Genomic DNA, 111,295 nt, shown 5'->3' on the forward strand with positions numbered 1-111,295 from the left:
ACGCGAAGCGAGCCCCGCGCGGGTGGCGGCGGTCAGGCATTTGTGTAGGCGCCGTCAAAGCGAGGAACGAGCAGGCGCCGGCAAATGGCTCGGCCGACGGCACCAACCCGGCCCCGCACCCCTCGGCCCACGAAGCGACAGCTGCGCCGCCATCGTTCCGCCGGTAGTGAAGTGGTTGTGACGGGCAGCACAAACCGTGTTGAATCGGGGGCATGTCTAACTTGGAACCGGCGATCCCGGATGAGCAACCACAGACCCCATTCCACGACCTCGACCACTACCTGTCCATCCCGCGGGTAAGCGGCCTGGCCCTGAGCCCTGACGGTTCTCGGCTGGTCACTACTGTCAGCACCCTGAACGGCAAGGGCACCGAGTTTGCCACCGCGCTGTGGGAGCTTGACCCGGCCGGGCAGAAGCACGCACGGCGCATTACCCGCAGCGCCAAGGGCGAGGCCGGCGCAGCGTTCGCCGCCAACGGCGACGTCTACTTCACATCCGCGCGTCCGGACCCCGACAGCCCCGACGAAGAGCCGGTGAACGCACTGTGGCTGCTTCCGGCCGACGGCGGGGAAGCCCGCGTGGTCCTCAGCCGGCCCGGCGGCGTCAGCAAAGTGTTTACGGCCAGGGACGCCGATGCCGCGTTTGTGACGGCCGAGGTACTTGCAGGGTCAGCAGACGAGGAGGACGACGCCGAGCGGCGCAAGGCGCGCAAGGACAGGAAGGTCTCGACCATCCTGCACAGCGAATACCCGGTCCGCTACTGGGACGCGGACCTGGGCCCGGGCCAGCCGCGGATCTTTGCGGTGGAGGAGGGGGAGGACAAGGGGCCGGACAAGCCGGGAACCGTTGATGCCACCGCTCCTTTGCTCCTGCGCAACCTGACACCTGATGCCGGGCCGCGGCTGCGGGAAGCGGAGGCGGTGGTCAGTCCTGACGGCAAGACGATCTACAGCAGCTACACCAAGCCATTGGCCAAAGCGGACAGCCGCTCCATCCTGGTGGCGGTGGATGTTGCATCCGGCGGCATGAAAGTGCTGGTGGACCAGGAGGGAATGAGTTACTTCCCGGGCCCCGTCAGTCCGGACGGCCGCAGCCTGGTGGTGGTCAGCGAAAGCGACTCCACCCCGCAGCAGGCCCCCGAAATCAAAATGCACCTGCTGGACGTCTCCGGCGCTGCCGCCGGCGAAGCCGCGGGCCTGCAGCCACTGGCCCACGACTGGGACCGCTGGCCCAAGCCCGCAGGGTGGTTCCCGGACGGCTCCGCCATCCTCGTCACAGCGGACGACGACGGCGCGTCGCCGGTCTTCCGGGTCAGCGTTCCGTCGGCTGCCGCTGAGGTGGGCGTCACCCGGGTGACGCAGGACGCTGCGGCCTACGCCGACGTCGTTATTTCACCTGAGGGGCGACACGCGTATGCCCTGCGCAGCTCCTATGAATTTCCTGCCGAAGCTGTACGGATCGACCTGTCCACGGGGGAAACCACGCGCCTGCCTGCTCCGGCTGAACGCCCGGACTGCCCGGGGCGCCTGGAACGCATCGCCGCAACCGCGGCCGACGGGTCCCGGGTGCCCGCCTACCTGGCGCTGCCGGAGGGTGCCTCCGCGGATAACCCGGCCCCGCTGCTCCTGTGGATCCACGGCGGTCCGCTGGGATCCTGGAACGCCTGGACGTGGCGCTGGAACCCGTGGCTTCTGACGGCCAGGGGATACGCGGTGCTGCTGCCGGATCCTGCCTTGTCCACCGGCTACGGCCAGTCGTACATTCAGCGGGGCTGGGGCTCGTGGGGGAAAGCGCCGTTCACCGATTTGATGGCCGTAACTGATGCGGCCGTGGAGCGGGCGGACATCGACGAGTCCCGGACTGCGGCGATGGGCGGTTCCTTTGGCGGCTATATGGCCAACTGGGTGGCAGGCAACACGGACCGGTTCAAGGCGGTGGTCACCCATGCCAGCCTGTGGGCCCTTGACCAGTTCGGGCCCACCACGGACGCCTCCCAGTACTGGCTGAAGGAAATGACCGCGGAGATGGCGCTTGAGAACTCGCCACACCTTCATGCGGAGAACATCAGCACGCCCATGCTGGTAATCCACGGCGACAAGGACTACAGGGTGCCCATTGGCGAGGGCCTGCGGCTCTGGTACGAACTGCTGTCCAAGTCCCGGCTCGCGGCGGACCAGGATGGGCAGACGCCCCACCGGTTCCTGTACTTCCCGGACGAAAACCACTGGGTCCTCCAACCGCAGCACGCCAAGGTCTGGTACCGGGTGGTGGAGTGGTTCCTGGCAAAGAATGTCCTGGGCAAGGACATTGAACTACCCGCTGAACTCGGACTGTAGCTGGCTGGCTTCGCGCCGTCGGCCGAGGCAAATGACGCCGGTACCGGAACGCCCCAACCCCGTCCGTAACCAGCAGCAGCCGTTGTGCCTCGTAGGATGGCTGTGTGACCGACTCCTTCCACATCCGCCCAGCACGCACCAGCGACGTCCCCGCCATCAAGAAACTGGTAGCGCCCCTGGCAGAGGAGCGCATCCTGATGGCAAAGGAGACGGTGGCGTACTACGAAAGCCTGCAGGAGTTCCGTATTGCCGAGTCCAGCGACGGCGAGATGATCGGCTGCGGCGCCCTCCACGTGATGTGGGAGGACCTCGCGGAAATCCGCACCCTTGCATCTTCCGGTGAATGGCGCGGCAAGGGGGTGGGGCACGTCCTGGTGGAAAGCCTGCTGGAGGAGGCCCGTGCCCTTGGGGTTGCCAGGGTCTTCTGCCTCACGTTCGAGGTGGACTTCTTCAAGCGCCACGGCTTCGAGGTGATGGCGGACCAGTCGGCGGTGGACCCGGAAGTGTACTCGGAGCTGCTGCGCTCCCATGACGAAGGCGTGGCCGAATTCCTGGACCTCGCACGCGTCAAGCCCAACACCCTGGGCAACACCCGGATGATCCGCACCCTCTAAGTCCCTGCGCAGCTGCTCTGCGCACTCCCATCTTGTTTTACTCGATTTGATGGATAAACTGTTGACGGCCGATATGTGGGGGGCCTCAGGAAAGGGACAGTCATTGGGGGCTGTCCCTTTGCTGCGTCCGGGGGCGGCGGGCCAGGGGAGCGGCCGGCAAACCGGGGCAGAAGGAATCTACCGCCACCTGCGATGACGGTAGTAGGGTCGAAAAACACATCCTTCAGGAGCACAGCCAGGAGCAACGCCGTGAAGAAACTCATCAATGATCCAAAATCCGTTGTCCAGGAAGCTGTCCAGGGCTTTGGCCTGGCCCACGCCGGACTGGTCGCGGTCAGTGAAGACCCCATCTACATCACGCGCAAGGACGCGCCGGTGGCAGGCAAGGTGGGGCTGGTTTCCGGTGGCGGCAGCGGCCACGAGCCGCTGCATGCCGGCTACGTCGGGCAGGGAATGCTCGACGCCGCGGTGCCGGGGGCGGTGTTCACCTCACCGACGCCGGACCAGATCCTTCCCGCCACCCTGGCAGTCAACTCAGGTGCCGGCGTCGTCCATATCGTCAAGAACTACACCGGCGACGTCCTGAACTTCGAGACAGCAGCGGAACTGGCCGAGGCAGAGGGCGTGAGCGTCCGCACCGTGCTGGTCAATGACGACGTCGCGGTGGAGGACTCCCTCTACACGGCCGGCCGCCGCGGGGTGGGCGGCACTGTGCTGGTGGAGAAGATCGCGGGGGCAGCGGCGGAGCGCGGTGACGACCTGGACTCGGTCGCTGCCATCGGCGAACGGGTCAACGCCAATGTCAGGACCATGGGCGTGGCCCTGTCCGCCTGCACCGTTCCGCACGCTGGCACGCCGAGTTTCGACCTGGCCGAGGATGAAATCGAGATCGGCATTGGGATCCATGGCGAGCCGGGCAGGCACCGCATTCCGATGGAGAGCGCGGACGGCATCACCAACCGCCTGCTGGAACCGGTCCTGGCGGATTTGAAGATCAGCTCCGGGGACAAGGTGCTGCTGTTCGTCAACGGCATGGGCGGCACCCCGTTGAGCGAGCTGTACATCGTGTACCGGCGGGCCGTGCAGGTGCTCGCCGACGCAGGTGCCGCAGTGGAGCGGTCGCTGGTGGGCAACTACATCACGGCGCTGGAGATGCAGGGGTGCTCCATATCGGTCCTCCGGCTCGACGACGAGCTCACCGAGCTGTGGGACGCACCGGTCCACACCGCCGCGCTGCGCTGGGGCGTGTGACTGTGGTCCTGGACGTCAACTGGGCCGTAAAATGGCTGACCCTTTGCGCACAGGCCATGGCTGAACACCGTGTCGAGCTGATCGAACTGGACCGTGCCATCGGGGACTCGGACCACGGCGAAAACATGGACCGCGGCTTCCAGGCCGTCCTGGCGAAGCTCGGTGAAGCCACGCCGGAGACCCCCGGCGCGGCCCTGAAGATGACCGCCATGACGCTGATGTCCAAAGTAGGGGGTGCCGCCGGGCCCCTTTACGGCACGGCGTTCCTTCGCGCCGCCACTGCCCTGGGTGATGCCGCTGAGATCGATCCGGGAGCCTGGGCCGGTGCCCTGGCCGCGGCCAGGGACGGGATCGTGGCGCGAGGGAAGGCGGAGCCGGGCGACAAGACGATGGTGGATGCGTGGACGCCGGCGGTGGATGCTGCGCGAGCCGCTGCGGACGGGGACGGCACGGACGTCCTGAGTGTCCTGGTGGCAGCCGCGGAGGCTGCCGAAGCCGGGGCGGTGGCCACCGATCCGCTCATCGCACGGAAAGGCCGGGCCAGCTATCTTGGCGAACGAAGTGCCGGTCACCGGGATCCCGGAGCTGTCTCCAGTGCCTTGATCCTGCGCGCTGCCGTTGGGGCAGCTGCGTGACCGTAAGCATCGTGGTGGTCTCCCACAGCGAAAAAATTGCCGACGGCGCCGTGGAGCTTGCCGCGCAAATGGCGCCCGACGTGATGATCCTGGCCGCCGGCGGCACCGACGACGGCAGGATCGGCACGAGCCTGGAGAAGGTCCTTGCCGCCCTTGAACGGGCCGGCGGACAGACGGGCGGGGACCAGGCCGGCACAGACCAGGCTGCCGCGAAGCCCGGCGGGAACGGCACCGTGGTCCTGACGGACCTCGGGTCGGCGGTGATGACGGCCGAATCGGCGCTGGAGTTCCTGGCGAATCCCGCCGGCGTACTTCTCGCCGATGCCCCCCTGGTGGAAGGCCTGGTGGCGGCTGCCGTGGCCGCGCAGGGCGGAGCTGATGTCCAGGCGGTCCGGGAGGCGGCCGAGGCGGCGGCTGGCCCGCCCCGCCAGCCGGAACCCGGGCGCACGGAAGGAAGGGACGCGGGACCTGTCAGCAGCGCCTCACCCGATTGCACCGGCGATTTCGAGCTGGTTAACCAGGCCGGGATGCACGCCCGTCCTGCCGCGAAAGTGGCAGGAGGACTGGCGTCCCTTGATGCCGAGGTCACCATCAATGGGGTGGACGGCGCGTCCATGACGGGGCTGATGACCCTCGGCGCGGGCAAGGGCACTGTGCTGCACGTGGAAGCCTGGGGCGCGGATGCGGAACGTGCAGTGGAGTACGTCGGCGGGCTGGTGCAGGCGGGCTTCGGCGAGCCCTAAGCCTCGTGGCGCACTCCTGCGAATAAGCTCGATGCCATGGAACGGCCGCTTGCAGAGAACTCCCAGGAAATCGAAGTGCTGGACGGCCAAATCTCCGTAGACGAACTGCTGGCCGAACTCGGCTTCAACTGGAGCGCTGAACCCGTGGGCGGCGATGAGGAACCCGGAACCACCGGGGGCGAAACCTTCACCCAGCCGGCGCTGTTCTAGCCCACTCCCAATGTCAAGGCCGGGCTTGTTGGTGCAGCCCGGCGTCGTCCAAAATCACCGACGCTGACAGGACCCTCCCGCACTGCTCACCGAAGGGGTACGCCGCCTGCGGCCGGAATTCCAGGCTGCGAACCGGGAGAGCAGTTCCGTCCGGGGCGGTGGAGGAAACGGTCACGGCCAGAGGTGATTCGCTCAGGGCGTCCAGCATCAGCACGCCAACTTTGGTGCCGTCCGGCGAGGCAGTGGCCGAACAGGCGCCTTCCGGGTTGCACCCCGAATCCACCGAAGTACTGCCCAGGCGGAGCTCGACGTCGGCCTCCTTGCAGGTGCCGTCCTGGCAGGCCCGTACGTGCAGCGACTCCACCTTCGGCGCATAACCGGCGTTAACGGTCACGGAGACAGCGGTGGCCTGCGCGATAGCCGGGCAGGCGCTCCCGGGGGAATCGCAGGCGGATACAAAGGCGGACAGGAGCGCCGCCGTCGATAACACCAGGAGCCGCCCGGGCTTGTGCATGCCTTCAGGCTACGTCGGGTGGGCGCGCAGCGGGCCGGCGGGCGCCAATTGGAGGCAGCATTGTTATGCCCCGCCCTAACCCATCGGGAAGATACTGATGAACCAGAACAGTGCCAGGGCAAAGACCGCGAAAAACGCAATCAGGCAGCCGGCGGCGGTGCGCGGCTCTGAGGAAACCTGGAGGGATTCATTGGGGTTCTGCGGGTTGTATGACACCTCGATCAGCGACCCCGGCACCGGCTGTTCCACCCCGGAGATCTCGGATTTCCCCATGAAAAGGGTGCCCTGCGGATCGGTGAACTGGTAGGTGGGGTAGTGGCGGAGGTTCCGGTTGGAGCCGCCAACGCCGCTGGTCCAGCCGGTGGTGCTCCCGGTGACGGTCGCCTGGACCTTGGGCCAGGCCGCCATCATCCGTTCCCGGCGCCTGGTCCTGCGGACTGCACGGACCAGCGAAAGAATCACGGCGGCAACGAACAAGGCCCACACGATGTACAAGATGATTTTCATGGCTTCCCCCGGTTCCGGTCACCAAGAAGTATGCCACTCCCGGCATGTGCCCGTGCCCGTGCCAGAGGCGGGTCAGGCGGGGAGCCGGTAGCCGCCGTCGTGCATCTCCGCCAGGCCGTCCGCCAGCAGCCCCGCCAGTGCCCGCTCAAGCTGCTCAGGGGCGGTGTTGAGCCGGTGCAGCGCCGCAAGGGGCACGCCGATTCCTTCGGGTGCATAACCAAGATCGGCGGGCTCGCGCTGGAACATGTCCGGCGGCACGGGGGTTTCGGCCAGCCGCAGCACGGCCAGCACGGCGCCGCGGACCTGGCGGTCTGTGCCGTGCCACGCCTGGCCCTTGGGAACGTACGACGGCGGGGGCTCACCCGCAGCGAGCCAGGCGCAGGAGCCCTGCACCGGGCAGGCAGCGCACTTGGGGGCCCGTGCCGTGCACACCAGCGCCCCCAGTTCCATGACCGCAGCGTTCCAGCGCACGGAGGTTTCGTCGTCGTCCGGCAACAGGGCGGCGGCCAGCCGCATCTCCGCCGCGGTCAGCGTGGGGGCGGGAAGCGCGACGCCGGAGACCAGGCGGGCGTGCACCCGCCGGATGTTGGTGTCCACCACAGTTTCGCGCCGGCCGTACGCGAAGGCGGCCACCGCCGCGGCCGTGTAGCTGCCCACCCCGGGCAAGGCCAGCAGCTCCGTGTAGGTATCCGGGACCTTGCCGGCGTGGTCCTGGACAATGGCGGTGGCTGCGGCATGCAGCCGGAGGGCCCGACGGGGGTACCCGAGCCGTCCCCACGAACGGACCGCTTCGCCTGCCGGTTCGCCCGCCAGGCCGGCCGGTGTGGGCCAGCGCTTGAGCCATTCGTGCCAGACGGGGAGGACCCGGACCACCGGGGTTTGCTGCAGCATGATTTCGCTGACCAGCACGCCCCAGGGGGAGCAGTGGGGTTCGCGCCAGGGCAGGTCGCGGGCGATTCCGGCGAACCAGGAGTTGATCCGGTGGTGGAGCATCTCAAGGTCTGCAGGGCCCGGGGGAGTGACCGCGGCGGCGGTGGAGGTTTGAGTGTCGATGCCACATACCTTAGTTGATGGGTTCAGGCGCGCTGAAAACCGGGTGTGGCCACTGCGGTGTGACCAGTGCGATCCGGGCGGCGGCGGCGTGGTGGCAGTGCAGAACCGGCGTCGTTCCCTAGCCTAGGAGGATGGGCAGGCAAGGCGATTCACCAGCACGCGGCACGGCATCCGGTTCCAGCAGCGTCCGGAAGCCCAGCCCTGCTGTGTACCGCCGCCGTCGCCTGGTTGTCGGCGCTGCGCTGCTGCTGGTACTTGCGCTTGTGGTCAGCGGTTTCGCCCTTGCCGGTGCCTTCAAGGGGGGTTCGCAGCAGGCGTCCTCCACGCAGCCTTCTCCAGGGGGCACAGCCGCCCCGTCCGCCTCCGCAACTCCGTCTGCTGCCGCCACCCCTTCCGCCTCAGCGTCGGCACCCGCGTCCGCTGCGCCGTCGCCCACTGCCTCTGCAACCCCTTCCTGCAACCAGAACCAGGTGACTGTTTCAGCGTCCACTGACAAGCCCGCTTACGGGCCGGGAGAAAACCCGATGCTGACACTGAAGGTGACCAATGGCGGCAGCGTTCCCTGTGAAGTCAACATCGGAACCTCGCAAATGGAATTCCTGGTGACCAGCGGCTCCGACCGGATCTTCTCTTCAAAGGACTGCCAGGCGTCCAGCGAGGACCTGGTGAAGGTGATTGCGCCCGGCGCCAGCGAAACCGCGAACTTCCCGTGGAACCGGAACCGCAGTGCCGAGGGCTGCAAGGCGGTGGCTGCAGCGCCTGGCGGCGGTGGCGCGTACTACATCTTCACCGCCAAGCTGGGTTCACGTGCCAGCCCCAAGGCTGTCTTCCAGCTGAACTGACCCCCAACCGCCATCCATCGCTGAGTAACTGCCGTTTTCGGGGCTGAAAACGACATCTGCTCAGCAATCGATGAGGGGGAGGGGCGGGGGTTGCTTGATATGGGGGAAGCCTATGGGGTACGCGGGGAGGGTTTGAATCCGGTTTAGAGGAAACGGTCCAGGAGGCTTGCCTCGGCCATCCGGCTAAGCCCCTCACGCACCGTCCGGGCGCGCTGGTCACCGATGCCGTCAACGGTCATGAGGTCGTCGATGGTGGCGGCCATCAGGAACTGCAGGCCGCCGAAGTGGTCCACCAGCCGGTCTGCCACGGCCTTGGGGACTGCCTTCAGGCCGGACAGCAGCCGGTAGCCACGGGGCTGCACCACGGCATCCAGGTTTACTTCGCCGCCCGCAAATCCCACGATTGACGAAATCTTGCCGAGGTCGATCAGTTCCGTTGGTCCCAGGCTGACGAGTTCATTGACGGCCTTTTCGATGTCCTCCGCGGACGCATCGGGGCTGGCGTAGTCGCGGATGATCACGTCACTGCCCGGGCCGCGGCCCACGGTGAGCTCGTCCAGCTGGAGCGAGAGGAGCCGGCCGTCGTCGCCCAGTTCCAAAACGTACTGCGAGATTTCCTCCGAAATGCGGCGGACCATTTCCTGGCGCTGCAGGGTGACCGCCACGTCGCGCACGGTCACCATCGCCTCGATTTCCAGGGCCGAGAGCGAACTGGTGACCTGGTCCAGGCGGGCCACGTAGCGCTCCAGGGTGGCAAGGGCCTGGTTGGCGCGGGCCAGGACGTTCTCGGATCCCTCCAGGACGTGCCGCAACCCGTTCACGTACAGGGCGATGATCTGCATGGACTGGCTCACGGAGATGACGGGGACCCCGGTCTGCTTGGCCACCCGCTCCGCCGTGCGGTGGCGGGTGCCGGACTCCTGCGTCTCGATGCTTGAGTCCGGGACCAGCTGGACGGCGGCGCGCAGGATGTTGCCCGCGTCCTTGTCGCAGATGATGGCGCCGTCCATCTTGGCCAGTTCGCGCAGGCGGGTGGGCGAGAATTCGATGCCGATATCGAATCCGCCGGAGCAGATGGAATCGATGGTGCGGTCGGAACCCAGGACGATCAGAGCGCCGGTGCGTCCGCGGAGGATCCGTTCCAGGCCGTCGCGGAGCGGCGTTCCGGGTGCAACCCTGCCCAGAGTGGCCCTCAGCGATTCTTCGGGGCTCCGCGCCATAGGTGTTTCCCTTCAAAGGTGCGGACCGCCACCCGCAGGAATGCCGGCGTCCGCAGTTGGCCGGCAGGATCAAAAAGTGCACTGATTCCCGCAAGCTCAATGATAGGGGCAAGAATTCCAACTTCCGCACGGTAAAGCCCCAAAGTGCCCCATTAGGGGGTGTCCGGCCCGGCCCGAAAAGCGGCTTTTGAACGGCTGAGCCGGCGCGTACTTTCGACCCGTTTGATGCCTGGCTCTGAGGTGTTGATCAGACGGACGGTCCCAGGGGCGTGACGGTTTTGGTGCTGCTGTCCCACAGCCGCGCTCCTGTGCAACGGCCCTCGAGGCGCAGGTCCAGCAGATCCAGCGCAGTTCCGAGTTGATGACCGGGAATCCGCCGGGAGATGGTGACGTGCGGCGTCCAGGCCCCCGGACAGGTCTGCGCCAGCGCCCCTGACAAGCCCTGGTGCAGGAGGCGGTGCAGGTCCAGCAGGGGTACGGTCAACAGAACCGACCGGGCAAGGACATATTTTCCGGTACCGGCGGGAAAGACAATCGCCCCGGAGAAGGTGACCTCCATGGGCAACGCTTCCCAGGGCCCTTCGTGCGCGGCAACCAGGTCCGCGCCGGCGGCAAGCGTGATGTGGGGGCTGTTGCTGGCGGAAGTATGGGGGGCCAGGCTGGGGAGGCCCGCTGCTGCGAGCCGCGCCCAGTCGGCCCTGACGAGTGAATCTGTGGCCTCGTCAAAGACCAACTCGATGCTGCGCATGAACACATCATGCCGTTACCCGCGGCCCCTACATGCCAACCAGTACCCGCTGGCCATACTCGTGGACCAGTCTGCGCAGGTGAACGCCTGCCGGATGTTGCCCCGACCCGGGGCGTCAGCGCTTCAGGTCCCTGAGCATCCGTTCCAGATCCCTGCTGACTTTCGAAAGCGATGCGGCCCTGAGTGCCCTGTGCTCATCCGCTGTCTGCACCCCACGCTTCCGTGAGGGGCCGGAAGGAAGGGCCGACGCCGGCGCCTGGGTTGGGGCGCCAAGGCCCGCCGCGGCATTGGTGGGCACGTTCGTTGCCAGGTTGGTGGCCAGGGGATCGAAGAAGAGGTTGCCGGTGAAAGTGGCGCCATGCATCATGCGCCAAAGCTAACCGGCCCGCATTTCACTGCTTTGAACGCCCGGTTTCGCCCGCGTTAAGCCGGGCCGGTCCCGTTTGCAGCCCTGCGATAAACTTGTACTTTGGCCGTTTGCCAATCACATTCCCCGCCCTCGAGTCGCAGCGCAGTACCCGAAAGGCCCCTGGGCAGCCACAACCGCAGCGAAGGTAACACCGTGTCCCAAGATGTCCTGACCCCCGCCCGGATCTCCGGTATTCACAAAGAGGCCGGCCGCCGCAGGACCTTTGCTGTCATCTCGCACCCGGACGCCGGCAAGTCCACGCTCACCGAGGCCCTGGCCCTGCATGCAAGGGTCATTGGCACCGCCGGCGCTTCCAGCGGCAAGGCCAACCGCAAGGAAACCGTCTCCGACTGGATGCAGATGGAAAAAGACCGCGGCATCTCCATCAGCTCAGCCGCGCTTCAGTTCTCCTACCGCGACACCGTCATCAACCTCCTGGACACCCCTGGCCACGCTGACTTCTCCGAGGACACCTACCGGGTGCTCGCCGCCGTCGACTGCGCCGTGATGCTGGTGGATGCCGCCAAGGGCCTGGAAACCCAGACCATGAAGCTGTTCGAGGTCTGCAAGCAGCGCAACCTGCCCATCATCACCGTGATCAACAAGTGGGACCGTCCCGGCCTGGACGCATTGGCCCTGATGGACGAAATCACCGAACGCACCGGCCTGCAGCCCATGCCGCTGACCTGGGCTGTTGGGATATCCGGGGACTTCCGCGGCGTCTGGGACCTCCGCAACGACCGCTTCGCAAGGTTCCAGCGCAACAACGCAGGCGCCCAGATCGCCATCACCGAGTACTTCACCCCTGAGGAAGCCGCGGAAAGCCAGGGCAGCAACTGGTCCGACGCCGTGGACGAGGCCGGCCTGGTGATCGAGTCCAACCTGGAGTTCGACGTCGACGCCTTCCACGCCGGCAAGGCCACCCCCATCCTGTTCAGCTCCGCCGCACTGAACTTCGGCGTCAAGGAACTGCTGGACGCGCTGGTGGACTTCGCGCCGCCGGCCGCGCCCCGCCCCGACGTGGAGGGCAACCCGCGGCCCGTGGAATCGCCGTTCTCCGGCTTCGTCTTCAAGGTCCAGGCCGGCATGAACAAGGCCCACCGCGACCATGTGGCCTTCATCCGCGTCTGCTCCGGCGTGTTCGAGCGCGGCATGGTGGTCACCCAGACCCGCACCGGCAAGTCCTTCGCCACCAAGTACGCGCAGCAGGTGTTCGGCCGCGAACGCGAGGTCATCGACGAGGCCTACCCCGGTGACGTCGTCGGGCTGGTGAACGCGTCCTCCCTGCGTGTGGGGGACAGCCTGTTCCTTGAGGACCCCGTGGAATACCCGGCCATCCCGCTGTTCGCCCCCGAACACTTCCAGGTGGCGCGCTCCAAGGACCCCAGCAAGTTCAAGCAGTTCCGCCGCGGCATCGAACAGCTGGAACACGAGGGCGTCATCCAGGTGCTCCGCTCCGACGTCCGCGGTGACCAGGCGCCGGTGCTTGCCGCCGTCGGGCCCATGCAGTTCGAGGTGGTGGAGGACCGCATGGCGCATGACTTCAGCGCACCCATGCGGCTGGAACGCCTGCCCTACTCGCTGGCCAGGATTTCGACGGCGGACGCCATGCCTGCGCTGGCCAACGTCATCGGCGCGGAGGTGCTGTTGCGCTCCGACGGCGAATACCTCGCCCTGTTCAACGACGTTTGGGCGCTGCGCCGGATCGAGAAGAACCACCCGGACCTGACCCTCGTGCCCATCGGCACGCACAACCCCGCAAAGTAGGGCCTCATGGCTGAAATCCAACCCCGCGCACTGGTCACCGGTGTGGGCACCATCAACCCCCTGGGTTCCAACGCCAAGGAAACCTGGGAGGCCCTGCTTGACGGGCGTTCCGGGATTGCGGCGTTGGAGCAGGACTGGTCGGAACAGCTGCCCGTGAGGATCGCCGGGCAGGTCACGGCTGACCTCTCGGAGCACCTCAGCACCCGCGAGATGAAGCGGATGGACCGGTGCGGGCAGTTCGCGCTGATTGCGGCACGGGAGGCGTGGGCACAGGCCGGCGCCCCGGAGGTGGACCCGGAACGGTTCGCCGTGGTGATCGGTTCCGCATATGGCGGCCTGGGTTCCACCCTTGAGCAGGACCGCGTGCTGGGACAGTCCGGCCCCCGCAAGGTCTCGCCGCATACCCTTACCCGGCTCATGGTCAACGGCCCGGCCGCGTGGGTGTCCATGGACCTGGGTGCCCGTGGCGGCGCCCGGACCCCCGTCAGCGCCTGCGCCTCCGGGGCTGAGGCGATTGTCCAGGCAGCCGAGATGATCCGCTCCGGTGCTGCCGACGTCGTGATTGCCGGCGGTGTGGACGCCTCCGTGAATGACCTGGTGATCAGCGGCTTTTCGCAGATCCGCGCCCTGTCCACCCGCGCCGGCGACCCGCAGCTTGCCTCGCGGCCGTTCGACGGCGGCCGGGACGGCTTTGTGCTCGCGGAGGGCGCCGGGGTGGTGGTGCTGGAGAGCGAGGAGCACGCCCGTGCCCGGGGCGCCGCCGTGCTTGGGGCCGTTGCCGGGGGAGCCGTAACCTCCGACGCAAACGACATTGTGGCCGCGGATCCCGCCATGCAGCGGCGGGTCATGCAGAAGGCCCTGGATTCGGCGGGCATGCAGCCGGCCGACATCGGATTCGTCCACGCGCACGCCACCTCCACTCCCGTGGGGGACCGGCTGGAAGGGCAGTCCATCAACGCGGTCTTCGGCAGCGACGTACCGGTCACTTCGACCAAGGGGCATACCGGACACCTGCTGGGCGGCGCCGGCGCCCTGGCCGCCGTCGTGGTGGTTGAAGCCCTGCGGACCGGCATGGTGCCGGGGACGCTGAACGTGGAGGCGCTGGACCCGGAAGTAGACCTTAACGTCCTCACCGAAGGCGCCCACCAGCTTCCCGCGGGTTACGCCCCGGCCGGGCTGGTGAACGCCTTCGGTTTTGGTGGCCACAGCGTGGCTTTGGTGATCACGGGCGCCTGACTCCAGCCAAAACGCCGGAACGTACCGGGACGCCGTAACGTTGCAGCGTCCGGCACCGTTCCGGCGACTCGGAGGTCAGGGGAACGTCAGGCGCGGCTGGGAACCGCAGCCTCCACGGCCTCGTCCGCTGCCTTCCCGGCCGGTTCTGCAGTGCAGCGCTCCCTGAGGAAGTAGACCAGGCCGGCCGCCACAGCCGAAGCAGCAGCCAGTGCGAAGAGGCCCGGGATGACGCTTCCGGTCTGCTCCTTGATGATGCCGAAGCCGAACGGTGCCACGAAACCGCCCAAGTTGCCCAGCGAGTTGATGATGGCGATGGCCGGCGCAAGGACCACCGGATGCAGGCCGGACTGCGGGATGGTCCAGAACAGCGGGGACGCGCTCTTGAACCCCATGGCTGCGATGGCCAGGAAGACCAGCGCCAGTACCGGGGAGGCAACGGCCGCAGCGTAGGTGCCGGCGGCGGCCACCAGGAGCGCAACCACCAGCAGCGGCTTCTTTGACCTCGCCTTGTCCTGCATCTTGGCCGCGAAATACATCGCGAATACTGCACAGATCCAGGGGATGGAGGACAGGAAGCCTGCGGAGAGGTCGGTGGTGCCCGGGATCCGCTTGACGATGCCCGGCAGCCAGAAGGTGTTGGCGTAGATGGACAGCTGGATGGCGAAATAGATGCCGCACAGAAGCAGGATCTGCGGGTTCAGAAGCATCTTCCAGCGGTTGACCTTTCCGTTTTCCGACTTGGTGTGCTCTGCGTCCTCGGCATCGATGGCCCTGGACAGCGCATCCTTTTCCGCGGGGGAGAGCCACCTGGCATCCGCGATCTTCGCGTCGAGCAGGAAGAACACGGTGATGCCCACCAGGACGGAAAGGATGCCCTCGAAACCGAAGAGCCATTGCCAGCCGCGCAGGCCCAGGCTTCCGTTCAGGCTCAGCAGCAAGCCGGCGATGGGGCCGGAGATTGCCGCAGCCACGGAGGACCCTGCGATGAAGGCTGCTGTCGCCTTCCCCCGCTGGCCGGCCGGTACCCAGCGGGCGAAGTAGAAGATGACCGCCGGGAAGAAACCGGCCTCAGCGGCGCCCAGCAGGAACCGCAGGACGTAGAACATGGTTTCGTTCTGCACGAACGCCATGAGGAACGACACGATGCCCCAGCTGACCATGATCCTGGTCAGCCAGACCTTGGCGCCGTACTTTTCCATCATCACGTTGCTGGGGAGCTCGAAAATGGCGTAGGCGATGAAGAACAGGCCGGCGCCGAAACCGTAGGCGGCGGCGCCGATGCCCACGTCAGCCTGGAGATGGTCCTGGGCATAGCCGATGTTGGACCGGTTCAGCTGGTTGCAGACCAGCATGACCAGCATGACCGGGAGCACGCGCTTGAAGAACTTCCTGGTGGCAGATGCCAGGTCCAGGACGGCGTTGTCCACAGACTTCATTGAATGTTTCCTTGGGGTGGGGACAGGCAAGGCGGGGGCCTTGCAGAAATTTACCGGATTGCCGTTACCTGACCAGGCAGGGCCGCTTGGGGTCGAACGACCAGCCGTCGATGTAGTACTGCATGCCGATGCTGTCATCCCGGGCGTCCAGACCATGCTCGAGGTACAGCTGGTGGGCTTTGTCCAGGGCGTCCCGGTCCAGTTCGATGCCCAGGCCGGGAGCGGCGGGGACCTCGATGGCGCCGTCCTTGATCTGCAGCGGTTCCTTGGTGAGGCCCTGGCCGTCCTGCCAGATCCAGTGCGTATCCAGCGCCGTGATTTCGCCGGGTGCGGCTGCGCCGGTGTGGGTGAACATGGCCAGCGAGATGTCGAAGTGGTTGTTGGAGTGCGAGCCCCAGGTGAGGCCGAACTCGTTGCACAGCTGCGCCACCCGGACGGAGCCGTGCATGGTCCAGAAGTGCGGATCAGCCAGCGGGATGTCCACGGCGTTGCTGCGGACGGCGTGGGACATCTCGCGCCAGTCAGTGGCGATCATGTTGGTGGCGGTCTTCAGCCCGGTGGCGCGGCGGAACTCGGCCATCACCTCGCGGCCGGAGAAGCGGCCTTCGGCGCCGCAGGGGTCCTCTGCGTACGCCACGACGCCCTGCATGCGCTTGCCCAGCCGGATCGCTTCCTGCAGGAGCCAGCCGCCGTTGGGGTCGAGGGTGACCCGGGCGTCCGGGAAACGCTTGGCGAGGGCGGTGACCACGTCCACTTCGTCGTCGCCGGACAGCACGCCGCCCTTGAGTTTGAAGTCGGAGAAGCCATAGCGTTCCTGCGCGGCTTCGGCGAGGGCGACGACGGCTTCCGGAGTCATTGCCTCCCGGCGCCGGAGCTTTTCCCAGCGGTCCGACGGCGATTCCTCCACGAGGTACGGCAGGTCCGTTCGCGCGTGGTCGCCGATGAAGAACAGGTACCCGAGCATGGGCACCGAGGTGCGCTGCTGCCCGTCGCCGAGCAGTTCGGCAACGGGAACGCCGAGGAACTGCCCGTGGAGGTCCAGCAGGGCGGATTCGATGGCGGTGACCGCGTGGACGGTGGTGCGCAGGTCAAACGTCTGCAGGCCGCGTCCGCCGGCGTCCCGGTCGGCGAATCCGGCGGCGATTTCCCGCAGCAGCGACCGGTACCGTGCCACGGGCCTGCCCTTGATCAGGGCCCCGGCTTCCTCGATGGTGGTGCGGATCTTTTCGCCGCCGGGAACTTCACCAAGCCCGGTGCGGCCCTCGGAATCGGTGATGATGGCAACGTTCCGGGTGAAGAACGGGCCATGGGCGCCGCTGAGGTTCATCAGCATGCTGTCGTGGCCGGCCACCGGTACGACTTCGATGGCTGCAATGGTGGGCTGGTTGCTCATGCGTTGATCTCTGCTTTCTCGGCGGCGGAAACCACTTCGCCGTCAATCCGCCGGTTCAGGTGCCAGGGGTTGCTGTCCTGGAGGGCTGCCGGAAGCAGTTCCTGGGGAAGGTTCTGGTAGGCGACGGGCCGCAGGAAGCGGTTGATGGCGAGGGTTCCCACGGAGGTGGTGCGGGAGTCGGAGGTGGCGGGGAACGGGCCGCCGTGGACCATGGCGTGGCCAACCTCGACGCCGGTGGGCCAGCCGTTGACGATGATGCGGCCCACCCTCTGCTCAAGGGCCGGGACCAGGGGTGCCGCCGTCGGGTAGTCCTTTTCGGTGAGCTGGAGCGACGCGGTGAGCTGGCCTTCGAGCCGTGCAATGGCTTCGAGGAGCTCGTCTGTGCTGCCGTAGCGGATCACCAGGGACGCGGCGCCGAAGATTTCCTCGTGCAGGACGTGATTGGCGGTGAATTCGCTGACCCCCGTACCGAAGATGGTGGGCGCCGGAGCGTTTTCGGTGGGGCCGGGGGTGCCTTGGCCGATCAGTTCGACACCGGCGGCGGAGCCGAGGTTGGCGGTTCCGGTGTTCCAGGAGTTGGCGATTCCTTCGGTGAGCATGGTCTGCCCGGGGCAGGCGGCGATGGCACGTCCGACGGCGGCCGCAAGTTTGTCTCCCAGTTCGCCTTCGGGGGCGAACAGCAGGCCCGGCGAGGTGCAGAGCTGGCCGGAGCTTCCGGTGACCGAGGTGACGTACTGCCGGGCGAGGGCGTCGATGTCGCCTTCAAGGGCGCCTTCGAACACGAAGACAGGGTTGAGGGAGGACATTTCGGCGTAGACCGGGATGGGTTCGGGGCGGGCGGCTGCAGTCTTCATCAGCGCGATGCCGGCAGCCTGGGAGCCGGTGAAGCCAACGGCCTTGATGGCGGGGTCGGCCACGAGGGCCTGGCCGATGCTGGAACCGGGCCCGTAGATCAGGGAGAACACGCCTGCGTGCAGTCCGTGGTCCTTGACGGCTTTGGTGACCGCCTGCCCCACAAGCTCACTGGTGCCGGGGTGGGCGTTGTGGGCCTTGAAGACGACGGGGCAGCCGGCGGCGAGGGCCGACGCGGTGTCTCCGCCCGCCGTCGAAAAGGCCAGCGGGAAGTTGCTCGCGCCGAACACGGCGACGGGGCCGAGGGGGATCTGGCGCTGCCGGATGTCGGCGCGGGGCAGCGGGGCCCGGCTGGGGAGGGCGGGGTCAATGCGGACACCGCGGAAGTCGCCTTGGCGCACCACCTGGGCGAAGAGGCGCAGCTGCCCGGTGGTGCGGGCGCGTTCGCCTTGGAGCCGGGCGGCGGGGAGCCCGGTTTCCTGGCCGGCGCGGATGACGAGTTCGTCGCCGATGGCCTCGATGTTGTCCGCGATCGCTTCCAGGAAGGAGGCATGCGTGTCTGGATCGAGGGTGCTGAAGGACGGGAAGGCCTCAGCCGCCGCGGAGGTGGCCGCTTTCAGCTGTTCCTCAGTGATCAGGGAGTAGGCCGGCTCCAATGCCTGGTTGGTGGCCGGGTTGAAGCCGTTGGTGGTCTTGCCTTCGCCCGCGGTGGGCCGGCCGGCGATGAGGGAATGTCCGTTAAGGGTCATGGTTGGCTCCTGTGTCTGCAGTGACGGCTAGGAAATCGTGGCGATGAGGGCTTTGAGGTCTGCGAAGTCCTTGTCGTTGAGCTTCTGCAGCGGGGGGCGTACAGGGCCGGCCGGACGGCCGATGGCCTCAAGGCCGGCCTTGACGATGGAGACAGCGTAGCCTTTCACGCGGTCGCGGATGTCCAGGTACGGGATGACGAAGTCATTGAGCTTCTTGTTGACGGCCACGCGGTCGTTGTTCCGCACATCCTGGTAGAAGTCCAGCGCGAACTGGGGGGCGAAGTTGTACATGGCGCTGGAGTAGGTGCTCATGCCCAGCTGCAGCAAGGGAAGAGCGAACGTTTCGGCGGTGGGGAGGCCGCCCAGGTAGAAGAGGCGGTCGCCGAGCTTGGCGTAGACGCGGGCATCGTGCTCCAGGTCGCCCACACCGTCCTTGAAACCGATGAGGTTTTGGTGCCGGTCCGCGAGGGTGGCCACCGTGGTGTCCTTGTAGATGGCATTGGCCCGGTTGTAGATGATGACACCCAGGGAAGTGGCGCCGCAGACTGCGCTGACGTGGTCCACGAGCCCGTCCTGGTCTGCCTCGGTGAGGTACGGGGGAAGGAGCAGGATGCCCTCTGCGCCGGCGGCTTCGGCAGCCTTCGCGTTCTCGATGGCCTGGGCGGTGGAGCCGCCCGCCGAGGCGAGGACCGGGACGCGGCCTCCCACTTCGTCAACGGCGGTCCGCACCACGTGCTCCGATTCAGCGGGAGTGAGGGAGAACCCCTCGCCGGTGCCGCCGGCCGCGAAGAGGCCTGCCACCGGAAAGCTCGCCTGCCACGCCAGGTGCTTGCGGTAGTTCTCTTCGTCGAACTGCAGGTTCGCGTCGAAAGAGGTCACGGGGAAGGACAGCAGGCCTTCCTTGAGTGTGTCCGCGAGTTCCTGGGGTGTGTACTTAGCCACGATGTGGTCCTTCGGTGTGTGCGCCGCGGGCGGCAGGCTGATGATTCCTTCCCAGAGTAGGAGCGGGCCCGATGCGTGTCTAAGTGTATTTTTATATGTATTGATACCTTGACTGCATCACTCATGGAGTCCGGGTTACTCCATAGCAAACTCCAGGTCCCGCAGGAGGCGCGAGAGCGCAGGGTTGGTGATCCGCCGGTTCCAGAGTGCATGCAGCTCCACCTGCTCGTGGTCCCCGTCCTCCAGGGGAAGGAACTCAACGCCGCGGATCCCCAGCAGGGTGGCGGAATGCGGTACGAATGCCAGCCCGCGGTTGGCGGCCACGAGCGACACCATGGTGAGGATCTGGCTGACCGTATGCACCACGTTGGCATGGCGGATGGGGAGCATGCGCACCACCAGGTCATAGAAGTAGCGCGCCTGGGTGGCCGAGTGCATGATCAGGGGCTCATCGCTGAAATCGTCCGCCGTGATGCTCCGCCCCAGCAGCGTAAGCCGGTGGCCCTCGGGTACGGCCAGCATCATGGACTCGCGGTAGAGCAGATGCGAGTCGAATGTCTCCCGGTCGAACGGCGGACGCGCCAGGCCCAGGTCCAGTTCGCCGGTCAGCAACCCGGCCAGCTGGTCCCCGGTCACCAGTTCCTGCAGTTCGATGTCCACGTCCGGGATGATGCCCGAAAGCTCCTCCAGCAGCGGGCCCAGGATGCTGAAGCCACTGGCTGCGGTGAAGCCGATCCGCAGGACGCCGGATTTGCCGGAAGCGATCCGCCGCGCAGTGGCGGGCGCCCGCTCCGCGAGTGCCATGAGCCGGCGGGCCTCATCCAGGAACGTCCTCCCGGCGGACGTGAGCTCCACTTTCCTGTTGTCCCGCTCGAGGAGCTCTGCCCCCACGATCTTCTCCAGTTTCTGGATCTGCCGGCTCAGGGGCGGCTGCGTCATATTCAGGCGTTCGGCGGCCCTGCCGAAGTGGAGCTCCTCTGCAACAGCGATGAAGCCGGCCAACTGGTCGAAAGTAAACATGATGCCTTCCAGGTATCAAATGATGCAGATAAGGGCTTAGACAGGCATCATAACCGCTCTCTACACTCGACAAAGCGAAGCGGGGGTGACCCCCTTCACAGATGTTCCGGGCCCCGGCCCGCCACTTGCGCTTGCACCTAGGAGTTCCAATGAAGCACTTCCCGACCCGCCGCGCCGTCCTTGGAACGGCGTCGGCCTTCACCCTGTTGGCACTGACGGCCTGCGGCGGCAATGTTGCCGGCGGAGCCGCGGCCGGCAACTCGTCGAAATATCCGGCAGGGCCCGTAACCATGACCGTGGGTCAGGCCGCCGGCGGCAGCACCGACCTGATCGCCCGGGCGCTGGCAGACGGAGCGGCCAAGACCCTCGGAGCCCCGATGCCCGTGGTGAACAAGCCGGGCGCCAACGGTGCCCTTGCCACCAAGGAAGTTGCCGGCAAGCCGGCCGACGGCCAGGAGCTGGTCCTCCTCACGGCCTCCCTGGTCACCATCACGCCGCTTGCCGTCAGCAAGGACGAAGCCGTGAACCTTGATGACCTGGAAATCATCACTGGCCTTTCACAGGACGACTACGTGCTGGTGGCCAGCCAGGGCTCCGGGTTCAAGAGCTTCAAGGATGTCACTGCCGCCGGCCGGAACGTCACGTTCGGCACCACCGGTGTGGGCACGGGCAGCCAACTGGCACAGACTGTCCTGTTCAAGCAGGCCAACGTGCAGGGCACCGATGTGCCCTTCGACAGTGGAAAGCCGGCGCTGACCGCCGTCCTGGGCAACCAGGTGGAACTTGCCACTGTCCAGCTGGGCGAGGCCATGGCGCAGATCCAGGCCGGAAAGGTCGCTCCGCTGCTGGTCTTTTCCGAAGGTCGCAACAGCTTCCTGCCCGACGTTCCGTCCGCCAAGGAAGCGGGCTATGACGTGCCCGTGGCACAGTACCGGGCCGTCGCGGCTCCCAAGGGCACTCCGCAGGAGGTCAAGGACAAGCTTGCCGCAGCGTTCAAGGACACCTTCAAGACTGACGCCTACCAGGAGTTCAACAAGAAGAACCTCCTGACGCCCAAGGAGATCTCCGGCGAGGAAGTGGCAACGCAGTGGAAGGACTACGCCGCGAAGTACAAGTCCCTGGTGGAGAAGTACGGCATCAGCCTCAGCGGGAACAAGTAAAGGTCATGGGAACCACTCCATCAGTGACTGCCGGGCGGGGCGGCAGCTCCGCCCTTCCGCCCGGCGGTGATGGCCAGGAAGAGATGCCTGAGGCCCTGACCCCCGAAGAACTGGCCGCGCAGTGGGAGGAGGAAAAGCCTCCCGCTGCGGGTCCGCTCGCCAACGCTGCCTCTTCCCTGGTGGTGCTCGCCGTCGGACTGGGTGCCCTGGCACTGTCTGTGTCCATGGGCCTTGGCACTCCTGAGAAGCCCGAACCGGGGCTGTGGCCCTTCCTGACCAGCTGCGTGATGGTGGCACTGGCCATCTTCCAGCTGGTATGGGGCCGGCACAACCGGGACGCGGAGAAGTTCACCAGGATGTCCTTCGCACCGCTTACCGGGCTGGCCACGCTGGCCGCCATGGTGGCGCTGATGCCCGTGATCGGCTTCGAAATCCCCTCCCTCATCCTGTGCATCATCTGGATGAAGTTCCTGGGCAGCGAGACGTGGCGCTCCACGCTCCTCATCAGCACCATCGTCGTCGCCGCGTTCTACGGGATCTTCGTCCTGGCCCTCGGCACCTCCATTCCCCACCTCTTCTAGGAGACCACCGTGGATTTCTTCAATCCTGTGATCAACGGTTTTTCCGTCGTCCTGGAACCGATGAACCTTCTTTACTGCCTGATCGGCGTGGTGATCGGCATGCTGATCGGCGTGCTGCCCGGGCTGGGCCCGGCCGCCACCATCGCCATCCTGCTTCCGCTGACCTACAGCGTGGAGCCGGTCACCGCCATCATCATGCTTGCCGGTATCTTCTACGGCGCCCAGTACGGCGGCACCATCACCTCCGTCCTGCTCCGGCTCCCGGGTGAGGCGTCATCGGTGGTGACTGTTTTCGATGGCTACCAGATGGCCAGGCAGGGCAGGGCCGGGACCGCCCTTGGCCTGGCGGCCATCGGTTCCTTCATCGGCGGAACCGCCGCCATCATCGGCCTGACCTTCCTGGCCCCGGTGGTGGCGGGTTTCGCCCTCGACTTCGGGCCCGCCGAGTACTCGGCCCTGGCGCTGCTGGGCATCCTGCTGGTGGCGACCATCAGCGGCGGCACCAAGGCCAAGGCCCTCATCGCGGCAGCCGTCGGGCTCCTGCTCGCCACCGTCGGGCGCGACGTGTTTACCGGCGAAAGCCGTTTCACCTTTGGCAGCCTGCAGCTTGCGGACGGGATCGACTTCGTGCCCATCGCCATGGGTCTGTTCGGCCTGGGTGAGATCCTCTACAACCTCGAGGAGCGGCACCGGGCAGCCAAGGCGCCGTCGAAGGTCTCCAATGTCTGGCCCTCCAGGTCTGACCTGAAGCAGGCGTCGGGCGCCATCACCCGAGGCTCGGTCCTGGGCTTCTTCCTGGGCATCCTGCCCGGCGGCGGCGCCACCATCGCTTCCATGGCCTCGTATGCCATGGAGAAGAAGCGGGCCAAGCAGCCGGAACGGTTCGGCAGAGGTGCGCCGGAAGGCGTGGCGGGCCCGGAAACAGCGAACAACGCGGCAGCAACGTCGTCGTTCATTCCGCTGCTGACCCTGGGCATCCCCGCCAATGCCACCATGGCGCTGATGTTCGGCGCGCTGCTGATCCAGGGTGTGACGCCCGGTCCGCAGCTGGTGGAGCAGAACCCGGACCTCTTCTGGGGCGTGGTCAATTCCATGTACATCGGCAACATCCTGCTGCTGATCATGAGCCTGCCGCTGGTGGGCATCTTCGTCCGGATCCTCCGCGTCCGGGCAGCAATCCTGGCGCCGATCACTGCCCTCATCACGCTGCTGGGTGCCTACACCATCAACAACAGCATGTTCGACGTGACCCTGGTGGTGTTCTTCGGCGTGCTGGGCTACCTGATGAAGAAGTTCGGCTTCGAACCGGGGCCGCTGGTCCTGGCTTTCGTCCTGGGCGAGCTGCTGGAAAGCTCGTTGCGGCGTTCGCTGCTGGTTTTCGGCGGCGACCCCACGGGTTTCTTCACCCGCCCCATCTCGGCAACGCTGCTGGTGGTCTTCATCCTGGTGGCCGTGCTGCCGGGCATACGCAGCATGCTGGCCAAGCGCAAAGGCACGACGGCGGCGGCCGCCTCCGCCGGGAACGGCACCAACCAGAACATCAAGGAGAAGGTATGAGCATCATCGTTGGGTTCGTTCCCACCCCGGCCGGCGAGGCAGCCCTCGCCGCGGGCATCGCCGAGGCGCAGCTCCGGCAAAAGGACCTCTATATCGTGAACTCCGCCCGCCAGGGCGCACTGGTGGACAAGTCCGTGGCCCCGGAGGACGTGCTGGCCCAGGCCGCGAAAAAGGCGGCCGACGCCGGTGTCACAGCCACCGTCATCCAGCCGCCGTACGAGCACGACCTCGCTGATGAGTTCCTGGACGTGGCAAGGGAGGTGGATGCTTCGCTGATCGTGATCGGCCTCCGCCACCGCACCCAGGTGGGCAAGTTCATCCTGGGCAGCCACGCCCAGCAGATCCTCATGCAGGCTGACCGGCCGGTGCTGGCGGTTAAGGCCGGCGCTGCACGTTCCTAAGGCGCAGCGGCATTATGCCAGTTGCCCGTCCTTGACCAGCGCGTCAAGGATGGGCAACTGGCCTTTCACGAGTTTGAGCCGCGCCTCCTGTTCGGGGAACCAGCGGGCGTCATCGATTTCGGGGTAGTGCTGGATCCTGCCGGACCCCTTGGGCCATTCCAGCGGAAAGGTGTTGCTGCTGATCACGGCAGGGGCGAAATCCACTTGCGCCGCGAAGACCGTGATGAGCTTTCCCGAGGGTTGCCGGAACTCGCCCAGCAGCCGGTATTCGGCCTCGGGGGCAGGGGTGCCCATCTCCTCGGCGAATTCGCGAAGTGCGGCAGAGCGTGGATCTTCGCCCTCGCTGTATTCGCCCTTTGGGATGGACCAGGCATGCGCGTCCTTGCGGGCCCAGAACGGCCCGCCCATGTGCGCGATCCACACCTGAAGCCCGTCCCCGGCACCGGCGGGGGCGGCCGGGCCCTGGCGGTACAGAAGGACGCCGGCGCTGCGAATGGGCATTGATCCTCCAAGAAGCCAGTTTGAGCAGGAAGCGAAGTTGCCGTCCGCCGTTAACGCGGAGTTCACGGCCCTGCTTTAGGTTATTCCTTCAGGCACTCTGCCAGGCATTCTGTCCGGCACCCTGGTCGAAGGGACGGGACCATTCATGGCCAACATCGCCGAGGTTTTGGGACGGCTTACGCCGGAAGAAGTGGATGAGCTCCGCAGCATTGGTCCCCAGGGCCACCTGCCGCGGCATTTGGTGGACGCCCTGGACCGGGCGGCCGGGGGAGCAGGTTCGGGCCGCGGCTATTACGTGGTGAACGGCAACGTGAGCGCCACCGGCGGCCCCCTCCTGGTGCTGCGCAGCGACGTCTCCACCTGGCTGGCCGGCACAGCTTCCTGACCGTTCCGCCGGGGAAACGGCGCTTCACGTGCAGTCCGGAACCTCATGGATCCCGGTCAGGATTCCGGCAGGATGAAGGTGGCCGTGGTACCGCGGCCGGGCTCACTGTCCAGCCTGATTGTTCCCCCGTGGCCCTCAATGATGGTCTTGCTGACCGGCAGGCCCAGGCCGGCACCCGGAATGGCTGTTTCACGCGAGCGTGCCGAACGGAAGAACTTGGTGAAGGCCTGGTCCTGTTCTTCCCTGGTCATCCCCATGCCGGTGTCGGTGATGGAGCAGGCCGCACCCTCCCGGGTCCTGAAGGTCCTGACGGTGATCAGGCCGCTGTTGGGGGAGTATTTGAGGGCGTTCGAAAGAAGGTTCCGGACCACCTGGGCAATCCGTTCCGGATCCATCATGGCCGGCAATGGCTCCTCCACTTCAAGCACCAGCTGCAGTCCGTGGCCGGCAGTCCTGGGCATGGCTGCGTCCACCTCCAGTGCCACCAACCGGGAAAGGTCAGCCTTCTCCAGCGCGAGGTCCACGCGTTCCGAGGCCACTGCTATGAGGTCATTGACAAGGCTCAACAGGTGTTCCGCATTCCGGCGCACCACCAGGAGCTCTTCGCGGATCTCGTCATGCCCGGGTTCGTCCAGGACCAGTTCCAGGTAGCCAAGGACGGATGTCAGCGGGGTCCGCAGCTCGTGCGAAACAGTGGCAACGAAGTCGTCCTTTGCCGCCATGGCCGCGATCAGGCTGGTGACGTCCACAAACGTGATGACGGAGCCCCCTTCCTGCCCGCCCGCAGGAGGGAAGCTGTGGGAACTCACGGAATAGGCCCGTTGGCGCTCCGCCGGACCGGCCCAGTACAACTCGTCGGTGAACGCTTCCCCCGCTGCGGCGCGGGCAGCGGGAAGGAGCTTTGCGGGCACGGGAGTGGAGCTGTCAGCCGACCTGAGGAGGCGCGGCCCGGCAGCGGGATCGACGACGCCTGCAAGGGCGGGGTCCGCCTGCATGGCCCTGTTGGCCAGCACGGTGTTCCCTTTAGCATCAACCACCCAAACGCCCACTCCAACGGCCTTGAGCACAGCGTCGAGCAGGGCCTGCCGTCGGACACTTTCACGGAGTGTGCGGGACAGGGCCTGCTCGTTTTCAATCAGCCGGGTCCGGTGGCGGCGGATGGTGGTGGCCACCACGTGTGCTGTCACCGCGATGATTGACAGGACCAGGGGCAGGATAAGGGTGCGGATCATCGATCCGCCCACCGTTGACGAGCCCAGGAGAGCGGAGGGGACCACGGTGCTGAGGACTGCCCCCGCAACGGCCAGGACAGGCATGTACGGCTGGACGTAGGCGGAGAGCCAGATGACGGGGAACACCAGCATCATGCTGAGGACGTTGAAAGGTGGTCCTCCCGCCTCCCGGGTGAACCCGATGGCCAGGCAATCCAGAAGCGGGATGACGACGAAGGCCTGTGCAGGGAGCCGGCCCCACGGTACGGCTATGGACGCTGCGGTGATGGCCAGGTGGAACAGCAGCGCCGCCAGGAACAGCTGGTTGGTGAACGTCTGCGGGCTGAAAACTGCCGTGGCCACCACCACCAGTGCAATGGTCAACGTCACGGGCAGTTGGCTTGCGGCCACCCGCTTACGTGCGCTGAGGCTTCCGAACAGTCCGTCAAGACGGTCCGACACTACCGGCTCTGCCGGCGACCCGCGTTCGTGGCCCGCACCTTCGGCGGTGATCTGCTGTTCTTTGATTGCCAAGCTTCCCCCAGCGCAGAAACCAAGAGCCGCCGTTTGCAGGACAGCCCGCCACCAACAGTACCCGCCGGGAGTCCGCCGGCGGCAAGGGTTTTGCGGGCGCGTGCCAGGATAAACCTGTTCTGCTAGCCGATTAAGAGGCTGAGCGCTTCGGTCAGGTGCTCCACTTCCCGGACCGAAAACCCTGCCGGAACCGGGCCAGGACCGGTGTGGCTGGCTGGAACCACGGCGTGGGTAAATCCCAGCCGGTGCGCCTCCTGGATGCGCTGGTTGATGCCCGGCACCGGCCGGACCTCCCCGGCGAGCCCCACCTCGCCAAAGGCAATCAGCCGGATGGGCAGGGGCTTGCGGGCCTTGGCCGAGGCCACGGCGAGGGCCACGGCGAGGTCCGTGGCGGGTTCGCTGAGTTTCACCCCGCCCACGGTGGCAACATACGAATCGTCCTTGTGCAGCAGGGTCCCCGCCCGTTGCTGCAGCACGGCCAAGAGCATGGACACGCGTGAGCTGTCCAGCCCACTGGTGGCCCGCCGGGGCTGTGAATTGGGGCTTTCGGCAAGCAGTGACTGCACCTCCGCCAGCAGGGGGCGGCGGCCCTCCATGGTGACCGTGATGCAGGTTCCCGAAACCGGCTCCTTGGTGCGGCTCACAAACAGCCCGCTGGGATCGGCCAGGCCCTCAATGCCGTTCTCATTGAGGTCAAAGCAACCCACGTCGTCGGTGGGGCCGTACCGGTTCTTGACGGCCCTGAGCAGCCGCAACCTGGAATGCCGCTCGCCCTCGAACTGGCACACCACGTCCACCAGGTGTTCCAGCAGCCGGGGCCCGGCGATGGAACCGTCCTTGGTCACGTGGCCCACCAGCAGGGTGGTCATGTTCCGCCGCTTGGCTGCGGCAATGATGGACGCCGCCACCTCGCGGACCTGGGACACGCCGCCGGCGCTGCCGTCAACGTCCGCGCTGCTGAGGGTCTGCACCGAGTCCACGATCAGCAGCCGGGGCTCGATCTTCTCCACCTGCCCCAGCGCCTGCCCAAGGTCCGTCTCCGCGGACAGGTACAGCGATTCCGCGACGGCGTCGATCCGCTCCGCGCGCAGCTTCACCTGGGCGGCCGACTCTTCGCCGGTGACGTAAAGGACGTCCTGGGCAGTCCGCGCGAACTTCGCTGCAACGTCCAGCAGCAGCGTGGACTTCCCCACTCCGGGCTCGCCTGCCAGCAGGATGACGGCGCCGGGAACCAGGCCGCCGCCCAGCACCCGGTCCAGCTCGTCCATCCCGGTTGGCAGGAAAGCCGCCGTGGTGGCGTCCACGTCCGCGATCCGGCGGGCCGGCTCCACGACTGTGGTGGCCGCCGTGGTCCGCGCCACCGCGGTGCCCGTTTCCTCAACCGTGCCCCATGCCTGGCACTCGCCGCAGCGGCCCACCCACTTGACGGTGGTCCAGCCGCACTCAGCGCATTTGTACGCGGGCGCCTTGGAGGCCCGGGAAGTCTTTGTTGCCATGCGTTCAACCCTAGTGGCGGCCACTGACAGCCAGGGACAACTACAGTGCGGGCAGCACGTCCCTGGCTTCGTCCGCGTCCATGCCCGTGGCTTCCAGCAGGTCCACCATCAGGGGCCGGAACAGCATCACCACGGTTTCACCCTCCAGCCGCTGCACCTCCAGCAGCTTGGGGTGCAGGCGCAGGGCGATCTCGCTCAGGTCGCGGCGGGCAGTGCGCAGGTGGGCGCGGCGGACGCCGTCGTGCGATTCCGCAAGGCCCAGCGAAAGCTCGTCAATCGCGGCAGCGGTCTCCTGCAGTACCTCCGCGATGCTGTCGGTCGCCTCGTCCGAGAGGGCGGCGTGGTTGATGGCGCTGGTGAGCCGCCGGGCAAATACTCGGCTGTTGCGCAGCGCAAGGTCGATGAAGTCCAGCGACTGCTTGAGCCTGTCCAGCTCATCCCGGTGCCGGCGGTAGGCCGGCGCCAGAGTGGCGACCTCCCCGGAGGCGCGCAGCGACTGCCGCATGGCATCCACCAGGGGCTGGCAGTTCCTGCCGCGGATCAGCGCATGCCAGGCCTGGGTTGAGTCGCTGTTGACCAGGCCCCCGGCGCACTCCCGCAGCACTTCCGCAAGTTCATGCAGCAGCTTCTGGACGTCGCGGCGCGGTTCCCGGCGCGGATCCTTGGGCATGAGGATGGTCACCAGCAGCGCGAAGAGGCCACCCACTACGGCGTCGATGCTGCGGGTGAACGGGCCGCCTGCGGGCGCCGGCAGCAGCACCACCAGCAGCGACTGCAGCGCCAGTTGGGTGGTGAAGATACTCCCGCTGTCCAGGAACCGGGCCAGCAGGATGGAGAAGAGAAGCACGACGGCGGCCACCCAGATGTCGCCGCCCAGCCAGTGCAGGAGCAGGTCACCCACGGCGATGCCGATGGTGCACCCCAGGCCCACTTCCATCACGCGCCGCAGCCGGGGTTCCCGGGAAAACCCAAGGGCGATCAGCGACGACGTGGCAGCGAAGAGCGGGCCGGAGTGACCCAGGATGTTGTCGGCGAAGGCGTAGGCGCCCACCGCACACACGGTCATCTGGATGGCAGGGACAACGGAATTGCGGCTGCGGATCAGTCCGGTCCGGACCCGCCCGTGCAGGAAGCGCCTGGTCGATGAGAGTCCTGCTGGGATGGCCATGGGTTCAAGTCTATTCAGTGCCCGTCCGCTGCCCGGTGCAGCTGCACTACGGCCGGACCTGTGACCGGCGCAATGGCGACCCGGCATTTGTCAGCCAATATCCCGCCGTCGTTAATCCTCCGTTCACTTTGCACAGCCCATCCCGTTACCTGCGGCCCATACCTTTCTTGAAGGTACACAAAGTACGCATCGCGCAGCAGGGTTCTCCGTCCCTGTCCCGCACCTGAATAACCCTGGAAGGGGTACATCTAGTGAAGGCACTTCGCTTCGGCCGCCACGCGGCTATCGCTGTCATCGCAGCCGGCGCACTCGCGCTCAGCGCCTGCGGTTCAGACAACGCCACGGGCACCGCGCCTGCCGGCAGCCAGTCCGCCGGCGGCACCAAGGTCACCGGTACCCTGACCGGCATCGGGTCCTCCGCGCAGGGCGCCGCCATGGACGCATGGAAGACCAACTTCGCTTCCGCCAACTCCGGCGCCACCGTGCAGTACTCCCCGGACGGCTCCGGCGCAGGCCGTAAGGCCATCCTGGACGGCTCGGCCCAGTTCGCGGGCTCGGACGCCTACTTGAAGGATGACGAATACGCCTCCTCCAAGTCCGTCTGCGGCCCCGACGGCGCCATCAACGTCCCGGTGTACATCTCCCCGATCGCCGTTGCCTTCAACGTCCCCGGCGTCACCGACCTGAAGCTTGACGCCACCACTGTGGCCAAGATCTTCCGCGGCCAGATCGCCAAGTGGAACGATCCCGCGATCGCAGCCCTGAACCCCGGCGTCTCCCTGCCCGACCTCAAGGTCACCCCGGTGAACCGCTCCGACGATTCCGGCACCACCCAGAACTTCACCGACTACCTGGCCGCCGCGGCCTCCGAGGTCTGGACCGACAAGGCCGCCGGCGTCTGGCCCGCCGGCCTGCAGGGCGAAAACGCCAAGGGAACCTCCGGTGTGGTCAAGACCGTGACGGACACCCCCGGTGCCGTGACCTACGCCGACGACTCCGCTGTCAGCGGCAAGCTCGGCGTGGCCCAGATCAAGGTGGGGGATTCCTTCACCAAGATCTCCGCCGATGCCGCCGCCAAGGCCGTGGACGCCGGCAAGCCGGTTGAAGGCCGCGCCGCCAACGATCTGTCCATCAAGCTGGACCGCAAGACCACGATCGCCGGCGCCTACCCGATCGTGCTGGTGTCCTTCCACGTCCTGTGCAGCACGTACGAAAAGCAGGAGACCGTTGACCTGGTCAAGGCCTTCGAGCACTACGTAGTGTCCGGCGAAGGCCAGAAGGCCGCAGCAGACTCGGCCAAGTCCGCTCCGCTGTCCTCAGACCTCGCAGCCAAGGCTGCCAAGGCCATCGACTCGATCAAGGTCAAGTCCTAGCCAGTGCCGTAAAACCTGGTTCCCCGCCTGCCGGAAGGCAGCGCGGGGAACTTGGCTTTGCACCCCGCATCCCCAATCCAGCAACGAATCGAAAGGCCGTCGAATGACCGCCACCTCCCTGACCAGTACCCAGGGCGCCGGGCGCGCCGGGGACAAAGTCTTTTCCGGCGCCACGCTGGCAGCCGGGTGCCTGATCCTCGCCGTCCTCTTCGGCGTCGCACTTTTCCTGGTGGTCCAGGCAATTCCCGCGCTGACCGCGCCTGCCGACAAAATCCAGGGCGGACAGGGCTTCTTCGCCTACATCTGGCCCATCGTGATCGGCACGCTCATCGCCGCCGCCATCGCACTGGTGATCGCCACACCCATCGCCATCGGCGTGGCCTTGTTCATCTCCCACTTCGCACCCCGCGGCCTGGCCTCCGGACTCGGGTACGTCGTGGACCTGCTCGCCGCCATCCCGTCCGTGGTCTACGGCGCCTGGGGCGCCGCGTTCCTGGCCAAGGAGATCTCCCCGGCCTACGGCTGGCTCACGGCCAACATGGGCTGGCTGCCCATCTTCCAGGGCCCGGCCTCCACCACCGGCAAGACCATCCTCACCGCAGGCATCGTCCTGGCGGTCATGGTTCTGCCCATCATCACCTCGCTGTCCCGCGAGATCTTCCTGCAGACCCCCAAGCTGCACGAAGAAGCCGCACTGGCGCTGGGCGCCACCCGCTGGGAAATGATCAAGATGGCGGTGCTGCCCTTCGCCCGTCCGGGCATCATCAGCGCCGTCATGCTGGGCCTGGGCCGCGCGCTGGGCGAAACCATGGCCGTTGCCCTGGTGCTTTCCTCGGGCGCCCTGACCGCCAGCCTGATCCAGTCCGGCAACCAGACCATCGCTGCCGAGATTGCCCTGAACTTCCCCGAAGCCAGCGGAATCAAGGTCAGCACCCTGATCGCTGCCGGCCTGGTGCTGTTCATCATCACGCTGGCCGTGAACATGATCGCCCGCTGGGTCATTACCCGGCACAAAGAATTCTCGGGAGCCAACTAAATGACCTCCACCCTTACCCCCGTCCGCAGCAAGCGGTCGGCGCTTACCAAGGGCCAGCTGCCCAAGTTCGCGCCCTATGCCGTGCTGGCCGCAGCCCTGATCGCCGGTGCCGCCATCCTTGCCCTGGTGGGTTTCAACCCGTTCGGCTGGGGCGTGGCATCCGCGATCCTGTTCACCGTGGGGCTGGTGTCCTGGAGCGCTGTCGTGGAAGGCTCCCGCAAGGCCAAGGACAAACTGGCAACCTGCCTGGTGGTGGGCTCGTTCCTGGTGGCGCTGCTGCCGCTGGTTTCGGTGATCTGGACCGTGCTGGTCAATGGCATCCCCGGGCTCATGGACCCCGGCTTCCTCACCACCTCCATGAACGGCGTCACTGGCGCGTTCGACAACAAGGCCGTGGAAAGCGGCGGCCCGGTGGTGGGCGGCATCTACCACGCCCTCCTTGGCACCGTGCAGATCACTCTGCTGGCCACCGTGGTCTCCGTTCCCGTGGGGCTGCTTACGGCCATCTACCTGGTGGAGTACGGCAACGACGGCCGCCTGGCCAAGGCCATCACGTTCTTCGTGGATGTCATGACCGGAATCCCCTCCATCGTGGCCGGGCTGTTCGCCGCCGCGTTCTTCTTTGCGGTGGTGGGCCCGGGCACCAAGACCGGTGCGGTGGCCGCCGTCGCGCTTTCCGTGCTGATGATCCCTGTGGTGGTCCGCTCCAGCGAGGAAATGCTCAAGATCGTCCCCAATGAACTCCGTGAGGCCGCCTACGCCCTGGGCGTGCGCAAGTGGCGGACCATCCTCAAGGTGGTCATTCCGACGGCGATTTCAGGCATCGCATCCGGCGTCACCCTGGCGATCGCCCGGGTCATCGGCGAGACGGCGCCCATCCTGGTCACCGCCGGCTTTGCCACCAGCATCAACTCCAACGTGTTCGGCGGCTGGATGGCCTCGCTGCCCACGTTCATCTACACCCAGATCCTCAACCCCACCTCGCCATCCAACCCCGACCCCTCCTCCCAGCGGGCCTGGGGCGCGGCGCTGGTGCTGATCATCCTGGTGATGGTCCTGAACCTGGCGGCCCGCCTGATCGCCAGGATCTTCGCCCCCAAAACCGGCCGGTAACCAGGCCGGCTCCTCCTCCCGTCCTCTGTGGCGGACCTAGACTTCAATCCATATTCAGCAAGTGAAGGAACACCATGTCTAAGCGCATCGACGTCAAGGACCTGAACGTGTACTACGGCGATTTCCTTGCCGTGGAGGACGTCAGCATCAACATCGAGGCCAAGTCCGTTACGGCGTTCATCGGCCCCTCAGGCTGCGGAAAATCCACGTTCCTCCGCACCTTGAACCGCATGCACGAGGTCATCCCCGGCGCCCGCGTTGAGGGTGAGGTCCTGCTGGACGGCGACAACCTCTACGGCCCCGGCGTGGACCCCGTGACCGTGCGCTCGCAGATCGGCATGGTCTTCCAGCGCCCCAACCCGTTCCCCACCATGTCCATCCGGGACAACGTGCTGGCCGGCGTCAAGCTGAACAACAAGAAGATCTCCAAGGGTGAGGCAGACGTCCTGGTGGAGCGCTCGCTCAAGGGCGCCAACCTGTGGAACGAGGTCAAGGACCGGCTGGAGAAGCCAGGTTCGGGCCTCTCCGGCGGTCAGCAGCAGCGGCTCTGCATCGCCCGCGCCATCGCCGTGGAGCCCCAGGTGATCCTCATGGACGAGCCCTGCTCCGCCCTGGACCCCATCTCCACCCTGGCCATCGAGGACCTCATCAATGAGCTTAAGGACCAGTACACGGTGGTGATCGTGACCCACAACATGCAGCAGGCCGCCCGGGTCTCCGACAGGACGGCATTCTTCAACATCGCGGGAACCGGCAAGCCGGGCAAGCTGATCGAATACGGGGACACCCACACCATTTTCAGCAACCCCGTCCAAAAGGCCACTGAGGATTACGTCTCCGGCCGTTTCGGATAGGGATCGCCCCGTTGGCGATCTACCGGCCGGTTTAGTACGCTCAGCTAGATACTTTTGAAACTAGTAGTAGGCCAGCACAAGGAGTTTTGCCATGACGCAGACGGCCAGCAGCCTGGGTTCACAGCTTACGGTTTCCGTACCTGCGCAGGATGCACCCGCCCAGCGGGCGGCAGTGCAGGATGCCGAGGCGCAGGCGCAGGGTTTTGCGGCTGCTGCAGGCCTGGCTGGTCCGCTTGCCGGCGAACCCTTGGCCGCCATCCCGCTCAGCGCCATCCCGCTTGCCGCCGTCCCGCTTGTCCAGGAGCTCGAACCCGGCCTTGGGCTGGCTGCAGCTGCCGCCATTGAAGAAGAGGGCGATCTCCTGTCGGAGGTGTGGCGCACCAGCTCACACCTTGAAAGTATGCAGTGGGAACTGGACAGCGCCCAGGAGTCCCTGCGCCACGCGGTCCGCAACGCCTCTGCCGCAGGAGTGGCGCGCGATGAGCTGTGCACCGCGGCGAACCTGACGGCCGACGAGCTCACAGCCGTCCTGATGCCCGCACCCGACGGCCCTGCGGCCCTCCAGCTCTAAGCGGGGTCCCGCCTACAGGACAGGAGCCCGCGCTATTGACCGGGCTCACTGCGCCGGGACTGTCCCTGCGCACCGAGATGGCCCGTCACTGCGCAGGGATGCGCAGACAGGCCCCTGGCTTGGCTACTCGGGGATTTCCAGCTGGAATCCGCAGTGGCAACGCAGGACCCGGGTGGGCAGCGACACCGCGTTGAGGCCACTGCCCGTGGTGCTGCTGCGGTAGCAGAGCCGCTCAACCTCGTGCTCCGCTTCCTCCATGGGGTAGCCGCAGTGGATGTACTCGTCCCCGAAGAGAATCACCTTGGCCATCCACCGCACCTGGTTCAGGGCGGCTGCTACGTCGGTGGCGAACGCGCTGTGTTCCTGGAACAGGTCGCAGTCATTGCAGGTGTAGGAAACAGTGACGAGGTCCCCACCGGCGGCGCCGATCGCCGTGATGGCGTGAATGGTCAGCTGGTGCCCGGTTCCGCAGGCCTCGCACTGAAGTTGCCGCGGCTGTGGCAGGGGGCGCCGGGAATACGGGGAAGACATGACGCCTGCTCTTTTCCGCGTTGTGCATCCAAGCCGCCGTGTGGCTGCAGCGGCGCTCATCCGCGGCCCTGCACGCGGCCCGGACGCCGGTCCCCGGCAGCGTTGTCCGGGGGCGCTCTTTTCGAATCTACGTCACGTCCGTGCCCCTGTACAGGGGAGTTTCGCCCTCCCCTTCGCCGGACTCGACAGGGGCGGCCAAGGCGGGTGGGGCAACGCGATAGGGGTGAGGACGCCGGGCTGAACGGGTATGGGCTAGGCGGCGATGGGGGAGAGGGCCAGCGCAAGCACGAAGGCCAGGCCGCAGGTCGCCAGGGGAGTCAGGGCCCAGAGCCACAGGATCCGGATGACCAGTTTCCGGTTCGTCACCGAAAAGTGCTGGTTTTCCCCTGCGCCCAGGGCTCCGGCGGTAACGGTGTGGGTGGTGGAGAGCGGCCAGTGGAGCCCGATGGCGCCCACAAAGAGCATCAGTGCGCTGAAGGTCTGGGCCACCGATCCGCGCAGGGGGTCGATCCTGGTGATTTTGTAGCCGATGGTGTGCGAGATCCGCCATCCTCCGAAGAGTGTCCCGGCCGTCATCATCACTGCGGAGAGCCCTGCCACCCAAAGGGGGATCCCGCCGTCGGAATAGCCTGCAGCCAGGAGGGCCAGCAGCAGCACTGCGCTGACGCGCTGCCCGTCCTGCAGGCCGTGGCCGAAGGCAACGGCTCCGGCTGCGACGGCCTGGCCCCGGCGAAAGCGCTGGTTCACCACATTGGGCTGCGTGTAGCGGGCCACCCACGTGGCCGGATAGACCAGGAGGAAGGAGCCGCTGTAGGCCACGAGCGGGGACAGCACCAGGGGCAGCACCACCTGGAACAGCAGCGACTGGTCCACGCCGGCTACCCCCGGCCCGCCAATCGCCAGGCTGGCAAGGCCGGCTCCGGCAAGACCGCCCACCAGGGCGTGGGTGGAGGATGCGGGAATGCCCCGCCGCCACATCAACAGGCCCCAGGCGCAGGCGCTCGCCAGCCCGGCCACCAGGATGGCGAGACCAGCGGGGCCAGCCGGAAGGTGGATCCAGGTCTGGCTGGCGGCGACGGCGAGCAGGGCGCTCAGGAGGGCGCCAATGAAGTTGAAGAACGCGGCGAGGAGTATGCCCACGCTGGGAGTAAGGGCCCGGTTCCGGACGGCCAGGGCAACGGAGTTGGACGCGTCGCGGAACCCGTTGAGGAAGGCAAACGCCGCCGCCAGCAGGACCACCGCTGCGAAGATGGCTGCCGCCACCTCAGGATTCCTTGACGATGATGCTGCCTACCTGGGTGGCCACCCGCCGCATGTCCTTGGTGACCTCCACCAGTTGGTTGGCGATGTCCCGGTTGCGGGAGTACTGCGCCCACTTCATGTCCGCGATCATGTCCGCCACCCACACCCGGTGGGTCCGCTCGGCACGCTGGGCCAGGCGCAGGATCTCGATCCAGTAGTCCTCAAGGTCGTCCAGGTTGTTCAGCCTGCGCATGGCGTCCACCGTCAGTTCGGCCTGCCGGCTGATGATCTCCAGCTGGTCCGCTGCGCGCTTGGGCAGGCGGTCCAGTTTGTACAGGGCCACGAGCTCCGCGGCGGCGTCCATCTTTTCCATGGCCTCGTTGAGGTACCGGGAGAGGGCGTACATGTCCTCGCGGGGGAGCGGGTTCACGAAACTGGTGCGCATGTGGGTCAGCAGCGCGAAGTGCAGTTCGGCTGACTTGGCCTCGAGGTTGTGCATGTCCTCCACGAGTTTGCCGTGCTCGTCCGCGGGTACGCCGAGGATCTCGGCCAGGGTGGCGGTGGCCAGCACGATCTGTTGTGCCATCTGCGAGAGCAAATTCAGCCCTGCGGGCTCCTGGGGAAAAAGGCGCAGCTTCACGTGTTTACCGGTCTCCGGGGACTTAACAAGGAGGGTTTGCTGCCGTGTGACTTGACCCCGGCGCGCAACTGTCGCCTACTCTACCGGCCCGTAACAGCAGGATCTGAATTGTCCACCTGGAAGAGGGCAAAAAAATGGTGCCGAACCGGATACGCCTCTCGGCGGTAGGCCGCTCTAGGCGGCTAATTGTTGAAGCCCGGGGGTTTCGCGGCTCGGCACCGGTTTCAGTCTTCTACTTCACCCGGCCCAAGTCAATCTTGACAGCGGGGGTTGGGTCCGTCCCGGAAAACGCGGTCCGACAAGGCTGCAGGCGCTACGGCAAGGAAGCCCAGCTCAGCAAGCAGGCGGGTCCGGCGAAGCAGGTTGGCAGGCCCGAGCAAGCAGCCCGGGCCAAGAAAAATTCAAGCAAGGAAGCTCAGTCCAGTTCGCCCAGCCGCCACGCGTTGGCGGCGTGCTCCAGGTCCTCGGCCGTCTTGACCAACTGATGGGAATTGCGGGTCAGCTTGCTGGCGTGGGCCTCGTTGGCGTGCTCTGCGCCGTCTGCAATCGTGGCCTGGCCGAGCGCCACCACCCGGCAGAAGGCGGCGGACCGTTCCAGCGCCACGTCGAAATCGCCGTCGAACGCCCCGGAGAGGATGGCATCGGCCATGGTGCGCATTTCTTCTGCACCCGGCGGTTCAGCCGCGCCGGCCACCACGTTGGAGACCTGCGCGGTGTCCTTGCCCGCGCGGAAGTACACGGAGATGCGTTCCGGATCCTGGACCGTGGCAGCGCGCAGCGCGTAGAGCCGCCAGAGAGCGCCCGGAAGGGAACGGGCGGGACTTTCGGCCCACATCTCGGCGATGGCTTCCAGGCCCTGTTCGTCGGCGAGCTTCACCAGGCGTTGGGTGACGACGGGATCATCGCTGTCCCGGCCATGGCGGACCAGGGCCTGCGCGGCAAGGTGGGCGGCCTCCGAGACGCGGGCGGGATCTGCGCCTCCGGCGAAGGGCTCGAAATCCATCGGGGCGAAGGGCTTGGGCTTATGGTGCCGGTTGCTGCCGCCGTAGGGACTGGTTCCTGCTTGCTCGCTCATGCCCCCACGCTACTCCTGTGCGGACGCGGAAATCGAGCATCTGCAGTGCCCGTTGCACGTGCGGGAAAGGGCGCTTGACTTGGGTTGTAAGCGCGCGACGGCGGCCCGTTGGCCTGGTGCGAAGACGCCGGAACCATGGGTTAGAGTATTAACGTCCAGAAATGGATTGGGCCGGACGGGCAGACACAGCGTGTTTGACTGGCCGGCAGGGGCCTTTAGCTCAGTTGGTAGAGCATCGGACTTTTAATCCGTGGGTCGTGGGTTCGAGCCCCACAGGGCCCACCCACAGGAACCGCAAGGGTCCGCCGCGATTGCCGGCGGGCCCCTTCCATTTAAGTCCCTGCTTCCAGGTTCAGGAATGCACAATACTTCCGTTGCGCGGCAGGCCGCCAGGGAAGGTGATGGGAACGGCGGAAGCCCGTGCCGGATCCGCCGAATCCATTGCCTGCACATGCAGATGCGGTTCGGTACTGTTCCCCGAATTGCCGCACCGGCCCACCGGATCGCCGCAGTGAACCAACTGGCCCGGCCGGACGCATACGCTCCCGCGCTGCAAATGGCACAGGGCGATGAAGACACCACCGCTCTCGATGACCACGTGGTTGCCTGCAAGCCCCGGCCACCCCTCCCGGAGCCGTTTCGCCTGCGTCATTGCGTAACCGATTGACGGAAAGCCGCGGAAGGCGGCATGGTCCGGTCCCCCGTCATGGGCGGCCTGCACAACCCCGGAGACGGGAGCCGTCACGGCCCTGCCAAACCCCACGAACTGCTCCGGCAGCCCGGGCCGGAACAGCGTCGAAAAGGTGATCGGTGTAGACCGCCCGCTCCCGTCCACCGGTGTGAAATCGATGGCGTGGCCCGTGGCGAAGAGCTGTGTGCCGTGGCTGGGTACGCGGTTCGACGGCGAATTCTGCACCAGCCAGGCGCCCACGAACGGATATTCCAGGTTCACCGGCATCGCCGGGTCAGCTGGCGGGATCGTATTGGAAAGCCCGCACTTCCACGATCGGGGATATCCATGGCGCCGCTGGGAAACGAGATCAAATACTTGGTCATTCCGCCGGCTCCTTTTATGCAAGTGCGCTGGGCAAACGCGGGATCAGCTTCATCCTGCCCACCGGTGGGCCTGGCGCGCAAGGATCACCACGCAGGCCCACCGTCATGAGCCTGCAGGCAGGGAGCGCAGCAGGTGCAAACAGGCACAATAGGCACATGGCAAAAACCAGCAAGGGCCGGATGCCGCGCCTGGAAGACGTGGCCAAGGTGGCAGGTGTCTCCCACCAGACCGTCTCCCGTGTGGTGAACAACCACCCCAATGTCAGCAAGGTGACGCGGGAAAAGGTGGAGGCGGCCATTGCCGAGCTGGGATACCGGCGCAACACCGCCGCCCGGAGCCTGGTCACCCGGCGCTCGCAGACCATAGGCGTGCTGGCAAGCGAGCTTTCCCAGTACGGCCCGGCGAACACCCTGTTGGGGGTTGAACACGCAGCCCGCAACGCCGGCTACTTCGTCAGCATCGCGGCCCTTCGGGAAGTCAGCCGGGATGCCATCTCCAACGCGGTGGGCCACTTCATGGACCAGGCCGTGGACGGGATCGCCGTGCTGGTGCCGCACTCGGACACCCTTGCCGTGCTGGAGCAGATGAATCTTCCCGTGCCCGTGGTGGCCGTGGGCTCGGCCGGCAGCGCTTCCGTCAGCGGCGCGATGGTGGACCAGCGTGCGGGTGCCAGGCTCGCCGTCGAACACCTCATCAAGGAGGGCCACCACCACATCGGGCATATCGCAGGCCCGCCTGACTGGACGGACGGCGCCGAGCGCGCAGCGGGGTGGCGTGCCGCCCTCCGCGAAGCCGGGCTGGACGATTCCCTGCTGGTGGAAGGGGACTGGAGTGCGGGCAGCGGTTACGCCATTGGCCGCAAGCTGGCGTCAGGACGCACGGCCACGGCCATCTTCGTTGGAAATGACCAGATGGCTCTGGGCCTGCTGCGCGCCTTCACCGAAGCGGGGGTCAGGGTGCCCGACGACGTCTCCGTGGTGGGCTTCGACGACCAGCCGGAGGCGGGGTACTTCACGCCTCCGCTGACCACCGTCCGCCAGGACTTCGAGGAACTGGGTCGCCGCTGCATGGACATCATGCTGAAGGAGATCGAGTCCGGCGCCGCAGTGAGCTCAACTGTGGTTCCGCCTGAACTGATTCTCCGGGCCAGCACGGCCGCCCCCGCGCCCGCCTAACTGGGCAGCTTTAGCGGAACAGCACGCGAGCCCAAAAAAATATCTCCATGATTCTGCATCCAAATCCGGGGTTGCGCCGGTAGTAGGAGTGTCAGCAAAAAACGCCCGGTAACCGGGCCGTTCAAGGAGATGGACATGCGCAACAAAATCTTCACCGCAGGTGCCGGTGCAGCAGCCATTGCAGCCGCAATCGCTCTGGCCGGTCCGGCCCACGCAGCAGACGGGGACGCCCAGCTGTCCGTGCTGCACGGTGTTCCCGGACTGACCGTGGACGTGTGGGTCAACGGTGACCGCACACTGGATGACTTCGCCCCCGGAGCCCTTGCCGGACCGTTGGCACTGCCGGCTGGCACCTACGAGATCGCCATTACGGCAGCCGATGCCGCCAACGCCTCCGCGCCCGCCATTGGCCCGGTCAGCGTCACCCTTGCCGCCAACGGAAACTACACGGCCGCAGCCCACCTGGGCGCTGACGGCAAGCCCACAGCCAGCCTGTTCACCAATGACGTGTCCCAGATCCCCGCCGGGAAGGGCAAACTGACGGTCCGGCACGCGGCCGCAGCCCCCGCCGTCGATGTCCTGGCAGGCGGCACCGCCGTCATTACCAACCTTGCCAATCCCAACGAGAAGACCCTCACCCTCGATCCCGGCACTGTCCCTGCCGCTGTGGCTGCGGCAGGCACCACCACCCCGGTGATCGGACCGGCGGACGTGGCGGTGGCCGAAGGTACGCATACCATCGTTTATGCCTGGGGCAGCCTGGCCGACCAGAACCTGAAACTGGCCGTGCAGACCATCGAGGGCCTCCATTCCGCACCGGCGTCGGTGCCCGGCGCCCTTGACGGCTCCGCGGCTGCCGGTGGAGCCGGCACTGCCGTTGCCACTGCCGGATTCGGCCTTGCAGCGCTGGCCCTTCTCGCCGGGGCCGTGGGCGTAGCCCGAGCGGTCAGCACCCGGCGGGCGCAGCTGTAACCGGGGCAGAAACCGGTTGAAGCACCGAACGCAGGGGCCCGGCCGGCACGGTCGGGCCCCTGCGCCGAACACCACATAACAAGCAGCAGCGGAAGGGAGGCGGCAGGCATGGAGGCAGGCACGACGACGGCAGCGGAGTACCGCCGTCAGCGTTCGGCAGGCGGGGCGGCGGCACTGATGGTGGCTGTGGCGGTTATTCTGTCCGGCTGCGGTTCCACCAGCTCCACCAGCTCCGGCAGTTCCAGCAGCGCAAGCGGGGAGGCGGCCCAATCAATGGCCGCCAGCGGTCCGGCAGCCGCAACCGTCCCCACCGGACCGGCTGATTCCCCAGGTCCTGCTGTCCCTTCCACGAGCGCCATCCCGGTCCGGCCTGCCACTCTGCCGGCCGCCGCGGCGGTGCCGGCGCCAACGTCACTGACCGTGGCGGGCACGGCCATCAACATGCCGGTGGTGGCCGGGGGAGTGTCCGCGGAGGGAGCAATGGAAATACCTGACGCCTTTGACCGGGCGGCCTGGTACAAATTCGGTCCGGCGCCGGGAGCGGCGGAGGGAACCGCCGTCATCGCCGGACACATCGACACGAAGTCGGACCGCGCGCCGTTCTCGGCGCTGAAGTCGCTCGCGGCCGGAACCTTGATTCAGGTGGGACGGGATGGGGCCGCCCCTCTCACCTACCGGGTAGTGGGAGTGGAAATGATGGCAAAGGACAAGTTCGACGGCGGCGCGCTGTTCCGCCGGTCCGGTCCGCACGAACTCAAACTGGTTACCTGCGGCGGCAGATGGCTGGACGAGCGGATGGACTACAGCGACAATGTGATTGTCACCGCAGTTCCTGAATGAGCCGGTTCCTGTATGAGCCCGTTCCTGCCTGATCGGTGGCCAGCCACTAGCTCGTGCGCCGAAGCCGGGAAGGAGTTGCCTGTGACGCTTCCCGGGCACGCTTCCCGCGGGTGGGATGACGCTCTGACGGACTCCTTCCTGGCCGGGGATGAGCACGCGCTGGCAGCGGCCTACCGTGAGTTCGCGCCCCTGGTGCACACCCTGGCCCTGCGTTCCCTGCCGGACAGGGCGGCGGCGGACGACGTGACCCAGGAGGTCTTCATCCGGGCCTGGCGCTCGCGGAGCACGTTCAACCCTCAGGTGGCCAGGCTGCCCGCGTGGATCGTGGGTATCACCCGGAACGCCATCACCGACGCCCATTCAGCGGCGGCCCGGGAAGCACGCAAGGCCTTCGCCGCGGCCGGAGCCGGCATGGGGGAAGACGCCGGCACAGGAACAGAGGCAGCGGAAATGCTGGCGGACCGGCTGCTCCTGGACGGCGAACTGGAGAGGCTGGGCGAGCCCCAGGGGTCCATCATGAAGCTCGCCTTCTATGAGGACCTGACGCACGAACAGATTTCACGCAAGCTGGGCCTTCCCCTTGGTACGGTCAAGAGCCACATCCGCCGGAGCCTGTCGCATTTACGAAGCAGATTGGAGGTAGACCATGCCGCATCTTGATCCGGAACAGTTGAGCCTCCTTGCGCTCTATGACGGCTGGGAGGACCCCGCTGGCCGGGAGCACCTGGCGGGCTGCCCCGAGTGTGCCGCAGACTATGCCGCCCTGCGCCGCACCGTTGATGCCGTGAAGACAACCCCCGACACCAGCCGCTTGACCGCCCCGGGCCCGCAGGTATGGGCCGGAATCCACCGGGAACTGGGCCTGTCTGAGTCTGTGCGGGAGGACCCGCTGTCCCCGGGCGCGGCCAAGGGCGCGACCAAGGAAAACCCCGCAGCCCCTGCCGCGGCGCCGGCACCTGCGCACAGGCCGCCGTCGAACGTTGTTCCGCTCCGCCGGCGGACCTGGTGGCAGCGCCCCGGTACGTGGGTGGCAGCTGCCGCGGCAGCCGTCCTGGTGGTTGTCGGCGCGGTGTTGACGGTGACCCGTCCGCCCCAGCCCCAGCAGTTGGCCGCTGCCCAGCTGACACCCCTGCCCCAGCACTCCGCCTCAGGATCGGCCAAGGTGGTGACGGCAGGTGACGGGTCCCGCAACCTTGAAATCAACCTGGACAAGGATGAGGCCAAGGGCTACCAGGAAGTGTGGCTGATCGCCCCGGACCTGTCCCGGCTGGTCAGCCTGGGCATCATGAACTCCACGTCCGGAACGTTCCAGGTGCCCGCGGGCCTGGACCTCTCCCAGTACCCGGTGGTGGATGTGTCAGACGAGCCCATGGACGGCAACCCGGCACACTCCAGCGTGAGCATCGCCAGGGGAACGCTCACGTCCTGACACGTGCCTGCTTCCGGCGAAGTGCCCGGGTGAGCCTGTTCCACCGGGCAGCAGCGGCGGCGTTAAGCAGTGCCGCGCCGGCATGCAGATACAGCATCAGGTGCAGCGAGTGGGTGGCCGGGGAAATGGGCGACGACGGCGCGTCCGGAGTGGGCGGCCCGCCATGGCCGTGGCCGGGCAACGGGACGGCACTGGCCGTGGCGAAGGCGGCGAAGGCCAGGTGCAGCAGTTGCTGTGCGGAAGCGGCCGCCACCAGGAACGCCCAGCCGGGAAGCTGCGCCGACGCCGGACGGTCCCGCCCCACGACAACCCGCTCCAGGACCACAGCCGCCAGGCTCAGCAGCGCCGCCAGCGCCGCAACAATGACTATTGCGGGCGGCTGGCCCCCGCCCGCAACGTGGGCGGCCAGTCCCGGGAGTGTCGCGAGTGGTCCGGCGAGCCAGGTGGGAGCGCTGATGCGGACAGGGCGGCCGTCCGGCTGATTGCTTTCCATCCGTCCGCCCCTCCCGCGCTGCCGGTCTTGGTTCTTCCCTACCCAACCGGACCGGCGTGAACCGTGAACCGCGTCAGCGGCCGAAGTGTGAGCGCGGCGCACCTTCCGGCAGCCGGTCCAGCAGCTCCTCTGCCACCTTGCGCACCTTGATGTTCCGGTGGCTCGACGCCTTGGCAAGGATGGAGAAGGCTTCCTCGTAGGAGCACCTGTTCTGCGCCATGATCACTCCGCAGGCAACATTGATGGACGTGCGGCTGTCCAGGGCCGAGCGGAGGTCGGTGGCCAGCGAGCGGGCCGCGTGCAGGTTGATTGCCATTTGCAGACTCTTGGTTGCCAGTGCCGCAAAAGTGCGTGCCTCGGCAATCGCCTGCAGCGGGAAGGCTTTGGAGTCGTGGGCGAAGAAGGCAAGCGCGGCGGCGGTCTGGCCGGGCTCCTTGCTGCCGTTGCCCTGGTTATCGGCCGGGAGGTCAGTGTCCAGGCGGAGCCGCACGGCCAGGGCGCTGCCGAACCCGGACAGCTGCAGCTGCGCGGAGTAGTTCTGCCACCGGAAGTCCCCGTTCCGCTGGAGCACTGCAACAGGGTGCCCGCCGGACATCACGTCCGTAACCGGGCCCTCGGCCATGTCCCGCTCCCAGTCCAGCAGGCGCTCCACTTCAACGGTGGTGCCCGTAATGGCAGGCGTCCGTTTGGGCTGGTGGAGCACCAGGCCGCAGCCGACGTCGATCCCGGCCGTGGCGGCCACATGACCGGCTGAAGCAGCCACCAGCAGGTCAAGGGATTCGGAGAGGGTTTGTGCACCGTTGACCAGGTCCAGCACGAGGGCCGGGTTCCGGGGCGCACCCCGTTCCCGGCCTGTGGGCTCCGGATGCGGCACGCGCAGCCTGCGGCCGCCTGCAGGGTGGGGAGGGCCGGCGACGGCTGGGGGAGAGCCCTTGGTCTCGAAGGACTCCTCGTCGCCGGCCCCGCTTGATACCCGTGTCCGATGGACCGGGAAACCTGGGTTTACCTGTCGTGCATGCATTGCCAGTCTCACACCCCCTAGTGAGCCAAGTACCGCCGAAGCAGAACAGGTCTTGTCTCTGTGAAAAACCTAATTGCCGTCCAGCCTCCGGCGAATGCGTATCCAGTACCTGTTTTTTCGATTAGGTAGTACTTGGACCGCCGCCTGCGCCGCCTCTTTGGATTGTTGCCGCAGGTGAGCGCTGCCTGGCATGGCAATCCGGGGGAAGCGGCGGTGTTGTACCGCAGGGGACGAAGACACTTGACTCCGGCGGCCGGCGCCCCCAACAATGTTTCTATAACGTTGTAAAACCGAGCCGAGGATGTCTACGTGACCCAGCCAGAACCCGCCGCAGCAAAAATCACCCTTGACCCGTCGTTCACCGTGGGGCCGGTCCGGCGTCGTACTTTCGGTGCCTTTGTTGAACACCTTGGCCGGTGCGTCTACACCGGGATCTTTGAACCGGACCACCCGGATGCCGACGGGGACGGCTTCCGCACGGATGTCCTCGAGCTCACCCGTGAACTGGGCGTATCCACCGTCCGGTACCCGGGCGGGAACTTCGTGTCCGGCTACCGCTGGGAGGACGGCGTAGGCCCCGTGGACCAGCGGCCCGTGCGCCTTGACCTCGCATGGCATTCCACCGATCCCAACACGGTGGGCGTGGACGAGTTCGCCAAGTGGTCCGCCAAGGCCGGTGTGGAACCCATGATGGCCGTCAACCTGGGCACCCGCGGCGTCCAGGAGGCCCTGGACCTCCTCGAGTACTGCAACATCGACGGCGGCACCGCCCTGTCCGGGCAGCGCCGCGCAAACGGTGCAGCGGACGGCTACGGCATCAGGATGTGGTGCCTGGGCAACGAGATGGACGGCCCCTGGCAGATCGGGCACAAGAACGCCCTGGAATACGGCCGCCTGGCCGCCGACACCGCCAGGGCCATGCGCATGGTGGAACCTGACCTGGAGCTGGTGGCCTGCGGCAGCTCCGGGCCCACCATGCCCACGTTCGGTGAGTGGGAGCGCGTTGTCCTGGCAGAAACCTACGAGCTGGTGGACCTGATCTCCGCCCACCAGTATTTCGAGGACTTCGGCGACCTGCAGGAACACCTCGCCGCCGGACACAAAATGGACGCTTTCATCCGGGACCTTGTCAGCCACATCGACCACGTGAAGTCGGTGAAGAAGTCCACCAAGCAGGTGAACATCTCCTTCGACGAGTGGAACGTCTGGCACATGAGCCGCGACGAATCCAAGGTACCCGCCGGCAAGGACTGGCCGGTGGCCCCCGTCCTGCTGGAGGACACCTACACGGTGGCGGACGCAGTGGTGGTGGGGGACCTGCTGGTCACGCTGCTCCGGAACACCGACCGTGTCCACTCGGCAAGCCTGGCGCAGCTGGTGAACGTCATCGCCCCCATCATGACCGAGCCCGGCGGCCGGGCCTGGAAGCAGACCACCTTCCACCCGTTTGCCCTGACGTCGCGGCACGCTTCCGGCATCGTCCTGCAGCTGGCCGTCGAATCCCCGCTGGTCAGCGGCGGCAAGACAACAGATGTTGCCGCTCTGTCCGCCGTCGCCACCTACGACGGGGACAAGGGCGAGGCCGTAGTGTTCGCCGTCAACCGGTCCGCGGAGCAGGCGCTGACGCTGGATGCGGCCGCGGCGGGGCTGGGTGACGTCCGGCTGGTGGAGGCGGTGACCTATGCCAACAAGGACCCGTACTGGCAGGCCAGCGCCGATGATTCCACCTCGGTCCTGCCAACCGAAAACGGCTCCGTGAAGGTGGACAGCGGCCGGCTTACCGCCGAACTTCCCGCCGTTTCCTGGTCCATGATCCGGCTGGCCGTGAACAGCTGACGCACCGGGGCAGCAGGGCTGGGGCATCCTTATGACGACGGCGGCCCGCAGGTGGGAGGATGGACGGCATGGAACTGCACATCACGGGCGATCCCGCCGCGGACAAGTTGTTGAGTGAGGACGACTTCGCCCTGCTGACCGGCATGCTGCTGGACCAGCAGGTGACGATGGAATCAGCCTTCGCCGGTCCCGAGAAGATCCGCAGCCGGGTGGGGTCGCTGAAGCCGGAGGCCATTGCCGCCCAGGACCCCCAGGCGTTCGTGGAGATGTTCAAGGAACGGCCCGCCGTCCACCGTTTCCCGGGTTCCATGGCCGCCCGTGTCCAGGCGCTGGCCGAGGCCGTCCAAAACGAGTGGGACGGCGACGCTGCCGCCATCTGGACCAAAGGCTCCCCGGACGGCGCCGAGGTGCTGCGCCGGCTCAAGGCCCTGCCCGGATTCGGTGAGCAGAAGGCGAAGATCTTCCTGGCCCTCCTGGGCAAGCAGCGTGGCCTCCAGGCGCCCGGATGGCGTGAAGCCGCCGGCCACTACGGCGACGACGGAAGCTATCTTTCGGTGGCAGACATCGTTGATCCGGAATCCCTGGCAAAGGTGCGTGCCAGCAAGCAGGCTGCCAAAGCGGCGGCGAAAGCAGGAAAAGAACGTTAATGGCAGTCACCATGAACGACGTCGCGCGGGCGGCGGGCGTTTCCCTCAAGACCGTTTCCAATGTCCTGAACGACTACGAATTCATCCGGCCGGCCACCAAGCAGCGTGTGCAGGACGCCATTGCGGAGCTGGGCTACGAGGCAAACCTCACTGCCCGCAGCCTCCGCTCCGGCAAGACCTCCATGCTGGGGCTGGTCCTGTCCGATCTCTCCGCCCCGTACTACGCTGAGCTCGCCTCCAAACTGATGAAGGCCGCCTCCCGCCACGGCTACCGTGTACTGGTGGAGCAGTCCGATGCCGACGCGGCCGTTGAACTTGGCGCCCTGCAGGGGACGTTCCGGCAGCTCACGGACGGGCTGCTGTTCACGCCGCTGGTGGTGGACGCCGAGGCCATTGCCGCGCGGGCCGGCACCAAGCCGCTGGTGATGCTCGGCGAGCACATCATGGATCCCCGCTTTGACCTGGTGACCATGAAGAACGAGGAAGCCGCGGCTGCGCTCACGGCGCACCTGCTGGCCGCCGGCCGCCGTCGTATCGCCGTCATCGGAGCCAATGCCGGGGAATCCGCCGGCAGCGCGGGCCTGCGCCTGAACGGGTACCGGAAGGCGCTGGGGGAGGCGGGCATCCCATTCGACCCTGCGCTCGTGGCGCCTGCCGAGTGGCGCCGCGACACCGGTGCCGCCGCGGTGGCCGGGCTCCTGGATTCAGGCGTGGATTTCGACGCCGTCTTCGGGCTCAATGACGTACTGGCCCTCGGCGCCCTGCACGAACTCCTGATCCGCGGTGTCAAGGTGCCGCAGGATGTGGCTGTGGCCGGCTTTGACGACATCGATGAAGCGCGGTTCGCGTCCCCGTCCCTGACCACCGTCTCGCCGGGAATGAACGAGATCGCCGAACGCTCGACCGGCCTGCTGCTGGACCGGATTGCCGGCCGTGAAACATCCGGTGCGGGCGTGCACGTGGAGGCCGGATTCGAGCTGAAGATCCGGGAATCGGCGCCCTAGATTCTGCGTATGCAGTTTTGGCTGTGCCGCCTGAGGGTACAGAACTGGCACCGGTTCACGAGACGGAAAGGTGCACCCATGATTGCCCTCCTGGTCATCGACATGCAGAACGCGTTCTTCGAAACCCCCGAGCTGGCAGCCCAGCAGGAGCGGGTGGTCAGCGAATGCAACCGCCTGCTGGAAGGGTTCAAGGCTGCCGGACACAAGTCGCTGCTGGTAGGCACCGAACACGAGCGGGACAAATCCACCTGGACCCTCAGCATGCTTGATGACGACCAGGGGTTCATCTTCCGCGGCAGCGGGCAGGCCCAGTCGGTGCCGGGGCTCATCACCGAGGACCTGCCCCAGCTGAACAAGACCAGGGACAGCGCGTTTGTGGGCACCAACCTGCTGGCCCGTCTGCGGAACTGGGGAGCCGGCGAGGTGGTGCTCGCCGGTGTTTCCACCCACAACTGCATCGCCCAGACTGCCGCTGACGCCTTCGCGCACAACATCCGGGTGACGTATGCCAAGGACGCTATGGCCTCCGAAGACGACCAGGACGCCGCCGATATGCTCCGCATCCTCTCCACCACCTACCGCCAGCCAGTCCAGTCCAGCGGGGAGATCCTCGGCCGGTTGAATCAGTGAGGCCTGCTGGATAGAGCGGCCTGATGCTGCTGAAACCTGGTGGAAACGTGCCGGGTTTACGCTGGACCCCACGCCGTTGGCCGTCGAAGGGAAGTCCATGCATCTGATGCCGCGTGAGCAGGAAAAGCTCATGATCGTGGTGGCCGCGGACCTGGCCCGGCGCCGGCAGTCACGCGGCCTGAAACTCAATTACCCCGAGGCCGTGGCCATCATCAGCTACGAACTGATCGAGGGTGCCCGGGACGGCAGGACCGTTGCCGAGCTCATGGGCTACGGCACCACCCTCCTCACCCGCGGGGACGTCATGGAGGGTGTGCCCGAGATGATCCACGACGTGCAGATCGAGGCCACTTTCCCCGACGGCACCAAGCTGGTCACCGTCCACAACCCCATCCGCTGAGGAGAACCGCAATGATTCCAGGCGAGTACGTTCTCCGGCCGGAACCCGTGACTGCGAACGCGGGCAGGGAGGCAATCGAGGTTGCTGTCATCAACACCGGCGACCGGCCCGTGCAGGTGGGTTCCCACTTCCACTTCGCGGAGGCCAACGCCGCCCTGTCCTTCGACCGGGACGCCGCCTACGGCCGGCGCCTGGACATTCCCGCTGGGACGGCTGCCCGTTTTGAACCGGGGGATTCGCGGAGCGTGCGGCTGATTGAGCTGGCCGGGCGCCGCGAGGTGTTCGGGCTCAGCAACGCCGTCAATGGAAGGCTCGACGGCGTCGCCCGCCCGGGCGGGCCCTTAACGGAAGGGGACGGCCAGTGAGCTTCGGGATACCCCGCCGCCAGTACGCGGACCTCTATGGGCCCACCGCCGGGGACAAAATCCGACTGGCGGACACTGACCTGTTCCTCGAGATCGAACAAGACCTCACCGTGTACGGCGAGGAAGTGGTATTCGGCGGCGGCAAGGTGATCCGCGACGGCATGGGCCAGAACGGCCAGGCGGTCAGGGACGACGACGGCCAGGGCGGCGCCATCCCGGACACCGTGATCACCAACGCGGTGATCCTGGACTACACCGGCATCTACAAAGCGGACGTCGCCCTGAGGGACGGCCACATCCTCAAGATCGGCAAGGCCGGCAACCCGCAGATCACTGACGGTGTGGATATCGTCATCGGGGCAGGCACCGAAATCATCGCCGGGGAGCGGAAGATCCTTACCGCCGGCGGCATCGACACCCACATCCACTTCATTTCCCCGGACCAGGTGCCCACCGCCCTGGCCAGCGGCATCACCACCATGATCGGCGGCGGCACAGGCCCTGCCGAAGGCACCAAGGCCACCACCGTCACTCCCGGAAAGTGGCACATCCAGCGGATGCTGCAGGCGGCCGAGGGGCTGCCCATGAACATCGGCCTGTTCGGCAAGGGGCACGCCTCCGCCGTCGAACCTTTGGCCGAGCAGATCCGCGCCGGTGCCATCGGGCTCAAGGTGCACGAGGACTGGGGATCCACCACCTCCTCCATCGACACGTCCCTCACCGTGGCCGACGAGTACGACGTCCAAGTGGCCATCCACACCGACACCCTGAACGAATGCGGCTTCGTGGAGGACACCATCCGCGCCATCGACGGCCGCGTCATCCACACTTTCCACACCGAGGGCGCCGGCGGCGGGCACGCACCAGACATCATCAGGATCGCCGGCATGCCCAACGTCCTGCCGGCGTCCACCAACCCCACCCTGCCGTACACGCGGAACACCATCGAAGAGCACCTGGACATGCTCATGGTCTGCCACCACCTCAACCCGGACATTCCCGAGGACGTCGCCTTCGCCGATTCCCGCATCCGCGCCGAAACCATCGCCGCCGAAGACGTCCTGCAGGACCTGGGCATCTTCTCCATCACCTCCTCCGACTCCCAGGCCATGGGGCGGGTGGGCGAGGTCATCACCCGCACCTGGCAGGTGGCGGACAAGATGAAGAAGCAGCGGGGCGTGCTGGAAGATCACGACGGCGGTGCGCACGGCTCCGAGGGCAGCGACAACTTCCGGCTCAAGCGCTACGTGGCCAAGTACACGATCAATCCCGCGCTGGCCCAAGGGATCGCGGACTCCGTGGGCTCCGTGGAGGTGGGCAAGTTCGCCGACCTGGTCCTCTGGGATCCGGCGTTCTTCGGCGTCAAACCGGAGCTGGTGCTCAAAGGCGGGCAGATCGCCTACGCCCTGATGGGGGATGCCAACGCCTCCATCCCCACGCCGCAGCCCCGCACTATGCGGCCCATGTTCGCCACCTTCGGGAAGGCCGTGCAGCAGTCCTCCATCACCTTCCTGTCACAGGCTGCGATCGACGCCGGCGTGCCCGAAGAACTCGGGCTGGAAAAGGTCATCCGGGCCGTCTCCGGCATCCGGACCCTCACCAAGGCGGACCTCAAGTACAACGACGCCACACCCGACATCCAGGTGGACCCGGAAACCTACCAGGTGACCGTCGACGGCGAGGACGTTACCTGCGAACCCGCCGACGTCCTGCCCATGGCACAGCGCTACTTCCTCTTCTAGACCTTCACTACCCAACTCGGGAGCCCCACGTGATCATCGACAAAGTCCTCGGCAACCTGCACGACCTGCCGGACCCTGAAACCTACGCCGGGCTCCACCGGGAAAAAGTGGTGCTCCCCAGCGCCTCCCTGGTCAAACGCATCCAGCGCGCCACCACGGACCACGGCAAGGAAATCGGCATCCGCCTCCCCGCCGGGTCCGGAGACCTCCGCGACGGCGACATCCTCCACGTGGCAGAGACCAACATGATCGTCGTCTCCGTCCTGCCCACCGACGTCCTGGTCATCGCGCCCCGCACCATCCACGAAATGGGCGTCACCGCGCACTCCCTCGGCAACCGGCACCTCCAGGCACAATTCTTCGATGCCACGAGCGAATACCAAGCCGAAGTCATGGTGTGTGCCTACGACCACACCGTCGAGGACTACCTCCGCCACAACTCAGTGCCGTACACCCGTCAGGAACGCGTCCTCCCTGTACCTTTCCGCCATGCTGAGCACTCACACTGACTCTCACGCGCTGCGCGCTTCCTCGGTTGCGTCAGCTTGGGACGCCGCGAGGGATATGGGGCCGTGCCCGCTTCGCGGTGCCCGCCACGCCGCGGCCCCATATCCCTCGCGTCGCTCGGGTTTAGCACCTTTGGGAGGCGATTAGTGAGCGGTTACCAGCTTGCTCTTCAGCAGCTCACTGACTCTGCTTTGCCTACCGGGGCTTTTGCCCACTCTCTTGGGTTCGAGACTTATCTCGATCGGGGGCTCGTTTTTGATGAAGAGTCATTCGGAACCTGGCTCTCCGCTTTCATCTCTCAGTCGCTGACTTACTCGGATGGGTTGGCCATTCAGCTCTTCTATGAAGGAGTTGATCTGGGGGAGTTGGATGCTCTCCTGTCAGCTTCTCTTTTGCCGCGGCAGGTTCGGGAGGCCAGCCTCAAGATGGGGTCCCGGCTGCTGGAGATCGGGGGCGTGGTGTTTCCCTCGCCGGAGCTGGAACTGTACCAGGACTCGGTGCGTGATGGCCGGGCCGCCGGGCACCAGCCGCTGGCGTTCGCCGTCGTCGCCAGCTCCCTGGGCGTGCCCCAGCAGGAGGCGCTCGCCGCCTACCTTTTCGCCACCGTCACCACCCTGACGCAGAACGCCGTCCGCGCCATCCCCCTGGGCCAGAACGCCGGGCAGCGGGTGCTGCGGAAAGCGCACGACGACGTCGCTGCCGCCCTCGAAGTGATCGCCCGCCTCACGCCGGACGACCTTGGCGCCGTCAGCCCCGGACTCGAAATTTCACAAATGCGGCACGAACGCCAACGTGCCCGGATGTTCATGAGCTGACCGCTTTTTATCTCAAGGAGGAAACCATGACTGAACCCATCAAGATCGGCATCGGCGGACCCGTCGGTGCCGGCAAAACCCAGCTCGTGGAGCGGGTCACCCGGCACATGAGCGGCGACATCTCCATGGCCGCCATCACCAATGACATCTACACCATCGAGGACGCCAAAATCCTCGCCGCCAACGGCATCCTCCCCGTGGACCGGATCATCGGCGTCGAAACCGGCGGCTGCCCCCACACCGCCATCCGCGAAGACACATCCATGAACACCGCCGCCATCGAGGAACTCAAAACCCGCCACCCCGACCTGCAGGTCATCTTCGTCGAATCCGGCGGCGACAACCTCTCCGCCACCTTCAGCCCCGAACTCGTCGACTTCTCCATCTACATCATCGACGTGGCCCAAGGCGAGAAGATCCCGCGCAAAGCAGGCCAGGGCATGATCAAGTCCGACCTCTTCATCATCAACAAAACCGACCTCGCACCCCACGTCGGGGCGGATTTATCAGTCATGGAACGGGACTCCCGCGAGTTCCGCGGCACTAAGCCGTTTTGCTTCACCAACCTCAAAACTGACGAAGGACTGGATAAAGTCATCGATTGGATCCGCCGCGACGTCCTGATGCTTGATTTGGCCTCATGAGTACGACGGCGGGAGCGCCACCGGCGGCTTCACCGGATGTAAGGGGCCGTGCCCGCTTCGCGGTGCCCACCACGCCGCGGCCCCTTACATCCGGCTCCGCCGCCTCAGCGGGTACGTCACCTATGGGGCGGCTTGAGTTGGGGGTCAGTTTCCGGGGCGGGAAGTCGGTCGCGACGCATCAGTTTCATGAGGGGGCGCTTCGGGTTCTTCGGCCGCACTACCTCGATGACTCCGGGCAGGTTTGTTATGTCGTCGTGAATCCTGGCGGGGCTTATCTTGGGGCTGATCTTTTCCTCGTGGATGTGGAGGTGGTGGACGGAGCTGACCTGCTGCTGACTACCCAGTCAGCGACCAAGGTCTATCGGACTCCTGGATCGTTTGCTGAGCAGCGGATGGCTGTCCGGCTGGGGGAGGGGGCGCGGCTGGAACTCATGCCGGACCAGCTCATCGCCTACCGGGAGGCCAGCTACCGGCAACGGACCTCCGTGACCCTGCGGCCGTCGTCGAGCCTTGTCATGGCGGAAGTGGTGACGCCCGGCTGGTCGCCGGACGGGGCCGCCTTCCGATATGAGGAGGTCCGGCTGCGGAACGAAATCCATGTCGAAGCCGATCAGGGCACCCAACTGCTGGCGCTGGACAACCTGCTGATCCGGCCGCCGCTCCACGACGTCACCGGGCTCGGTTTCATGGAAGGCTACAGCCACCTGGGGTCGCTGGTGGTGGTGGACGCGCGGGTGGACCAGGCGCTCGCTGACGAACTGCATGGGCTTACGTCTGGCTGCAACACGCTGACCGGCATTTCGCTGACCCGCACCGTCGCAGGCACCACGGGGCTGGTGCTGCGTAGCCTCTCCAACAGCACGGACGAACTGAACCGCCTGCTCCGGTCCTGTACAAATTTCCTGCGTGAACGCTGGTACGGGCAGGCCCCGCTGGACCTGAGGAAACACTGATGGCAAGTATCGGTGCCCTCTACCGTGACCGGGGCACACTGCCGCTCCGGACTAGGGTGCTGTTCACTTTCGGTGCCGTGGCCGCGCTCCATGCCGCCGCCGTCGTACTTCTGCTCGCCGGGACCCGGACCGGGGGCGGCGAGGCACTGTCCTGGGGGCTTGTCCTCACGGCCTACCTGGCCGGGGTGAAGCACAGCTACGATTGGGACCACCTGGCCGCCATCGACAACTCCACGCGGAAGTTCGTGGCACAGCGGCAGCATCCGGTGAGCGTGGGCTTCGCGTTCAGCCTGGGGCACAGCTCGGTGGTGACCCTGGCCGGGGTGCTGGTGATCGCCGGTGCGTCCATGGTTGGCGGCCTGATGCAGGACGGCACTGCCGGGAACCTGGTGCTGGGGCTGATTGGGAGCGGTGTGTCCGGCTTGTTCCTGCTGGCCATGGGGCTGTTCAACGGCTCAGCCTTCACCCGCTCGGCGGCTGCCTTCCGGCGCTCCCAGGGCGGCGCCGCCGTCGATCTCCGGGACCTGGAGCCGCAGGGCCTGGTGGCCCGGCTCCTCGCCGGGCCCCTCTCCAGGGTGCGCCGGCCGCGGAACATCTACGTCATCGGTTTCCTGTTCGGCCTGGGCTTCGATACCGCCACCACCATTGGGCTGCTGATGATGGCGACGGCGGCCTCGCTGGGCGGAGTGCCGCCCTTCGCCCTGCTCGCGCTGCCGCTTGCCTTCGCTGCCGCGATGACGCTGTGTGATTCGGTGAACGGCATGGCGATGATGCGGATGTACCGCTCCGCGTTGGCTGACCCTCGGCGGAAGCTTGGATTCAACGCTGTGGTTACGGGCATTTCCGCGGTCTCGGCGCTGTTCATCGCAGTGATCACTTTGGGCGGGTTCTTCCATGCCGCTTTTGCCCTCGAAGACCCGCTGACTGCGTGGCTCGGATCCATCGACCTGGGCGACGCCGGCCTGCTGCTGGTGGCGCTGCTCCTGGCCGTCTGGGGCGCGGCGGCGCTGCGGCAGCGGAAGGCAGGGCGGCTCAGGCCGCGATCCCGCCCCTCGTCTTCCGGTGCTGCCGGTGCCTTGCGGGCGACAGGCGTGAGTGCGCCCCGGCGAGGACCTCGCTGCCGTCCGGAACCGTACTGTCGGTATCCAGATGGACGCCGTGCTCGATCAGGACACTGGAGCCGATTCTCGAGTGGCTGCCGATGTGCACCCGGTTGCCGATCACCGTGCCCCGGCCGATGCGCACGCCGTCCCCGATCACCGTCCGGTCACCGATGGTCGCGTCCCGGTCGATCCAGCTGCCATGGCCAATCCGGCAGCCTGAACCTACCTTGGCGCCGTTTTCCACGTAGGTCAGGGCCCCGATCCTGGCGCTGTCCGCCACCGTGGCTCCGGGCGCAATGAGCCCGCCGCCGTTGTCGTGGCGGGCATACCGGGTGACCTTCCCGGCGTCGTCCTCGAATGACACAAACTTTGCGGTCATACCATCCCTCGTTAACGCCGCGGTTATTTACCGTGCAGTAAGTTAACGGGCGGGAACGCGTTGAGATTCCCGGACGGGCACGTGGAAGGGCGGAAGCTACGCCACCAGGTTGGCGGCGGCGGTGTCCATGTGCTCCAGGATGGTCTTGCGTGCCAAGGTGGCATCGCCGGTGTCGATCGCTGCCACGATGTCCTTGTGGCGGTCCACGCTCATGTTGCTGACACCCTTCTCCAGGCCCGCGAACATGATGGACATCCGGATGGAGCCCTCCAGGGACTCCCAGGAGTGGAGCAGCGTTTCGTTTCCGGTGAGCCGGCAGAGGGTGCGGTGGAACTCGAGGTCGGATTCGATCCGTTCCTCGAGGCTCCCATTGACTGCGGCGTCCATGGCGTCGATGGCCTTGTGCAGGGATTCGGTGACCTGCTGCCGGTCCGGCAATTCGCACAGGGTCCGGGCGGCGAGGGATTCCAGGGCGGCGCGGACGGCGTAAATGTCCCGGATTTCCTTCTCATCCAGGTGCCGGACCGAGAGCCGGCCGCGGGGCCCTGCGGAGAGCAGCCCCTCCTGCTCCAGCTGGCGGAGCGCCTCCCGAAGCGTGCCTCGGCTGATCTGCAGCATCTCGGAGAGCTCGGTCTCCACCAGGTGCCGGCCGGGCTCCAGTTCACCGCTCGTGATGGCGGTCCTCAGCGCCGAGAGCGCCTGCTCGCGCAGGTTTTGCTTCTGCAGCCCCAGCAGCGGGGCGGTCAGTCCGGCCATGGCTTCTGTCCTCAATGTCATAGGTCGACTGTTTACAGTCGGAAGTAATTTCGATAGTACGGCAGAAAGCACGGCACCGGCCTGGGCCAGTGCCGTGCTTTCTGCATTTCTGGTCCCCCTAGCCCAGTTCGGCGAGGACCTTGGCCACGATGCGGTCCACAGCCAGGCCGTAGCGGTCGTGCAGGGTGGGCAGCGCGCCGGCGTCCAGGAACTGGTCCGGCAGCGCCACGGGAACCACGCGCTTGCCCAGGCCGGCAGTCACGACGGCGGACGCAACGGTTTCGAACAGCCCGCCCACCACGGAATGGTTTTCCAGGGTGACGGCCAGACGGTCGGTGTTGATCTCCGCGAGGACCGTCTCGGCGTCGAACGGCTTGATGGTGGGGGTGTGCAGGACGGCGACGTCCACGTTGTGTGCCGCCAGCGCCTTGGCTGCCTGGAGGGCACGCATGGTCATCAGCCCGGAGGAGATGAACACGACGTCGTTGCCGCCACGCAGGACCTTGGCTTTGCCGAGCTCAAACGTGTAGCCGTACTCGTCCAGGACCGTGGGAACGTTGCCGCGCAGCAGGCGCAGGTAGGTGGGTCCTTCGGAGGCTGCGAGCTGCGGGACGGCCTGTTCGATGTCCACCGAGTCGCAGGGGTCCACGATGGTCAGGTTGGGCATGCCGCGGAAGATTGCCATGTCCTCGGTGGCCTGGTGGCTGGGGCCGTACCCGGTGGTCAGGCCGGGCAGGCCGCCCACGATGTTCACGTTCAGGTTCGGCTCTGCAGCGTCCAGGCAGAGGAAGTCGTAGGCGCGGCGGGCGGCGAACACCGAGTAGGTGGAGGCGAACGGCACCAGTCCGGTTTCGGCCAGGCCGGCGGCGGCACCGAACAGCAGTTGCTCGGCCATGCCCATCTGGAAGAACCGCTCCGGGAAGGCCTTGGCGAAGATGTGCATGTCCGTGTACTTGCCCAGGTCCGCGGTGAGGCCAACGATCCTGTCGTTCTCCTGCGCGGCCTTGACCAGGGCGTGCCCGAACGGTGCGGAGGCCGTCTTCTGCCCCGGGTCCGCGAAGGATGCGATCATGGCCGACGTCTTCAGCTTCGGCTTGGCCGCTGTTGTGGTGTCCGGAGCCTCGGTGGTGGTGCTCATGCTGAAGCCTTTCCTTCATAGCCGGCGGTGAGCTGCTCGCGGCAGATCTGCCATTCGTGTTCTTCGATGCGCATGAAGTGCGCCTTTTCGCGGTTTTCCAGCAGCGGAACGCCGCGGCCCACCTTGGTGTCACACAGGATCACGGAGGGACGGCCGACGGCGGCGGCCTGGGCAGCTGCGTTGTCGAACGCTGCCAGCAGCGCGCCGACGTCGTTCCCATCCACCCGCTGGGTGTACCAGCCGAACGATTCCCACTTCTCCGTGACCGGCTCGGTGCGCAGCACGGTGTCGGTTTTACCGTCCGCCTGCAGGGCGTTGATGTCCACCATGGCGGTCAGGTTTCCCAGTTGGTGGTGGTGCGCACCCATGGCGGCTTCCCAGGTGGAGCCCTCGTCCAGCTCGCCATCGGAGAGGAAGTTGAATACCCGGGCGCTGGAGCCCTGGTAGCGCAGCCCCAGGGCCATGCCGACGGCGATGGTCAAGCCGTGCCCCAGCGAACCGCCGGAGATTTCCATGCCGGGTGTGTAGGTGGACATCCCGGACATCGGCAGCCGGGAGTCATCGGAGCCGTAGGTCTCCAGCTCCTCGACGGGGACGATGCCGGCCTCTGCCAGGGCTGCGTAGTGGCCGATGGCGTAGTGGCCGGTGGAGAGGAGGAACCGGTCGCGGCCCTCCCAGTGCGGGTCCTCTGCGCGGAAATTCAGCTGGTCCCCGTAGACGGTTGCGAGCATGTCCGCGGCGCCCAGGGCCTGGCCCACGTATCCCTGGCCCTGGACCTCGCCCATGTTCAGGGCGTGGTGCCGGATCCGGTAGGCGGCGGCGCTGATCTTGTCCACACGTTCGGGCGTCACTGCGGTCTGCAGTATTCCTCCCTGCGGGGCGGCGTCCTGGACGGTTTCTGTAGGCATTACTGGCTCCGTGATTGTTTGGTGCGTGAGGTTATTCAGGCGTTGACGGTGTTGGGGGTGCTTTTGGTGGCTTCATCTGCCAGCTCGCGCTCACGCTTGCCCCAGGTTTCCCGGGTGGCGAAGGCGGCCCAGAGCCCGATCAGGGCGTAAGTGCCGAAGAGCAGCGCCGGGCCCATCCAGCCGAAGCTGACGAACAGGAGGGTGGTGATGAACGGGGTGAAGCCGGAAACCATGGCGGAGATCTGGTAGGCCAGGCTGGCACCGGAGGCGCGGGTCTTGGCTTGGAAGAGCTCGGGGAACCAGGCACCTTGGGCGCCGGCCAGGGAGTTCTGGCAGACCGCGTACGAGATCACGATGGTGAGGATGATGGCTATGAACAGGCCGGTGTTGACCAGCAGGAACATCGGAATTGCGAACAGGGCGGCAAAGGCTGTTGACCAGATGTACAGGGGGCGGCGGCCAATGCGGTCCGTGAGTGCTGCCCAGGCCTGGGTGGCGAAGATGCCGATGGCCGAGGCGATGCAGAGGGCGATCAGGGTCTGGCTCTTGTCCGCCAGGTGCTGGCTGTTGATGTAGGAAATCATGTAGGTGATGGACACTGCATAGCCGGCAGTTTCAGCGATGCGCAGGCCGATGCCCTTGACGATGTTGCGCCAGTCGGTCTTGATGACCTCCACGATGGGGGCCTTGACGATGGCGCCACTGTCCTTGACCTCGTCAAAGACGGGGGACTCCGGGACCTTGGAGCGGATGATGAGGCCCACGATCACCAGCAGGATGCTGGCGAGGAACGGTATGCGCCAGGCAAGTTCGTTGCCGAGCTGGACGCTGAACAGGAAGGTCAGGTTGGCCAGCAGCAGGCCCACGGGGAAGCCGGCCTGGACAATGCCGGTGTACTTGCCTTTGGACTTCCAGGGCGCGTGCTCGTAGCTCATCAGGATGGCACCGCCCCATTCCGCGCCGAAGGCCAGGCCCTGGACGATGCGGACGAAGACGAGCAGTGCGGGGGCAAGCAGCCCGACCGCCGCGTAGGTGGGGAGCAGGCCGATGGCGAACGTGGCCAGGCCCATCAGGATCAACGAGGCCACCAGGACGGGCTTGCGGCCCACCTTGTCACCGAGGTGGCCACCGATGATGCCGCCCAGGGGACGGGCTGCGAAGCCGACGCCCAAGGTGGCGAAGGAGGCCAAGGTGCCGGTGACGGGATCGCTCCCGGGGAAGAATGCGGTGCCGAAGTACAGTGCGGCAGCGGTGCCGAAGCCGATGAAGTCATAGGTCTCGATGACGGCCCCCACGCCGGATCCGATGGCAACTCGCCTGGCGTCCTTGGTGCCGTGGACCGGACCGCGCATGGTCAGAGCATCTTTGCTCATGGTGGTTCCCTTTCGAAGAGCGGCTGGAGGAAGTCCGCCGCTGTCGACTGTTAACAAACTGGATAGCAACCAGTGTGACCCACATCATCTTCACTGTCAACAGTCGACTTTGAGGGTTGACTGTTGACAGTTAACGAGACTACTGTGGTGCCCATCACTACTGCTCGGCACGAACCAGAGGATCAATGATGTTCCATTCCAGACTCGGGTGCTCATCCATCAGCTTCCGGCGCCAGGACCTGGGCGCCGCCCTGCGCAGCATGAAGGGGCTGGGCTTCGAGGAGATCGACCTCGGTGCGCTGCCCGGAGTGTGCGACCACGTTCCCTATGAACTGACAGAAGCAGCCGTCAACGCTGTGTCCGCTGAGGTTCTGGCCTCGGGCCTGCGGGTCCGGTCCGTAAACGGCGACATCGGGGACCTGAACGCGGTGCTGGATGCCGAGGGCGAGGCCGTCAGGCAGCGCCATCTCGACGCCCTGCTCACCCTCACCGCCAATATCGGAGCCGAGGCCCTGGTGCTGCCCTGCGGTGCCCTGGACCACACCCCGGTGCGCAGCGTCGGGGAGGACCTGGACCTCATCGCCGCCCAGCTGACAGGTGCCGGCCGGCGCGCCGCCGAATTCGGCGTCGAACTTTGGACCGAATCCCTGCACTTCCTGCGGTTCTGCTGGAACCTGGAGCGGGCGGGGATGCTTGCCGACCGGCTGGCGGGGACCGGCGTGGGAATCGTCATGGACTTCAGCCACATTGTGGCATCCGGCGAGGACGTGGGGGCCTACCTGGACCGGCACCGGGGCCTCATCAGCCACGTCCACCTGCGCGACGCCGTCCCGGGGAACATCAACCTCAGCATCGGCAACGGCGATGTCGACTTCGCCGGTGGCCTGAAGCGGCTCGCGGCCGACGGCTACACGGGCCACTTTTCCCTGGAACTGGAAACCCGGGACGTCAGCAATGACGAACGCCCGGCCGCCGCCGCAAAGGCGGCAAGCTTCATCACCGACCTCATCTGAACAGACACAAACCACCATCGATTGCTCCGTATCTGCCGTTTTGAACGTCCAGAACGACAGATACGGAGCAATCGATCCACCACAACAAGCGATCCACGCACACAATTCAAGGAGCACCATCATGACCACCATCCACCGCACTGCAGTCCTCACCGGAGCCACCTCGGAGCGCGGCATCGGCATCACCACCGCCCGCCGCTACGCCCGTGAAGGCTGGGGCATCGTCATCCTGGACCTCGACGGCGAGAAGTCAGCCAAGGTTGCGGCCGAAATCGGCAATGAGTTCAACGTCCCCGCCTTCGGCCACGGGATCGACGTCGCCAACGAAGCGTCCGTGATCGCTGCCCAGGCCGCCGTCGCCGCGGAGGTGGCAGCCGGCAACCTCCCGCCCGTCGGCGCCCTGGCCAACATCGCCGGCATCACCTCCCCGCTTCCGTTCCTGGAAACCACCCTTGAGCTGTGGCACAAGGTCATGGACGTCAACGCCACCGGCACCTACCTGGTGACCAAGGCCTTCCTGCCGGACATGATCGAGAACGGCTGGGGCCGCATTGTGAACATGTCCTCCGTGTCCGCCCAGCGCGGCGGCGGCGTCTTCGGCAAGGTTCCCTACTCCGCTGCCAAGGCCGCCATCCTGGGCTTCACCAAGGCCCTGGCGCGCGAGCTGGGCACCACCGGCGTCACCGTCAACGCCATCACCCCGGGGGCCGTGAACACCAACATCCGCGTGGGCAGCACCGAAGAGCAGGAGGCCGCTATCAACGCCGGCATCCCGCTGGGCCGCAACGCCACCACGGAAGAAGTGGCCTCCGTGATCACCTTCCTGTCCTCCGAGGACTCCGCCTACCTCACCGGCACCACCATCGACATCAACGGCGGCAGCCACATCCACTAGCAGCCCCCACCTAACCCGCCCCCCCGGAGGCCGGAGAACCACCATGACCAAGATCTTCAACGACCCCTCAGAGTTCGCCGAGGAGGCCCTGGCAGGCTTCTGCGACGTCCACTCCGACCTGGTCCGCCAGGTTCCCGGCGGCGCCGTCCGCCGCTACCGCCCGGCACAGCCCAAGGTCGCCGTCCTGGCCGGCGGTGGCTCCGGCCACTATCCAGCCTTCGCCGGACTGATCGGAAGCGGCTTCGCCGACGGGGCGGTGGTGGGCAACATCTTCACCTCACCCTCGGCTCAGCAGGCATATTCGGTGGCGAAGGCAGCCGAATCCGGGGCCGGCGTCGTCTTCACCTACGGCAACTACGCCGGCGACGTGATGAACTTCGGGATGGCCAGTGAACGCCTGGCTGCCGAGGGCATTGCCGTGGAGAACGTCCTGGTGACGGATGACATCGCCAGCGCCCCGCCGTCGGAATCCGCCAAGCGCCGCGGCATCGCCGGTGACTTCACGGTGTTCAAGGTGATGGGCGCGGCCGCCGAGGATGGCGCGGACCTGGCCGAGGTGGTCCGCCTGGGCCGCAAGGCCAACAGCCTGACCCGGACCATTGGCAGCGCGTTTGCCGGCTGCACGTTCCCAGGCGCCGAATCGCCGCTGTTCACCCTTCCCGATGGGCAGATGGGCCTGGGCCTTGGCATCCACGGCGAGCCCGGCCTGCACGACACGGACCTGCCGTCGGCCATGGACCTGGGCCAGGAACTGGTGGCCCCGGTGCTCGCCGAAACGCCGCCCAATGCCGGCAAGCGGATCGCCGTCATCCTCAACGGGCTCGGCTCCACCAAGCATGAGGAGCTGTTCGTCCTCTGGGGCGCCGTGGCCCCGCTGCTGCGCGCCGGGGGCTACACGCTGGTCATGCCTGAGGTGGGCGAGCTGGTCACCAGCCTGGACATGGCCGGCGTCTCGCTGACCGTCACCTGGCTGGACGAGGAACTTGAGCGTCTGTGGACGGCACCGGCGGAAACTCCTGCCTACCGCCGCGGCAATGCGGCCCGGGAAGCCGGTGCGCTGGGCGCCGAGGAAGCGCCCGACGGCGGTGCCTCCGCTGCGGCATTCGTCGCCACGGATGACTCCCATGGTTACGCCGCCGCCTGCGTCGCTGCCATCGGAGCCGCCCGCACGTCGCTGCACGACGCCGAGGAACGCCTTGGCCGGATGGACGCCGTTGCCGGGGACGGCGACCACGGCCGCGGCATGGTGCGCGGGGTGGATGCAGCCGCGGCAGCAGCGTCGGACGCACTGGAGAAGGGAGCCGGCGCCGGAGATGTGCTGGCCGCCGCCGGCGACGCCTGGGCGGACAAAGCTGGTGGAACCTCCGGCGTCCTGTGGGGAGCTGGACTGCGCGCCTTTGGTGAAACGCTGGGAAACACGTCCGCGCCTGCGCCCAGTGCCCTGGCGGCAGCCGTGACAGCGTTCGCGGACCGGATCGTCCAGTTGGGCAAAGCCGAAAAGGGCGACAAGACCATGGTGGACGCCCTGCTGCCCTTTGCCTCCGCCTTCAGCCGCACGGTGGGGTACGGCGTGGAACCGGGCCAGGCCTGGCAGGACGCCGCACGTGAGGCGGCCGCCGCGGCGGAAGCCACCGCGGACCTCCTTCCCCGCAAGGGCCGGGCCCGCCCCCTTGCAGAGAAGAGCCTGGGCACGGCGGACCCACGTGCCACATCGCTGGCGATGGTCTTCGCCGTCATGGGGCCGCATTTCACCGCCACCGCTGCTGGGAGCGGCGATGGCACACTGCCCGCCGCTGCACCGGCAGGAGCAAAGCAATGACAACGGAAGGACACACCATGGGGCTGCGGCTCATTGTCGGCGCCGACGAGGCCGGCGTGGACTACAAGGACAAGGTGCTGGCGGACCTGCGGCAGGATCGGCGCGTCAGCGAAGTCATCGACATTGGGGTCAACCGAAGTGACGCCCCGGACGACTTCACGAGGCCCTACCCGTACGTGGGCATCACGGCCGGGGAGATGATCCGGGACGGCGCCGCCGACCGGGCCATCCTCTTCTGCGGCACCGGAATCGGCGTGGCCATCGCCGCGAACAAGGTGGACGGCATCCGGGCCACCCCTGCCCACGACTCCTTCTCCGTGGAGCGTTCCATCCTGTCCAACGACTGCCAGGTACTCACCATGGGCCAGCGGGTGGTGGGCATCGAACTCGCCCGGCGGCTCGCAAAGGAATGGATCGGCTACTCGTTCGATCCGTCGTCGGCCTCTGCCGGCAAGGTGAAGGTCCTCACCGACTTCGAAGGCTGCTAGCACCCGGCCGCAAAGGGGGAACCATGAAGCCGTACCCCTCCCGTGACTGGAGCCGCCTGATCGGGGTTCCCGTGGAGATCCGGAAAGACTTCCAGGTTGTCCGGACCGGCGTGGTGGACGACGCCATGCGGGATCCGGCGGTCCTGTGGCTCGCGGCCGACTCCGAAGCCGGAAGGGCATTGTTTACCGCCGCCGAAGGCTACGAGGCATGGATCCGTCCGCAGGAGCTGGGCGGGAAACTGTGCTTCAAAATGGCTGCCGCCCGGCGCCGGGGTACTCCTAGACTTGGGTGATGATCACAGTCACCGGAAGTGTGGAAACCAACCTGTCCGCGGAGAAGGCCTTTGCCTTCATGAGTGAGTTTGAGAACACCAGCAAGTGGGACCCCAACACCCCCGTCATGGACAAGCTCACCCCGGGCCCGGTGGCCGTGGGGCACAAGTACCATGCGGAGTCCGAGTTCCGTGGAAAGCGCCAGACCCTGGTTTACGAGGTCATCGAGCTGACGGACAACCACATCAAGCTGCGCGGCGAGAACAAGACCGTGACGGCCTTCGATTCGATCGACGTCAGCCCCAACGGGACCGGATCGGTGGTGAAGTACACGGCCGAGTTCAGCATCAACGGGCCGGCCAAGATCATCCAGCCGCTGCTGAAGCCTGCCTTCATGTCGCTCCGGGATCCGGCACTGAACGGGATCCGCGACACGCTTAACTCGCTGGCAGCAGCCTGACGGCTTCGAAGAACTCCCGGACCTCCTGCCGGGGGTCGGCTTCCAGCCGGGACTCGCCGTCGAGCATCATGGTGGTGCGCTGCGGTCCGTACTCCGGCCACGCGAGGTGTTCGGTGCCAGGGGTTCCCGTACCTGCGAACGCCGCCCACGCCCGGCTCATGGCATCGCTGAGCGGCTGGGGCGCCTTGCCCCGGGTGAGGAAGGCCGCTTCCGGCGTGTCCAGGTGCCGGAAGACGAAGGGGATGTCCAGGGCGTGGCAGGCCCCCAGCTTCCCGCCCATCGCCGGGCTGCGCCACGTGAACAAGTACGCGAAGTTCTTTCCGCCGGCAGCCTCCCGGCGGGCGGCCAGCAGGCGGTTGCTGGGCTGGCGGTAGAGGGAATCGGCGATGGCCGCTTCCAGGAGTTCCTTGCCTGCCGGTGCCGTGCCCAGCAGCCGGGTGAGTGCCTCCGCATAGCCATGGGCAGCCTCAGGCGGGACCCCTGCGCCGGACAGCACCGCGGCGGCGCGCGCAGGATAGTCCGGGTCAGCTGCGGAGGCCGGGCGCATTTCGACGGCGAATGAGCCCTCGTTCAGGTTGGTGCCGATCAGCAGGTCCACGCCGCGGTTGGTCCCGTTGTGGACGGCGTCCAGCGGTGGCACCGGCAGCGACGGCGTGCCCACCGTGGGCTGGAACGGCAGCGGAACCGCGAACGACTCCACAGCGGCACGCCTCTCCAGGGCGGCCTGGGCTTTCAGCAGCCGCTCCACCGGGAGGGTCAGCAGTTCCTTTGCCGAGGAGCCGTCCAAGCCGCACAGTTCAAGGAATGCGGCCGTGATCCGCGCAGACTCCTCCGGCCGGCGGTAGCGTTCGGCCGTACCGCTTTGCATGATGGCCCGGCGGAAGAGCCCTTCCGACGCCGGCATGCCCAGCAGGGTGCCGATGGCTGCGGCGCCGGCGGACTCGCCGAAGATGGTCACGTTGTGGGGGTCGCCGCCGAAGGCGCCGATGTTGCGGCGGACCCAGCGCAGGGCCGCCAGCTGGTCCAGCAGGGCAAGGTTGGACGAGTCCCCGTAATCCGGCCCCAACAGGTCCGCCAGGTGCAGGAAACCCAGCGCGCCCAGGCGGTAGTTGACGGACACCAGCACCACGCCCGCCGCAGCGGCGAGCCGGGCGCCGTCGTACATTGCATCACTGTTGGCGCCCATCAGGTACGCGCCGCCATGGATCCATACCATCACCGGCCTGGCCGGCCCATCCGTCCCGGGCGTCCAGACGTTCAGGTTGAGGCAGCCCTCTTCGCTCCAGGAGCGCGGCATGGAGCCGGGGGGTGCATGGGATTCGGGGTTCTGGGGCGCGGCCTGGCCGGGGACGGTGCAATCGAGCACGCCGGTCCAGGGCACCACCGGTACCGGCGGCCGGAAGCGGTTGGCTCCCGACGGCGGTGCCGCGTAGGGGATGCCAAGGAACCGTTGGACCGTGGTCCCGGCAGTCTCGACGGAATTGCCGCGGACGGATCCGCCCGGGGTGGAGAGGCGCGTCATGGTTGACAGGTTACGACACGGTCGCAGGTAGGCTGGCATCACCGTTCGGCAGTGGGCGGCCACGGTGGTGTGGCTTTTAACTAATGCCCGGGAGGTAAGACGCGTGCTCAACGCCGGCGTCCCTGAAAACGAGGACTTCGCAGACGTTGCCCTGCATATCCAGGAGTCATTCCTGCAGAACCCCGAGGTTGAGGCTTTCCTCAAGGACCTCGCGGCCTACGCGGCGGCCAGGATTGGCGGGCAGGGGCACATATGCTCGTGTGAGATCGTGGTGCTGCGGCCCAAGAAACCCGCGGCGAGTGCCGGCAGCAACTGCAGTTCACGGCTCCTCTCGCAGCTGGAATCCAGGTTTGGCGATGGTCCTGGCACCACGGCCATGCGGACGGCAAAGACAGTGCTGGTTCCCGACCTCCGGCGGGAAGAGCGCTGGCCGGAGTACGTCCAGGCCGTCAAGCAACAGGGTTTCCGCTCGGTGCTGAGCATCCCCGCATCGCTGGAGGGGGATTCGCAGGGCGTGCTCACGTTCCACTGCTCGGAGCCCCTCTCCTTTGGCAGCCAGGGTATCGGTGCCGCGGAAGCGTTCGTCCGGCAGGCCTCGAAAGGCCTGACGCTTGCCCTGCGGATGCTGAAGCTGGAAGAGACCAAGGACGGCATGAGCGCCGCCATGCAGACGCGCACGGTGATCGACCTGGCAACCGGAGCCATCATGGCGCAGAACCGGTGCAGCCAAGCGGTGGCGTTCAAGCTGCTCCGGGACGCGTCCAGCACCCGGAACATGAAACTCCGGGACGTTGCGGCGGCCGTTGTGGCATCAGTAGCCGGAGCATCGGACACCTTCACCTACTTCGACGAGTAAGGATCTTTCCGCTCCGGGTCCTTTTGCTTCGGGTCATGCCGTTCCGGCTGAGGTGTGGAAAGGGCAGAAGTGCTGAGGGGAGCCCGCAGCGGCAGGCCTTCAGCCGCACAATGTTCATTGACAGCCAGCGAGAGCGCGTCACGTTCTTTGGCTGAAAGGTGGGCCTGGCCCGAGCAATAGTCCCGGATGACGTGTTCCGGGGCGTCCCCGCCCAGCCCGACGAACTCCAGCCACAGCTGTGCCAGGTCCAGCCGGTATTCCCTGATGACAGCACCGGTGAGGGCCTGCTGGTCCACGGCATCCATTGCCCGTCCTTGCCTTGGTTGCAGTACTACGGTGGGGATTCGGAACCTCTGGCATGGTGGATGGGCAGGGATTCAAAAGTTTCCGACGGGAATGGCGGATGCCCGCCGGGGACCTTCGCCCCTAGGCTTACACCTCCTGGAGGAGGTCCACTGAAGTGTTTGGAGCAGGCGGATCGAACCAGGAAAAGGAATACCGTGGCCGGTAATGGAAGCTTTAGGATCGTGGTGGGCGTGGACGGTTCCGAGCAGTCCCGGGCAGCCATGGACTGGGCGATCGAGGAGTCCAGGCTCCGCAAGGGCGCGGTCCAGGCGGTGACGGCCTGGAGCTTTCCCTACGTCAGTGATGCACAGGGCACCGCCTGGGACTATGAGATCTTCCAAAAGGACGCGCAGGCCATCCTTGAGGCGGAGCTGGAACGCGTCAAGGACCAGGGCGTTCCCATCACGGGAAAGATCGTGGAGGGCAACCCGGCGGCCGCACTCATTGACGCTTCCCATGACGCGGACCTGGTGGCAGTCGGCTCGCGCGGCCATGGTGGATTCACCGGAATGCTGCTCGGTTCCGTCTCCCACCAGACCATCCACCACGCGCACTGCCCGGTGCTGGTGATCCGCGAACCTGCCGCCGACTAGGCCGTCCGGCGGGTTCCGGGAACTCTGGGGACCCAACAACGGACCGTCCGCCGGTATTGCTGGAAGTCGTCGCCGAACCGCTCCGACAGGTCTGCTTCCTCGAGGGGCCGTACGGCGTAGTTCCATACCAGTGAGCCGAGGACCGCGTAGCCGACGACGAGCCACGACTGGAGGATCAGGCCCACGGCGGCTCCCTGGGTAATGCCCGCCACAGCCATGGGATTGCGGATCCAGCGGTAGGGCCCGGCGATGACCAGCCGGTTGGGCATCGCGGAGGGCAGCGGCGTCCCATCACCCAGCGTTGACATCACTGCCGCCGACCAGATCCCCAGCGCGCTGGCCAGGACAAGGATGGCTATACCCGCGGGTACCGCAACCGGGGGAAGCTCAAGGGCGAGGCCCCAACGCTGTTCGAGGAAGGCCAGGCAGGGCGGAACCAACCCCAGGAAGAAGCCCCAAAAGACGATGAGCTGCCCGAACGTCGCGGCCATGTGGAATTCTGGGCTTCGGCGGCTGCGGGCCGGCCGGAAAGCGAAGGGACCCCGGATGATCCACTCTGTGGGTATGCGCCCCAGCAAGAGGACGCAGAGCGCGGCAACTGAACCCGCCGCCGCGGCTCCCATCGCCAGTACGCCCAGCCCCGCTTGGGTTGTGACGGTTGCGTAGGTTGCCAGCGCGACGGCAACGGCAACAGTCCACCCGGCGCTAACGACGGCGGCAATGTTGCCGAAGGAGGTCCGGCCGAAGGCGGCTGCGGCTGCCGAGGCCATGACAAACAGGGGTATGTCGAAGGCGGCAACGAGGAGGGGGTCCAGATCCCCGAGCGTGGCCCGGCGTACCGGCGGCGAGAGGAAGACGGAGATCCACCAGAGGCAGCCGGTGACCGCCTGCACGGCAAAGTAGGCCATTCCCCACTGCACCAAGCTCCAAATGAACAGGCGCGGCACAGATCCCCCCGAATCTTCTGGTGCCGCGAAAGGTTGCGGCGCGTCCCAGCCTAGCCAATGCGGTCCCGGTCCCCGTAAACCGTCAGTGGCCCGGACTCCGCAGGGAAGTCCGGGCCACTGACTGTTCCCTAGGCGGGCTGCGGCGCTTCCGCCAGGGCCTGCTGCCGTGCCAGGCTGCCCAGCCAGCGTGCGCTCTCCTTCGGGGTCCGCTCCTGGGAGGAGCGGTCGACGGCGATCAGGCCGAACTTGGGCCGGTAACCGAAGATCCATTCGAAGTTGTCGAACGCGGTCCAGGCGATGTACCCCCGCACGTCGATGCCGTCGGCAAGGCAGGAGGCAACGCCGTCGACCGCTGCCTTCAGGTAGTCCACCCGCTGGGTGTCATCCTCGGTGGCAAGGCCGTTCTCGGTGACCATCACGGGGATGCCGGCGATCCGGTGCGCCTCGCGGATGGTCGCTTCCAGGGCCTGCGGGTAGATCTCCTCACCCATCTGGTTGGTGGGCACGCCCTCCGGTGCCGGCGCATGGCCGTCCGGGCCGTATACAGTGCGCCCGTAGGTCTGGATGCCCACGAAGTCGTCGCCGCGGGAAGCTTCCAGGAAGCGTTCGTTGACGTCGCGGCGCACGCGGTCGGCAATTTCCTCACCGCCGGCGATGGCCTGGATGTCCGAATTTGCCAGCGTCCAGCCCACCTGGAGCTCGGGGCGGTGCGCCTTGATGGCTGCCGTGGCCGCCCGGTGTGCAGCCACCTTCACCTCGAATCCCGCCTCCGTGGAACAGAACTGGAAGGGGGCCACAGTGCTGGCGTCGACACCCAGGCGCTCCGCGGCGGCAGCCCACATGGGCACCGAACCGCGGTTCCCCGGTGCTTCCCCGCCGATTCCGAAGGACTCCAGCAGCCAGGGAAGGTTGGGTTCGTTCAGGGTGCAGGCGACGCCGATCAGGTCACCCAGGTGCGCCATCACCCGGTCACAGTAGCGTGCGAAGAGGTCAGAGGTCTCCTGGCCTTCCCAGCCGCCGGCCTGAAGCAGCCAGCGCGGTGAGGTGAAGTGGTGGAAGGTGACCACCGGGGTAAGGCCGTGTTCGTGGCATGCCTCCAGCACCCGCTTGTAGTGGTCCAGTTCCGCCACCGAGAAGTGGCCTTTCTCCGGCTCAATCCGGGCCCATTCAATGGAGAAGCGGTAGCTGGTGAAACCCAGGCCGGCGATCAGGGCGATGTCCTCCCGGTAGCGGTGGTAGTGGTCCACGGCATCGCCGGACGGCTCCGCGAAGATGGTTCCGGGCAGGTGCTCCAGGAACCAGGTATCGCTGTTGACGTTGTTGCCTTCCACCTGGTGGCCTGCGGTGGCCACGCCCCAAAGGAAGTCGCGGGGGAACGGGTTGGTCATGGGGTTCCTTTCGTCATGGACGCATGAAGGCGTCCCAGGCTTCGCTGCCCTGCATCCATCCTGTCGGCCCGCGTGACCGCCGCCACAATACTTTTTCAATCAATGACATTGTCATGTTTGGTGCAGGCGGCCCCGGCCGATTCTGGAAGGGAGCCGGGCACTTCCGGTCCCCCTGTTTTTCTTTCCGTTGCAGTCATAGAAGAATGCGAAGGCGCACCACATGAAACTTCTGACCACCACCGCACGCGGCAGCGCTGCCGTCCTGACCGGTGCCCTGTTGGTGGGCTCCCTGGCCGCCTGCGGCGGCGGATCCAGCCAGGCAGCCGCCAAGGCCGACACCAGCAGCCTGACCCTGGCCATCGACAGCGACTCGGCCTCCTTCGGCTTCGACCCGCTGCGCGTCTCTGCAGCGCAGCGCCAGTTCTTCGAGGGCCTCTACGACAGCCTGATGACGCTGCAGCCGGATGGCTCCGCCGGCCCCGGCCTGGCCAAGGAGTTCACCTACAACGCTGACAACACCGTCCTGACGCTGACCCTGAAGGACGGCGTGACATTCGCCGACGGCTCCAAGCTCGACGCCGACCTGGTCAAGGCCAACCTGGACCGCCGGTCCGATCCTGCCCTGAGCGCCTACTCGGCCGTGGCCAAGGGCGGTGCGCAGGAAATCACGTCAGTGGACGTTGTCAGCCCCACCCAGGTGGCACTGACCTTCGCCAAGCCGCAGCCCGGATTCGAGAAGAACCTGGCCTCCACCACAGGCATGATCGTGGGCAAGAACGGCGTCACCGACACTTCAACCCTGGCCGCCACCCCCGACGGCTCTGGACCGTACACCCTTGATCCCTCCACCGTGAAGGGCAACAAATACGTCCTGGTGAAAAACGACAAGAGCCCTGACGCTTCCAAGTACGCCTTCAAAAAGGTGGTGTTCAGCGTTGTCCTGGACCCCCAGGCCCGGGCCAACGCCCTGGTTTCCGGCCAGGCGGACGTTGCCATGCTGACCTCGAACACCGTTGACTTCGCCAAGTCCAAGGGTGTGGGGGTGTCCCAGATTGGCGGCACCGTCAACACCATGATCTCCTTCGACAAGACCGGCAAGACCGCGCCGGCGTTCGGCCAGGAAAAGGTCCGCCAGGCCATCCAGTACGCCATCAACCGCCAGGCCCTGGTGGACGCCCTGCACAAGGGTGACATCCCCGCCTGGAACGCGCTGCCCAAGGATTCGGCCGGCTTCACCAAGGACCTCGAAACCAAGTTTGCCTACAGCCCGGAAAAGGCCAAGAGCCTGCTCGCCGAGGCCGGCTACCCGAACGGGTTTGAATTCACCATCATCGCCGGCGCCCAGACCCAAACGGACCTGCAGGCCGTCCAGAAGGACCTCGCCGCCGTCGGCATCACCATGAACGTCAAAATGGCCGCCTCCACCGACGAAGCGTTCGCCGCCGTCGCCACCACGCCGCTGGGCTACGCGCCGCTGAACTGGGACAACCCGGTTGGCGTGATGTACGGGGCCATCCTCAACGGCTTCACCAACGTCCAGAAGGCCACCGACGACCAGCTGAGCGCCGCAACCGGCGAACTCGCCGCCGCCAAGGACGACGCCGCCGTCAAGGCAGCCGCCAGCAAGCTGAACACCCGCCTGGTGGAGTCCGGCTGGATGATCCCGCTCTACGAGGCGCTGACCAACCAGGGCTACAACACCAAGAAGGTGGCCCAGGTGAAGTTCGCCGGCACCAACGCCTACCCGCTCCTGTCGTCCTACACCCCGGCCAGCTAACACCTGTACCGTCCCGGCGGGCCCTCCCCAAACAGGAGGGCCCGCCGGGACTGTACCTGACCGATGGAGGTCACCATGGCACTATTCATCACTAAGCGCCTGCTGATGGCGCTGGCCACCGTGCTGGTGGTTGCGGTGCTGGCATTCCTGCTGGTGCACGCAATGCCGGGCAGTCCGGGGGCCGTTTCCCTCGGCGCCGGCGCCTCCCAGGAAGCCATCGACGAGGTCAACCAGAGGCTGGGCTGGAACGATCCGCTGTTCACCCAGTTCTTCAGCTGGCTCGGTTCAGCGGTCCAGGGCGACCTGGGCATCTCGCTCATCGATGGCCGCTCCGTCAGCGCCGACCTTGCCAGCCGCCTGCCGGTCACTGCCTCACTTGCCGCCGGAGCCACCGTCCTCAGCGCGGTCCTGGGCATCGCCCTGGGCGTCACCGCCGCCGTCCGCGGCGGCCTTCTGGACCAGGTGATCGGCGGCTTCGTCGGCCTCCTCGTTGCCCTGCCGGCGTTTTGGGTGGGCGTGATCTTCGTGTACCTGTTCGCCGTGCAGTCCTCCGTCTTCCCGGCCACCGGCTACGTGCCGTTCGAGGTCTCACCGCAGGACTGGGCCCTGTCCCTGGCGCTGCCGGTGATCACCCTCGCCGTGGGCGGCGCGGCCTTCATCGCCCGCCAGACCAGGGCCTCCATGCTCGAGGCGCTGCAGCAGGAACACATCCGCACCCTGCGCGCCACGGCCACCCCCACCTGGAAAATCCTCTACGTCCACGCCCTGCGCTACGCCAGCCTGCCCATCGTGGCCGGCATCGCCCTGCAGTTCATCGGCCTGTTCGGCGGTTCAGTCATCGCTGAGCAGCTGTTCGCCATGCCCGGACTGGGCCAGGCCGTCCAGACCTCCGTCAGCACCCATGACGCCCCCGCCGTCCAGGGCGTGGTGGTGATCGCCACCGTGGTGGTGGTCGCCGTCAACCTGGTGCTGGAGCTGGCCACCAAGTTCCTCGACCCGAAGTTGCGTGCCTCATGATCCCAACAGTTGCCCCGGCCCCCGCGGACGCAGACCAGGCAGGAAGTACGACGCCGGCAGGAACGCCCGCGCGCAACGCCGGCAGGGCGGGCCTCACCAAATTTTCCCGGCACCGGCTGTTTACCTCACCGGGAGCCGCGGCCGGGCTCGCGTGGCTTGTGGTGCTCGTCACCGCATCGCTGACCGCGCCGCTCTGGCTGCCGTTCAAGACCGAGGACCAGGATTTCACTGCAGTCCTCTCCGGCCCCACCGCCGCCCACTGGCTGGGTACCGACGAACTGGGACGCGACATCCTCAGCCGCATCTTCGCTGCCGCAGCCGGCACCCTGGGGACGTCGATGCTCACGGTGATTGTCGGCGTCGGACTTGGCACCGTCCTGGCCATGCTTGCCGCCGGTGCCGGGGAACGCGCGGAAGCCGTGATCAGCAGGGTCACGGAAATCATGATGTCCCTGCCGGGCACCGTGATCATCCTGGCGGTCATCGGTGCCGTGGGAACCAACATCCCGGTGGTCATGGCCATCCTGGGCATCCTGATGTCCGCCGGCATCTACCGGGTGATCCTGGGCCAGGCGAAGTCGCTGCAGTCCCAACTTTACGTGGATGCGGCCAAGGTTGACGGCGTGAGCCCACTGGGGACCAGCCTCCGGCACGTCCTGCCCGGGCTGGCCAACACCATCGTGGTGCAGGCCGCGCTGATCTTCGCGGTGGGCATGCTCATCCAGGCCGGGCTGGCGTTCATCGGGTTCGGGCCGCCCATCCCGCAGCCCAGCTGGGGCGGCATGATCCAGGGCGCCTCCCAGCACGTCTACGACGCCCCCTGGATGATGGTGCCCACCGGCGCCGTCCTGGCGCTGACCGTCCTGTCCGCCAACGCCATCGGCAACGCACTCGGCAAGGCACCCAACGCTGCCGCCCCGCACCTGCCCTCCGCCGCCGCACGCCGGCAGCGCGCCAAAGCGGTCGCCACCATCGCCGCAGCCGCCCCGGCCACTGAGGACGGCGGCGCAGGCGACGGCGCCTCCCGGAACACTGCCGGGCAAGGTACGCTCAGCGTCCGCAACGTGTCGGTCGGCGTCGACAACGGTGTCCCCCTGGTCACCGATGTCTCCTTCGACGTCGAACCAGGCACCGTCCTGGGCCTGGTGGGGGAATCCGGCTGCGGCAAGACCATGACCGCCCTGTCCCTGCTTGGACTGCTGCCGTCCGGCGTGTCCGTCACGGGCGGCCAGATCCTCTGGAACGGCAGGAACCTGGCCGCCAGGGCGGAAAAGGACATGGAAGCCGTCCGCGGACGGGAGATCGCCCTGATCAGCCAGGAACCCATGCGCGCCCTGGACCCGATGTTCACCGTGGGCTACCAGCTCACCGCAACCATCCGCCGACTCCGCGGCATGGGCAGGGTTGAGGCCCGCCAGGAGGCGCAGAGCCTGCTGGAGAAGGTGGGCATTGTGGACGCCGCCCGGATCCTGAAGACCTATCCGCACCAGATCAGCGGCGGCATGGCCCAGCGCGTGGCCATTGCCCTGGCGCTCTCCGGGCAGCCGAAACTTTTGGTGGCGGACGAACCCACCACCGCACTGGATGTCACGGTCCAGGCCGAAATCCTGTCCCTGCTCCGGACCCTGGTGAAGGACATCGGAATGTCCGTGGTGATGGTCACCCACGACCTCGGTGTAGTGGCGGACATCTGCGACCAGGTGGCTGTCATGTACGCCGGCCAGGTGGTGGAAAACGGCAAAACCCAGGCCGTCCTGGACCACCCCCGCCACCCTTACACCCTGGCCCTCCTGGCCGCCGACCCGCACGCCAACCACGCGGACAGCATGCCCGAGCGCCTCGCCACCATCAGCGGACAGGTGCCCCAGCCCAAGGACTGGCCGGCCGGCTGCCGTTTCGCCGCCCGCTGCCAGTTCGCCGGCTCCGCCTGCATGGAACCGGTCCCGCTGCTGCGCTCCGGAACGGGCGAAGGGCTGGTGCGGTGTGTCAAAGCAGACCAGCTGGCCGTCGAGGGCATGGACTGGCTGGCCACCGACGTGCCCGCCTCCCGCAGCCTGCAGGTCACCCCCAGGCAGAACCCCCGCACTCTGAACACCATCGTTGAAAAGGACCCGGCATGAGCACCGCAGTCACCGAACGCCACGGTTCCACGCCGCCCTTCGCCGCCACCCCCATCCTTGAGGTCAAGGACCTGGTGGTCCGTTACGGCCGTGGCCGGAAGGCAGCCGCCGCACCGGCCGCCGTCGACCGCGTCAGCTTCAGCATCGCGCCCGGTGAGACGGTGGGCCTGGTGGGGGAGTCGGGTTCCGGAAAGTCCACCATCGGCAAGGCGATCCTTGGCCTGCAGAAGGTCTCCGGCGGCACCATCACCTACCAGGGCAAGGACATCACCTCCGCCGGCGCGGCCCAGCGCCGCGCCCTGGGCGGTGAACTGCGGGCCGTCTTCCAGGACCCAAACTCCTCGCTGAACCCGCGGAACACGGTTGGCACGTCCCTGGCTGAACCGCTGTGCCTCCGCGGGGTGTCGGCGGCCGAGGCCCGCGCCAAGGCCGGGGACATGCTGGAACGCGTGGGGCTGCCGGGCGAGGCCGTGGACCGGTATCCCAGCCAGTTTTCCGGGGGCCAGCGCCAGCGCATTTCGGTGGCTCGCGCCCTGATCTGCGACCCCCAGTTGGTGGTCTGTGACGAGGCCGTCAGCGCCCTGGACCTGTCCACCCAAGCGCAGGTGCTCAACCTCCTGGCCGACCTCCGTGACGAACGGAATCTCAGCTACCTGTTCATCGCCCACGACATCGCCGTGGTCCAGTTCCTGGCCCAGCGCGTGGTGGTGCTCTACCGCGGACAGGTCATGGAAAGCGGACCTGCCGCCGCTGTCACCGGGAACCCGAAGCACCCTTTCACGCAGGCCCTGGTGGCAGCGTCCCCGGTGCCCCGGCCGGCAGAACAGGCGGAACGCCGCGAAGCCCGCGAATCACTGGGCGTCCGCACCGGAGCGGCCGCGGTCCCCGGACCCGGCGGCTGCCCCTTCCGGCTCCGCTGCCCCCTGGCCACCGAACTGTGCGCCACGGAGCGGCCCGCCCTGCGGCGGGTGGGCGCTGCCGACGTCGCCTGCCACTACGCCTGACCAGCGTGCACCCACTGCCATACCAGCCTTCCTACAGAACGGAACCCTCCTTCCATGACCTCCACCCCCTGGCTCGCCGCCATGATTTCGCCGGAGCAGGACTTCGACGGCGCCCCGCTGCTCCGGAAGGAGTTCACGCTTGAGGAGGGGCATGGCGGCGTTGTGAAGGCGACGCTCCGTGCCACCGCCTTCGGTGTCTACGAGGCGTTCATCAACGGCGCCCCGGTGGGTGACGACGTGCTGAGTCCTGGCTGGAGCTCCTACGAGTGGCGGCTCCGCTACCGCAGCTACGACGTCACCGCCCTGGTGGGGCCTTCCACGGTGATCGGGGTGGAACTGGGCAACGGCTGGTACCGCGGACGGCTCGCCTGGCACGGCATGTCCAACCTGTACGGCAACGAGCTGGGGTTCTTTGGGCAGCTGGACATCGAGTTCGCGGACGGGCACGTCCAGTCCGTCGCTTCCGATACCACCTGGCAGGCAGGTCCCTCGGCCACCACCTTCAACGACCTCTATGACGGCCAGACCATCGATGCCCGGCGCCGCCAGGAGGGCTGGGCGGAGCCCGGCTTTTCAGCCGACGCTGACTGGACGGGCGTCCGGGAGCTCGCGTTCGACGGCGACCGGCTGGCAGAGCCTGTTGGCCCGCCCGTGGTGCGTGCCGGTGTCGTCAAACCCGTGGAAATCTTCACCTCACCCTCCGGCAAGACGCTGGTGGACTTCGGGCAGAACCTGGTGGGCTGGCTGCATTTCACCGTGCAGGGTGCGGCCGGAAGCCGCATTACCGTGCGGCACGCCGAGGTCTTGGAAAACGGCGAGCTGGGCGCCCGGCCCCTGCGGTCGGCCAAGGCCACGGACACGTTCATCCTCTCCGGGGCGGAGGACTTCTTTGAGCCGACCAAGACGTTCCATGGCTTCCGCTACGCCGAAATCACCGGCTGGCCCGGGGAGCTCACCGAGGAGGACCTGGAGGCCGTGGTGGTCCACTCCGACCTGGAGCGCACCGGCAAGTTCGAGTGCTCCAATGAGCTGGTGAACCAACTGCACCGCAACATTGTCTGGGGGCTGCGGGGCAACTTCCTGGACCTGCCCACGGACTGCCCGCAGCGCGATGAGCGGCTCGGCTGGACCGGCGACATTGCCGTATTCGCCCCTACTGCCGCCTACCTGTACGACGTCAAGGACTTCCTGCAGGACTGGCTGATGGACCTCGCAGCAGAACAGAAGGCACAGGACGGGCTGGTGCCCATCACCGTTCCAGACGCCCTCAAGTACTGCCCGCAGCCGGCTGAATTCCCGGCGCCGGAGTCCTCCGCGCTGTGGAGCGAGGCATCAGTGTGGGTGCCCTGGGCCCTGTGGGAGGCCTATGGTGACCTCAGCGTGCTTGAGAACCAATATGAATCGATGGCCTCGCACACCCGCCGGGTGGAGGGGTTGCTTTCGTCCACCGGGCTGTGGGACTCCGGCTTCCAGTTCGGCGACTGGCTGGACCCGGATGCCGCGCCGGACCAGCCCTGGGCGGCCAAGGCGGACACCGGGGTAGTGGCCACGGCCTGCATGTACCGGACCGCACGGATCACCGCACAGGCTGCAGCCCTGCTGGGGAAGCACGACGACGAGGCGTACTTCGAGGCGCTCGCCGCCCGGGTGCGCGCGTCCTTTGCCGAGCACTACGTGGCGGCCGACGGCACCATCCGCAGCGACTGCACCACCGTCTACGCCCTGGCCCTCGCTTTCGATGTCCTGGCCACTCCGGAGCTGCGCGAGTTTGCCGGCAACCGCCTCGCGGAGCTGGTCGGGGACAACGGCTACCGGGTGTCCACCGGCTTCGCCGGGACCCCGTTCATCACCCACGCGTTAACCGACACCGGGCACGTGGACGATGCCTACCGCCTGCTCCTGGAGGAAGGCTGCCCGTCCTGGCTGTACCCGGTGACCATGGGCGCCACCACCGTATGGGAACGCTGGGACTCGATGCTGCCGGACGGCACCGTCAACCCGGGGGAGATGACCAGCTTCAACCACTACGCCCTGGGGGCCGTGGCGGACTGGATGCACACGGCCATCGGCGGCATCCGGCCGCTGGCACCGGGCTACGCCAAGGTGCTCATCGCCCCGCAGCCAGGCGCTGGCATCGACTGGGCCAGGACCTCCCTGAAAACCCCGCACGGTGAGGTCCGTGTGGAATGGAAGCACGACGGCGGCACGTTCCAGCTCGCGGCGACCGTCCCGGACGGGGTGGCGGCCGACGTCGTCCTTCCGGACGGTGAGCGGCACTCAGTTGGGGGCGGCACGCACAGCTTCAGCGCTTCTGCCGCCGTGGCCACCCCGGCGGGGGCATAGCCGTGGCGGCTTCGACGGAACTGTTCGTGGTGGATAACGACTTCGGCGGCGACCCGGACGGACTCGTGGCTTTGGCACACATTCTTTTGCGGTGCGGCCCGGACGTTTCTGTCCTTGTGACCACGTCAGCCCTGGACCCCAGGCTCGCCGCAAGAGCAGGGAGTGACCCAGCAACGACAGCCAGCCAGGGTGGGCAACTCGCTGCGGAACTCCTGGCGGTGATGGGGATCAACCACATCCCGGTCACGACCGGCGCCGAGGCTGCCGGGGCCAGCGGGGAGGAGGGCAGTGCTGCGGCGCGCACGATCGTGGAGATGTCCGCCGGCTGTGAGCGGACCATCATCCTGTGCGGAGGGCCGCTGACTAACGTCGCCGACGCACTGCGGCTGGACCCGGCGCTCGCCGGCAGGGCGCTGCTGGTGTGGGTGGGCGGCACCTTGGCCGACGCGGAACGCGGCGAATACAACTCGGACACTGACGCCGCCTCTGCCTCGGAGGTGGCGGCGTCGGGGATGCCCCTCGTCCGGATTCCATATGAGGAATATACGCAGATGACCGTTGCGGTGGATGCAGTGAAGAATGAGCTCGCAGCCGCATCAAAGGTTGGTTCCTGGCTGGCGGAGCGGCTGCTCGACGTCCCGCCGTTCGTGCAGCTGGGCAGCACCCTGACCCTGGGCGACAGTGTCCTGGTGCCGTTTGGGCCGGGCTCCGACACCCTTGCCATTGAGCCCATCGCGGAGACTGTGATCCGCAACCAGGTGGACAGCGCCGGGCTGTGGGAGGACCTGATCCATCGTCTGATGACTGCGCGTTAGCCAACCCATCCTTTAGGCAGCTATAGGGGGTTTTGCCTCTGGATCGCGCTGTTTGCCGCGTGGTACTTTGACCGTCTTACGCCTTGAACAGCCGCCATCCCAGGAGGAGTGCCAGCTCATGAGTGATACCAGTTCCACCGGAAACGTGGACGTCGTGGACATCCTGACCAGCGACCACCAGGACATGATCGCGCTGATCGGACAGATCAAGGGCACCTCGGATGAGGCCCAGCGCAGGGACCTGGCGGACACCCTGATCGCGGAGGTCATGCGCCACGCCGTGGCCGAGGAGATGTACGTCTACCCGGCCATTGAAGACCATGTGCCGGACGGCCATGACGAAGTGGAACATGACAAGAAGGAGCACCAGGAGATCGTCGAGCTGATGAAGCGGCTGGAGAAGGTGGAACCTGCGGAGACGGGCTTCATGGAGCTGGTCAATGAGCTTGAGGCACAGCTGCGCCACCACGCCAATGACGAGGAGTCCGAACAGTTCCCGAAGCTCCGCCTTCACATTCCCCGAGAGAAACTCGTCGACATCGGGGAAAAGGTGGAGAGGGCCAAGAAGCTGGCACCCACCAGGCCGCACCCGAGTGCACCGCATTCAGAGCTGTTCCACAAGACCGTGGGACCAGGCGTCGGTATGGTGGACCGGATCCTGGACAAACTCACCCGCAGGCACACGGACTCGTAGGCCGGCAGTATCTACGGTTGGCGGCATGCGTCTGCGAGGATGGGCGAAACACCCTTTCCCAGGAGGACTCATGCCGTACACCGTGGATTTCAAGAGCGTCTCCACCGTTGGTCTGGAATCGTCACCGGTGGCGGATGCGTTGGCCGGGCTGCGGGCCAATGAGGCGCGGTATTACAAGAACAAGTACGACCACGACTTCACGGTCGCGCCGGCCGGAGACGCTCCGGACGTTGTGGATTACGTGAACAACATCCTGTCCACGGAGCGCGACCTGGTGATTGCCGCCAAGCCGCTTGAGGTTTCCTCATTCGAAGTGGACGGGCTGCGGATGACGTACATCTTCTACGAATCCGGGCTGTCCATCAACGTCATGTACGCCCTGGAGGACGGGGGCAAGCGGGCGGTCGGGTTCAAGCTCTCCGACGGAATGGACGTTCCGGAGGAGCTGGCGTCCCGCTTCAAGTTCGCACGGCAGAAATCCAAGCTGGCCGGCACCATCCGCGGTTCGTACTTTGTGATTAAGGGCGAGTACTGACCCGCAGGCGGTGGCCGTGCCAGCGTCAGACGCTGGTGTAGCCGCCATCCACCAGGTAGTAGCCGCCGGTGCAGAATGATGCATCATCGGAGAGCAGGAAGCACACTATGTGGGCCACTTCCTCGGCCGTGCCCAAGCGGCCCAATGGATGCTTGGCCATCAGGCCGTTCCTGGCCTCCTCGTTCAGGTTCTTGTCCAGCAACGGGGTGGCGATGTAACCGGGACCCACGGAGTTGATGCGCAGCCCTTGGCCGCCGTACTCCGCGGCGGCATTCTTGGTCAGGCCAACCACGCCATGCTTGGCCGCGGTGTAGGCACTGCTCTGGGGCGCCGCGACCGAACCATGGATGGATGCCATGTTGACGATGGCACTCTCCTGCGCACCGGCGTCGAGCATGGCGGGAATCTGGTATCGCATCCCGTACAGCACGCCGTTAAGGTTGATGCCGATGACCTTGTCCCAATTGTCCAGGTCCAGCTCTCCCGTGGGTGCCTGCTTGCCGCCAATACCGGCGTTGTTCACGGCATAGTTCAGCTTTCCGTAGGTCTCTACGGCAAACCGGACGACCTGTTCGTTGTCCTCCCTGCGGGCAGTGTCCCCCTGCGCTGCCGCCGCGGTCCCACCGGCCTGGCTGATCTCATCGGCCACACGCTGGGCAGCGTCCAGATCCAGGTCCAGCACAACTACCTTGGCACCCTTGGCCGCCAATTCCTTTGACGTGGCCTCACCAATACCCGAGCCGCCACCGGTCACCAACGCAACCCTGTCCGTGAACTGTCCCATGCCTGAATCCTCGATCCTGGGTCCGGCAGTTCCCGTCGGACCCGCTAGTGACTGCCAACTGGTCCGGAACAAAAGACCTGCTCCGAGGATACTAATCTACCCAGGTAGCGTGGATCCGTAACCGGCGGCAAAGTCCGTGGAGACTGCCGCCCTACCCCTGCGAGTGAGTCCGTGCGTCGGCGCTGACAACAGCCTGGTGCCCCAGGTTCCTGGAGACGGCGCGGGCGGCCGCGCGGACCGCGGGGGCCAGCACGTTCGGGGGAGTGGACCCGTCCGGAACCACGATGGACAGCGACGCTACCACGGAGCCCTGGGCATCGAAAATCGGGGACGCCACAGAGACGGTCCGGGACGGGACGGTACGGCGGATCATGGCGATGCCGGTGCGACGCACATCCGAAAGTGTCCTGCGCAGCTGGCCTTCCGGCATCTGGGGCACGCCCGGCTCGTTTTCCGGCGGCCGCTTCAGGATGGTTTCCTGGAACTGCTGGTCCGCGCCGGCCAAAAGCACCAGGCCGATGGCCGTGGACCGCAGCGGCGCCCGTCCACCCACCCGGTACGCCACCTCGGTGGCGTCCTTCCCGGACAACCGCTCGATCAGCACCGCCTCCTCATTGTCCCGCACCGCCAGCAGGACGTGGTGCCGGGTAACTTCGAACAGGTCCTCCAGATAGGGAAGCGCAATTTCCCGCACCCCGTGCCCGCGCGGTGACAGGGAGGCCACTTCCCACAGCCGGACCCCCACCACGTAGCGGCCGTCGTCGAGCCGTTCCAAGGCACCCCAGGCCACCAGCCGGGCGATCAGCCGCAGCGCCGTGGGTGCGGGCATGTCCGCGTAGCGCGCCAGTTCGGACAGGGTCAGTGCGCGGCGCCGGTCGGAAAAAACCGCCAGCAGGCTCAGTGCCCGGTCAATGACGGGTTCGCCCTGTTTGGGCCGTTTTCCGCGGGTCGGCGGGGTGTCCGTTTCCGGAGTGACAGTCATGGCAGGAGTTCCTAGCGCCGTTGATAGCTGCAATGGCAGTGAGCTGAACCACAATACTATTCCAATCATTGAAAGAACCCTGTGGAGGGGAAGTGACGGCAAACGAAGCTGGAACTCCCAGCAACCGCACTCCAGGAGTCCCGCCGCATGACCGCCCCCACCCGGCTTCGGGCCGAGCACCTGCCCGAGGCGATGGGACTGACCATCACCGTGCCGCGGCTCAGCTGGACGCCGCCCGCCGGAACCGCCGGCCAGACTGCCTACCGCATCACCGCGGACAACGGCTGGGACACCGGCAGGGTTGCGTCGTGCGCCTGCAGCGGCATCCCGTACAGCGGCCCGGCTCTGCAGTCCAGGGACCGGATCGAGTGGCGGGTCCGCACCTGGAACACCGACGAACACGGCACCGAAACCACAAGCGATTGGTCCGAAACCGTGCCCGTGGAGCTGGGCCTGCTGCATGCCGCGGACTGGACAGCGCAATGGATCGGCCCCGAGGAACCTGAAGTGCCCTCGCCGGGGGAGCGGCCCGGCTGGGCCCTCACCAAGACCTTCGCGCTCTCAGCCGCCCCGCACAACGCCCGCGCCTACGCCACCGCCCACGGCATTTACGAGCTCTTCATCAACGGGCACCGCGTGGGCGACCAGCAGCTCACCCCCGGCTCCACCAGCTACAACACCACGCTCCAGGTCCAGGCCCGCGACGTCACCACGCTGCTCCGCGAAGGCAGCAACACCATCCGTGCTGTGCTCACCGACGGCTGGTACCGCGGCACCTTCGGGTATACGCGCGACGCCGACATGTACGGAACGCACACAGCCCTCCTGGCGCAGCTCGAGATTGAGTCCGCGGCCGGCAGGCGGGTCATCGGCACCGACGGCTCGTGGCTGGTGTCCGCCACGGAGATCGTCAGTGCCGACCTCATGGCCGGCCAGCGCGTTGATTTCAGGAAGGCCGACGGCGGGAGCCCGCCCCAGGCGGGCACCGGCGGCACTGGTGCCCGCGCACCAAAGCCGCGTCACGCCGTCGTCCGTTCCGGCAGTTTCACCGCACTGGCTGGACCCCTCGCGCCGCCCACCCGGGTGACCCAGGAGCTGGCTCCGGTATCCATCACGCGGCTGCCCAACGGCAATCAGGTGGTGGACTTCGGCCAGAACATCCACGGCTGGGTCCGCCTCTCCAGGCTGGGGCAACCGGGGGAAACCGTCACGCTGGAGTACGGCGAATCGCTCGGGGACGACGGCGACGTCACCCGGGCCCATCTGCGCCCCCTCGACTTCCGGACGCCCGGTGCCTTCCGGGACGCGGGCCAGGTGGATGCCGTTATTTCCTCCGCGGCCGAGGACGAAGTCTTTGAACCCCGGCACACCACCCACGGCTTCCAGTTTGTCTCCGTCCAGGGGCTGGAGGAGCACCTTCAGCCAGAGGACATCACCGGTTGCCTGGTCCGGACCGACCTGGAACGCATCGGTACTTTCAGCTGCAGCGATGACCGGCTGAACAAGCTGCATGACATCGTGGAATGGAGCTTCCTGGGCAACTCCTGCGAGGTCCCCACCGACTGCCCGCAGCGCGAAAAGGCCGGCTGGACCGGTGACTGGCAACTGTTCGTCCCCACCGCTGCCTACCTCTACGACGTGACCGGCTTTTCCCGGAAGTGGCTGCGCGACGTCCGGGCAGACCAGTGGGACAACGGGATCATCGCCAACATCTCGCCGTCCCCAGGACCTGCCATTACCTCGGCCGAGTTCATGGGCTTCACCAACGGCTCCGCCGGCTGGGGCGACGCGGTCGTGATGGTGCCGTGGGAGGTCTACCTCGCGTCCGGTGACGCCGGGATCCTCGCCGAGAACTGGGAGGCCATGCAGCGCTGGCTGGGCTTCGTCCGGACCTGCGCCGAAACGCAGCGGCATGCTGCCCGCGCCGCCGCACGCGCCACCCCTGCACCGCACGAGCAGTACCTCTGGGACACCGGCTTCCACTTTGGCGAATGGATGGAACCGGGCGGGCCGGAACCTGACCTGTTCGCCGCCCGCACCGCGGACCATGGGATCGTGGCCACCGCCTACTACCGGCACACCACGGACCTGATGACACGCATCGCCGGTGTCCTGGGCCTGGCCGCGGAGGCCGCCGAACTGGCAGAGCTGTCACACCGGATCCGGGACGCGTGGGAGACGGAATACCTTGACTCCTCCGGCCGCGTCACCCAGGCCACCCAGGCCAACTGCGTGCGTGCCCTGGCCTTCGACCTCGTCAGCCCCGGGCACCGCCCCACCGTCACCTCGCAGCTGGCGGACCTAATCCGCGGCGCCGGCACGCACCTCGGGACCGGGTTCCTGGCCACGCCCTACCTGCTCCCGGTCCTGGCCGACAACGGAGAACTGGACCTCGCCTACGAACTCCTGATGCAGGACTCCGAACCGTCATGGCTCACCATGGTGGACCGGGGCGCCACCACCATGTGGGAGCTGTGGAACGGCATCGATGCCAACGGCACCGCGCACCAGTCGCTCAGCCACTACAGCAAGGGCGCCGTGGTTTCCTTCCTGCACCGCTACACGGCGGGGCTGCGGCAGGCTCCCGGCAGCGCGGGCTGGGAGCGCATCATCATCGAGCCGCGCCCCGGCGCCGGCCTGACGTCCGCGTCCACAACGCACCACGGGCCGCGCGGCCTGCTCGGGGTGGAGTGGGGGAGGGACGACGGCGTGCTGAAGCTCAGTGCCACGATCCCCTCCGGCACCACCGCGGAGGTAAGGCTGCCCGGCGAGCCGGCCGCCGTCGTCGGGCCCGGACGCCATACTTTCCCCGCCGGAACCGGCGCGGACACCGCACAACCTGAACTGATGAGGAGCACACTATGACAGTGGACAACGCTACCGGCGTACTTGACCCGTCCCGGGACATCTCCCGTCCCGGAGGCAGGGAGATTCCGCCGTTCCCCGTCTTCGATGCGCCGGGAAGCCCTGAACATATCTCGGACGTCTCCTCGGTTTACCGTGAGGTCACGTACGCCAGGGCCATCGGGTTCCGGCCTCTGAAGATGGACATCTGGCTGCCCCGCAACGCTGCCGCTCCCACGCCGCTGGTCCTCTGGGTGCACGGCGGAGCGTTCCAGCTGGGCGACCGCCGGGAGCTGCCGCCCACCTTCGCGCCCGACTCAGTGTTCCGGCTGCTCAACGAGGCCGGTATTGCCTGCGCCACGGCGGACTACCGGCACTCCCTGGAAGCCCCGTTCCCGGCACAGCTCCACGACCTCAAGGCCGCGGTCCGCTACCTCCGGGAATTCGCCGGCCGCCTCAACATCGACCCTGAGCGGTTCGGCGCCTGGGGTGAATCCGCCGGCGGCCACCTGGTGGCGCTCCTGGGCCTCACCGGCAACCGCGGCGACCTGGAAGGCGGACTCGGTGCGCAGGGGCACCCGAGCAGCGTCAGCGCCGTCGTCGACTTCTACGGCGTATCCTCCCTCTTGGACATTCCCCCCATCAACACGCCCGACGGGCTTTTTCCCCCGGCGCTGACCGCCGCTGTCCCGCCGGGGAGGTCACTGCAGCCGGAGAACATGCTGGTGGGCGGCTCGGATGATCCCGAACTGCTGGCTGCGGCCAGCCCCGTCAGCTATGTGACCGCTGACGCCGCACCGTTCCTCCTGGTCCACGGCGATTCGGATGGCCTGGTCCCGCACTCGCAGACCGACCTCCTGGCCGCCGCACTCGCCAACGCAGGCGTGGAACATGACGTGGTGACCATCACGGGCGGCGACCACTGCTTCTTCGGCGCCGAGGACCAGTTGGACACCATCCTGGTCACCGCCGTCGACTACTTCTCACGGAAGCTGGGAACACCATGACATCCCGGACAGAATCAGCCGCGGGGTCCGCCGGGCTCTCCCGGAGCACCCAGGGGGAGACCGCCGCCGGTTTCGCTGAATACCTGGCCAGTCCGGAAGGCCCGCAGTTCCTGAACCCGGACGCCGTCCGCTCGCCCGGCCCGGACGTACCCATCCGCACCGTGACCGCCGACGGACGCCACGGCCCGGTGGCCATCAGGATCTACGGCGAACGGGCGGGCACGGACAGTCCTTCCCTGGTGTGGCTGCACGGCGGCGGATTCGTCAGCGGCAGCGTGGATATTCCGGAATCCGATTACCTGGCCCGGGTGCTCGCGCACCAAGGCACGCCGGTGCTGTCCGTGGACTACCGGCTGGCCCGCGACGGCGTGTCCTTCCCCATCCCGCACGACGACGCGTTGGCGGGCTGGTTCTGGGCCCGGGAGAACGCCGAATCCCTGGGCCTGGATCCGGACCTGCTCTGCCTGGGCGGTGCCGGTGCCGGGGGCAACCTGGCCGTGGGCGCCGCGCTCTATCTGATTGACGCCGGCAAGCCGCTGCCCGCCAAGCTCCTGCTGGCCTACCCCTTCCTGCACGCGGAACTGCCGCCGCCCGCCGGGGGACTGGACCCTGAGGTCATGGCCGGGCTGCCCAGGCACCTGCGGTTCACGGTGGAGGACTGCATCCGGACGGCGGAGAACTACGTGGGTGGGCCTGTCAGCATGGCATCGTCCTACGCGATGCCCGGCTACGCCGACCCTGCCGGGCTTCCGCCCACGGCTCTTCTTGCATGCGAGTACGACGACGCCCGCGGCTCAACCGAGCTTTTTGCCTCCGCTTTGGAGCGGGCAGGGGTTCCGGTGTCCTACTTCCTGGCGGAAGGCGGGGTGCACGGCCACCTCAACCACACGGCAGGCCTTTCCGAGGGGCAGGCGGCCCTGGATTTCCTGGCCGGGGAACTTTCGGCTGCGAAGCGGGCGTAAAGGTATTGATGCGCCAGCGCTGCCGGCCAAAGGCCTACCCGGGATTAGGGCTGGACTCGGCCACTGAAGCATGGCTGCTGGACCAGATGTCCCCCATCTCCTCGGTGGACTGTTCCACGATCCGGCTCATGGCGGCGTGCGCCGCCGCTGCCTGGCCGCGCTGGATGGCGCTGGCCACGTCCACGTGCAACTGCAGCGCCTCATGGTCCGGAAGGTGGGGCATCAGGCCGTGCTGGGTCCGGCCGGCCAGCACCTCTGCCACGAGTTTGTGAAGCTGCGAAAACATGAGGTTGCCGGAGGCGTTGAGGACCGCGGCATGGAACTCGATGTCCAGGCGCAGGAAATCGTCCTGGTCCCCCCGCTGCCCGGCGGCCCAGAGCCGGGCGGCCATGGAAACCAGGTCGCTGGCCTGGTCCAGTGAGGCGCGTTCGGCGGCAAGCCGGGCGGCCTGCGGTTCAATGGCGCCACGCAGTTCGTTCAGTGCCCGCAACTGCTCCAGCCGCTTGGCCGATGCCAGCCGCCACCTGATCACCTGGGGGTCGTAGAGGTTCCAGCTGGCCTCCGGCTGGACCACAGTGCCCAGGCGGCGGCGCGATTCCAGCATGCCCATGGAGGACAGGACACGGGTGGCCTCGCGGATCACGGAGCGGGACACCTTGTGGTGCGCCTCCAGCTCATCCAGCCGCAGGATTGAATTCGGTGCCAGCGTCCCCTCGGCAATGGCAAGTCCCAGGTTCTCGACCAGCGATGAATGCAGGTCAGGGGACAACGCCGCCTTTGGGATGGTCATGAATAAATCATATGGGGGGACGGCAAGGTCTTGTATATGTCTGCCTTATTTGTTTATGCTCGCTGAACACAACAGACGTAACGAGGCGTCTGTCACCCGCCCGCGAAGCTGCGGGCCTGAAAGGCAAAGGGAGTCGTAATGAAGCGGCGTTCAATTGTGAAGTACGCGGCAGTTGCCGCGGCAATGTCGCTGGGGCTGACCGCCTGCAGCGGCGGCGGAGGCGGCAGCGACCAGGCGAAGGAGTCGGGGACAGTCCGCGTCACCCTGGCAAACCACGTCTGGACCGAGGGCATCAAGGCCGCCATTCCGGAGTTCGAGAAGTCGAGCGGGCTCAAGGTGGAACTGACCCAGCTCGGCGAGGACCAGCTTTCGGACCAGTACAACGTCAAGCTCAACGCAGGCAGCGACGAGATCGACGTCATGATGTACCGCCCGCTGCAGGAAGGCAAGGCGTTCGCCAAGAACGGCTACCTGGCGGACCTGACCAAGAAGGTCTCGTCGGATTCGGGCTGGGACTGGAAGGACTACCAGGAGGGCCCGGTCAAGGCCACCACCGTTGAGGACAAGGTGGTTGGTGTTCCGATCATCACCGAGCGCGAGGTCCTCTACTACCGCAAGGACCTGCTGCAGGCCGCAGGGCTCCAGGTTCCCAAGACCATGGAGGAACTGGAAGCGGCCGCCAAGGCCATCAAGGCTTCCTCCCCGGACACCGCCGGCTTCGTGGCCCGCACCGGCAAGTCCACCGCGGTAACCCAGTTCTCCAGCTTCCTGTACAGCTTCGGCGGCGACTTCATGGACTCCAGCGGCAAGGCTTCCGTCAACACCGATGCCGCCAAGAAGGCCTACGCCTACTACGGCGGCCTGATCCGCAACTACGGCCCCGCCAACGTCAGCACGGACATGAGCTGGCCGGAGGCGATGGCCATCTTCACCCAGGGCGGTGCCGCCTTCTACACTGAGGCCGATTCGCTCTACAAGAACGCCACCGACCCCGCCAAGTCCAAGGTCGCCGACAAAGTGGGATTCGCTCCGCTGCCCGCCGGTCCCGCCGGTTCCAAGCCGTACAACATCCCCTCCTGGGCCCTGGGCGTAAACCAGAACTCCAGCAACACGGACAACGCCTGGAAGTTCATCCAGTGGGCAACCAGCAAGGAACGCACCCTGGCGGCCCAGAAGGCCGGCGTCCCGGGTCCGCGCACGTCCGTCTGGTCCAACCCTGACGGCACCTCCACCTACCCGAAGGACCTCGCCGACGCCATCTCCGCCAGCGCCAAGAATGGTGTGGGCCACGACCGGCCCGAGGTTGTCACCGTGGGCAAGGCACGCGAAATCGTGGGTGCCCCCATCGTGGCCTCCATTACCGGCGCGGACGCCGCTGCTGCGGCCAATGACGCCCAGACTGCTTTCCAGACGTTCCTGGACAGCGAAAAGAAGTAGGACGCCGGGCACACCCACCGTGCCCGAACATCCGCGCCGGGACGGCCCAAAAGTCGTCCCGGCGCGGCCCACTTCACCGGCTGCCTTCGCCGGTCCACTTCACCCCCAACTCCTTAGGTGAAACCATGTCTGTTTTGAACCCTCCCCGCAGCGCCGGCACCCGCCGGCCCAGTGGGCCCGTCGGTGCCGGGGGGCACTTCTCCGCCTGGGCCAACCGGCACCGCAAATGGCTCTTCGCCGCCCCGGCCATGATCTTCGTCGGCGTCCTGATCGTCTTTCCGCTGGCGTGGACCGTGTACCTCAGCCTCACCGACTCCCAGGGCTCCGTCCGGGCTGCCACGGATTTCATCGGGCTGCAGAACTACATCACGGTCCTCACCGACACCGAGCGTTTCTGGCCCGCCGTAGGCCGCACCCTGGCCTTCACCGGTGTGGCGCTGGCCTTCGAAGTGGTGCTGGGCATGTGCGTGGCCCTGCTCCTGTGGCGGCCCTTCCGCGGTGAAAAGTGGGTCCGCGTGGCCATCCTGCTGCCGCTGGTGGCCACCCCCGTGGCGGTCGGCATGATGTGGCGGCTGATCTTCGATCCCAACATCGGCTTCGCCAACCAGCTCCTGGGCATGGTGGGCATCCCGCCCCAGCCGTGGCTGTCCGGGCAGGACACCGCCCTGGGCACCACCATCTTCATGGACGTGTGGCAGTGGACCCCCATGGTGGTCCTGATCCTGCTGGCCGGACTGACCTCGCTCTCCGATGAACCGGATGAGGCCGCCCGCGTGGACGGCGCCAACGCCTTCCAGCGGTTCTTCTTCATCACCCTGCCGCTCATGATGCCCACCGTGATCGTGGCCATCCTGCTGCGCGGCATCGATGCCCTGAAGACCTTCGACATCCTCTACGCCACCAAGGGCAAAGGCGGCGGCTCGTTCCACGAAGTGGAGACGCTGAACGTCTACGCCTACGGATTGAGCTTCGACTACAACCAGTACGGGCTCTCCTCGGCGGTGCTGATCCTGTTCTTCATGATCATCATCGGCACCATGTGGCTGCTCACCATGCGCAAGAAAGCGGTAAGCAAATGACCGTCATGACGGATTCCGCCGCCACCGCGGCAAACAACCGGAGCCGGCGCCGCCGCAAGCCGCTCGCCACCCGCGCCTACAAGGTCTTCCGGGTTGTTGCCCTCATCCTTGTGGTGCTGTTCCTGCTCGCGCCGCTGTTCTGGATGCTCCTGGCGTCGCTGAAGACCAACGTGGACATTTACGACACCGGCAAGGCCCTGCTGTTCTCGCCCACCTTCGAGAACTATGCCAATGTGTTGCAGCGCAACAACTACTTCGTGTTCATCTTCAACAGCTTCTGGGTGGCCTTCGTCTCCACCGCGCTGTCCATCGTCCTGGGCGTCCCGGCCGCCTACGCCATGAGCCGGTTCACCATGCACCGCTCCGCGCTGGTGGTCCTGATGGCCCGCGTCATTCCGGGCGTCTCGCTCCTGGTGCCCTGGTACTACGTCTTCTCCAACCTGCGCATGGTGGGAAAGTTCGAAGTGCTGATCCTCAGCCACATGTTCGTGGCCCTCCCGCTGATCGTGTACATCATGATGAGCTACTTCGATTCGCTGCCCCTGGAGCTGGAGGAATCGGCCGAGGTGGACGGGCTCACGCCGATCGGTGCCTTCCGGCTGATCACGCTGCCCCTCGCAGTGTCCGGCATCGCCACCGCCGGCATCCTTTCTTTCATCTTCTCCTGGAACAACTTCATGTTCGCCCTGGTGCTCTCGGGCTCCAAGACCAAGACCCTGCCGGTGGCCATCTTCGACTTCGTCTCCTACGCCAGCATCGACTGGGGCGGGCTGATGGCCGCTGCCACCGTTGTCACCATTCCCATCATGATCATTGCGCTCTTCACGCAGAAGTACATCGTCTCCGGCCTGACCGCCGGCGCCACCAAGGGCTAGGGCTCGGACACATGACACTCATCAGCAGGATTGAGACCTTCCTCGTTGCCCCCCGCTGGCTCTTTGTCCGGATCGAGACCGAAAGCGGAATCGTGGGGTGGGGCGAGGCAACCTGCGAGGGCCGCAGCGAAACGGTGCGTACCGCCGTCGGGCAACTCTCGGAACTCCTCATCGGCCGCGACGCCCTCCGAATCGAAGACCACTGGCAGGTCATGACCAAGGGCTCCTTCTACCGGGGCGGCCCCATCCTTGCCAGCGCCGTGTCCGGACTGGACCAGGCACTGTGGGACATCGCGGGCAAGCACTTCAACACTCCCGTGCACCAGTTGCTCGGCGGCCACGTGCGGGACCGGATCCGGATGTACGGCTGGGTGGGCGGCGACGAGCCGAACGAGGTGGCGGACCAGATCAGCGCCCAGCTGGAGGTGGGCCTCACTGCCGTCAAGATGAACGCCAGCGGACGGATGAGCCCGGTGGCCTCGGTGGCGGAGATCGACGGCGTCATCCGCCGTGTTGCCGCCGCCCGGCAGGTCCTGGGCGACCACCGGGACGTCGCCGTCGACTTCCACGGCCGCTTCAGCCTGGCCAATGCCAGGCGCGTGGCCCCGTTGCTGGAACCGTTCCGGCCCTTCTTCCTCGAAGAGCCCGTGGTACCGGAGAACACCCACCTGCTCCGCGAATTTACCGCCTCCACCACCACCCCGGTGTCCACGGGGGAGCGGCTGTACAACCGGCAGGAGTTCCTGCCGGCACTGCAGGCAGGCATTGCCGTGGCCCAGCCGGACCTCTCCCACGCCGGCGGCATCACCGAGGTCCGGAAGATCGCCGCCCTGGCCGAGGTCTACGAAGTCCAGCTGGCGCCGCATTGCCCGCTGGGGCCCTTGGCGCTCGCCGCCTGCCTCCAGGTGGGCTTCGCGACGCCCAACTTCCTCATCCAGGAACAGAGCATCGGCATCCACTACAACCAGGGCGCCGAAGTCCTCGACTACGTGGTGGACAAGACCCCCTTCAAGTTCATTGACGGCCATATCGAGCGGCTCACCGGGCCGGGGCTGGGCGTCGAAATCGACGAGGCCGTGGTCCGGGCCGCGGACAAACGCGGCCATGCCTGGCGCGGCCCGGTGTGGCGCCACCCCGACGGATCCTTCGCAGAATGGTGAACCCCATGACTTCCGAAAATTCAGCTGTTACCTCTGCCAGCCTGCTGGCCGGCATCCGGCAGGCGCGGCTTGTCGGCATCGTCCGCGGGAACGACGGCGGTGCTGCCGCCAAGGCAGCGCTGGCGGCCATGGAGGAAGGCTTCCGTTACGTGGAGATCGCCCTCACCACGCCCAACGCGCTGGAGGCCATCCGCGAAGTCCGCGCGGCTGCCCCGGCCGGCTGCTTCGTTGGCGCCGGCACCGTGCTGAGCCAGGCCGACGTCGAACACGTCGCCGCTGCCGGCGCCCAGTTCATCGTGACTCCTTCCCTGGCCCCCTCCATCAGTGAGGCGGCCGGGGCCGGCATTCCGGTCCTGGCCGGGGCGCTGACGCCCAGCGAGGCGTACGAAGCGATGGAGCGCGGGGCCACGGCCATCAAACTTTTCCCGGCCTCGATCGGCGGGCCCGGCTACCTGAAAGCGGTCCGCGACCCGTTCCCGGATATCCCCTTCATCGCCGTGGGCGGCGTGGGCCTGGGCGAAGCCACCGGTTACTGGGAAGCAGGAGCCATTGCCGTTGGCCTGGGCGGTCCGTTGTTCGGCACGGCAGCCTCCGGCGGCGACCTCGCCGACATGCGGGATCGTGCCCGCAGTTTCCTTGGCCTCGCCGCCGAGTTCGCGGCCCGTGAGGGAAACGGGACCCGGGCGTGACGGCTGGTGCCGCAAGTGGCCCGGCGGGGCACACACCGGACCTGCAACCGGTGTGCCTGCTGACCTTCGGTGAGGCCATGGTCTCGCTCCGGTCCGCCGGCCCGCTGGCGAACGGCGGCTCCCTGAACATCCAGGTGGCCGGGGCGGAATCAAACGTTGCCATCGGCGTCGCGCGCCTTGGCCACACAGCTGCCTGGGCTGGGGCGGTGGGTGCGGACCCGCACGGCGAGTTCATCGTGAAGCAACTGCGGGGCGAAGGCGTGCAGCTGCACCACCGCGTGCATCCGGACCGCAGCACAGGGGTCATGTTCCTGGAACAGCGCACCGCCGACCTCAGCAGGGCCTTCTACTACCGCGCCGGATCGGCGGGATCCACCATCTCGCGCAGCCAGGTTGCTTCCGCCCTGGATGGTGGTGCCCGCATTCTGCACCTGACCGGCATCACCCCGGCACTGAGTCCCGAGGCGCGGGACGCCGTGGAGTACGCCGCGGAGCGGGCTGCGGCCGAAGGCGTGGCAGTCTCTTTCGATGTGAACTACCGCAGCAAGCTCTGGTCCAGGGACCAGGCACGGGCAGTGCTTGGCCCGCTGGCCCGGCACGCCGCCATCGTCATAGCGTCCGACGACGAACTTGACCTGGTTGCCCCGTCCCGGGAGGGGAGGAAGGCGGCAGCGCCCGCGGCAGCCGAGGCTTGTTCCGCCGCGCACCTGTTGGACCTGGGGGTCCGGGAAGTTGTGGTGAAGCGAGGCGCGGCCGGTGCGGCGGTCCACACAACTGAAGGCCTTCTCGAAGCACCGGCCATCGCCGTGACCTCAGTGGACACCGTGGGGGCCGGGGACGCGTTCACCGCCGGCTACCTTTCGGCCCTGCTCGACGGCGAGGACGTCCCCGCACGCCTGCACCGTGGCATCCTGGCCGGCGCCTTCGCCGTCAGCACCCGCGGCGACTGGGAGGGCCTGCCCCGCCGCGAGGAACTTGCGCTGCTCGACGCAGCCCGGGGCAGCACCCAGCGCTGACACCTTTGTCCCACCCACCAAAAGTTTCCCATCTACCCGAAAGCCAGCTATGAAGATCGTTGCCGCCGATGTGTTTGTGACCAGTCCGTCCCGGAACTTTGTGACCCTTCGTATTACTACGGAGGATGGTGTGACCGGTATTGGTGATGCCACGTTGAATGGGCGTGAGTTGGCTGTTGCGGCGTATTTGCGGGAGCATGTGGCGCAGCTGCTGATTGGCAAGGATCCGCACCGGATTGAGGATACGTGGCAGTTCCTGTACCGCTCTTCGTATTGGCGGCGGGGTCCGGTGACGATGGCGGCGATTGCTGCGGTGGATATGGCGTTGTGGGATATCAAGGGCAAGCTGGCGGGGATGCCGGTGTACCAGTTGCTCGGCGGGGCGTCGCGGAACGGGTTGCGGGCGTACGGGCACGCCTCGGGCGCGGATATCCCGTCGCTGTTTGATTCGGTGCGGGAGCACCTGGAGCTGGGCTATAAGTCGATCCGGATCCAGACGGCGGTCCCGGGGATCAAGGCCGTGTACGGGGTGGCGGCGCAGGCCCAGGCGTCGGGGGAGCGGTACGACTATGAACCGGCCGGGCGTGGTGCGTTCCCGGTGGAGGAGGACTGGGATACCCGGGCGTACCTGCGGCACCTGCCTACGGTGTTTGAGGCGGTGCGGAATGAGTTTGGGCCGGAGATCCCGTTGCTGCATGACGGGCATCACCGGATGACGCCGATCCAGGCGGCGAAGCTGGGCAAGGCGTTGGAGCCGTATGACTTGTTCTGGTTGGAGGACTGCACGCCGGCGGAGAACCAGGAGGGCCTGCGCCTGGTGCGGCAGCACACCACCACGCCGTTGGCGATCGGGGAGATCTTCAATACCGTGTATGACTTCCAGACGCTGATCAAGGAACAGCTGATCGACTACGTCCGTGCCGCGTCCACGCACTTTGGCGGGATCTCACCGTTGAAGAAGGTGATGGATTTCGCCGCGCAGTACCAGATCAAGTCCGGCTTCCACGGGCCCACGGATATATCCCCGGTGGGGTTCGCGGCGCAGCTCCATGTGGGGTTGGCGATCCATAACTACGGCATCCAGGAATACATGCAGCACTCGGACAAGACCAACGAGGTCTTCGAACAGTCCATGACCTTCGTGGACGGGTACCTGCACCCGGGCGACAAGCCGGGCATCGGCGTCGAATTCAACGAAGAAGCCGCCGCAGCCTACCCGTACCAGCAGGCCTACCTGCCCTACAACCGCCTCGTCGACGGCACCGTCCACGACTGGTAGTAAGCCGAAACGGCCTAATGCGTCTGTCTTCAAGATGCAAGCGCACCCGTTACCGCGGATAACTCAGCACTCGGTGACGTTTCGCAAGTGATGGCAGGCTTTTTGCGGCGCTATTTGTCACCTCGGCGGTGTTGGCGTTGCTCTTTGGATGGCACGATAGACCGTAGAGCGAGCGATGCCGAATATCTCGGCAATCTCGGTCGTGGTGTACGTCCCGCCCTGGTGAAGGCTAACGAGGTGCGCTTCCTGGGCCTCCGAGAGCTTTGGCTGTTTCCCTCGGAGCCGGCCCTTGGCTTTTGCCACTGCCATTCCTTCCCGCGTCCTGGCGCGGATAAGATCTGCTTCGAACTCGGCTGGCGTCGGGCAGCGACCGAGCCAGGCGATCAAGCTTGGTCACTACAAGGGTGTCACCGTTGCGGCAGGCGGCGAGCGCTTTGCCAAGGCCGGGCCGTTCGCGTTGGGTACCGCTAGATCCGTGATCGACATAGATGAAGTCTGGATCCACGCCGGCGGCCGTGAGAGCGTCGCGCTGGGCGGTCAGGTCCTGGGTGTTGGTGGAGACGCGGGCGTAGCCGACAAGCATGACGCTGAGTTTAGCGTTTAAGGCGCCATGACCGGGAAGAATGAATGTAAGCCGGAGGAGGACCGGCTTACGGGCGCTGGTGGCTCGCTGTGATCGCTGAGCGGCGATGTTGGCCTCCGCGAGACGACAGGGTCGAGGTAGATAAGGTTCCTATTTGTATTGCCTTGAACCTTTCGGCCGCCGTCGCCACCAGGGTCGTTGACGCAACTCGGCCTGCGCGTGGGCGAGCAGGAGTTGAGTCTCGCGAAGAAGTTCTAGCGACGTCTCTTGAATTTCTCGCGACGCATCCGTCGCCGCCTCTGCCTTCTCTGCCGCACGGCGGGGCAGGAGAAATTCGATAAGAAGCGTTGCTGCGGTGCCGAGCAAGACGCCTGACAGCACCAGTAGGAATTGCGCCATGGATCGCATCTCGGGAACGGTCCAGCGGACGACGAAGCCGTAAGTGATTGCGGGGAGGCGAGCTATCCGCTGATCCAGGTTGTCAGCCACCCACGGACCCTTGGGACGAAGGGAGAATTGCACGACCGCGACCCTTCCGATGTCGTTTAGGAGGACAGAGATCGTTTGCTGGTCAGGGGGTCTGCGATGCCGTTCTGCGTCGAGTGGAGACCTCGTGAGGGCACAGGCCAGACCCTCCCTCCTGCCGGAGGAGGGCAGGTGACGGGGTGGTGGGAGCAAGCGCTTACTTGACGGCTCCCGGAAGTCCGCGCAAGATTGCGTCCATGGGCGACTCGCACGAGGAAATGCTTCGCCACTACGAGCCGGGCGGACTTCTGCCGCGAATCGTGGCGGGGTTGCAAGCTCTCGGCAAGGACCTGGACTCGGTCACGCACGAAGATCTCGCGCCGGCCGACGAGTTTCACTCCGCGGGACGTTCGGCCACGCGCGCATTGGTGGAGCTTGCAAAGATTCTGCCAGGATCACGAGTGCTCGACGTGGGCAGCGGGTTGGGCGGCCCGGCGCGTTACCTCGCCGCAACTTTGGGTTGCGACGTGACAGGCATCGACCTCTCGCCTGAATTCTGCGGGGTGGCCAGCGCCCTTTCTCGGATGACGCGGTTGTCCGATCGCACCCGCTTTCAGGCGGGTGATGCCTTGGAGCTTCCGTTCGCCGCGTCCAGCTTCGACGTGGTGTGGACGATACAAATGCAGATGAACATCCGGGACAAGCGCCGCCTGTATTCCGGAATCGCCCGGGTACTCAGGCCGGGCGGGCTGTTCGTCTGCCAGGAAATCTGCGCGGGGAACGGTGAGCCGATCGAGCTTCCGGTCCCATGGGCGAGCCGCCCCAACCAGAGCCACCTGGCCGATGCGGAATCCCTCCGCGGGTTGATCCGCGGTGCAGGTCTCCTCGAGCGCACCTGGCGCGACATTACCGCCGACATCGTGGCGGCGCGCAAGGCACAGCAGGCGAAGGCGCAAGCGTCGGGTGCGAGCGGCTCCAGCGCCCCTCCTCCGCTTGGAATGCATCTCGTGCTGGGAGAACAGGCAGCCGCCAAGATGAGTAACTCCGGGCGCAACATCGACGCCGGGCGCACGGTGTTCATCCAGGGCGTATTCGACAAGCCTGGCTAGTGGTCCGATCCGATGATCCCGCTGGAAAACTCTGTCGAAAGCACGGGCGCGGCGAATCTCCATTGATCGTCCGGTCAAAGGGCACATTCGGTCACGACGACCGAAATTCGCCCGCTGAGGGATCGGCTAGCGGACGATGAGCGAGGACGAAATCCGAGTCACTTGCTAGACACTTCGGGGTAAATCAACTTCCACGGGGGTCAGGCACTCGATTATGACCACTTCAGGTTGCCTCGGGTCATCGCCCCATACACGCACGTCCAACTAATCGCTAGGGATTCTGATGTTTGCGACGGTATCCAGGTACACAGTGATGAGCTGCACCAGCTTACGCGTAGACCGTAGCCTTCCATCGAACAAAAGGAGAAGCTCCGTAGACGGCGTATCTGTGCAAATCTGCAGGTCCACTTCCCCCTCGGCGTCGTGCAGAACAGCCAAGGCCAACATGCTGGAGGTTTGCCACTTGTTCGCAATTCCGTCAATGTCAGGAACTTCCGGGGCATCTTCGGTTTGAAACAACAGCAGCGCGTTTGGGAACGCAATGCGACGGCGGAATAGCTCACTCATCTGCTTGGTCCCGGCATTGAGACATTGATCGCCGAGCCGGCCAATGGATTCATGGAAACAGCTTTCCACAACTCACCAGCATCGGCACCGAAGGTTCGTCTTCGTGCCCGTAAACGGATCCCTCACCGGGCGCCCCACGGGAAGTGGCGAACTTGGAATGCCCGCGCCGGCGCCGCGTTACTGGGAAGAATTTCGTACCAATAAATGTGGAACCAAATCAATGGTGCGGACACTATTGAGTATGAGTGGGGGATCAGATAGTACGGACGAAGCATTGTGGCTTCTCGCAATCAACGGTGATGGCGACGCATTTGGCAAGCTTTATGACCGGAACCGGGATCAAGTGCTAGGTGTAGTAGAACCTTATTTCACCAGAATAAGGCCGACGGCCGGATGAATCTTCGCCTGGACATTTGGGGGCCGAAACCCAATTCCTATTTACAGGCACCCTCGTGTGGTTCATAGTCGAGGCATGCGAGTGGCCGGAATTCTCCCCTCAGACGCTCCTGACCCGCGGGCCGGATGGGCCGAGCGCCTGAAGCTGATGCCCATTCCGGTGATGGGGCTCGCGCCTCAACCATCGTTGGAGGACACCGACAGCGTTGGCGTGACCTATGGCCAAGATAATCGTGGGTACAACGAGATGACGGCGAGCATCACCTATACGCTCTGGCGAAACCCGGATGACCGCTCAGACCCGGTAAACCTCGCGGACCTCAACGAGAAGACACGCAGATCGATCGAGGAAGTTCCGCCATGGCCGCGGCCCCCTTGGCTGATCGAGTACGTGGAGCGCCTGCGTTACCCGCAACTTGAGGAGGCCGTGCGAACCACCTGGCACCGCGATCCATCCGAGCGTTCTTCGGTTCGAAGCCTGTTGGTTGACCATGTCAACCACATCCTCATGAACCAATATCGGCAAGAGCTCTGGCCGGGCAGCAACCCGTGGGACCAGCACGCCCCCACAGTTACCGGCCGGATGGTCAACAGCCAGGCCAGGACCGTCATCAACGGAGTCGATATGCCCGGTGCAGAGGTCGATACGGACCCGTTCGTCTACGGTATCGGAGCCCAACTGGCAGGCGGCGGCGTGGTGACCGCTGTGCTTCCCCGCACTGAGCTCAAGCACATCCAAGTCCAATTCACGCCCCGGACCTAACGGTTCCATTTCAAACACAGCAACACCAAGCTTGACGTCGCCCCTAGGGGAACCTTGTCCGTAAGCCGGTCCCCAGCCGGGTCACTGTGACAGGCAGATGATTTCCTTTGAGGAGTGCGGCATCCCGGTCCTCGACAATTCCCGTAAGACCCGCCCGCAAAAATGCCCGGTGAAGGTGCCCTGAACGCTACACATCAAATCGCCTCAAACCTTGGGTTTCCGGAGAGGGGTTTCGAGGCACTGAAGCGATGGAAAAGATGCAGTGTATTCAAAAGAAAACCCCTATATGCTCCGATCAGCGTCCACTTATGAGGGAGCGCAATGAAGAGCATTCGGTCACGGCGATTTCTGGTTCCATCCTTACTCCTCACCGTGCTGCTCACATCATGTGGCGGCGATGAGGTGGCGGGTGGTCCGCGAACCGCGGAACCGACGGCCAATTCGGCGAGCCCAACTCCTGGCTCTGCCAGCAGCCCCGTGACAGACGGCGGGCCCGTAGCATGCGTCGACTGGGTTTGGTTTAAGACTCCTCAGGACCAATACGACAAGGCCCCCGTGGTCCTCATCGGAAAGTCTGTAAGCCAGGCCGGCGAGAGCACGATTTACGGTTCCAAAGCCACCACTCACCTCATTGAAGTAGAGCGGGTTCTCAAAGGAGACCCCGGAGATGGGAACCTGCGTATCTCCTCGATGCCCCCGACCTGCACTGTAGGAGAGACTTACCCGGACGGCGATCCGCTCGATACCGCTGAAAGAGTCATCATTTTTGCGACCGAGCATGGCGCCGAGTGGTTCACCATGACGCCGGCACAAGGGGTCATGTCTTTCCCCCAAGGCTCCAGCCTGCCCTTTCACTAGCGCCGTCACAGCCTGAGGAGTCCTATGGGAGCCCCACGGAGGTGCCTACTCCGCCGAACCCCACAGCGCTTTGCGGAGCAGCCGCTTCAACTCCTGCGACTCCTCGTCGGAAAGCCCGGCCAGCTGCTCGATTTCAGCAGCGTCCAGGGCCGCGCGGGCTTTGGTGTGCATCTTCCGCCCCTCGGCGGTGGAAACGATGATCTTGGCGCGCCGGTCCTGCTTCCCCTGCGCCCGCTCCACCAGCCCGCGCCGTTCCAGGTCGTCCACCAGCGTCACCACCTGGCTGGGATCCAGGCTGAGGAAATCCGCCAGTTCCCTCTGCGTCGGCTCCAGCCCGCTGCACGCCAGCGTCAGGACGGAGAAGGAGCGCTCGCGCAGGCCGAAATCGGCCAGTGCCTTGTTGTTCAGGACCGAGCCTGCCGCGTGCAGCTTGGCCAGCAGCAGGCCCACATCACTGCCGATCCTGGCGGCCGCAAGGCGCGGGGTCTGAACGTCTGTGCCCAAGGTGGCCATCACAACTCCGGTACTGGTAAAAAACAATCGTTGACTTTTTCAATGATCCGTAATTTCATTGATTCCAACAAGGATCTCACACCGCAGTGGGACCACCCCAACGGCTTCGGCCGGCGCATGCGAAGGAGCAGGCCATGAGCTTGAACGGCAAGGTTGCAATCGTCACCGGGAGCGGGCAGGGCCTCGGCTTCGCCTACGCAAGGGAACTGGCCCGCCAGGGTGCCGCCGTCGTCATCAATGACGTGAATGCTGAGACGGCCGCCCAGGCGGTCGCGCAGATCGAAAAGGACGGCGGCCGGGCAACCGCCGTGGTGGTTCCGGTGGGAAGCACGGACGCCGCCAAGGCCCTGGTGGCCGGGGCCGTTGACGCGTTCGGCCGGCTGGACATCCTGGTCACCAACGCGGGAATCCTGCGGGACAAGAGCATCCTAAAGATGACGGACGAGGACTTCGATGTGGTGATCAACGTCCACCTCAAGGGCACCTTCACCTGCGTCCGCGAGGCCTACGCCTACTTCAAGGAAAACAATGTCGCCGGCCGCATCATCACCATCGGCTCGCCCACGGGCCAGCGCGGCAACTTCGGCCAGACCAACTACGCCGCCGCCAAGGCCGGGATCGTGGGCATGGTCCGCACCTGGGCGCTGGAAATGAAAAAGGCCGGCGTGACGGTCAACAGCGTCATCCCGGTTGCCGCCACGGCCATGACCAAGACCGTGCCCTACTTCCAGAAGGCAGTGGAGGCGGAGGAGCGCGGTGAGGCCATGCCGTCCTTCTTCCGCCACGACCTGGGCTTTGGAACGGCCGACGACGTCTCCGGGCTGGTTGCCTTCCTCGCCTCCGACGAGGCAGCCAATATCACCGGCCAGGCCATCGGCGCCGGCGGTGACCGCCTGCAGGTCTGGACCCACCCGGAAGCTGCCACCACCGAGTACCGCGAGGGCGGCTGGAGTTATGAGGCGCTGCGGGACAAGGCCGGCCAGCTGTTCAACCAGGACACCCTGCAAAGCTACGGCGAACAATTCCTGCCCCTGCCGGAGGACCTCAAGCCCGCGCAGCCCGCAGAGGCCCGCTGATCATGGCTGACCGTTACGAGCTGGGCATCGACCCCGCGAAGCTCGACGCCATCGACATGCATGTCCACCTCGAGGTGGACAGCTGCGGCCACGGCTCGCTGCCGGAGGAACTGACTGAGGCATCGGCCAAGTACTTCAAGGCCGAGGACCGCACCCCCTCCCTGGACCGCATCGCCGAGGTATACCGCGAACTGAACATGGCCGCCGTCGTCTTCACCGTGGACGCCCGCACCCAGCTCAAGCACGAACCCAACAGCATCCCGGAACTCATCGCCGGCGCCGCCCGGAACAATGACGTCCTGATCCCGTTCGGCAGCGTGGACCCGCGCACCGGTGAGGACGCCATCGCTGCAGCCAAGCACCAGGCCATCGAGCTCGGCGCGCGCGGCTTCAAGTTCCACCCGTCCCTGCAGGGCTTCGATCCCTCCAATGAGCGCTTCTACCCGCTGTGGGAGACGCTCCAGGAGCTGGGGTTGCCGGCTATTTTCCATACCGGCCAGAACGGCATGGGCGCCGGCCTGCCCGGCGGGTACGGCATCAAGCTCGCCTACTCCAACCCGTTGCTGCTGGACGCGGTGGCCGCGGATTTCCCGGGCCTGCAGATCATCATGGCCCACCCTTCGGTGCCGTGGCAGGATGAGGCGAACTCGATCGCCACGCACAAGGCGAACGTCTTCATCGATCTCTCCGGCTGGTCGCCCAAGTACTTCCCGGAGTCCCTGGTGAAGGCCTCCAACTCCTACCTGCAGGACAAGGTGCTGTTCGGCACCGACTTCCCGCTGATCACCCCGCAGAAGTGGCTGGGAGCCTTCGCGGACCTGCCCCTGAAGGATGAGGTCCGGCCGAAGATCCTCAAGCACAACGCGGTGCGGCTGCTCGGGCTGGGTGGCTGAGATGGGCACGCTGACGACGACGGCACCCGGCCTGGGGGCCCGCCTCTACTCCGCAGCGGACTGGTACGACGCCGAGTCACTGCTCACCCAGGACGAGCGCCGGGTCCTGGCCCGGCTGAGGGATTTCCTGGACCGCGAAGCGAAGCCCCTGCTGGCCGAGTACTGGGAACGCGGTGAGTTCCCGGAGCAGCTCGCCCGGCCGTTGATCGACCTGGACCTCATGGAACCCGCCGAGCTCACCTCGGACGGGCCCGCGCGGGGCATCTACCAGGGCTTCCGGATCTTCGAACTGGCCCGCACGGACGCCTCCCTGGCCACGTGGTACACCGCGCAGGCCGGGCTGTTTCGCACAGCCATCCGGGTCGGCGCTTCAGAAGACCAGCAGGCCGAGTGGATGGCAAAGGTCATCGACTTCTCGCTCAAAGGCGTCTTCTCCCTCACCGAACCCGAATCTGGCTCGGACATCGCCGGGGGACTGTCCACCACGGCCCGCCGTGAAAGCGACGGCAGCTGGATCCTGGATGGTGCCAAGCGCTGGATCGGCGGGGCCGCCACCGCTGACGTCCTGGCCGTGTTCGCCCGGGACACCGCCGACGGACAGGTCAAGGCCTTCCTCGTGGACCGCAAGGCAGCGGGCGTGACCCTGGAAAAGATCCACGGGAAGACGTCCCTGCGGATGATGCAGAACGCCCACATCACCTTGAACGGGGTCCGCGTCCTGGAGTCTATGCGCCTGCACAACGTGAACTCCTTCAAGGACGTCGCGGCGATGCTGAGGGCGATGCGCTCGGACGTTGCCTGGATCGCCACCGGCATCGCCGCCGGCGCGTTCGAAGCGGCCCTGGCCTACGTCACCGAACGCCAACAGTTCGGCCGCAGCCTCGGTTCCTTCCAGCTGGTCCAGGAGAAACTGGCCCGAATGCTGGGAAACGTCACCGCTTCCCTCTCCCTGGTGGTCCGGCTTACCGAACAGCAGGCCAAGGGCATCTACCGGGACCAGGACTCGGCCCTGGCCAAGATGCAGACGTCCCTGTTCATGCGCGACACCGTTGCCCTGGCCCGGGAAGTGGTGGGCGGCAACGGCATCACCCTGGCCACGGACGTGGCCCGGTTCCACGCCGACGCCGAGGCCGTCTACTCCTACGAAGGCACCCACGACATCAATGCCCTCATCATCGGCCGCGCCCTCACCGGCGAAAGTGCCTTCACCCGCTGAACCACACCTTCCCCACCCAACAAGCAACTGCCAGGAGGCAACGATGCCCAATCTCGTCGTCGATTTCGACACCCTGCTCACCTTGTCCGGCAAGGACCTCGGCACCACCGACTACCGCCAGATCACCCAGGAACAAATCAACCTGTTCGCTGACGCCACCGATGACCAGCAGTGGATCCACACCGATCCCGAACGCGCCAAGGACGGCCCGTTCGGCGCCCCCATCGCCCACGGCTTCCTCACGCTCTCCCTGATCATCCCGTTCTGGGGCGAGCTGTTCGACGTCGACGGCGTCACCACCAAGGTCAACTACGGCCTGGACAAGGTCCGCTTCACCTCACCGGTTACGGTGGGCTCCAAGGTCCGCATGCAGGCCACCATCGCCGAGGCGACTGAGGTCAAGGGCGGAGCCCAGATCAAGGTCAACGCCACCATCGAAATTGAAGGCCAGGAACGCCCGGCCGTCGTGGCCGAATTCCTGGCCCGGTTCTACAAATAAGCCGTTTCGAGAAGTAAGCCGCACCACCGGCGGTAACCCCTTCACAACACTGGCGGCGCCCCTTCCGGCACCGCCTCCGCCGGCAACCCCAAAAACCCTTCCCTCCGTACCCCATCCCTCCGTCCTTAGGAACAGCCATGTCCGGACACACAACGCTCGCACCTGCGGGCACGGCCGCCAAGCGCAAGGAAGCGCGCACGGTCATCCTGTCCAGCTATCTGGGCAGCACCATCGAGTTCTACGACTTCCTGCTGTACGCCACGGCTGCAGCAGTAGCCTTCCCCAAGGTCTTCTTCACCGGAACGGACGAATGGGTGGGCGTGGTGGCCGCCTACGCCACCTTCGCCGCCGGATACGTGGCCCGGCCGCTGGGCGGGGTGATCTTCGGCCACTTCGGTGACAAGGTGGGCCGCAAGGGGATGCTGATCATCTCCATGGCCATGATGGGCATCGCCTCCACCCTCATCGGCGTGATCCCCGGTGCCGGCGTGATCGGGCCGTGGGGCGCCGTCATACTGGTGCTGCTGCGGGTCTGCCAGGGCATCGCCGTTGGCGGTGAATGGGGAGGTGCCGCGCTCATGGCGCTGGAGCACGCGGGTCCCAAACACCGCGGCTTCGCGGCCTCCTTCGTCAACGCCGGCGCCCCCACCGGCGCCGTGCTGGGCACCGTGGTGATGGGCATCTTCTCGGCCCTGCCGCAGGACGCGTTCCTGGCGTGGGGCTGGCGGGTGCCGTTCCTGTTGTCCTTCGTGCTCCTGATCGTGGGCATGTTCGTGCGCCTCCGGGTCTCCGAAAGCCCCATCTTCGCCGAGGCCGTGGCCAAGGAAAGCGCCCAGGGCGCCAAGCGCAAGATTCCCCTGCTGGACGTGCTGCGCCGGCCCAAGGCACTGATCATGATCATGTTCGCCGGTGCCGCCGGGTTCGGCCTCCAGGTGGTGCTGCCCACGTTCTCGGTGACCTACGCCGTCTCCAAGGGGGCACCACAGCAGGGCGTGCTCTACGCCTTCGCCGGCGCCTCGGCCATCTCCATCATCTTCGTGCTTCTGGGCGGCCGCCTGTCGGACCGGCTGGGCCGCCGGCCCGTGATGATCGCCGGACTGGCCCTGTTCATCGCCTACCTGTTCCCCATGTTCGGCATGCTGGGATCCGGCAACGTCGGCCTTGTCTTCGTGGCCTTCACCGTGGCACTGATCCTGCACTCATGCCTGTACGGGCCGCTGGCAGCCTTCGTCTCCGAACAGTTCGGCACCACGTCCCGCTACACCGGCGCAGCTGTCGGCTACCAGCTGGCCACCCTCATCGGCGCGGGATTCACCCCGGGCATCATCGCCGGACTCTACAAGGACTCCGGCCAGAGCATCTTCCCGGTGGTGGTGTTCCTGTCCGTTATGGCACTGGTCTCGATTGTCTTCATCGCCCTGACGCGGGAGTCTAAGAACAACGACCTCACCACGGTCCGTTAGGAGAACCATGGACAACAACGGAGTTGGATCCTGGCTGCAGCGCCGCCGCCGGAAGTCGGGCGCCAAGGCAGCCCTCCTGTCCGGAACGAGCGACCTGAGCTACGAAGAGCTCGCCGACAGGGCAGACCGTCTGGCCAACGCACTCCGGGACAGGGGAGTGGCCAAGGGCGACAGGGTGGCCTACCTGGGCGAGAACCACCCTTCCTTCGTGGAAACGTTCTTTGCCTGCGGTCTCCTGGGCGCCATCTTCGTGCCGCTCAACACCCGGCTCGCGCCGCCCGAACTGCAGTTCCAGCTGCAGGATTCCGGGGCCCGGCTCCTGGTCAACGCCGGCTCCCTCGAGGCGTCCGCCGCCGCCGCGCTGGAAGGGACCGGCGTCACCCACCGCCTGGTGGTAACGCCCGACGGCGGGACGGAACCTTCGGCGGCCACGTCACCTGCCGCCGTCGAGGGTTATGAGGAGACGTTGCAGGCAGCAGCGCCGGACGCCATCGACGTGGCGGTGGGGCACGACGACGGGGCGATGATCCTCTACACCTCGGGGACCACCGGCAAGCCCAAGGGCGCCCTGCTGACCCACGGGAACATCACATGGAACTGCATCAACACCATCGTTGACATGGACCTGAACCGCAACGATGTTGCACTGATGATCTCGCCGCTGTTCCATGTGGCGTCGCTGGACATGGGCCTGCTGCCGATGCTGCTGAAGGGCGCCACCGTGGTGCTTGAGGCAAAGTTCGATCCCGCCAGGGTCCTGGAGCTGATCCAGGAGCACAAAGTGACCACCCTCAACGGGGTGCCCACCACGTTCCAGCTGCTCTGCGAGCATCCAGGCTGGGCGGCGGCGGACCTCAGCTCCCTGGACAAGCTCACGTGCGGTGGCTCCGCCATTCCCCGCCGCGTCTTGGACGCGTACGAGGACCGCGGGATTGGGTTCACCAGCTGCTACGGCATGACCGAAACGGCGCCCGGCGTCACCATGCTTCCGGTTGACAGGTCCAGGGAGAAGGCCGGTTCGGCAGGCCTGCCGCACTTCTTCACCGACATCCGGATCGCCGATCCCATGGGCGGCGCAGTGGCTCCCGGCGAGGTAGGGGAGATCCAGATTTCCGGTCCCAACGTGATCAAGGAGTACTGGAACCGGCCGGAGGCCACGGCTGCCGGCTACGCGGACGGGCACTGGTTCCGTTCCGGGGACATGGGCTACCGGGACCAGGAAGGCTTCCTGTTCGTCTCGGACCGGCTCAAGGACATGATCATCTCCGGCGGGGAAAACATTTACCCGGCGGAGGTGGAAGCAGTCATCGCGGAGCATGCTTCGGTCAGCAGCGTGGCGGTCATCGGTGTCAGCGATGACAAATGGGGCGAGGTTCCCCAGGCGATCGTGACCCTGCGCGAGGGCGAATCGTTGACGGAGGAGCAACTGCGGAGCTTCCTGGACGGCCGGCTGGCCCGCTACAAGATCCCCAAGTCCCTGGTGGTGGTGGCGGACATGCCCCGCACGGCCAGCGGCAAGATCCGGAAAATGGAGCTCCGCAAGCAAGTCCATTAACAAGCCCGGCAGGCCGTATGGTTCCGCCGTTGTTACCGTTCACGGTCATCAATTGGCGGAACCATACCAGCCAGTGCCAGCATAGTTGGATGCTTGAGGCAACTAAACCCCAGAATTCCCCGGGCGGGACGCCCGCCAACCCCGCGCTGGAAGCGGAAAGCAGGATCGCGCGCATTGCCGTTACGGTGTTCCCCCTCCTGGTGGTGGCCGCAGGCATCATCGGCTTCCTGCTCCCCGGGGTCTTCAAGCCGATGGGGCCCAGCGTTCCCTACCTGCTGGGCATCATCATGTTCTGCATGGGCCTGACCCTGACCCCGCCGGACTTCGCCGCGGTGGCCAAGCGGCCCTGGGCGGTGGCACTGGGAATCGTTGCGCACTACATCATCATGCCCGGCGCAGGCTGGCTGATCGCGGGCGCCCTCAACCTCGAACCCGAGCTGGCCGTCGGCGTCATCCTGGTGGGCTGCGCACCCTCCGGGACCGCCTCCAACGTGATGGCGTTCCTGGCCAAGGGTGATGTTGCCCTCTCGGTGGCAGTTGCCTCCGTTTCCACCCTGATCGCCCCGATCGTCACCCCGCTGCTGGTCCTGTTCCTGGCTGGTTCCTACCTCCAGATCGACGCCGCCGGCATGGTGCTGGACATCGTCAAGACAGTGCTGTTGCCGGTGGTGGCCGGGCTCCTGGCCCGGCTCTTCCTCAAGAAGCTCGTCGCCAAGGTGCTGCCGGCACTTCCGTGGGCATCCGCCGTCGTGATCTCCCTGATCGTGGCCATCGTGGTGGCCGCCAGCGCCGGCAAGATCATCGAAGCCGGCGCCATCGTGTTCCTCGCCGTGGTCCTGCACAACGGCTTCGGCCTGGGCCTGGGCTACCTCGCCGGCAAACTGGGCCGCCTGGACGACAAGGCCCGCCGCGCCCTCGCCTTCGAAGTGGGCATGCAGAACTCGGGCCTGGCTGCCACGCTGGCCACCGCCCACTTCAGCCCGCTGGCCGCCCTGCCCTCCGCCGTCTTTTCGCTGTGGCACAACATCTCCGGCGCCATCGTGGCTGCCTGGCTTGCCCGGCGTCCACTGCAGGAACGTCCGGTGCAGGAGAGCGCGGGAAAGCCGGGCCTAGGCGCCTGACCTGCACGGCCATTGCCGGGCGGCACCAAAAACACCTGTTACCACCAGCGTCTGCTGGGTACGGGACCCGGTAGGGACAACGTCGTTTTCGATGTTGCCTGCCGGTTCCGGACAGGAGATGGACAGATGACTCGGATTGACCGAATAGCTGAACCATGGGGGACAAGGACACCGTACGGCAGCGGCGGTGAATGGCCGGTCAGGGTGGACAGCCACCTGGCCGAGGGGGTGGCCGCGGAGGACGTGGACCGATGGGTCCAGACGGCGTCGCTGCTCCACTCAAATGGCGATGCCATGGACATCGCCGTCAAGGACAACAGGATTGTCGGCGTGCGCGGACGCGCGTCCGACCGGGTCAACCACGGCCGGCTGGGACCGAAGGACCTGTACGGCTGGCAGGCGAACGCGTCACCTGACCGGCTCACCAAACCCCTGATCCGTGAGGGCGGGAAGCTGGTGGAAACCGACTGGGACACCGCCATGCAGCGTGTGGTGGACCGGTCAAAGGCCCTGCTGGCGGAACAGGGTCCCAGTGCCATCGGCTTCTACACCACGGGCCAGCTCTTCGCCGAGGAGTACTACACTCTTGGGGTGTTGGCCCACGGCGGCATCGGTACCAACCATGTGGACGGAAACACCCGGCTCTGCACGGCCACCGCAGCCGCAGCGCTGAAGGAGTCCTTCGCGTCGGACGGCCAGCCTGGCTCTTACACGGACGTGGACCACGCGGACGTGATCGCGCTGTACGGGCACAACGTGGCGGAAACCCAGACCGTCCTGTGGACCCGGATGCTGGACCGGCTGGCCGGGCCCAACCCGCCCAAGATTATCTGTGTGGACCCGCGTATGACCCCCGTGGCCAAGGCCGCCACCGTGCACCTGGCTCCGAGGCCGGGCACCAATGTAGCCCTGATGAATGGCATCCTGCACGAGATCATCAGCAACGGCTGGGTGGACCAGGAGTACATCCAGGCGCACACGGTGGGGTACTCCGAGCTCGAAAAAGAGGTCAAGAACTATCCACCGGCACTAGTGGCGGAAATCTGCGGTGTCCCGGCGGAGCAGATCTCCGAGGCGGCCAGCATTATCGGCCACGCCGAGCGGCTCCTGTCCACCGTGCTCCAAGGCTTCTACCAGTCCAACCAGGCCACCGCCGCCGCCGTGCAGGTGAACAACGTCAACATCATTCGCGGCATGCTGGGCAAGCCCGGCTGCGGCATCCTGCAGATGAACGGCCAGCCGACAGCGCAGAACACCCGCGAGTGCGGGGCCGACGGGGACCTGGCCGGCTTCCGGAACTGGTCCAATGACGCCCACATCAAGGACCTCGCCAGGGTCTGGAACATCGACCCCATGTCCATCCCGCACTATTCACCGCCCACCCACGCTATGCAGATGATGCGGTATGCGGAGGACGGCTCTATCCGGATGCTGTGGGTCAGCGGCACCAACCCGGCTGTGTCGCTCCCCGAGCTGGAGAGGGTCCGCGGCATCCTGGAACAGGACCGCCTGTTCCTGGTGGTGCAGGACATCTTCCTGTCCGAGACGGCCCAGCTGGCCGACGTGGTTCTTCCCGCCGCCACCTGGGGCGAAAAGACGGGCACCTTCACCAATGTGGACCGCACCGTCCACCTCTCTGAGAAAGCCATTGACCCGCCCGGGGAAGCCCGGCCGGACCTGGACATCTTCATCGACTACGCACACCGCATGGGCCTGCAGGACAAGGACGGGCAGCCGCTAATCAAGTGGAACGATCCCGAATCCGCTTTCGAAGCCTGGAAGGAATGCACCCGCGGCCGGCCCTGTGACTACACCGGCATCACCTACGACAAGCTGCGCGGCGGCTCCGGCATTCAGTGGCCGTGCAACGATGAGAACCCGGAGGGCACCGAACGCATCTACGCTGACGGGAAGTTCTGGGCACACCCGGAGTACTGCGAGGAGTATGGCCGCGACCTCGTCACCGGCGCGCCCGTGGAGGCTACCGAATACAAGGCGCTTAACCCGGAGGGAAAGGCCGTCATCAAGGCTGCCGAGTACATGCCTCCCCACGAACTGCCCAGCCGGGACTTCCCGCTCCAGCTCATCACCGGGCGAACGCTCTACCAGTTCCACACCCGCACCAAGACCGGCCGGGCGCCGGAGCTGCAGGCAGCGGCCCCCGATGTCTGGGTGGAGTTGTCGGCGGACGACGCCGGCGCGTACGGGATTGCCGAGGGCGACCTTGCAGAGGTGGAGACACCCCGCGGTTCAGTCCGCGCCAAGGTGCGGATCAGTGGGATCCGGACCGGCGTCCTGTTCCTGCCGTTCCATTACG

General features: G+C 66.4%; 108 protein-coding genes, 1 tRNA gene and 2 pseudogenes (1 of these 111 only partly in view). 74 read left to right on the forward strand and 37 right to left on the reverse strand.

The annotated features are described in order from the left end of the window. The first annotated feature begins 212 nt into the window (after positions 1-212). The 6 genes from FBY36_RS10340 to FBY36_RS20700 all read left to right on the forward strand — a co-directional run bounded on the left by FBY36_RS10340 (position 213) and on the right by FBY36_RS20700 (position 5,789). Entirely contained in the window at positions 213-2,336 is a 2,124-nt protein-coding gene (locus tag FBY36_RS10340; RefSeq protein ID WP_142119130.1) for a S9 family peptidase, read from the forward strand. Between the two features lie 104 nt (positions 2,337-2,440). Then, a complete protein-coding gene (locus FBY36_RS10345; RefSeq protein ID WP_142029785.1) occupies positions 2,441-2,950 on the forward strand; it encodes an amino-acid N-acetyltransferase in 510 nt (169 codons plus the stop codon). Between the two features lie 249 nt (positions 2,951-3,199). Beyond that, positions 3,200-4,201, forward strand: coding sequence for a dihydroxyacetone kinase subunit DhaK (gene dhaK / locus FBY36_RS10350; protein ID WP_142119133.1), 1,002 nt, complete (start codon positions 3,200-3,202; stop codon positions 4,199-4,201). 2 nt (positions 4,202-4,203) lie between these two features. Next, on the forward strand, positions 4,204-4,836 hold the full coding sequence (dhaL, locus tag FBY36_RS10355; RefSeq protein ID WP_142122585.1) for a dihydroxyacetone kinase subunit DhaL: 633 nt from the start codon (positions 4,204-4,206) through the stop codon (positions 4,834-4,836). Further along, a complete protein-coding gene (dhaM, locus tag FBY36_RS10360; RefSeq protein WP_142119135.1) occupies positions 4,833-5,579 on the forward strand; it encodes a dihydroxyacetone kinase phosphoryl donor subunit DhaM in 747 nt (248 codons plus the stop codon). Before dhaL ends, dhaM begins: the two co-directional genes overlap by 4 nt. Before the next feature lie 36 nt (positions 5,580-5,615). Beyond that, positions 5,616-5,789, forward strand: coding sequence for a hypothetical protein (locus FBY36_RS20700; protein ID WP_200830479.1), 174 nt, complete (start codon positions 5,616-5,618; stop codon positions 5,787-5,789). 13 nt (positions 5,790-5,802) lie between these two features. On the opposite strand, the gene FBY36_RS10365 is transcribed toward FBY36_RS20700, so the two are convergent. From FBY36_RS10365 to FBY36_RS10375, 3 genes are all read right to left on the reverse strand, one after another. Next, complete coding sequence (locus tag FBY36_RS10365) at positions 5,803-6,303, reverse strand: hypothetical protein (protein ID WP_142119137.1); 501 nt, start codon at positions 6,301-6,303, stop codon at positions 5,803-5,805. Between the two features lie 75 nt (positions 6,304-6,378). Next, entirely contained in the window at positions 6,379-6,810 is a 432-nt protein-coding gene (locus FBY36_RS10370; RefSeq protein ID WP_142119139.1) for a DUF3592 domain-containing protein, read from the reverse strand. Positions 6,811-6,882: 72 nt separating this feature from the next. Next, entirely contained in the window at positions 6,883-7,803 is a 921-nt protein-coding gene (locus tag FBY36_RS10375) for an A/G-specific adenine glycosylase (RefSeq protein ID WP_142119141.1), read from the reverse strand. 191 nt (positions 7,804-7,994) lie between these two features. Between FBY36_RS10375 and FBY36_RS10380 the strand changes: the two genes are divergently transcribed. After that, a complete protein-coding gene (locus tag FBY36_RS10380) occupies positions 7,995-8,705 on the forward strand; it encodes a hypothetical protein (RefSeq protein WP_142119143.1) in 711 nt (236 codons plus the stop codon). A 143-nt stretch (positions 8,706-8,848) separates the two neighbouring features. On the opposite strand, the gene disA is transcribed toward FBY36_RS10380, so the two are convergent. From disA to FBY36_RS10395, 3 genes are all read right to left on the reverse strand, one after another. Next, the gene (disA, locus tag FBY36_RS10385) at positions 8,849-9,925 is read right to left on the reverse strand and encodes a DNA integrity scanning diadenylate cyclase DisA (RefSeq protein WP_142119145.1); all 1,077 of its coding nucleotides are present in this window, start codon (positions 9,923-9,925) and stop codon (positions 8,849-8,851) included. 247 nt (positions 9,926-10,172) lie between these two features. Next, positions 10,173-10,673: a 2'-5' RNA ligase family protein gene (locus tag FBY36_RS10390; protein ID WP_142119147.1), complete on the reverse strand. Its 501-nt coding sequence runs from the start codon at positions 10,671-10,673 to the stop codon at positions 10,173-10,175. 115 nt (positions 10,674-10,788) lie between these two features. Beyond that, positions 10,789-11,040, reverse strand: coding sequence for a hypothetical protein (locus FBY36_RS10395; RefSeq protein WP_142119149.1), 252 nt, complete (start codon positions 11,038-11,040; stop codon positions 10,789-10,791). A 195-nt stretch (positions 11,041-11,235) separates the two neighbouring features. On the opposite strand from FBY36_RS10395, the gene FBY36_RS10400 reads away from it, so the two are divergent. Both FBY36_RS10400 and FBY36_RS10405 read left to right on the forward strand, forming a co-directional pair. After that, positions 11,236-12,849 carry a peptide chain release factor 3 gene (locus FBY36_RS10400; protein ID WP_142119151.1) on the forward strand — a complete coding sequence of 538 codons (1,614 nt, stop codon included), beginning with the start codon at positions 11,236-11,238 and terminating at the stop codon, positions 12,847-12,849. Positions 12,850-12,855: 6 nt separating this feature from the next. Then, entirely contained in the window at positions 12,856-14,085 is a 1,230-nt protein-coding gene (locus tag FBY36_RS10405) for a beta-ketoacyl-[acyl-carrier-protein] synthase family protein (protein ID WP_142119153.1), read from the forward strand. An 86-nt stretch (positions 14,086-14,171) separates the two neighbouring features. Here the strand turns inward: FBY36_RS10405 and FBY36_RS10410 are convergent, their stop codons facing one another. The 5 genes from FBY36_RS10410 to FBY36_RS10430 form a co-directional block, all read right to left on the reverse strand. Next, on the reverse strand, positions 14,172-15,521 hold the full coding sequence (locus tag FBY36_RS10410; protein ID WP_142119155.1) for an MFS transporter: 1,350 nt from the start codon (positions 15,519-15,521) through the stop codon (positions 14,172-14,174). A gap of 64 nt (positions 15,522-15,585) precedes the next feature. Then, complete coding sequence (locus FBY36_RS10415; RefSeq protein WP_142119157.1) at positions 15,586-16,914, reverse strand: enolase C-terminal domain-like protein; 1,329 nt, start codon at positions 16,912-16,914, stop codon at positions 15,586-15,588. Next, positions 16,911-18,515: an aldehyde dehydrogenase (NADP(+)) gene (locus tag FBY36_RS10420; RefSeq protein WP_142119159.1), complete on the reverse strand. Its 1,605-nt coding sequence runs from the start codon at positions 18,513-18,515 to the stop codon at positions 16,911-16,913. Before FBY36_RS10420 ends, FBY36_RS10415 begins: the two co-directional genes overlap by 4 nt. Positions 18,516-18,542: 27 nt before the next feature. Further along, positions 18,543-19,457 (reverse strand): 5-dehydro-4-deoxyglucarate dehydratase, encoded by a 915-nt coding sequence (gene kdgD / locus FBY36_RS10425; protein ID WP_142119161.1) that lies wholly within the window; start codon positions 19,455-19,457, stop codon positions 18,543-18,545. Between the two features lie 135 nt (positions 19,458-19,592). Next, entirely contained in the window at positions 19,593-20,477 is an 885-nt protein-coding gene (locus tag FBY36_RS10430; protein WP_142119162.1) for a LysR family transcriptional regulator, read from the reverse strand. 149 nt (positions 20,478-20,626) lie between these two features. On the opposite strand from FBY36_RS10430, the gene FBY36_RS10435 reads away from it, so the two are divergent. Genes FBY36_RS10435 through FBY36_RS10450 form a run of 4 tightly spaced genes read left to right on the forward strand, consistent with a single transcriptional unit; the run spans position 20,627 to position 24,176 of the window. Continuing rightward, positions 20,627-21,637, forward strand: coding sequence for a tripartite tricarboxylate transporter substrate binding protein (locus tag FBY36_RS10435; protein WP_142119164.1), 1,011 nt, complete (start codon positions 20,627-20,629; stop codon positions 21,635-21,637). Positions 21,638-21,642: 5 nt separating this feature from the next. Next, positions 21,643-22,218, forward strand: a complete 576-nt coding sequence (locus FBY36_RS10440; protein ID WP_142119166.1) for a tripartite tricarboxylate transporter TctB family protein — start codon at positions 21,643-21,645, stop codon at positions 22,216-22,218. A gap of 9 nt (positions 22,219-22,227) precedes the next feature. Then, the gene (locus tag FBY36_RS10445; RefSeq protein WP_142119167.1) at positions 22,228-23,775 is read left to right on the forward strand and encodes a tripartite tricarboxylate transporter permease; all 1,548 of its coding nucleotides are present in this window, start codon (positions 22,228-22,230) and stop codon (positions 23,773-23,775) included. Beyond that, a complete protein-coding gene (locus tag FBY36_RS10450; protein ID WP_056337611.1) occupies positions 23,772-24,176 on the forward strand; it encodes a universal stress protein in 405 nt (134 codons plus the stop codon). Before FBY36_RS10445 ends, FBY36_RS10450 begins: the two co-directional genes overlap by 4 nt. Before the next feature lie 12 nt (positions 24,177-24,188). Here FBY36_RS10450 and FBY36_RS10455 read toward each other — a convergent pair whose 3' ends face one another. Continuing rightward, positions 24,189-24,677 (reverse strand): NUDIX domain-containing protein, encoded by a 489-nt coding sequence (locus FBY36_RS10455; protein ID WP_142119169.1) that lies wholly within the window; start codon positions 24,675-24,677, stop codon positions 24,189-24,191. Positions 24,678-24,822: 145 nt separating this feature from the next. On the opposite strand from FBY36_RS10455, the gene FBY36_RS10460 reads away from it, so the two are divergent. Continuing rightward, positions 24,823-25,062 (forward strand): hypothetical protein, encoded by a 240-nt coding sequence (locus tag FBY36_RS10460; protein WP_056337621.1) that lies wholly within the window; start codon positions 24,823-24,825, stop codon positions 25,060-25,062. 56 nt (positions 25,063-25,118) lie between these two features. On the opposite strand, the gene FBY36_RS10465 is transcribed toward FBY36_RS10460, so the two are convergent. The 3 genes from FBY36_RS10465 to FBY36_RS10475 all read right to left on the reverse strand — a co-directional run bounded on the left by FBY36_RS10465 (position 25,119) and on the right by FBY36_RS10475 (position 29,471). Then, complete coding sequence (locus FBY36_RS10465; RefSeq protein ID WP_142119171.1) at positions 25,119-26,807, reverse strand: sensor histidine kinase; 1,689 nt, start codon at positions 26,805-26,807, stop codon at positions 25,119-25,121. Between the two features lie 122 nt (positions 26,808-26,929). Next, on the reverse strand, positions 26,930-28,303 hold the full coding sequence (radA, locus tag FBY36_RS10470; RefSeq protein WP_142119173.1) for a DNA repair protein RadA: 1,374 nt from the start codon (positions 28,301-28,303) through the stop codon (positions 26,930-26,932). A gap of 40 nt (positions 28,304-28,343) precedes the next feature. After that, the gene (locus FBY36_RS10475) at positions 28,344-29,471 is read right to left on the reverse strand and encodes an FUSC family protein (RefSeq protein ID WP_142119175.1); all 1,128 of its coding nucleotides are present in this window, start codon (positions 29,469-29,471) and stop codon (positions 28,344-28,346) included. A gap of 251 nt (positions 29,472-29,722) precedes the next feature. On the opposite strand from FBY36_RS10475, the gene pstS reads away from it, so the two are divergent. The 5 genes from pstS to FBY36_RS10500 all read left to right on the forward strand — a co-directional run bounded on the left by pstS (position 29,723) and on the right by FBY36_RS10500 (position 34,418). Continuing rightward, positions 29,723-30,844: a phosphate ABC transporter substrate-binding protein PstS gene (gene pstS / locus FBY36_RS10480; protein ID WP_142119177.1), complete on the forward strand. Its 1,122-nt coding sequence runs from the start codon at positions 29,723-29,725 to the stop codon at positions 30,842-30,844. Positions 30,845-30,947: 103 nt separating this feature from the next. Beyond that, positions 30,948-31,880 (forward strand): phosphate ABC transporter permease subunit PstC, encoded by a 933-nt coding sequence (gene pstC, locus FBY36_RS10485; protein ID WP_142119179.1) that lies wholly within the window; start codon positions 30,948-30,950, stop codon positions 31,878-31,880. Beyond that, the gene (gene pstA / locus FBY36_RS10490) at positions 31,881-32,993 is read left to right on the forward strand and encodes a phosphate ABC transporter permease PstA (RefSeq protein WP_142119181.1); all 1,113 of its coding nucleotides are present in this window, start codon (positions 31,881-31,883) and stop codon (positions 32,991-32,993) included. It abuts the gene before it with no gap. A 74-nt stretch (positions 32,994-33,067) separates the two neighbouring features. Then, positions 33,068-33,847, forward strand: a complete 780-nt coding sequence (gene pstB, locus FBY36_RS10495; protein WP_018770927.1) for a phosphate ABC transporter ATP-binding protein PstB — start codon at positions 33,068-33,070, stop codon at positions 33,845-33,847. A 91-nt stretch (positions 33,848-33,938) separates the two neighbouring features. Next, positions 33,939-34,418 carry a hypothetical protein gene (locus FBY36_RS10500; protein ID WP_142119183.1) on the forward strand — a complete coding sequence of 160 codons (480 nt, stop codon included), beginning with the start codon at positions 33,939-33,941 and terminating at the stop codon, positions 34,416-34,418. Positions 34,419-34,541: 123 nt separating this feature from the next. Here the strand turns inward: FBY36_RS10500 and FBY36_RS10505 are convergent, their stop codons facing one another. From FBY36_RS10505 to FBY36_RS10520, 4 genes are all read right to left on the reverse strand, one after another. After that, on the reverse strand, positions 34,542-34,949 hold the full coding sequence (locus FBY36_RS10505; protein WP_142119185.1) for a hypothetical protein: 408 nt from the start codon (positions 34,947-34,949) through the stop codon (positions 34,542-34,544). A gap of 252 nt (positions 34,950-35,201) precedes the next feature. Then, complete coding sequence (locus tag FBY36_RS10510; protein ID WP_142119187.1) at positions 35,202-36,212, reverse strand: inorganic phosphate transporter; 1,011 nt, start codon at positions 36,210-36,212, stop codon at positions 35,202-35,204. 1 nt (position 36,213) lies between these two features. Next, a complete protein-coding gene (locus FBY36_RS10515; protein WP_142029806.1) occupies positions 36,214-36,831 on the reverse strand; it encodes a DUF47 domain-containing protein in 618 nt (205 codons plus the stop codon). A gap of 415 nt (positions 36,832-37,246) precedes the next feature. Then, positions 37,247-37,906, reverse strand: coding sequence for a hypothetical protein (locus FBY36_RS10520; protein WP_142119189.1), 660 nt, complete (start codon positions 37,904-37,906; stop codon positions 37,247-37,249). A gap of 209 nt (positions 37,907-38,115) precedes the next feature. Between FBY36_RS10520 and FBY36_RS10525 the strand changes: the two genes are divergently transcribed. Further along, positions 38,116-38,188: transfer RNA gene (locus FBY36_RS10525), tRNA-Lys, on the forward strand. Positions 38,189-38,258: 70 nt separating this feature from the next. Here the strand turns inward: FBY36_RS10525 and FBY36_RS10530 are convergent. Continuing rightward, positions 38,259-38,864, reverse strand: coding sequence for a M23 family metallopeptidase (locus FBY36_RS10530; RefSeq protein ID WP_142119191.1), 606 nt, complete (start codon positions 38,862-38,864; stop codon positions 38,259-38,261). A 254-nt stretch (positions 38,865-39,118) separates the two neighbouring features. Between FBY36_RS10530 and FBY36_RS10535 the strand changes: the two genes are divergently transcribed. The 5 genes from FBY36_RS10535 (at position 39,119) to FBY36_RS10555 (ending at position 43,379) form a co-directional block, all read left to right on the forward strand. After that, entirely contained in the window at positions 39,119-40,138 is a 1,020-nt protein-coding gene (locus FBY36_RS10535) for a LacI family DNA-binding transcriptional regulator (protein WP_142119193.1), read from the forward strand. Positions 40,139-40,273: 135 nt separating this feature from the next. After that, on the forward strand, positions 40,274-41,110 hold the full coding sequence (locus FBY36_RS10540; RefSeq protein WP_142119195.1) for a DUF4397 domain-containing protein: 837 nt from the start codon (positions 40,274-40,276) through the stop codon (positions 41,108-41,110). A 108-nt stretch (positions 41,111-41,218) separates the two neighbouring features. After that, positions 41,219-41,950, forward strand: a complete 732-nt coding sequence (locus tag FBY36_RS20840; RefSeq protein ID WP_235008796.1) for a class F sortase — start codon at positions 41,219-41,221, stop codon at positions 41,948-41,950. Positions 41,951-42,031: 81 nt separating this feature from the next. After that, on the forward strand, positions 42,032-42,610 hold the full coding sequence (locus FBY36_RS10550) for an RNA polymerase sigma factor (protein WP_142029811.1): 579 nt from the start codon (positions 42,032-42,034) through the stop codon (positions 42,608-42,610). Next, complete coding sequence (locus FBY36_RS10555; protein WP_142119197.1) at positions 42,597-43,379, forward strand: anti-sigma factor; 783 nt, start codon at positions 42,597-42,599, stop codon at positions 43,377-43,379. The genes FBY36_RS10550 and FBY36_RS10555 overlap by 14 nt, the downstream gene beginning before the upstream one ends. Here FBY36_RS10555 and FBY36_RS10560 read toward each other — a convergent pair. Next, positions 43,369-43,872 (reverse strand): hypothetical protein, encoded by a 504-nt coding sequence (locus FBY36_RS10560; protein ID WP_142119199.1) that lies wholly within the window; start codon positions 43,870-43,872, stop codon positions 43,369-43,371. The genes FBY36_RS10555 and FBY36_RS10560 overlap by 11 nt on opposite strands. A 73-nt stretch (positions 43,873-43,945) precedes the next feature. Beyond that, positions 43,946-44,746: an ANTAR domain-containing protein gene (locus FBY36_RS10565; RefSeq protein WP_142122587.1), complete on the reverse strand. Its 801-nt coding sequence runs from the start codon at positions 44,744-44,746 to the stop codon at positions 43,946-43,948. 456 nt (positions 44,747-45,202) lie between these two features. Here FBY36_RS10565 and arfA point away from each other — a divergent pair, with 456 nt between their 5' ends. The 12 genes and pseudogenes from arfA to FBY36_RS10625 all read left to right on the forward strand — a co-directional run. After that, positions 45,203-46,729, forward strand: coding sequence for an arabinosylfuranosidase ArfA (gene arfA / locus FBY36_RS10570; protein ID WP_142119201.1), 1,527 nt, complete (start codon positions 45,203-45,205; stop codon positions 46,727-46,729). A 59-nt stretch (positions 46,730-46,788) separates the two neighbouring features. Beyond that, positions 46,789-47,376 (forward strand): HhH-GPD-type base excision DNA repair protein, encoded by a 588-nt coding sequence (locus FBY36_RS10575; RefSeq protein ID WP_142119202.1) that lies wholly within the window; start codon positions 46,789-46,791, stop codon positions 47,374-47,376. Next, complete coding sequence (locus FBY36_RS10580; protein ID WP_142119204.1) at positions 47,376-48,380, forward strand: LacI family DNA-binding transcriptional regulator; 1,005 nt, start codon at positions 47,376-47,378, stop codon at positions 48,378-48,380. The genes FBY36_RS10575 and FBY36_RS10580 overlap by 1 nt, the downstream gene beginning before the upstream one ends. Before the next feature lie 78 nt (positions 48,381-48,458). Continuing rightward, complete coding sequence (locus tag FBY36_RS10585) at positions 48,459-49,010, forward strand: cysteine hydrolase family protein (protein WP_142119206.1); 552 nt, start codon at positions 48,459-48,461, stop codon at positions 49,008-49,010. 97 nt (positions 49,011-49,107) lie between these two features. Then, on the forward strand, positions 49,108-49,410 hold the full coding sequence (locus tag FBY36_RS10590; protein WP_142119208.1) for an urease subunit gamma: 303 nt from the start codon (positions 49,108-49,110) through the stop codon (positions 49,408-49,410). Positions 49,411-49,421: 11 nt separating this feature from the next. Then, a complete protein-coding gene (locus FBY36_RS10595) occupies positions 49,422-49,775 on the forward strand; it encodes an urease subunit beta (protein WP_142119210.1) in 354 nt (117 codons plus the stop codon). Further along, entirely contained in the window at positions 49,772-51,517 is a 1,746-nt protein-coding gene (gene ureC, locus FBY36_RS10600) for an urease subunit alpha (protein ID WP_142119212.1), read from the forward strand. The genes FBY36_RS10595 and ureC overlap by 4 nt, the downstream gene beginning before the upstream one ends. Positions 51,518-51,546: 29 nt before the next feature. Beyond that, complete coding sequence (gene ureE / locus FBY36_RS10605) at positions 51,547-52,026, forward strand: urease accessory protein UreE (RefSeq protein ID WP_142119214.1); 480 nt, start codon at positions 51,547-51,549, stop codon at positions 52,024-52,026. Between the two features lie 144 nt (positions 52,027-52,170). Next, entirely contained in the window at positions 52,171-52,839 is a 669-nt protein-coding gene (locus tag FBY36_RS10610) for an urease accessory protein UreF (protein WP_142119216.1), read from the forward strand. 26 nt (positions 52,840-52,865) lie between these two features. Continuing rightward, a complete protein-coding gene (gene ureG / locus FBY36_RS10615; RefSeq protein WP_142119218.1) occupies positions 52,866-53,483 on the forward strand; it encodes an urease accessory protein UreG in 618 nt (205 codons plus the stop codon). 122 nt (positions 53,484-53,605) lie between these two features. Continuing rightward, positions 53,606-54,436 (forward strand): urease accessory protein UreD, encoded by an 831-nt coding sequence (locus tag FBY36_RS10620; protein WP_235008948.1) that lies wholly within the window; start codon positions 53,606-53,608, stop codon positions 54,434-54,436. Continuing rightward, positions 54,436-55,458: pseudogene (locus FBY36_RS10625) on the forward strand (HoxN/HupN/NixA family nickel/cobalt transporter); the annotation flags it as partial. The gene FBY36_RS10620 and the pseudogene FBY36_RS10625, both read left to right, overlap by 1 nt. A 10-nt stretch (positions 55,459-55,468) precedes the next feature. Here the strand turns inward: FBY36_RS10625 and FBY36_RS21140 are convergent. From FBY36_RS21140 to FBY36_RS10650, 5 genes are all read right to left on the reverse strand, one after another. Continuing rightward, positions 55,469-55,918 carry a DapH/DapD/GlmU-related protein gene (locus tag FBY36_RS21140; protein WP_142119221.1) on the reverse strand — a complete coding sequence of 150 codons (450 nt, stop codon included), beginning with the start codon at positions 55,916-55,918 and terminating at the stop codon, positions 55,469-55,471. Between the two features lie 96 nt (positions 55,919-56,014). Then, complete coding sequence (locus FBY36_RS10635; protein WP_142122588.1) at positions 56,015-56,674, reverse strand: GntR family transcriptional regulator; 660 nt, start codon at positions 56,672-56,674, stop codon at positions 56,015-56,017. A gap of 118 nt (positions 56,675-56,792) precedes the next feature. Next, positions 56,793-57,812 (reverse strand): transketolase family protein, encoded by a 1,020-nt coding sequence (locus FBY36_RS10640; RefSeq protein WP_142119223.1) that lies wholly within the window; start codon positions 57,810-57,812, stop codon positions 56,793-56,795. Continuing rightward, a complete protein-coding gene (locus FBY36_RS10645; protein ID WP_142119225.1) occupies positions 57,809-58,720 on the reverse strand; it encodes a transketolase in 912 nt (303 codons plus the stop codon). Before FBY36_RS10645 ends, FBY36_RS10640 begins: the two co-directional genes overlap by 4 nt. A gap of 35 nt (positions 58,721-58,755) precedes the next feature. Next, positions 58,756-60,093, reverse strand: coding sequence for an MFS transporter (locus FBY36_RS10650; RefSeq protein WP_142119227.1), 1,338 nt, complete (start codon positions 60,091-60,093; stop codon positions 58,756-58,758). A gap of 188 nt (positions 60,094-60,281) precedes the next feature. Here FBY36_RS10650 and FBY36_RS10655 point away from each other — a divergent pair, with 188 nt between their 5' ends. The 6 genes from FBY36_RS10655 (at position 60,282) to FBY36_RS10680 (ending at position 65,041) form a co-directional block, all read left to right on the forward strand. Further along, a complete protein-coding gene (locus tag FBY36_RS10655) occupies positions 60,282-61,106 on the forward strand; it encodes a sugar phosphate isomerase/epimerase family protein (protein WP_142122589.1) in 825 nt (274 codons plus the stop codon). Between the two features lie 121 nt (positions 61,107-61,227). Then, entirely contained in the window at positions 61,228-62,001 is a 774-nt protein-coding gene (locus FBY36_RS10660; protein WP_142119229.1) for an SDR family NAD(P)-dependent oxidoreductase, read from the forward strand. Between the two features lie 43 nt (positions 62,002-62,044). Beyond that, the gene (locus tag FBY36_RS10665; RefSeq protein ID WP_142119231.1) at positions 62,045-63,820 is read left to right on the forward strand and encodes a dihydroxyacetone kinase family protein; all 1,776 of its coding nucleotides are present in this window, start codon (positions 62,045-62,047) and stop codon (positions 63,818-63,820) included. Further along, positions 63,817-64,308 (forward strand): RpiB/LacA/LacB family sugar-phosphate isomerase, encoded by a 492-nt coding sequence (locus FBY36_RS10670; protein ID WP_327436693.1) that lies wholly within the window; start codon positions 63,817-63,819, stop codon positions 64,306-64,308. Before FBY36_RS10665 ends, FBY36_RS10670 begins: the two co-directional genes overlap by 4 nt. A gap of 23 nt (positions 64,309-64,331) precedes the next feature. Then, on the forward strand, positions 64,332-64,601 hold the full coding sequence (locus tag FBY36_RS10675) for a hypothetical protein (protein WP_142119233.1): 270 nt from the start codon (positions 64,332-64,334) through the stop codon (positions 64,599-64,601). Next, the gene (locus FBY36_RS10680; RefSeq protein WP_056337739.1) at positions 64,601-65,041 is read left to right on the forward strand and encodes an SRPBCC family protein; all 441 of its coding nucleotides are present in this window, start codon (positions 64,601-64,603) and stop codon (positions 65,039-65,041) included. The genes FBY36_RS10675 and FBY36_RS10680 overlap by 1 nt, the downstream gene beginning before the upstream one ends. Here the strand turns inward: FBY36_RS10680 and FBY36_RS10685 are convergent. Continuing rightward, on the reverse strand, positions 65,019-66,563 hold the full coding sequence (locus FBY36_RS10685; protein WP_142119235.1) for a carboxylesterase/lipase family protein: 1,545 nt from the start codon (positions 66,561-66,563) through the stop codon (positions 65,019-65,021). The genes FBY36_RS10680 and FBY36_RS10685 overlap by 23 nt on opposite strands. A gap of 103 nt (positions 66,564-66,666) precedes the next feature. Here FBY36_RS10685 and FBY36_RS10690 point away from each other — a divergent pair, with 103 nt between their 5' ends. Continuing rightward, on the forward strand, positions 66,667-67,419 hold the full coding sequence (locus FBY36_RS10690) for a GAF and ANTAR domain-containing protein (protein WP_142119237.1): 753 nt from the start codon (positions 66,667-66,669) through the stop codon (positions 67,417-67,419). Here the strand turns inward: FBY36_RS10690 and FBY36_RS10695 are convergent. Then, entirely contained in the window at positions 67,404-67,724 is a 321-nt protein-coding gene (locus FBY36_RS10695; protein WP_142119239.1) for a hypothetical protein, read from the reverse strand. The two genes, FBY36_RS10690 and FBY36_RS10695, sit on opposite strands and share 16 nt — an antisense overlap. A gap of 195 nt (positions 67,725-67,919) precedes the next feature. On the opposite strand from FBY36_RS10695, the gene FBY36_RS10700 reads away from it, so the two are divergent. Beyond that, positions 67,920-68,357: a universal stress protein gene (locus tag FBY36_RS10700; protein ID WP_142119240.1), complete on the forward strand. Its 438-nt coding sequence runs from the start codon at positions 67,920-67,922 to the stop codon at positions 68,355-68,357. Here FBY36_RS10700 and FBY36_RS10705 read toward each other — a convergent pair. Continuing rightward, on the reverse strand, positions 68,354-69,265 hold the full coding sequence (locus tag FBY36_RS10705; protein ID WP_142122591.1) for a methyltransferase family protein: 912 nt from the start codon (positions 69,263-69,265) through the stop codon (positions 68,354-68,356). The genes FBY36_RS10700 and FBY36_RS10705 overlap by 4 nt on opposite strands. 167 nt (positions 69,266-69,432) lie before the next feature. Beyond that, positions 69,433-70,692, reverse strand: a complete 1,260-nt coding sequence (locus FBY36_RS10710) for a glycoside hydrolase family 1 protein (protein WP_142119242.1) — start codon at positions 70,690-70,692, stop codon at positions 69,433-69,435. A gap of 220 nt (positions 70,693-70,912) precedes the next feature. Between FBY36_RS10710 and FBY36_RS10715 the strand changes: the two genes are divergently transcribed. From FBY36_RS10715 to FBY36_RS10750, 8 genes are all read left to right on the forward strand, one after another. Continuing rightward, positions 70,913-72,469: an ABC transporter substrate-binding protein gene (locus FBY36_RS10715; RefSeq protein WP_142119244.1), complete on the forward strand. Its 1,557-nt coding sequence runs from the start codon at positions 70,913-70,915 to the stop codon at positions 72,467-72,469. A gap of 63 nt (positions 72,470-72,532) precedes the next feature. Next, positions 72,533-73,486, forward strand: a complete 954-nt coding sequence (locus FBY36_RS10720; RefSeq protein ID WP_142119246.1) for an ABC transporter permease — start codon at positions 72,533-72,535, stop codon at positions 73,484-73,486. After that, a complete protein-coding gene (locus tag FBY36_RS10725) occupies positions 73,483-75,606 on the forward strand; it encodes a dipeptide/oligopeptide/nickel ABC transporter permease/ATP-binding protein (RefSeq protein WP_142119248.1) in 2,124 nt (707 codons plus the stop codon). The genes FBY36_RS10720 and FBY36_RS10725 overlap by 4 nt, the downstream gene beginning before the upstream one ends. Then, positions 75,603-76,610, forward strand: a complete 1,008-nt coding sequence (locus FBY36_RS10730) for an oligopeptide/dipeptide ABC transporter ATP-binding protein (RefSeq protein ID WP_142119250.1) — start codon at positions 75,603-75,605, stop codon at positions 76,608-76,610. Before FBY36_RS10725 ends, FBY36_RS10730 begins: the two co-directional genes overlap by 4 nt. Before the next feature lie 54 nt (positions 76,611-76,664). Next, positions 76,665-78,953, forward strand: a complete 2,289-nt coding sequence (locus FBY36_RS10735; protein WP_142119252.1) for a family 78 glycoside hydrolase catalytic domain — start codon at positions 76,665-76,667, stop codon at positions 78,951-78,953. 2 nt (positions 78,954-78,955) lie between these two features. After that, on the forward strand, positions 78,956-79,768 hold the full coding sequence (locus FBY36_RS10740; RefSeq protein ID WP_160141887.1) for a nucleoside hydrolase: 813 nt from the start codon (positions 78,956-78,958) through the stop codon (positions 79,766-79,768). Positions 79,769-79,886: 118 nt separating this feature from the next. Beyond that, positions 79,887-80,462 carry a hemerythrin domain-containing protein gene (locus FBY36_RS10745; RefSeq protein WP_142119256.1) on the forward strand — a complete coding sequence of 192 codons (576 nt, stop codon included), beginning with the start codon at positions 79,887-79,889 and terminating at the stop codon, positions 80,460-80,462. Between the two features lie 70 nt (positions 80,463-80,532). Beyond that, positions 80,533-80,997 carry a phage tail protein gene (locus FBY36_RS10750; protein ID WP_142119258.1) on the forward strand — a complete coding sequence of 155 codons (465 nt, stop codon included), beginning with the start codon at positions 80,533-80,535 and terminating at the stop codon, positions 80,995-80,997. Between the two features lie 25 nt (positions 80,998-81,022). On the opposite strand, the gene FBY36_RS10755 is transcribed toward FBY36_RS10750, so the two are convergent. Together FBY36_RS10755 and FBY36_RS10760 are read right to left on the reverse strand one after the other, a co-directional pair. Continuing rightward, on the reverse strand, positions 81,023-81,781 hold the full coding sequence (locus tag FBY36_RS10755) for an SDR family NAD(P)-dependent oxidoreductase (protein WP_142119260.1): 759 nt from the start codon (positions 81,779-81,781) through the stop codon (positions 81,023-81,025). A gap of 151 nt (positions 81,782-81,932) precedes the next feature. Further along, positions 81,933-82,763, reverse strand: coding sequence for an IclR family transcriptional regulator (locus FBY36_RS10760; RefSeq protein ID WP_142119262.1), 831 nt, complete (start codon positions 82,761-82,763; stop codon positions 81,933-81,935). 147 nt (positions 82,764-82,910) lie between these two features. Here FBY36_RS10760 and FBY36_RS10765 point away from each other — a divergent pair, with 147 nt between their 5' ends. Genes FBY36_RS10765 through FBY36_RS10775 form a run of 3 tightly spaced genes read left to right on the forward strand, consistent with a single transcriptional unit; the run spans position 82,911 to position 87,576 of the window. Beyond that, positions 82,911-85,628 carry an alpha-L-rhamnosidase gene (locus tag FBY36_RS10765; protein ID WP_142119264.1) on the forward strand — a complete coding sequence of 906 codons (2,718 nt, stop codon included), beginning with the start codon at positions 82,911-82,913 and terminating at the stop codon, positions 85,626-85,628. Continuing rightward, entirely contained in the window at positions 85,625-86,614 is a 990-nt protein-coding gene (locus FBY36_RS10770; RefSeq protein ID WP_142119266.1) for an alpha/beta hydrolase, read from the forward strand. The genes FBY36_RS10765 and FBY36_RS10770 overlap by 4 nt, the downstream gene beginning before the upstream one ends. Next, entirely contained in the window at positions 86,611-87,576 is a 966-nt protein-coding gene (locus tag FBY36_RS10775; protein ID WP_142119268.1) for an alpha/beta hydrolase, read from the forward strand. The genes FBY36_RS10770 and FBY36_RS10775 overlap by 4 nt, the downstream gene beginning before the upstream one ends. A gap of 34 nt (positions 87,577-87,610) precedes the next feature. On the opposite strand, the gene FBY36_RS10780 is transcribed toward FBY36_RS10775, so the two are convergent. Beyond that, positions 87,611-88,366 carry a FadR/GntR family transcriptional regulator gene (locus tag FBY36_RS10780; RefSeq protein WP_142119270.1) on the reverse strand — a complete coding sequence of 252 codons (756 nt, stop codon included), beginning with the start codon at positions 88,364-88,366 and terminating at the stop codon, positions 87,611-87,613. A 138-nt stretch (positions 88,367-88,504) separates the two neighbouring features. Here FBY36_RS10780 and FBY36_RS10785 point away from each other — a divergent pair, with 138 nt between their 5' ends. The 7 genes from FBY36_RS10785 (at position 88,505) to manD (ending at position 95,901) form a co-directional block, all read left to right on the forward strand. Further along, entirely contained in the window at positions 88,505-89,803 is a 1,299-nt protein-coding gene (locus FBY36_RS10785; RefSeq protein ID WP_142119272.1) for an ABC transporter substrate-binding protein, read from the forward strand. 125 nt (positions 89,804-89,928) lie between these two features. Continuing rightward, positions 89,929-90,882, forward strand: a complete 954-nt coding sequence (locus FBY36_RS10790) for a carbohydrate ABC transporter permease (RefSeq protein ID WP_235008798.1) — start codon at positions 89,929-89,931, stop codon at positions 90,880-90,882. Continuing rightward, positions 90,879-91,757 carry a carbohydrate ABC transporter permease gene (locus FBY36_RS10795; RefSeq protein ID WP_142119274.1) on the forward strand — a complete coding sequence of 293 codons (879 nt, stop codon included), beginning with the start codon at positions 90,879-90,881 and terminating at the stop codon, positions 91,755-91,757. Before FBY36_RS10790 ends, FBY36_RS10795 begins: the two co-directional genes overlap by 4 nt. Before the next feature lie 11 nt (positions 91,758-91,768). Continuing rightward, entirely contained in the window at positions 91,769-92,917 is a 1,149-nt protein-coding gene (gene dgoD, locus FBY36_RS10800) for a galactonate dehydratase (RefSeq protein WP_142119276.1), read from the forward strand. 5 nt (positions 92,918-92,922) lie between these two features. Further along, complete coding sequence (locus tag FBY36_RS10805) at positions 92,923-93,606, forward strand: bifunctional 4-hydroxy-2-oxoglutarate aldolase/2-dehydro-3-deoxy-phosphogluconate aldolase (protein WP_235008799.1); 684 nt, start codon at positions 92,923-92,925, stop codon at positions 93,604-93,606. Next, positions 93,603-94,622 carry a sugar kinase gene (locus FBY36_RS10810; RefSeq protein WP_235008800.1) on the forward strand — a complete coding sequence of 340 codons (1,020 nt, stop codon included), beginning with the start codon at positions 93,603-93,605 and terminating at the stop codon, positions 94,620-94,622. Before FBY36_RS10805 ends, FBY36_RS10810 begins: the two co-directional genes overlap by 4 nt. Positions 94,623-94,671: 49 nt before the next feature. Next, the gene (gene manD, locus FBY36_RS10815; protein WP_142119280.1) at positions 94,672-95,901 is read left to right on the forward strand and encodes a D-mannonate dehydratase ManD; all 1,230 of its coding nucleotides are present in this window, start codon (positions 94,672-94,674) and stop codon (positions 95,899-95,901) included. Between the two features lie 117 nt (positions 95,902-96,018). Here manD and FBY36_RS10820 read toward each other — a convergent pair. Both FBY36_RS10820 and FBY36_RS10825 read right to left on the reverse strand, forming a co-directional pair. Continuing rightward, positions 96,019-96,484: pseudogene (locus FBY36_RS10820) on the reverse strand (recombinase family protein). Positions 96,485-96,634: 150 nt separating this feature from the next. Then, entirely contained in the window at positions 96,635-96,973 is a 339-nt protein-coding gene (locus FBY36_RS10825) for a hypothetical protein (protein WP_142119281.1), read from the reverse strand. A 233-nt stretch (positions 96,974-97,206) separates the two neighbouring features. On the opposite strand from FBY36_RS10825, the gene FBY36_RS10830 reads away from it, so the two are divergent. From FBY36_RS10830 to FBY36_RS10845, 3 genes are all read left to right on the forward strand, one after another. Beyond that, complete coding sequence (locus tag FBY36_RS10830; RefSeq protein WP_142119283.1) at positions 97,207-98,058, forward strand: SAM-dependent methyltransferase; 852 nt, start codon at positions 97,207-97,209, stop codon at positions 98,056-98,058. A 1,039-nt stretch (positions 98,059-99,097) separates the two neighbouring features. Continuing rightward, positions 99,098-99,784, forward strand: a complete 687-nt coding sequence (locus FBY36_RS10840) for a hypothetical protein (protein WP_142119287.1) — start codon at positions 99,098-99,100, stop codon at positions 99,782-99,784. A 555-nt stretch (positions 99,785-100,339) separates the two neighbouring features. After that, the gene (locus FBY36_RS10845; RefSeq protein ID WP_142119289.1) at positions 100,340-100,642 is read left to right on the forward strand and encodes a hypothetical protein; all 303 of its coding nucleotides are present in this window, start codon (positions 100,340-100,342) and stop codon (positions 100,640-100,642) included. A gap of 45 nt (positions 100,643-100,687) precedes the next feature. On the opposite strand, the gene FBY36_RS10850 is transcribed toward FBY36_RS10845, so the two are convergent. Continuing rightward, positions 100,688-101,155, reverse strand: coding sequence for a MarR family winged helix-turn-helix transcriptional regulator (locus tag FBY36_RS10850; RefSeq protein ID WP_142119290.1), 468 nt, complete (start codon positions 101,153-101,155; stop codon positions 100,688-100,690). 134 nt (positions 101,156-101,289) lie between these two features. On the opposite strand from FBY36_RS10850, the gene FBY36_RS10855 reads away from it, so the two are divergent. The 8 genes from FBY36_RS10855 to FBY36_RS10890 all read left to right on the forward strand — a co-directional run. Continuing rightward, a complete protein-coding gene (locus tag FBY36_RS10855) occupies positions 101,290-102,231 on the forward strand; it encodes an SDR family NAD(P)-dependent oxidoreductase (protein WP_142119292.1) in 942 nt (313 codons plus the stop codon). A gap of 2 nt (positions 102,232-102,233) precedes the next feature. Beyond that, complete coding sequence (locus FBY36_RS10860; RefSeq protein WP_142119294.1) at positions 102,234-103,124, forward strand: amidohydrolase family protein; 891 nt, start codon at positions 102,234-102,236, stop codon at positions 103,122-103,124. A gap of 1 nt (position 103,125) precedes the next feature. After that, positions 103,126-104,340 carry an acyl-CoA dehydrogenase family protein gene (locus FBY36_RS10865; protein ID WP_142119296.1) on the forward strand — a complete coding sequence of 405 codons (1,215 nt, stop codon included), beginning with the start codon at positions 103,126-103,128 and terminating at the stop codon, positions 104,338-104,340. A 43-nt stretch (positions 104,341-104,383) separates the two neighbouring features. Continuing rightward, positions 104,384-104,839 (forward strand): MaoC family dehydratase, encoded by a 456-nt coding sequence (locus FBY36_RS10870; RefSeq protein WP_142119298.1) that lies wholly within the window; start codon positions 104,384-104,386, stop codon positions 104,837-104,839. A gap of 137 nt (positions 104,840-104,976) precedes the next feature. Further along, positions 104,977-106,302 (forward strand): MFS transporter, encoded by a 1,326-nt coding sequence (locus FBY36_RS10875; RefSeq protein ID WP_142119300.1) that lies wholly within the window; start codon positions 104,977-104,979, stop codon positions 106,300-106,302. A 7-nt stretch (positions 106,303-106,309) separates the two neighbouring features. Then, the gene (gene menE, locus FBY36_RS10880) at positions 106,310-107,857 is read left to right on the forward strand and encodes an o-succinylbenzoate--CoA ligase (protein WP_142119302.1); all 1,548 of its coding nucleotides are present in this window, start codon (positions 106,310-106,312) and stop codon (positions 107,855-107,857) included. Positions 107,858-107,946: 89 nt separating this feature from the next. Then, a complete protein-coding gene (locus FBY36_RS10885; RefSeq protein ID WP_142119304.1) occupies positions 107,947-108,978 on the forward strand; it encodes a bile acid:sodium symporter family protein in 1,032 nt (343 codons plus the stop codon). A gap of 126 nt (positions 108,979-109,104) precedes the next feature. After that, on the forward strand, positions 109,105-111,295 hold the 5' portion of the coding sequence (locus tag FBY36_RS10890) for a molybdopterin oxidoreductase family protein (RefSeq protein ID WP_142119306.1). 275 nt of this gene lie beyond the right edge of the window; 2,191 of the gene's 2,466 nt are visible here — the first part of the coding sequence; the start codon lies at positions 109,105-109,107; its stop codon lies off the right edge, out of view.

This window comes from Arthrobacter sp. SLBN-122, assembly GCF_006715165.1.
Lineage (GTDB): Bacteria > Actinomycetota > Actinomycetes > Actinomycetales > Micrococcaceae > Arthrobacter.

What these genes read in the sequence shown, in the direction of transcription:
- FBY36_RS10530 (WP_142119191.1), bottom strand. Translation starts at nt 38,864, where the DNA reads ATGCCGGTGAACCTGGAATATCCGTTCGTGGGCGCCTGGCTGGTGCAG.
- FBY36_RS10680 (WP_056337739.1), top strand. Translation starts at nt 64,601, where the DNA reads ATGATCACAGTCACCGGAAGTGTGGAAACCAACCTGTCCGCGGAGAAG.
- FBY36_RS20700 (WP_200830479.1), top strand. Translation starts at nt 5,616, where the DNA reads ATGGAACGGCCGCTTGCAGAGAACTCCCAGGAAATCGAAGTGCTGGAC.
- FBY36_RS10555 (WP_142119197.1), top strand. Translation starts at nt 42,597, where the DNA reads ATGCCGCATCTTGATCCGGAACAGTTGAGCCTCCTTGCGCTCTATGAC.
- FBY36_RS10395 (WP_142119149.1), bottom strand. Translation starts at nt 11,040, where the DNA reads ATGATGCATGGCGCCACTTTCACCGGCAACCTCTTCTTCGATCCCCTG.
- FBY36_RS10650 (WP_142119227.1), bottom strand. Translation starts at nt 60,093, where the DNA reads ATGAGCAAAGATGCTCTGACCATGCGCGGTCCGGTCCACGGCACCAAG.
- FBY36_RS10860 (WP_142119294.1), top strand. Translation starts at nt 102,234, where the DNA reads ATGGCTGACCGTTACGAGCTGGGCATCGACCCCGCGAAGCTCGACGCC.
- FBY36_RS10390 (WP_142119147.1), bottom strand. Translation starts at nt 10,673, where the DNA reads ATGCGCAGCATCGAGTTGGTCTTTGACGAGGCCACAGATTCACTCGTC.
- FBY36_RS10540 (WP_142119195.1), top strand. Translation starts at nt 40,274, where the DNA reads ATGCGCAACAAAATCTTCACCGCAGGTGCCGGTGCAGCAGCCATTGCA.
- pstA (WP_142119181.1), top strand. Translation starts at nt 31,881, where the DNA reads ATGACCTCCACCCTTACCCCCGTCCGCAGCAAGCGGTCGGCGCTTACC.
- FBY36_RS10535 (WP_142119193.1), top strand. Translation starts at nt 39,119, where the DNA reads ATGGCAAAAACCAGCAAGGGCCGGATGCCGCGCCTGGAAGACGTGGCC.
- FBY36_RS10705 (WP_142122591.1), bottom strand. Translation starts at nt 69,265, where the DNA reads ATGGCCTACTTTGCCGTGCAGGCGGTCACCGGCTGCCTCTGGTGGATC.
- FBY36_RS10595 (WP_142119210.1), top strand. Translation starts at nt 49,422, where the DNA reads ATGATTCCAGGCGAGTACGTTCTCCGGCCGGAACCCGTGACTGCGAAC.
- FBY36_RS10370 (WP_142119139.1), bottom strand. Translation starts at nt 6,810, where the DNA reads ATGAAAATCATCTTGTACATCGTGTGGGCCTTGTTCGTTGCCGCCGTG.
- disA (WP_142119145.1), bottom strand. Translation starts at nt 9,925, where the DNA reads ATGGCGCGGAGCCCCGAAGAATCGCTGAGGGCCACTCTGGGCAGGGTT.
- FBY36_RS10695 (WP_142119239.1), bottom strand. Translation starts at nt 67,724, where the DNA reads ATGGATGCCGTGGACCAGCAGGCCCTCACCGGTGCTGTCATCAGGGAA.
- FBY36_RS10430 (WP_142119162.1), bottom strand. Translation starts at nt 20,477, where the DNA reads ATGTTTACTTTCGACCAGTTGGCCGGCTTCATCGCTGTTGCAGAGGAG.
- FBY36_RS10455 (WP_142119169.1), bottom strand. Translation starts at nt 24,677, where the DNA reads ATGCCCATTCGCAGCGCCGGCGTCCTTCTGTACCGCCAGGGCCCGGCC.
- FBY36_RS10585 (WP_142119206.1), top strand. Translation starts at nt 48,459, where the DNA reads ATGATTGCCCTCCTGGTCATCGACATGCAGAACGCGTTCTTCGAAACC.
- FBY36_RS10855 (WP_142119292.1), top strand. Translation starts at nt 101,290, where the DNA reads ATGAGCTTGAACGGCAAGGTTGCAATCGTCACCGGGAGCGGGCAGGGC.
- FBY36_RS10850 (WP_142119290.1), bottom strand. Translation starts at nt 101,155, where the DNA reads ATGGCCACCTTGGGCACAGACGTTCAGACCCCGCGCCTTGCGGCCGCC.
- ureG (WP_142119218.1), top strand. Translation starts at nt 52,866, where the DNA reads ATGACTGAACCCATCAAGATCGGCATCGGCGGACCCGTCGGTGCCGGC.
- FBY36_RS10780 (WP_142119270.1), bottom strand. Translation starts at nt 88,366, where the DNA reads ATGACCATCCCAAAGGCGGCGTTGTCCCCTGACCTGCATTCATCGCTG.
- FBY36_RS10790 (WP_235008798.1), top strand. Translation starts at nt 89,929, where the DNA reads ATGTCTGTTTTGAACCCTCCCCGCAGCGCCGGCACCCGCCGGCCCAGT.
- FBY36_RS10760 (WP_142119262.1), bottom strand. Translation starts at nt 82,763, where the DNA reads ATGACTGTCACTCCGGAAACGGACACCCCGCCGACCCGCGGAAAACGG.
- FBY36_RS10715 (WP_142119244.1), top strand. Translation starts at nt 70,913, where the DNA reads ATGAAACTTCTGACCACCACCGCACGCGGCAGCGCTGCCGTCCTGACC.
- FBY36_RS10795 (WP_142119274.1), top strand. Translation starts at nt 90,879, where the DNA reads ATGACCGTCATGACGGATTCCGCCGCCACCGCGGCAAACAACCGGAGC.
- FBY36_RS10805 (WP_235008799.1), top strand. Translation starts at nt 92,923, where the DNA reads ATGACTTCCGAAAATTCAGCTGTTACCTCTGCCAGCCTGCTGGCCGGC.
- FBY36_RS10865 (WP_142119296.1), top strand. Translation starts at nt 103,126, where the DNA reads ATGGGCACGCTGACGACGACGGCACCCGGCCTGGGGGCCCGCCTCTAC.
- FBY36_RS10475 (WP_142119175.1), bottom strand. Translation starts at nt 29,471, where the DNA reads ATGGCCATCCCAGCAGGACTCTCATCGACCAGGCGCTTCCTGCACGGG.
- FBY36_RS10830 (WP_142119283.1), top strand. Translation starts at nt 97,207, where the DNA reads ATGGGCGACTCGCACGAGGAAATGCTTCGCCACTACGAGCCGGGCGGA.
- FBY36_RS10775 (WP_142119268.1), top strand. Translation starts at nt 86,611, where the DNA reads ATGACATCCCGGACAGAATCAGCCGCGGGGTCCGCCGGGCTCTCCCGG.
- FBY36_RS10460 (WP_056337621.1), top strand. Translation starts at nt 24,823, where the DNA reads ATGGCCAACATCGCCGAGGTTTTGGGACGGCTTACGCCGGAAGAAGTG.
- FBY36_RS10410 (WP_142119155.1), bottom strand. Translation starts at nt 15,521, where the DNA reads ATGAAGTCTGTGGACAACGCCGTCCTGGACCTGGCATCTGCCACCAGG.
- FBY36_RS10645 (WP_142119225.1), bottom strand. Translation starts at nt 58,720, where the DNA reads ATGCCTACAGAAACCGTCCAGGACGCCGCCCCGCAGGGAGGAATACTG.
- pstC (WP_142119179.1), top strand. Translation starts at nt 30,948, where the DNA reads ATGACCGCCACCTCCCTGACCAGTACCCAGGGCGCCGGGCGCGCCGGG.
- FBY36_RS10765 (WP_142119264.1), top strand. Translation starts at nt 82,911, where the DNA reads ATGACCGCCCCCACCCGGCTTCGGGCCGAGCACCTGCCCGAGGCGATG.
- FBY36_RS10785 (WP_142119272.1), top strand. Translation starts at nt 88,505, where the DNA reads ATGAAGCGGCGTTCAATTGTGAAGTACGCGGCAGTTGCCGCGGCAATG.
- FBY36_RS10870 (WP_142119298.1), top strand. Translation starts at nt 104,384, where the DNA reads ATGCCCAATCTCGTCGTCGATTTCGACACCCTGCTCACCTTGTCCGGC.
- FBY36_RS10735 (WP_142119252.1), top strand. Translation starts at nt 76,665, where the DNA reads ATGACCTCCACCCCCTGGCTCGCCGCCATGATTTCGCCGGAGCAGGAC.
- FBY36_RS10685 (WP_142119235.1), bottom strand. Translation starts at nt 66,563, where the DNA reads ATGACGCGCCTCTCCACCCCGGGCGGATCCGTCCGCGGCAATTCCGTC.
- FBY36_RS10340 (WP_142119130.1), top strand. Translation starts at nt 213, where the DNA reads ATGTCTAACTTGGAACCGGCGATCCCGGATGAGCAACCACAGACCCCA.
- FBY36_RS10435 (WP_142119164.1), top strand. Translation starts at nt 20,627, where the DNA reads ATGAAGCACTTCCCGACCCGCCGCGCCGTCCTTGGAACGGCGTCGGCC.
- FBY36_RS10770 (WP_142119266.1), top strand. Translation starts at nt 85,625, where the DNA reads ATGACAGTGGACAACGCTACCGGCGTACTTGACCCGTCCCGGGACATC.
- FBY36_RS10675 (WP_142119233.1), top strand. Translation starts at nt 64,332, where the DNA reads ATGAAGCCGTACCCCTCCCGTGACTGGAGCCGCCTGATCGGGGTTCCC.
- FBY36_RS20840 (WP_235008796.1), top strand. Translation starts at nt 41,219, where the DNA reads ATGGAGGCAGGCACGACGACGGCAGCGGAGTACCGCCGTCAGCGTTCG.
- FBY36_RS10560 (WP_142119199.1), bottom strand. Translation starts at nt 43,872, where the DNA reads ATGGAAAGCAATCAGCCGGACGGCCGCCCTGTCCGCATCAGCGCTCCC.
- FBY36_RS10745 (WP_142119256.1), top strand. Translation starts at nt 79,887, where the DNA reads ATGAGTGATACCAGTTCCACCGGAAACGTGGACGTCGTGGACATCCTG.
- FBY36_RS10875 (WP_142119300.1), top strand. Translation starts at nt 104,977, where the DNA reads ATGTCCGGACACACAACGCTCGCACCTGCGGGCACGGCCGCCAAGCGC.
- FBY36_RS10755 (WP_142119260.1), bottom strand. Translation starts at nt 81,781, where the DNA reads ATGGGACAGTTCACGGACAGGGTTGCGTTGGTGACCGGTGGCGGCTCG.
- FBY36_RS10725 (WP_142119248.1), top strand. Translation starts at nt 73,483, where the DNA reads ATGATCCCAACAGTTGCCCCGGCCCCCGCGGACGCAGACCAGGCAGGA.
- FBY36_RS10450 (WP_056337611.1), top strand. Translation starts at nt 23,772, where the DNA reads ATGAGCATCATCGTTGGGTTCGTTCCCACCCCGGCCGGCGAGGCAGCC.
- FBY36_RS10885 (WP_142119304.1), top strand. Translation starts at nt 107,947, where the DNA reads ATGCTTGAGGCAACTAAACCCCAGAATTCCCCGGGCGGGACGCCCGCC.
- FBY36_RS10500 (WP_142119183.1), top strand. Translation starts at nt 33,939, where the DNA reads ATGACGCAGACGGCCAGCAGCCTGGGTTCACAGCTTACGGTTTCCGTA.
- manD (WP_142119280.1), top strand. Translation starts at nt 94,672, where the DNA reads ATGAAGATCGTTGCCGCCGATGTGTTTGTGACCAGTCCGTCCCGGAAC.
- radA (WP_142119173.1), bottom strand. Translation starts at nt 28,303, where the DNA reads ATGGCAACAAAGACTTCCCGGGCCTCCAAGGCGCCCGCGTACAAATGC.
- FBY36_RS10665 (WP_142119231.1), top strand. Translation starts at nt 62,045, where the DNA reads ATGACCAAGATCTTCAACGACCCCTCAGAGTTCGCCGAGGAGGCCCTG.
- FBY36_RS10655 (WP_142122589.1), top strand. Translation starts at nt 60,282, where the DNA reads ATGTTCCATTCCAGACTCGGGTGCTCATCCATCAGCTTCCGGCGCCAG.
- FBY36_RS10670 (WP_327436693.1), top strand. Translation starts at nt 63,817, where the DNA reads ATGACAACGGAAGGACACACCATGGGGCTGCGGCTCATTGTCGGCGCC.
- FBY36_RS10405 (WP_142119153.1), top strand. Translation starts at nt 12,856, where the DNA reads ATGGCTGAAATCCAACCCCGCGCACTGGTCACCGGTGTGGGCACCATC.
- FBY36_RS10730 (WP_142119250.1), top strand. Translation starts at nt 75,603, where the DNA reads ATGAGCACCGCAGTCACCGAACGCCACGGTTCCACGCCGCCCTTCGCC.
- FBY36_RS10575 (WP_142119202.1), top strand. Translation starts at nt 46,789, where the DNA reads ATGGACGGCATGGAACTGCACATCACGGGCGATCCCGCCGCGGACAAG.
- FBY36_RS10520 (WP_142119189.1), bottom strand. Translation starts at nt 37,906, where the DNA reads ATGAGCGAGCAAGCAGGAACCAGTCCCTACGGCGGCAGCAACCGGCAC.
- FBY36_RS10750 (WP_142119258.1), top strand. Translation starts at nt 80,533, where the DNA reads ATGCCGTACACCGTGGATTTCAAGAGCGTCTCCACCGTTGGTCTGGAA.
- menE (WP_142119302.1), top strand. Translation starts at nt 106,310, where the DNA reads ATGGACAACAACGGAGTTGGATCCTGGCTGCAGCGCCGCCGCCGGAAG.
- FBY36_RS10640 (WP_142119223.1), bottom strand. Translation starts at nt 57,812, where the DNA reads ATGAGCACCACCACCGAGGCTCCGGACACCACAACAGCGGCCAAGCCG.
- FBY36_RS10720 (WP_142119246.1), top strand. Translation starts at nt 72,533, where the DNA reads ATGGAGGTCACCATGGCACTATTCATCACTAAGCGCCTGCTGATGGCG.
- FBY36_RS10420 (WP_142119159.1), bottom strand. Translation starts at nt 18,515, where the DNA reads ATGACCCTTAACGGACATTCCCTCATCGCCGGCCGGCCCACCGCGGGC.
- dgoD (WP_142119276.1), top strand. Translation starts at nt 91,769, where the DNA reads ATGACACTCATCAGCAGGATTGAGACCTTCCTCGTTGCCCCCCGCTGG.
- FBY36_RS10660 (WP_142119229.1), top strand. Translation starts at nt 61,228, where the DNA reads ATGACCACCATCCACCGCACTGCAGTCCTCACCGGAGCCACCTCGGAG.
- FBY36_RS10710 (WP_142119242.1), bottom strand. Translation starts at nt 70,692, where the DNA reads ATGACCAACCCGTTCCCCCGCGACTTCCTTTGGGGCGTGGCCACCGCA.
- FBY36_RS10590 (WP_142119208.1), top strand. Translation starts at nt 49,108, where the DNA reads ATGCATCTGATGCCGCGTGAGCAGGAAAAGCTCATGATCGTGGTGGCC.
- FBY36_RS10375 (WP_142119141.1), bottom strand. Translation starts at nt 7,803, where the DNA reads ATGCTCCACCACCGGATCAACTCCTGGTTCGCCGGAATCGCCCGCGAC.
- pstB (WP_018770927.1), top strand. Translation starts at nt 33,068, where the DNA reads ATGTCTAAGCGCATCGACGTCAAGGACCTGAACGTGTACTACGGCGAT.
- FBY36_RS10840 (WP_142119287.1), top strand. Translation starts at nt 99,098, where the DNA reads ATGCGAGTGGCCGGAATTCTCCCCTCAGACGCTCCTGACCCGCGGGCC.
- FBY36_RS10635 (WP_142122588.1), bottom strand. Translation starts at nt 56,674, where the DNA reads ATGGCCGGACTGACCGCCCCGCTGCTGGGGCTGCAGAAGCAAAACCTG.
- FBY36_RS21140 (WP_142119221.1), bottom strand. Translation starts at nt 55,918, where the DNA reads ATGACCGCAAAGTTTGTGTCATTCGAGGACGACGCCGGGAAGGTCACC.
- FBY36_RS10620 (WP_235008948.1), top strand. Translation starts at nt 53,606, where the DNA reads ATGGGGCGGCTTGAGTTGGGGGTCAGTTTCCGGGGCGGGAAGTCGGTC.
- FBY36_RS10440 (WP_142119166.1), top strand. Translation starts at nt 21,643, where the DNA reads ATGGGAACCACTCCATCAGTGACTGCCGGGCGGGGCGGCAGCTCCGCC.
- FBY36_RS10505 (WP_142119185.1), bottom strand. Translation starts at nt 34,949, where the DNA reads ATGTCTTCCCCGTATTCCCGGCGCCCCCTGCCACAGCCGCGGCAACTT.
- FBY36_RS10415 (WP_142119157.1), bottom strand. Translation starts at nt 16,914, where the DNA reads ATGAGCAACCAGCCCACCATTGCAGCCATCGAAGTCGTACCGGTGGCC.
- FBY36_RS10580 (WP_142119204.1), top strand. Translation starts at nt 47,376, where the DNA reads ATGGCAGTCACCATGAACGACGTCGCGCGGGCGGCGGGCGTTTCCCTC.
- FBY36_RS10365 (WP_142119137.1), bottom strand. Translation starts at nt 6,303, where the DNA reads ATGCACAAGCCCGGGCGGCTCCTGGTGTTATCGACGGCGGCGCTCCTG.
- FBY36_RS10380 (WP_142119143.1), top strand. Translation starts at nt 7,995, where the DNA reads ATGGGCAGGCAAGGCGATTCACCAGCACGCGGCACGGCATCCGGTTCC.